General features: G+C 53.2%; 80 protein-coding genes and 1 pseudogene. 40 read left to right on the top strand and 41 right to left on the bottom strand.

The features are described 5' to 3' along the window. Both AC2FNV_RS10500 and mdh read right to left on the bottom strand, forming a co-directional pair. Positions 1–817, bottom strand: an 817-nt coding sequence (locus AC2FNV_RS10500) for an ATP-grasp domain-containing protein (protein ID WP_496773214.1), incomplete at its 3' end; no start/stop codon positions are given. 314 nt (positions 818–1131) lie between these two features. Further along, positions 1132–2094 (bottom strand): malate dehydrogenase, encoded by a 963-nt coding sequence (gene mdh, locus AC2FNV_RS10495; RefSeq protein ID WP_170474957.1) that lies wholly within the window; start codon positions 2092–2094, stop codon positions 1132–1134. 160 nt (positions 2095–2254) lie between these two features. On the opposite strand from mdh, the gene AC2FNV_RS10490 reads away from it, so the two are divergent. The 11 genes from AC2FNV_RS10490 to AC2FNV_RS10440 all read left to right on the top strand — a co-directional run bounded on the left by AC2FNV_RS10490 (position 2255) and on the right by AC2FNV_RS10440 (position 11554). Then, positions 2255–3010, top strand: a complete 756-nt coding sequence (locus tag AC2FNV_RS10490) for a sulfite exporter TauE/SafE family protein (protein ID WP_170606002.1) — start codon at positions 2255–2257, stop codon at positions 3008–3010. A gap of 253 nt (positions 3011–3263) precedes the next feature. Continuing rightward, positions 3264–4121 (top strand): HpcH/HpaI aldolase/citrate lyase family protein, encoded by an 858-nt coding sequence (locus tag AC2FNV_RS10485; RefSeq protein ID WP_170606004.1) that lies wholly within the window; start codon positions 3264–3266, stop codon positions 4119–4121. Between the two features lie 6 nt (positions 4122–4127). Further along, positions 4128–4682 carry an NnrU family protein gene (locus tag AC2FNV_RS10480; protein WP_496773211.1) on the top strand — a complete coding sequence of 185 codons (555 nt, stop codon included), beginning with the start codon at positions 4128–4130 and terminating at the stop codon, positions 4680–4682. Between the two features lie 12 nt (positions 4683–4694). Continuing rightward, positions 4695–4901 (top strand): DUF1737 domain-containing protein, encoded by a 207-nt coding sequence (locus AC2FNV_RS10475; RefSeq protein WP_170606009.1) that lies wholly within the window; start codon positions 4695–4697, stop codon positions 4899–4901. Next, a complete protein-coding gene (locus tag AC2FNV_RS10470; RefSeq protein WP_170606011.1) occupies positions 4901–5929 on the top strand; it encodes a MaoC family dehydratase in 1029 nt (342 codons plus the stop codon). The genes AC2FNV_RS10475 and AC2FNV_RS10470 overlap by 1 nt, the downstream gene beginning before the upstream one ends. Before the next feature lie 156 nt (positions 5930–6085). Next, positions 6086–6748 carry a DUF1194 domain-containing protein gene (locus AC2FNV_RS10465; protein WP_170474974.1) on the top strand — a complete coding sequence of 221 codons (663 nt, stop codon included), beginning with the start codon at positions 6086–6088 and terminating at the stop codon, positions 6746–6748. A gap of 214 nt (positions 6749–6962) precedes the next feature. Beyond that, positions 6963–7346 (top strand): succinate dehydrogenase, cytochrome b556 subunit, encoded by a 384-nt coding sequence (gene sdhC, locus AC2FNV_RS10460; RefSeq protein ID WP_170606013.1) that lies wholly within the window; start codon positions 6963–6965, stop codon positions 7344–7346. Between the two features lie 11 nt (positions 7347–7357). Then, the gene (sdhD, locus tag AC2FNV_RS10455) at positions 7358–7732 is read left to right on the top strand and encodes a succinate dehydrogenase, hydrophobic membrane anchor protein (protein ID WP_170474979.1); all 375 of its coding nucleotides are present in this window, start codon (positions 7358–7360) and stop codon (positions 7730–7732) included. A 24-nt stretch (positions 7733–7756) separates the two neighbouring features. Then, positions 7757–9562 carry a succinate dehydrogenase flavoprotein subunit gene (gene sdhA / locus AC2FNV_RS10450; protein ID WP_170606016.1) on the top strand — a complete coding sequence of 602 codons (1806 nt, stop codon included), beginning with the start codon at positions 7757–7759 and terminating at the stop codon, positions 9560–9562. A gap of 12 nt (positions 9563–9574) precedes the next feature. Continuing rightward, positions 9575–10354: a succinate dehydrogenase iron-sulfur subunit gene (locus tag AC2FNV_RS10445; RefSeq protein ID WP_170474984.1), complete on the top strand. Its 780-nt coding sequence runs from the start codon at positions 9575–9577 to the stop codon at positions 10352–10354. A 336-nt stretch (positions 10355–10690) separates the two neighbouring features. Continuing rightward, positions 10691–11554 (top strand): urea carboxylase-associated family protein, encoded by an 864-nt coding sequence (locus AC2FNV_RS10440; RefSeq protein WP_170606018.1) that lies wholly within the window; start codon positions 10691–10693, stop codon positions 11552–11554. A 50-nt stretch (positions 11555–11604) separates the two neighbouring features. On the opposite strand, the gene deoD is transcribed toward AC2FNV_RS10440, so the two are convergent. From deoD to AC2FNV_RS10425, 3 genes are all read right to left on the bottom strand, one after another. Next, positions 11605–12312, bottom strand: a complete 708-nt coding sequence (gene deoD / locus AC2FNV_RS10435) for a purine-nucleoside phosphorylase (protein WP_496773205.1) — start codon at positions 12310–12312, stop codon at positions 11605–11607. 16 nt (positions 12313–12328) lie between these two features. Further along, a complete protein-coding gene (locus AC2FNV_RS10430) occupies positions 12329–12646 on the bottom strand; it encodes an H-NS histone family protein (protein WP_170606022.1) in 318 nt (105 codons plus the stop codon). A gap of 121 nt (positions 12647–12767) precedes the next feature. Beyond that, positions 12768–14735: a protein meaA gene (locus tag AC2FNV_RS10425; protein WP_496773203.1), complete on the bottom strand. Its 1968-nt coding sequence runs from the start codon at positions 14733–14735 to the stop codon at positions 12768–12770. Positions 14736–14881: 146 nt separating this feature from the next. On the opposite strand from AC2FNV_RS10425, the gene AC2FNV_RS10420 reads away from it, so the two are divergent. From AC2FNV_RS10420 to AC2FNV_RS10390, 7 genes are all read left to right on the top strand, one after another. Further along, the gene (locus AC2FNV_RS10420; RefSeq protein ID WP_170606027.1) at positions 14882–16264 is read left to right on the top strand and encodes a 1-acyl-sn-glycerol-3-phosphate acyltransferase; all 1383 of its coding nucleotides are present in this window, start codon (positions 14882–14884) and stop codon (positions 16262–16264) included. Between the two features lie 114 nt (positions 16265–16378). Beyond that, positions 16379–17665, top strand: a complete 1287-nt coding sequence (gene ccrA / locus AC2FNV_RS10415; protein WP_170606029.1) for a crotonyl-CoA carboxylase/reductase — start codon at positions 16379–16381, stop codon at positions 17663–17665. A 181-nt stretch (positions 17666–17846) separates the two neighbouring features. Next, positions 17847–18065, top strand: a complete 219-nt coding sequence (locus AC2FNV_RS10410; RefSeq protein ID WP_170605771.1) for a hypothetical protein — start codon at positions 17847–17849, stop codon at positions 18063–18065. Next, the gene (locus AC2FNV_RS10405) at positions 18004–18723 is read left to right on the top strand and encodes a helix-turn-helix transcriptional regulator (RefSeq protein ID WP_170606031.1); all 720 of its coding nucleotides are present in this window, start codon (positions 18004–18006) and stop codon (positions 18721–18723) included. The genes AC2FNV_RS10410 and AC2FNV_RS10405 overlap by 62 nt, the downstream gene beginning before the upstream one ends. 83 nt (positions 18724–18806) lie before the next feature. Continuing rightward, positions 18807–19445 (top strand): acyl-homoserine-lactone synthase, encoded by a 639-nt coding sequence (locus tag AC2FNV_RS10400; RefSeq protein ID WP_170606033.1) that lies wholly within the window; start codon positions 18807–18809, stop codon positions 19443–19445. A 60-nt stretch (positions 19446–19505) separates the two neighbouring features. Beyond that, complete coding sequence (locus AC2FNV_RS10395) at positions 19506–21038, top strand: ATP-dependent DNA helicase (RefSeq protein ID WP_170606035.1); 1533 nt, start codon at positions 19506–19508, stop codon at positions 21036–21038. Further along, on the top strand, positions 21035–21763 hold the full coding sequence (locus AC2FNV_RS10390) for an SDR family oxidoreductase (RefSeq protein ID WP_170606037.1): 729 nt from the start codon (positions 21035–21037) through the stop codon (positions 21761–21763). Before AC2FNV_RS10395 ends, AC2FNV_RS10390 begins: the two co-directional genes overlap by 4 nt. A 3-nt stretch (positions 21764–21766) precedes the next feature. On the opposite strand, the gene AC2FNV_RS10385 is transcribed toward AC2FNV_RS10390, so the two are convergent. From AC2FNV_RS10385 to trpS, 13 genes are all read right to left on the bottom strand, one after another. Next, complete coding sequence (locus AC2FNV_RS10385) at positions 21767–22531, bottom strand: TIGR02186 family protein (protein WP_496773201.1); 765 nt, start codon at positions 22529–22531, stop codon at positions 21767–21769. Positions 22532–22533: 2 nt separating this feature from the next. Further along, on the bottom strand, positions 22534–23451 hold the full coding sequence (locus tag AC2FNV_RS10380; protein ID WP_170606041.1) for a sulfite exporter TauE/SafE family protein: 918 nt from the start codon (positions 23449–23451) through the stop codon (positions 22534–22536). A 262-nt stretch (positions 23452–23713) separates the two neighbouring features. After that, a complete protein-coding gene (locus AC2FNV_RS10375; RefSeq protein WP_170606043.1) occupies positions 23714–24724 on the bottom strand; it encodes an ABC transporter permease in 1011 nt (336 codons plus the stop codon). After that, on the bottom strand, positions 24724–25818 hold the full coding sequence (locus AC2FNV_RS10370; protein WP_170606045.1) for an ABC transporter permease: 1095 nt from the start codon (positions 25816–25818) through the stop codon (positions 24724–24726). Before AC2FNV_RS10370 ends, AC2FNV_RS10375 begins: the two co-directional genes overlap by 1 nt. A 3-nt stretch (positions 25819–25821) precedes the next feature. Further along, on the bottom strand, positions 25822–27351 hold the full coding sequence (locus AC2FNV_RS10365; RefSeq protein WP_170606046.1) for an ABC transporter ATP-binding protein: 1530 nt from the start codon (positions 27349–27351) through the stop codon (positions 25822–25824). A gap of 90 nt (positions 27352–27441) precedes the next feature. After that, entirely contained in the window at positions 27442–28440 is a 999-nt protein-coding gene (locus tag AC2FNV_RS10360) for a BMP family lipoprotein (protein WP_170606048.1), read from the bottom strand. 156 nt (positions 28441–28596) lie between these two features. Beyond that, a complete protein-coding gene (locus AC2FNV_RS10355; RefSeq protein WP_170606051.1) occupies positions 28597–29010 on the bottom strand; it encodes a GNAT family N-acetyltransferase in 414 nt (137 codons plus the stop codon). Beyond that, the gene (gene tsaB / locus AC2FNV_RS10350; protein ID WP_170606053.1) at positions 29007–29597 is read right to left on the bottom strand and encodes a tRNA (adenosine(37)-N6)-threonylcarbamoyltransferase complex dimerization subunit type 1 TsaB; all 591 of its coding nucleotides are present in this window, start codon (positions 29595–29597) and stop codon (positions 29007–29009) included. The genes AC2FNV_RS10355 and tsaB overlap by 4 nt, the downstream gene beginning before the upstream one ends. After that, on the bottom strand, positions 29587–30150 hold the full coding sequence (locus AC2FNV_RS10345) for a NifU family protein (protein ID WP_170475038.1): 564 nt from the start codon (positions 30148–30150) through the stop codon (positions 29587–29589). Before AC2FNV_RS10345 ends, tsaB begins: the two co-directional genes overlap by 11 nt. A gap of 69 nt (positions 30151–30219) precedes the next feature. After that, a complete protein-coding gene (locus AC2FNV_RS10340) occupies positions 30220–30813 on the bottom strand; it encodes a 2-hydroxychromene-2-carboxylate isomerase (protein WP_170606056.1) in 594 nt (197 codons plus the stop codon). A 10-nt stretch (positions 30814–30823) separates the two neighbouring features. Continuing rightward, entirely contained in the window at positions 30824–31279 is a 456-nt protein-coding gene (locus tag AC2FNV_RS10335; protein WP_170475042.1) for a universal stress protein, read from the bottom strand. Positions 31280–31351: 72 nt separating this feature from the next. Next, positions 31352–32215 (bottom strand): branched-chain amino acid aminotransferase, encoded by an 864-nt coding sequence (locus AC2FNV_RS10330; RefSeq protein WP_170606058.1) that lies wholly within the window; start codon positions 32213–32215, stop codon positions 31352–31354. 68 nt (positions 32216–32283) lie between these two features. Then, positions 32284–33312 (bottom strand): tryptophan--tRNA ligase, encoded by a 1029-nt coding sequence (gene trpS, locus AC2FNV_RS10325; RefSeq protein ID WP_170606061.1) that lies wholly within the window; start codon positions 33310–33312, stop codon positions 32284–32286. Positions 33313–33397: 85 nt separating this feature from the next. Between trpS and AC2FNV_RS10320 the strand changes: the two genes are divergently transcribed. After that, a complete protein-coding gene (locus AC2FNV_RS10320; RefSeq protein WP_170606063.1) occupies positions 33398–34084 on the top strand; it encodes a rhomboid family intramembrane serine protease in 687 nt (228 codons plus the stop codon). Between the two features lie 7 nt (positions 34085–34091). Here the strand turns inward: AC2FNV_RS10320 and murJ are convergent, their stop codons facing one another. From murJ to AC2FNV_RS10305, 3 genes are read right to left on the bottom strand one after another with little or no spacing between them, the layout of a single operon-like run. Then, complete coding sequence (gene murJ / locus AC2FNV_RS10315; RefSeq protein WP_170606066.1) at positions 34092–35633, bottom strand: murein biosynthesis integral membrane protein MurJ; 1542 nt, start codon at positions 35631–35633, stop codon at positions 34092–34094. Then, positions 35630–38449 (bottom strand): [protein-PII] uridylyltransferase, encoded by a 2820-nt coding sequence (locus tag AC2FNV_RS10310; RefSeq protein ID WP_496773197.1) that lies wholly within the window; start codon positions 38447–38449, stop codon positions 35630–35632. The genes murJ and AC2FNV_RS10310 overlap by 4 nt, the downstream gene beginning before the upstream one ends. Continuing rightward, positions 38409–39581 carry a penicillin-binding protein activator gene (locus AC2FNV_RS10305; RefSeq protein WP_170475061.1) on the bottom strand — a complete coding sequence of 391 codons (1173 nt, stop codon included), beginning with the start codon at positions 39579–39581 and terminating at the stop codon, positions 38409–38411. The genes AC2FNV_RS10310 and AC2FNV_RS10305 overlap by 41 nt, the downstream gene beginning before the upstream one ends. An 88-nt stretch (positions 39582–39669) precedes the next feature. Here AC2FNV_RS10305 and rsmI point away from each other — a divergent pair, with 88 nt between their 5' ends. From rsmI to gshB, 3 genes are all read left to right on the top strand, one after another. Continuing rightward, positions 39670–40536 (top strand): 16S rRNA (cytidine(1402)-2'-O)-methyltransferase, encoded by an 867-nt coding sequence (rsmI, locus tag AC2FNV_RS10300; protein ID WP_170475064.1) that lies wholly within the window; start codon positions 39670–39672, stop codon positions 40534–40536. Further along, positions 40529–40900, top strand: coding sequence for a YraN family protein (locus AC2FNV_RS10295; RefSeq protein ID WP_170606068.1), 372 nt, complete (start codon positions 40529–40531; stop codon positions 40898–40900). Before rsmI ends, AC2FNV_RS10295 begins: the two co-directional genes overlap by 8 nt. 61 nt (positions 40901–40961) lie before the next feature. Then, complete coding sequence (gshB, locus tag AC2FNV_RS10290; RefSeq protein ID WP_170475069.1) at positions 40962–41894, top strand: glutathione synthase; 933 nt, start codon at positions 40962–40964, stop codon at positions 41892–41894. Here gshB and AC2FNV_RS10285 read toward each other — a convergent pair. The 4 genes and pseudogenes from AC2FNV_RS10285 to cobU form a co-directional block, all read right to left on the bottom strand. Next, positions 41891–43404: pseudogene (locus AC2FNV_RS10285) on the bottom strand (YifB family Mg chelatase-like AAA ATPase). The gene gshB and the pseudogene AC2FNV_RS10285 overlap by 4 nt on opposite strands. 58 nt (positions 43405–43462) lie before the next feature. After that, positions 43463–44347: a glutathione S-transferase gene (locus tag AC2FNV_RS10280; protein ID WP_170606070.1), complete on the bottom strand. Its 885-nt coding sequence runs from the start codon at positions 44345–44347 to the stop codon at positions 43463–43465. A 58-nt stretch (positions 44348–44405) separates the two neighbouring features. Next, positions 44406–44984: a histidine phosphatase family protein gene (locus tag AC2FNV_RS10275; RefSeq protein ID WP_170606072.1), complete on the bottom strand. Its 579-nt coding sequence runs from the start codon at positions 44982–44984 to the stop codon at positions 44406–44408. After that, positions 44981–45502 (bottom strand): bifunctional adenosylcobinamide kinase/adenosylcobinamide-phosphate guanylyltransferase, encoded by a 522-nt coding sequence (gene cobU, locus AC2FNV_RS10270; RefSeq protein WP_170606074.1) that lies wholly within the window; start codon positions 45500–45502, stop codon positions 44981–44983. Before cobU ends, AC2FNV_RS10275 begins: the two co-directional genes overlap by 4 nt. 100 nt (positions 45503–45602) lie before the next feature. On the opposite strand from cobU, the gene AC2FNV_RS10265 reads away from it, so the two are divergent. From AC2FNV_RS10265 to AC2FNV_RS10240, 6 genes are all read left to right on the top strand, one after another. Then, positions 45603–46481, top strand: a complete 879-nt coding sequence (locus AC2FNV_RS10265) for an RNA polymerase factor sigma-32 (RefSeq protein ID WP_170475084.1) — start codon at positions 45603–45605, stop codon at positions 46479–46481. 44 nt (positions 46482–46525) lie between these two features. Then, a complete protein-coding gene (locus AC2FNV_RS10260) occupies positions 46526–47302 on the top strand; it encodes a ChaN family lipoprotein (RefSeq protein WP_437436822.1) in 777 nt (258 codons plus the stop codon). Between the two features lie 63 nt (positions 47303–47365). Beyond that, a complete protein-coding gene (gene coaBC / locus AC2FNV_RS10255) occupies positions 47366–48562 on the top strand; it encodes a bifunctional phosphopantothenoylcysteine decarboxylase/phosphopantothenate--cysteine ligase CoaBC (protein ID WP_174823194.1) in 1197 nt (398 codons plus the stop codon). A gap of 36 nt (positions 48563–48598) precedes the next feature. After that, positions 48599–49054: a dUTP diphosphatase gene (gene dut, locus AC2FNV_RS10250; RefSeq protein WP_170475090.1), complete on the top strand. Its 456-nt coding sequence runs from the start codon at positions 48599–48601 to the stop codon at positions 49052–49054. Next, positions 49054–50097 (top strand): HesA/MoeB/ThiF family protein, encoded by a 1044-nt coding sequence (locus AC2FNV_RS10245; protein WP_170606078.1) that lies wholly within the window; start codon positions 49054–49056, stop codon positions 50095–50097. The genes dut and AC2FNV_RS10245 overlap by 1 nt, the downstream gene beginning before the upstream one ends. A gap of 75 nt (positions 50098–50172) precedes the next feature. Next, positions 50173–52188, top strand: a complete 2016-nt coding sequence (locus AC2FNV_RS10240) for a M3 family metallopeptidase (protein ID WP_170606080.1) — start codon at positions 50173–50175, stop codon at positions 52186–52188. Positions 52189–52192: 4 nt separating this feature from the next. Here the strand turns inward: AC2FNV_RS10240 and AC2FNV_RS10235 are convergent, their stop codons facing one another. From AC2FNV_RS10235 to AC2FNV_RS10210, 6 genes are all read right to left on the bottom strand, one after another. Beyond that, entirely contained in the window at positions 52193–53125 is a 933-nt protein-coding gene (locus tag AC2FNV_RS10235; protein WP_170606082.1) for a 2-hydroxyacid dehydrogenase, read from the bottom strand. Positions 53126–53140: 15 nt separating this feature from the next. After that, the gene (gene rodA, locus AC2FNV_RS10230; RefSeq protein WP_170606084.1) at positions 53141–54280 is read right to left on the bottom strand and encodes a rod shape-determining protein RodA; all 1140 of its coding nucleotides are present in this window, start codon (positions 54278–54280) and stop codon (positions 53141–53143) included. Beyond that, positions 54277–56226 carry a penicillin-binding protein 2 gene (mrdA, locus tag AC2FNV_RS10225; protein WP_170606086.1) on the bottom strand — a complete coding sequence of 650 codons (1950 nt, stop codon included), beginning with the start codon at positions 56224–56226 and terminating at the stop codon, positions 54277–54279. The genes rodA and mrdA overlap by 4 nt, the downstream gene beginning before the upstream one ends. Continuing rightward, positions 56223–56759, bottom strand: coding sequence for a rod shape-determining protein MreD (locus AC2FNV_RS10220; RefSeq protein ID WP_170475108.1), 537 nt, complete (start codon positions 56757–56759; stop codon positions 56223–56225). The genes mrdA and AC2FNV_RS10220 overlap by 4 nt, the downstream gene beginning before the upstream one ends. Next, on the bottom strand, positions 56752–57654 hold the full coding sequence (gene mreC, locus AC2FNV_RS10215; protein WP_170475111.1) for a rod shape-determining protein MreC: 903 nt from the start codon (positions 57652–57654) through the stop codon (positions 56752–56754). Before mreC ends, AC2FNV_RS10220 begins: the two co-directional genes overlap by 8 nt. A gap of 61 nt (positions 57655–57715) precedes the next feature. Next, positions 57716–58762 (bottom strand): rod shape-determining protein, encoded by a 1047-nt coding sequence (locus tag AC2FNV_RS10210; RefSeq protein ID WP_039523195.1) that lies wholly within the window; start codon positions 58760–58762, stop codon positions 57716–57718. 154 nt (positions 58763–58916) lie between these two features. Here AC2FNV_RS10210 and AC2FNV_RS10205 point away from each other — a divergent pair, with 154 nt between their 5' ends. Then, positions 58917–59708 carry a 23S rRNA (adenine(2030)-N(6))-methyltransferase RlmJ gene (locus AC2FNV_RS10205; RefSeq protein ID WP_170606088.1) on the top strand — a complete coding sequence of 264 codons (792 nt, stop codon included), beginning with the start codon at positions 58917–58919 and terminating at the stop codon, positions 59706–59708. 106 nt (positions 59709–59814) lie between these two features. Here the strand turns inward: AC2FNV_RS10205 and AC2FNV_RS10200 are convergent, their stop codons facing one another. Beyond that, positions 59815–61389, bottom strand: coding sequence for a 2-isopropylmalate synthase (locus tag AC2FNV_RS10200; RefSeq protein ID WP_170606090.1), 1575 nt, complete (start codon positions 61387–61389; stop codon positions 59815–59817). Between the two features lie 287 nt (positions 61390–61676). Between AC2FNV_RS10200 and AC2FNV_RS10195 the strand changes: the two genes are divergently transcribed. Continuing rightward, positions 61677–62342, top strand: coding sequence for an SDR family NAD(P)-dependent oxidoreductase (locus tag AC2FNV_RS10195; protein ID WP_170606092.1), 666 nt, complete (start codon positions 61677–61679; stop codon positions 62340–62342). Between the two features lie 8 nt (positions 62343–62350). Here the strand turns inward: AC2FNV_RS10195 and AC2FNV_RS10190 are convergent, their stop codons facing one another. After that, positions 62351–63838 carry an MORN repeat-containing protein gene (locus AC2FNV_RS10190; protein ID WP_170606094.1) on the bottom strand — a complete coding sequence of 496 codons (1488 nt, stop codon included), beginning with the start codon at positions 63836–63838 and terminating at the stop codon, positions 62351–62353. Positions 63839–63994: 156 nt separating this feature from the next. Here AC2FNV_RS10190 and AC2FNV_RS10185 point away from each other — a divergent pair, with 156 nt between their 5' ends. From AC2FNV_RS10185 to AC2FNV_RS10175, 3 genes are all read left to right on the top strand, one after another. Continuing rightward, the gene (locus AC2FNV_RS10185; protein WP_170606096.1) at positions 63995–65653 is read left to right on the top strand and encodes an NAD+ synthase; all 1659 of its coding nucleotides are present in this window, start codon (positions 63995–63997) and stop codon (positions 65651–65653) included. 310 nt (positions 65654–65963) lie between these two features. Continuing rightward, entirely contained in the window at positions 65964–66182 is a 219-nt protein-coding gene (locus tag AC2FNV_RS10180) for a hypothetical protein (RefSeq protein ID WP_170610875.1), read from the top strand. Between the two features lie 217 nt (positions 66183–66399). Further along, positions 66400–67731, top strand: a complete 1332-nt coding sequence (locus AC2FNV_RS10175; protein ID WP_170606098.1) for an NAD(P)/FAD-dependent oxidoreductase — start codon at positions 66400–66402, stop codon at positions 67729–67731. Positions 67732–67735: 4 nt separating this feature from the next. Here AC2FNV_RS10175 and AC2FNV_RS10170 read toward each other — a convergent pair whose 3' ends face one another. Continuing rightward, entirely contained in the window at positions 67736–68668 is a 933-nt protein-coding gene (locus AC2FNV_RS10170) for an MBL fold metallo-hydrolase (protein ID WP_496773189.1), read from the bottom strand. 115 nt (positions 68669–68783) lie between these two features. On the opposite strand from AC2FNV_RS10170, the gene AC2FNV_RS10165 reads away from it, so the two are divergent. Together AC2FNV_RS10165 and gltX are read left to right on the top strand one after the other, a co-directional pair. Continuing rightward, entirely contained in the window at positions 68784–69218 is a 435-nt protein-coding gene (locus tag AC2FNV_RS10165) for a DUF1801 domain-containing protein (RefSeq protein ID WP_170606102.1), read from the top strand. A gap of 60 nt (positions 69219–69278) precedes the next feature. Further along, positions 69279–70604: a glutamate--tRNA ligase gene (gltX, locus tag AC2FNV_RS10160; RefSeq protein WP_170606104.1), complete on the top strand. Its 1326-nt coding sequence runs from the start codon at positions 69279–69281 to the stop codon at positions 70602–70604. A gap of 54 nt (positions 70605–70658) precedes the next feature. Here the strand turns inward: gltX and AC2FNV_RS10155 are convergent, their stop codons facing one another. After that, complete coding sequence (locus AC2FNV_RS10155; RefSeq protein ID WP_170606106.1) at positions 70659–71228, bottom strand: gamma-glutamylcyclotransferase family protein; 570 nt, start codon at positions 71226–71228, stop codon at positions 70659–70661. Between the two features lie 92 nt (positions 71229–71320). On the opposite strand from AC2FNV_RS10155, the gene AC2FNV_RS10150 reads away from it, so the two are divergent. Beyond that, positions 71321–71767 carry an RrF2 family transcriptional regulator gene (locus tag AC2FNV_RS10150; RefSeq protein ID WP_170475147.1) on the top strand — a complete coding sequence of 149 codons (447 nt, stop codon included), beginning with the start codon at positions 71321–71323 and terminating at the stop codon, positions 71765–71767. Between the two features lie 2 nt (positions 71768–71769). On the opposite strand, the gene AC2FNV_RS10145 is transcribed toward AC2FNV_RS10150, so the two are convergent. Beyond that, on the bottom strand, positions 71770–74295 hold the full coding sequence (locus AC2FNV_RS10145) for an ABC transporter permease (protein WP_170606108.1): 2526 nt from the start codon (positions 74293–74295) through the stop codon (positions 71770–71772). Beyond that, complete coding sequence (locus AC2FNV_RS10140) at positions 74292–74987, bottom strand: ABC transporter ATP-binding protein (protein WP_170606110.1); 696 nt, start codon at positions 74985–74987, stop codon at positions 74292–74294. The genes AC2FNV_RS10145 and AC2FNV_RS10140 overlap by 4 nt, the downstream gene beginning before the upstream one ends. Positions 74988–75013: 26 nt before the next feature. Between AC2FNV_RS10140 and AC2FNV_RS10135 the strand changes: the two genes are divergently transcribed. Together AC2FNV_RS10135 and AC2FNV_RS10130 are read left to right on the top strand one after the other, a co-directional pair. Further along, complete coding sequence (locus AC2FNV_RS10135) at positions 75014–75676, top strand: arylesterase (RefSeq protein WP_170606221.1); 663 nt, start codon at positions 75014–75016, stop codon at positions 75674–75676. A 3-nt stretch (positions 75677–75679) separates the two neighbouring features. Beyond that, positions 75680–76294, top strand: a complete 615-nt coding sequence (locus AC2FNV_RS10130; RefSeq protein ID WP_170606112.1) for an SOS response-associated peptidase — start codon at positions 75680–75682, stop codon at positions 76292–76294. Positions 76295–76299: 5 nt separating this feature from the next. On the opposite strand, the gene AC2FNV_RS10125 is transcribed toward AC2FNV_RS10130, so the two are convergent. From AC2FNV_RS10125 to ettA, 4 genes are all read right to left on the bottom strand, one after another. Then, the gene (locus AC2FNV_RS10125) at positions 76300–76857 is read right to left on the bottom strand and encodes a L,D-transpeptidase (protein ID WP_170475158.1); all 558 of its coding nucleotides are present in this window, start codon (positions 76855–76857) and stop codon (positions 76300–76302) included. A gap of 177 nt (positions 76858–77034) precedes the next feature. Beyond that, a complete protein-coding gene (locus tag AC2FNV_RS10120) occupies positions 77035–77241 on the bottom strand; it encodes a cold-shock protein (RefSeq protein ID WP_170475162.1) in 207 nt (68 codons plus the stop codon). 361 nt (positions 77242–77602) lie between these two features. Further along, positions 77603–78346 (bottom strand): glycosyltransferase family 25 protein, encoded by a 744-nt coding sequence (locus AC2FNV_RS10115; RefSeq protein ID WP_170606114.1) that lies wholly within the window; start codon positions 78344–78346, stop codon positions 77603–77605. Between the two features lie 190 nt (positions 78347–78536). Next, on the bottom strand, positions 78537–80204 hold the full coding sequence (gene ettA, locus AC2FNV_RS10110; RefSeq protein ID WP_170606116.1) for an energy-dependent translational throttle protein EttA: 1668 nt from the start codon (positions 80202–80204) through the stop codon (positions 78537–78539). A gap of 337 nt (positions 80205–80541) precedes the next feature. On the opposite strand from ettA, the gene AC2FNV_RS10105 reads away from it, so the two are divergent. Both AC2FNV_RS10105 and dacB read left to right on the top strand, forming a co-directional pair. Further along, positions 80542–81159, top strand: coding sequence for a nicotinate-nucleotide adenylyltransferase (locus AC2FNV_RS10105; protein WP_170606223.1), 618 nt, complete (start codon positions 80542–80544; stop codon positions 81157–81159). A gap of 66 nt (positions 81160–81225) precedes the next feature. Next, positions 81226–82563 (top strand): D-alanyl-D-alanine carboxypeptidase/D-alanyl-D-alanine endopeptidase (gene dacB / locus AC2FNV_RS10100; protein ID WP_496773183.1); only part of this gene is annotated, 1338 nt, incomplete at its 3' end.

Raw genomic sequence — 82563 nt, 5'->3', positions numbered from 1 at the left:
CCATGCACCCAATTTCACCATCCAGCGCGATGTAGTTCAGGTCGTACTTGGAGGCTTCCAATTCTTTTGGGTCTTCTTCGGTTGTGTCGCGCAGCTCAGCAATGTCAGGGTGACGGTAAACTGCGTTACCATCAAATCCGACCTTGGCGTCAAGAACCTTTAGATCACCTTTGTCCGAGATGATTAGTGGGTTGATCTCCAACATCTCCATGTCTTTTTCGACGAAGGCGGAGTAGAGCTGACTCATCAGTTTGACGCACTGTTTGACTTGCGCGCCCTCCAGTCCCAGCGAGAATGCGATGCGGCGACCATGATAAGGCTGGTAGCCGGTGGCGGGATCAACCGAGAAAGACAATATTTTTTCTGGCGTTGCAGCAGCCACTTCTTCAATGTCCATGCCGCCTTCGGTCGAACAGACAAACGAGATGCGACTGGTCTGACGATCCACCAACAAGGCGAGATAAAGCTCGCGTTCGATACCCGAACCAGCTTCGATATAAATGCGATTGACTTGCTTTCCCGCGGGACCTGTCTGATGCGTGACCAACGTGCGACCCAGCATCTTTTTGGCTTCTTCTGCGGCTTCTTCGACTGATTTGGTCAGACGGACACCACCTTTTTCGCCTGCGTCGGTCTCCTTGAAAGAGCCTTTACCGCGGCCACCTGCGTGGATTTGTGCTTTAACAACCCAAAGTGGGCCATCCAGTTCTCCGGCTGCGGTTTTGGCTTCCTCGGCGCGCAAAACAGCGCGACCATCGGACACCGGAGCGCCATAGCTGCGTAAGAGAGCTTTGGCCTGATATTCGTGAATGTTCATCGAAACTGTCCCGTCTGACTACGATTAAACCGTAATAGGCGTGTCTAGTGGCCAAGTTTAAAGAGTTTTTTTATTTGTCACGGGAATTTGCTGAAGATTTTTCATATTTGTGATCACAGTATTTTAGGGTGTGATCACAAAGATCTTTCGACCATGGCATGATTCGATATCTTCACCGTGGAAAGGTGGTTTCATATCCAAATCTCAGCGTTTCCGCGACCCTTTCCCAAATGTGATGGGTGTCAAAATTCAGCAGAAGCCAAAAAGAAAACCGGCCCAATAAGGCCGGTTTGGTAAATGCCATGGAAGCCGGATCAGGCCAAAGAGCTGTCGATGCCCTTGCAAGCCTCGATCAGGCCCTTCACCGCGTTTACAGAATTATTGAAACCAGCCTGTTCGTCGTCGTTCAGCTTGATGTCCACGATTCGCTCGATACCTCCGGCGCCGATTACTGTCGGGACGCCGACGTACAGACCTTTGACGCCAAGTTCGCCATTGCAATAAGCCGCACAGGGCAATACGCGTTTCTGGTCTTTAAGATAGGCTTCGGCCATTTCAATTGCGGATGTGGCCGGCGCATAATAGGCAGAGCCGGTTTTAAGAAGACCGACGATCTCAGCTCCACCGTCGCGGGTACGCTGGACAATTGCATCAAGTTTTTCTTGAGTAGTCCATCCCATTTCCACCAAGTCGGGCAGAGGAATTCCGGCAACTGTCGTATAACGAACTGACGGTACCATTGTGTCACCGTGTCCGCCCAGAACAAATGCAGTCACATCACGCATGGACACATTAAATTCTTCCGCGAGGAAATGAGCGAAACGAGCAGAGTCCAAGACACCAGCCATGCCGCATACTTTATTGTGTGGAAGGCCCGAAAACTCGCGCAAAGCCCACACCATCGCGTCCAACGGGTTGGTGATGCAGATCACGAACGCGTCGGGTGCATGCGCAGCAATGCCTTCACCGACCGACTTCATGACTTTCAGGTTGATGCCCAGCAAGTCATCGCGGCTCATCCCTGGTTTGCGGGCAACGCCTGCAGTCACGATGCATACATCTGCGCCAGCGATATCGGCATAGTCACTGGTGCCTGACAATGCTGCGTCAAATCCTTCTGATGGGCCGGATTCGGCTATGTCGAGCGCTTTGCCCTGCGGCAACCCCTCTGCGATGTCAAACAGGACAACATCACCCAGCTCTTTGACAGCAGCAAGATGCGCAAGCGTGCCGCCGATGTTCCCCGCGCCGATCAGCGCAATCTTGGGTCTGGCCATTTGGAATATCTCCGGTCGGTTTTAAAATCGAGATTTTGCTAGTCGGTTAAGCCGCCGTGCGCAAGGGTCGAGCAGCGCGGCATGCGACCGCATACTGTTTGCAACGATCAAGCTTGATGCGCTAAATGGCCAATGACACAGGCCGATTCCGGGGCGTTGCATGTTCGAAATGAACCTGATGTTTTTCGCTGTGGCTATTCCGGCCGTGATCTTTGCAGGTATTTCAAAGGGCGGATTCGGCTCGGGCGTTGCGTTTGCATCGGCGTCGATTCTAGCTTTGATTTTGACGCCGGGACAGGCGCTGGCCCTGATGTTGCCACTATTAATGGTAATTGATGTCGCCACGCTTGGACCCTTTTGGAACCGTTGGAGTTGGCCAGAAGCGCGCCTGTTGATGCTGGGCGCGGTCCCGGGAGTCGCCCTGGGAGCGATTTTTTTCGAGGTGACAGATGATGATTTCCTGCGTCTTTTGATAGGCGGAATTTCGGTTGGTTTCGTTGCCTGGCATGTTTCTCAATCCAATGGCTGGATCAACGGTTTCAGGCAAAAATTGCCACCTTCGGTTGGAATATTCGCTGGGCTTGTCGCTGGTTTCACCAGCTTTGTTAGCCACGCTGGCGGCCCACCAGCCGCTGTTTATCTTCTGTCCCAGCGCCTGACCAAGACAGAGTTTCAGGCCTGCACGGTTTTGGTTTTCTGGGTTATCAATATCGCAAAATTTGTTCCCTATGCCTATTTGGGGATGTTCACTTGGCATACCGCGTGGGCTGATTTGTTGCTTGCGCCATTTGCGATTTTAGGTGCTTGGCTGGGCGTTCGGGCGCATTGGATGATCTCTGAACGACTTTTCTTTATGATCGCTTACGTATTGTTGACGATCACGGGCACGAAATTGATATGGGATGCATTAACCTGAAGGTGCGGATTGACGCATAAATGGTGCGCTGACTGGGTCAAAAGAACGAAGTTTCCGCCATAACCGAAATCGCTTTTCGAAATTCCAATGTTGTAAGAGTATTAGGACGGGAGCGCATGTGTGAGAAATCCTTAACATGCATCGCGTGTTGCCCCGCAGAAAGCTTGGATGCTGCGACGCGGCAATTTTGCGCTTGAACTTTCCGTCAAAAAATGCCCCATTTCGCGCAACTTTATTACCAAGGGAGAAGCCGGTGGATCCCCGTCAACGTCCGTACCGTTCCGTTCTATACATTCCAGGCTCGAAAGAGCGGGCCTTGGAAAAAGCGCGCTCACTGTCAGTGGACGCAATTATTTTCGACCTTGAGGACGCAGTCGCGGCAGATGAAAAAGAAAATGCTCGTGAAACTTTAAAAGCCGCACTGATTGCAGGAGGGTACGGTTCACGTGTCAAAATCGTACGGATCAACGGTTTGGATACCGAATGGGGGCGTGCGGATGCTTTAGCCGTTCGCGAAATGGATGCTGACGTAGTTCTGTTGCCGAAAGTGAACTCAGCGTCGGATGTACAGGCGTTGTCGACAATCACAGGTGATCTGCCGATCTGGGCAATGATGGAAACGCCACGAGGGATGCTGAACGCGGCGGAAATTGCGGCCCATCCACTCGTGGCAGGGTTCGTCATGGGCACCAACGATCTGGCAAAAGAGTTGCAAACCCGCTTTCAACCCGACCGCTTGCCGCTGATGACCTCGCTGGGATTGTGTCTGCTGGCTGCAAAGGCTGAGAGCCTGATTATTGTCGATGGCGTTTATAACGCCTTCAAGGATGACGACGGCTTGGCGGCAGAGTGTGATCAAGGTCGCGCTATGGGTTTCGATGGCAAGACACTTATTCATCCTGCGCAGGTTGAAATTGCGAATTCAGCTTTCGCGCCTTCGGATGCAGAGGTCGACTTGGCCCGACGTCAGATTGCCGCCTTTGAAGAGGTCGAGGCACAGGGATTGGGCGTTGCCGTCGTTGATGGGAAGATCGTAGAAAACCTGCACATTGTAACTGCACGTGAAATTCTGGCAAAAGCAGAGGCGATTTCAGAATTGCAAGCGGGGTAGGCCAGCATGGGCTTTTTTCTTCTGATCCTTGGTGTGGCCCTATGGTGGGCTGCGCATCTGTTCAAACGTATTATGCCAGAAAAGCGCGCAGCTCTTGGTGATGCAGGCAAGGGCGTAGTCGCCTTGGCGTTGGTCGTTTCGATCCTTCTGATGATCTTCGGCTACCGCGTGACTGATTACATTCATGTCTGGGCGCCGCCGTCCTTTATGGTTCACATCAACAACCTTCTTGTTCTAATCGCTTTCTATCTTATGAGTCCGGCAGGCCAAAAAGGGCGTTTGCTGAGCAACGTTCGTCACCCAATGTTGGCTGGCTTCAAACTGTGGGCATTCGCTCATCTGTTAGTCAACGGCGACCTAGCCTCGATCGTGCTGTTCGGAGGGCTGTTAGCTTGGGCTGTAGTCGAGGTGATTGTCATCAATCGTGCCGAACCCGAGTGGACGCCCGGCGAGCCTGGCACCTACGGCAAAGACGCGATGTTCTTTGTCGGTTCCATTGTGCTTTTGGGTGTCGTGGGATACATTCACGGGCTGGTCGGTCCTTCCCCGTTTGCATCATAGAAGGTTGAGGCCATGGCCAAGCTTTATCGTTTATTGACAGAAGAGGACACCTCGGCGTTCTGCCACAAGGTATCCGAAGCGTTGGCCAAAGGTTGGGAATTGTATGGGGATCCCACCTATGCCTATGACGCAACCAGCAAGGTGATGCGTTGCGGGCAGGCCGTGACCAAAGAGATTGCGGCTGATTATTCCCCTGAAATGAAATTGGGACAACAATAATGGCAAAAACCAACCCCGGTCGGTTCTTTGAGGACTACGCCGTGGGGCAGGTCCTGCACCACCCTGTGCCGCGAACTGTCACCAATGGTGAACGCGCCCTGTACCATGCGCTCTATCCGTCGCGTCATGCTCTCTATTCTTCAGACGAATTTGCGCGGTCATGTGGCTTGCCACAAAGCCCTGTTGATGATCTGGCGGCATTTCACGTGGTTTTTGGCAAGACAGTACCCGACGTTTCGTTGAACGCTGTGGCCAATTTGGGTTATGCCGAAGGACGCTGGCTGGGTCCTGTCCACCCCGGCGACACACTGCGGTCAGAGTCCGAGGTGATCGGACTAAAGCAAAATTCGAACGGCAAAACGGGTGTCGTTTGGGTGCGTACCAAAGGCTTAAACCAACGAGAAGAAGTAGTCATTGAATACGTCCGCTGGGTCATGGTGAGGAAATCGAATCTGGATGCCCCTGCGCCTGAAACGGTCATACCCGAACTTAACAAGGCGCTTTCAGCTCAGGACCTTGTTGTACCAAAGGGATTGGATTTTTCGAACTACAATTTCTTGCAAGCAGGCGAAACACATCGCTGGGGCGACTATGCGATTGGTGAAACTATAGATCATGTTGCCGGTGTGACTGTTGAAGAGGCCGAGCACATGTTGGCAACTCGCCTTTGGCAGAACACGGCCAAAGTCCACTTTGATCTGACTTTCCGACCAGAGGGGAGGTTGATTTATGGTGGCCATGTGATTTCGATGGCGCGGGCCTTGTCATATAACGGCTTGGCCAATGCGCAAATGATCGTGGGTCTCAACGGTGGCGCGCATGCAAACCCGTGTTTCGCGGGTCAGACCATCAAGGCTTGGTCTGAGGTGTTGGACAAGGCAGATACAGACGTTCCTGGCGTGGGTGCAATACGACTTCGTCTTGTAGCAAACAACGGCGGCGCCCCGTTCGAATTAAAGAGCGAAGACGGGCGTTACCTGCCACAAGTCTTGCTCGATTTGGATGTCTGGGCGCTAATGCCAAAATAGTTTTCCTTGCAGAGACTGAACGTTTCAACGGATGACTAAGCATCCCTCGATCAGTCTTGAGGCCACCGCGTATCGAGCGGTTTTTGACTTACAGTTTAAATGTCTGCCTGACAGGAAATTGAATTGCCGAACCTTCAACTGTGTTAGGGTTGCAAAATGCAAATATTGCGCGCGGCTACTTTGGCAATCTTGAGTGCGACTCCGGCCCTCGCATGCGATCTGGCATTGGCCCTGGCTGTTGATGTATCTGGCTCGGTCGATTCCACTGAATACAGGATTCAGATGGATGGGTTGGCGGCGGGGCTGCGCGACCCGGTGGTGTCTGAAGCTTTAGTCAGGGGTAAGTCGCAATTGATGTTGATTCAGTGGACAGGTAGTTCTCGCCAAAGAATTACGATACCTTGGACGAAGATTGACAGTTTTGCATCACTAGATGCTTTTGCCAGCGAGGTCGCCTCAGATCCACGCGTTTGGCGAAACTTTTCGACGGCTATTGGCGAGGCATTGTCGGTTACTGTGGCGCGGTTTGACGAGGTGTCCGAATGTTCACGCCATTTGATTGATCTGTCAGGTGATGGTGTATCCAACGAAGGTATCGAACCATCCGAATTGCGCGACTTGCTGCGTGACCGTGGAATAACTGTGAATGCAATTGCAATCGAAGAAAGTGAGCCGGACCTGACGGCATATTTCTTTGAGAACGTTATCGCTGGAGAAGGGGCATTTGTAGTTTCTGCTGCGGGATTTGCTGATTACCCAGAACGCATTAGAAAAAAGTTGCTGCGCGAAGTGACGCAGCAAACAGCGGATTTGGATTGAAAGTCCAAAGATTCGTGATCACATTTCCACACTTCGGAAATCGCTAACATTGATTTAAGTGAATTTGTTATGTGATCACGAGAATATTTTGTGTGATCACATAAGCATTTTATCTGTATTTTTCGGTTTAAATTGACGGTTTTTGCATTCGCAGCACGTGACAGTCTAGCAAAAAACAGTAAAACCATCGGTAGCCAAATGAAAAGGAGCCGACATGGCCGATGTAAATCGGGGCGACCGCCCTCTTTCACCACATCTTTCGATATACCGCCCACAGATGACGTCTGTGTCATCCATCATGGTTCGGATCACTGGCATCGCCGCGCTGGCTTTTTCCTTTTTTGTCGTTTGGTGGTTGCTGGCCGCCGCCACCAGTGAAAGTGCATTTAACTTTATTGACGGTTTAATGCGAAGCTGGCTTGGCGATCTGGTGATGTTCCTGGCTGCTTGGGCGATATACTATCACATGCTGGGTCGGCTGCGGCATGTAATCTGGGACCTGGGATATTGCGTCGATGTTGAAGTCTCGGAAAAGCTGGGGATCGGGATGTTCATCTTGGCGACCATTCTGACTTTCGTCACAGTACTTGCGGTTTAAGGAGTTTGGCCATGCAAAGTTACCTCACAGACCGCAAACGGGCGCTGGGAACTGGGGCCGGCAGACACGGCACCCATCATCATTGGCAGATGATGGCAAGCTCGACTGCTCTTGTCTTTTTGGTTCCACTGTTTGTTTTTACTTTCGCCAATGGGCTCGGCGGCACTTATGAAGAAGTGGTCGCATATTACAGCCGCCCGTTTCCTGCAATTATCACAGGGCTGACTCTGGTGGTTGTCATACTTCACCTTGTACGAGAAGCGCAGGTTGCAATTGAAGATTATGTGCATGGCGTCGCGGAAAAGCTGAGCCTTATGGCAGTGGCAGCATTTGGTTACACCCTGATGGCGGCGGGGCTGTTCGCCCTTGTCAAGCTTGCCTTGTGAATTACGCGGTAAGGATCAAAAAAGATGACTGCATATGAATATGAAACCCACGAATATGATGTCGTGGTTGTTGGGGCAGGCGGAGCAGGTCTTCGTGCGACTCTAGGTATGGCCGAACAAGGATTGCGAACAGCCTGCGTGACCAAGGTATTTCCGACCCGTTCCCACACGGTCGCTGCGCAAGGCGGTATTGCGGCATCGCTCGCCAACATGGGCCCAGATAACTGGCAGTGGCACATGTACGATACCGTCAAAGGTTCGGATTGGTTGGGTGATACGGATGCCATGGAATATCTGGCTCGTGAGGCGCCCAAGGCTGTCTACGAACTCGAACACTATGGAGTGCCCTTCAGCCGTACCGAAGAAGGCAAGATTTATCAGCGCCCATTTGGTGGCCACACGACCGAGTTTGGCGAAGGTCCCGCCGTACAGCGGACATGTGCCGCGGCTGACCGGACTGGTCATGCGATTCTGCATACATTGTACGGTCAAAGCCTGAAAAATAACGCTGAGTTCTACATTGAGTATTTCGCCATCGATCTGATCATGTCTGAAGACGGTCAGTGTCAGGGGGTTGTCTGCTGGAAGCTCGACGATGGCACGATGCATGTGTTCAACGCCAAGATGGTTGTGCTGGCTACAGGCGGCTATGGCCGAGCCTATTTCAGCGCCACATCGGCGCATACCTGTACCGGTGACGGCGGCGGAATGGTTGCCCGAGCTGGTCTGGCGCTGCAGGATATGGAATTTGTTCAATTCCATCCAACCGGCATTTACGGTTCGGGCTGCTTGATCACAGAGGGAGCACGCGGCGAGGGCGGGTACCTAACCAACTCGGAAGGTGAGCGTTTCATGGAACGTTACGCGCCTCACTACAAAGACTTGGCTGCCCGCGACTACGTTTCACGCTCAATGACCATGGAAATCCGTGAAGGTCGAGGGCACGGAGAAAACGGTGATCATATCCACCTGAACTTAAGCCACCTGCCCCCGGAAACGTTGGCGCAGCGGCTTCCGGGGATATCAGAATCCGCTCGTGTTTTTGCAGGCGTTGATTTGACCAAAGAACCTATCCCAGTTCTTCCCACCGTTCACTACAACATGGGCGGCATCCCGACGAACTATTGGGGCGAGGTTCTGAACCCGGTAGCCGATGACCCGACAGCTGTCGTACCGGGTTTAATGGCAGTGGGTGAAGCCGGTTGTGCATCGGTCCACGGCGCGAACCGTCTGGGTTCAAACTCACTGATTGACTTGGTTGTCTTCGGCCGTGCAGCGGCGATCCGTGCGGGAAAGGTTGTGGATGCCGACGCTCCGAACCCAGTTCTGAACCAGGCGTCTGTAGACAAGGCATTTGATCGTTTTGACGCTATTCGAAACGCCAGCGGTGCGGTTCCGACCGCAGAGCTCAGGTTGGAGATGCAACGAACAATGCAAGATGACGCGGCCGTATTCCGGACTTCCAAGACATTGGCCGAAGGCGTCGAAAAGATGAACGCAATTGCGGCCAAAATGGATGACATCAAGGTTTCGGATCGCAGCCTTGTTTGGAACAGCGACCTTATGGAAACGCTGGAACTGACCAATCTGATGCCAAGCGCGCTGGCCACTATCGTAAGCGCAGAGGCGCGTAAGGAGTCCCGCGGCGCCCATTTCCACGAGGACTTTACCGAACGTGATGATGAGAATTGGCGCGTCCATACCGTCAGCCACATTGACGGCAACAAAGTTGAGCTTAGCTATCGTCCTGTCATTGTCGATCCGTTGACGACCGAGGACGAAGGCGGCATTAGCTTGGCAAAAATCGCGCCCAAAGCGCGGACGTTCTAAGGAGAGGAACTAATGGTACAACTAACCCTCCCCAAGAATTCCCGGATCACCACCGGCAAGACCTGGCCCAAGCCGGAAGGCGCGACCAATGTCCGCAAATTCCAGATTTACCGATGGAACCCTGACGACGGTCAGAACCCGCGTGTCGACACCTATTTTGTTGACATGGACACCTGTGGTCCGATGGTTTTGGACGCGCTGATCAAGATCAAGAACGAGATTGATCCGACACTGACTTTCCGCCGCTCCTGCCGTGAGGGGATTTGCGGTTCCTGCGCCATGAATATTGATGGAATCAATACTCTGGCCTGTATCTACGGAATGGATGAAATCAAAGGCGACGTTAAAATCTATCCACTGCCACATATGCCGGTGATCAAGGACTTGATCCCGGATCTGACGCATTTTTATGCACAGCATGCTTCGATCATGCCTTGGCTGGAAACCAAAACCAATCGCCCTGCAAAAGAATGGAAGCAGTCAATTGAAGACCGCGAGAAACTAGACGGCCTTTACGAATGCGTTATGTGCGCAAGCTGTTCGACCTCTTGCCCCAGCTATTGGTGGAACGGCGACCGATACCTCGGGCCGGCTGCATTGTTGCACGCTTATCGTTGGATCATCGACAGTCGGGACGAAGCCACAGGTGAGCGCTTGGATGAGCTGGAAGATCCATTCAAACTGTATCGGTGCCACACCATTATGAACTGCGCAAAGACTTGTCCAAAGGGACTAAATCCCGCCAAGGCAATCGCAGAAATCAAAAAAATGATGGTCGATCGGGCGGTCTGAACTTAGGCATAATTCGGGTATTTGCCGAAACCTGGCAAGAAGGATCGGTGCAAAACTTGAATATCCTGTTCCTGGCGGAAAGGCAGAAAGATGCCTGTTCTAGTACTTGTATTGGCTGGTGGTGTGTTTGCCTATTTCATCTGGCGTGCGCGAACATCTTCGCTGTCGCGCGATTGCAGATGGCGACTGCACAAAACGCAAGGCGTTTGGCGCTGCAGCTTTTGCGGGGCTGTATCCCCAACCGATGCCCAGCCCAAACTGTGCCTGAAACCTGAACGGGATTGACAATACAATGCGGGGTTTTCCGCGATCAGATTTTGCGCCACTCTTAGTGTTATGTCAGACTTTGAACACTCCACCCGCCCCCCTGTTGATGCCGATGCTCGTCGCGCGATAGCGCCAGTAATCTGCTACCCGAACGAAGGATTGCCAAAACCCGATCTTGACCTTCTGCGAACAGCGCGGAAAAGCGCGTCAAAGACTGGCGAGGTTTTAGTTCCCGCGCGGGACGCGCGATGTTTCGAAGTTCCGGCGGGACATTTCTTTCGTATCACATCAGTTGAAGGACCGCAGGTGGGCGATTTAAACCTGTGGAATCTGAATGATCTGTCCGAGCGCTTTTATTCGGGTAAAACCCGCGCATTGCATGGCACTCACATAACGATTGGAGAGCGGATGTGGTCCAGCTTTCCGCATATGCGTCCGATGGCGACAATCGTTGAAGATACCCTTGGCTGGTATGGCATAGATGCCTACGGTGGTTCGGTTCATGATGTAATTGGCACAAGGTGCGATCCTTATACCGGAAACCTGCTGTCTGGAAGCCAGTACCATCACTGTTGCCATTCTAATCTGACCAGAGCACTGGCCGATCATCTGGAAATCCCGTTGGCGGAAGCAGAACCAGCGGTTCACGATGTTCTGAATGTATTTATGTGCACTGGATTCACGCGGGATACCGGGCAATATTTCATGAAGGCTTCCCCGGTTCGGCCCGGCGATTACCTTGAGTTCTTTGCCGAGATTGACTTGTTAGGTGATCTGAGCGCTTGTCCAGGTGGAGATTGTTCGTCTGAACATTCGTCCGACACCGCACCATGTTTCCCATTGCTGGTAGAGGTTTTTGCGCCTGAAGCTGCAGCCCTGTCTGAGTGGAGAAGCCCGGCGCCCAACGGGTATGACCGCACACACGGGCGATGAAGTTCGGCTGAGGGCCCGGAGCGTCTTTGTACGTCGAGCCGATCCAATTATCAGTCAGGGAATGCAGCTTTTAGGGCGATCTCCACCATATCGCCAAAACTTCGTTCGCGGTCGGAGGAGGGCATTGCCTCGCCCGTAAGTAAATGGTCGGATACGGTCAAAACCGCAAGTGCGCGGCAATTATGGCGCGCCGCAAGGATGTATAGTTCGGCCGCTTCCATTTCGACGCCCAGAATGCCGTGTCGCACCATTTGCTCGTTCAGGTCGGGTCGTTCATCATAGAAGACATCTGAAGAATAAATCCCACCTACGTGTGTGGGAGTACCCTTGGCCTTGGCCGCGGCAACGGCGGCACTCAACAGACTCCAATCCGCACACGGAGCAAAGTTAAGTTCTTTCATTATTCCACGGGAAGGGGTGCTAAGGGTTGTCGACGTCATTGCGATAATGACATCGCGCAAATTTAGGTTATCTTGCATGGCGCCGCATGAACCAATACGGATCAAAGTCTTTGCGCTAAAATCGCGGATTAATTCATTAGCATAAATGGAAAGCGAAGGCATTCCCATTCCACTGCCCTGAATTGTGACCGGATTTCCTTTCCAATTCCCAGTGAAACCCAGCATTCCGCGTACGTCGTTTATTTGCCGGTAATCATCAAGAAACGTTTCTGCTGCCCATTTCGCGCGATAAGGATCACCGGGTAACAATACTGTTTCTGCAATCTCGCCCTTTTCGGCGGCAATGTGAATTGTCATTAGCGAAATGCTCCCGCTAGATTTCCAAATCGGAAATATCTGCACCCGCCTTCAGGGCATCATGAATCCATTGTGGTTTCCGGCCACGCCCTGTCCAAGTTTGCGATGGATCGGCTGGATTGCGGTATTTCGCCTTGGCCTTTTTTCCTTTGGTCGAGCGGGACTGCTCGGATGATAAATCAGCTAACGAGAATCCGTATTCTGCCGCAGCTTTTTCTGCCGCCCTCAAAGCTTCTTTTCGCTCACGAGTTTCCGCGTCCTTTAAGGCTTTTTCGACCTGAATCATTAATTCCAGCAGTTCTTTTCGTGACTTTTTTTCGAGATTGATAGCCATTATTATCCCCATAATGTTACCGACGCTTAAGACGTATTTTCCAAGCTAGTTTTATTTTCTGGATTTATCTATCTATTTCGTGGGGAAAAAGAATCAATTACGATCACTAAATGGGGTTATCTTATTCCGCTGCCAGAGTCTGAGGGTCAACCAAATACACGATATCGCCCATTATTGAGTTTAATTCGAAATTCTTAGGCGTATAAATTTTTGCAACACCCATCGATTTCAATTGCTCGGCGTCTTCGTCGGGAATGATGCCACCAACAACAACTGGAATGTGGTCCAAACCTGAATTGGCCAGCCGGGTCATAACTTCTTGAACAAGCGGAAGGTGGCTGCCAGACAATATAGACAATCCAATGATATGAGCGTCGTCTCGGACTGCTGCTTCTACGATTTCTTCCGGTGTCAGCCGAATGCCTTCATAGCTGATGTCCATGCCACAGTCCCGGGCGCGGAATGCGATTTGTTCCGCCCCATTAGAATGGCCGTCCAACCCGGGCTTGCCTACCAAAAACTTCAGGCGGCGCCCCAGTTTGTCGCTTACGGCATCCACTGCCGCGCGCAAATCTTCCAATCCTTCGGTTTTGTTAGACACTGAACCGGAAACGCCAGTTGGACCACGATAGGTCCCATAAGCCTTGCGCATTTCTTCGGCCCACTCACCTGTCGTGACACCGGCTTTTGCCGCGGCAATAGACGGTTCCATTATATTTGTTCCTGTTTGTGCAGCAGTGCGGAGGCCCTTCAATGCCTTGGTGACGGCGAGATCGTCACGATCCGCTCGCCATGATTTTAGACGCTTAACCTGTTCCTGCTCGACAGCGGGGTCGACGACCATTATGCCGCCATCTTCGGTCTGCAAGGGCGAAGGTTCGCCTTGGGTCCATTTGTTCACGCCAACTACGACGGTTTCGTTTCGTTCAATCCGGTTCAGGCGTTCTGCGTTGGAATCAACCAACCGAGATTTCATATACTCTATCGACGCCACAGCGCCGCCCATTGACTCGAGGTTAGCAAGTTCAGCCCGAGCACCCGATTTGAGTTCTTCCACCTTGGCGTCGACGGCCGGGTTGCCGTCAAACAAATCGCCATATTCTAGCAGATCGGTTTCATAAGCCAGGATCTGCTGCATTCGCATTGACCATTGCTGATCCCAAGGTCGCGGCAAACCAAGCGCCTCGTTCCAGGCAGGAAGCTGAACAGCGCGAGCGCGGGCTTTTTTGGACAAGGTCACCGCCAACATTTCGATCAAGATGCGATAGACGTTATTTTCGGGCTGCTGCTCGGTAAGACCTAAAGAGTTGACTTGAACGCCATACCGAAACCTTCGGAACTTGGGGTTTTCGACACCATACCGATTTTGCAAGATTTCATCCCACAGATCGACAAAGGCCCGCATTTTACACATTTCGGTGACAAATCGGATACCCGCGTTCACAAAGAATGAGATGCGACCACAAAGCGCCGGAAAATCCGCATCCGGTACGCGGGGGCGAAGCTCATCCAGTACGGCAATGGCCGTTGCCAGGGCATAAGCAAGCTCTTGTTCCGGCGTCGCGCCGGCTTCTTGAAGGTGGTAGGAACATACATTCATCGGGTTCCACTTGGGCACGTTGGAATAGCAATACTCCGCAACGTCCGCGATCATCTTCAGCGATGGTTTCGGGGGGCAGACATATGTGCCGCGACTTAGGTATTCCTTTATCAGGTCGTTTTGCACCGTGCCCTGCAGCTCCGAGACCTTCGCTCCCTGTTCCTCTGCAACCGCTATGTAAAGGGCCAACAACCATGGAGCCGTAGCATTGATGGTCATCGAGGTGTTCATCTGTTCCAATGGTATCTGATCAAACAGAACCCGCATGTCGCCCAAGTGACAGACTGGAACACCTACCTTACCAACTTCGCCTCGCGCCAAAGTATGATCGCTGTCATACCCGGTCTGGGTTGGTAAATCGAAAGCCACGGAAAGGCCGGTTTGCCCTTTGGCCAAATTATTGCGGTACAAAGCATTTGACGCCTGAGCAGTTGAATGACCGGCGTAGGTTCGGATGAGCCAAGGGCGATCTTTCTGCGTTTGCGTCATGAAGCAATCCTCGCAAGTTCAAGGGTAACAAAATTTCGTACAATGGCTCTAAAGCGCAATTTTTGAGACATGTCAATTCGCTGCGTTGCGGCATGTCCTGGTTTCTGCAGATTGTGAGTGAACGCGATTGATGGCACTGTGCACCCATGACGCGAACTGTAGAGCTTCCACTGTGGCTTTTTGTACTGATTCTGGTTTTTGCCGCGATCACGTTTGCTTCGCATTTTTTGTTCCCTTCAGTGCGGTGGTTCTTTCGCCGTCGCCTTGAACGGGCAGTTGCACGTTTGAACGAACGGCTGCAAAGGCCCATTCAGCCTTTCAAACTAGCCGGGCGTCACGACATGATTCAGCGGCTAATCTACGATCCGCGGGTCAGCAAGGCGGTACAAAAGCATGCGATCGATACGGGTGTGCCAGAAGCCGTCGCATCTGAACAGGCACAGCGTTATGCACGCGAAATCGTGCCGTCTTTTTCTGCATTTGCCTATTTCAGCTTCGCTATTCGACTGGCCCGGTTGCTGAGTAACGCATTTTACAATGTTCGGCTAACCTATCAGGACGAGGCGGCGATCAATAGTATAGACCCTGATGCGACGGTTGTCTTTGTGATGAACCACCGCAGCAACATGGATTATGTTCTGGTGACCTACTTGGCTGCCAGTCGGTCCGCCTTGTCTTATGCTGTCGGCGAATGGGCGCGAGTTTGGCCGCTTAGCCGATTGATACGCGCGATGGGGGCTTATTTTATTCGGCGCAAGTCTGGAAGTGATCTGTATCGCCAGGTTTTAGCCAGTTACGTAAGCCATGCGACGCAAGCCGGTGTGACGCAAGCGATGTTTCCAGAAGGAGGATTGAGTCTGACTGGCAAGCTTGGCCGTCCGAAGCTGGGTCTATTAAAGTACATCATTGACGGAACTGGTCCTGAGGGTCGCGATGTGGTGTTTGTTCCTGTTGCCTTAAACTATGACCGGGTTTTAGAGGACACAATCCTGACAGCCGCAGCGAAGGATAGCGATCGACGATTCCGTGCGCGGATTGGCGTGGTTACCCGATGGTCGGTTAAGCAGCTTTGGCGCCGTCTGATTGGGCGATATAAACGTTTTGGACTGGCCTCAGTTAGATATGGCATGCCAATTTCCCTGAATTCCTTTCGAAAAGAGCACGAGCGGGATTTAACAACTGATCTGGCCCGAGAATTGATGCAACGTATCGCAAGTGCTTTGCCCTTTGTTCCGCTGCCTGCGGCTTGCCGAGTTTTGGAGCAACACGGCGCTATTTCAGAAGATGATCTAAAGACCCAGCTTCTAATCATGGCGGGTGATGAGCTTATGGAGGGCGCAGAGGTTGCCGTTCAGGATGGAATCGACCAGCTTGTTGACCGACGTCTTGTTGTCCGTGAACGAGGAATGTTGCGTCCGTCCGGGCAAAGATCGGACCTTTTAGCATATTACGCTGCTTCGACGTCTACTCTCTTGCAACCCATTGATGCTGCAGATGCAAAAGATAATTCTGCGATTGCTGGGTCATAAAATTACAAAATCGATACCAAAAACGGTTGCAATATTTCTCTATCGTCAATATTCCATCACTTGAAGCTTGCGATTCTGCGTCGCGGCAAACAGCGAATTCAAGAGGAGGCCAGCATGGCTTTGGACACCGAAAGCGGTATCGCGTCGTACGAGGCTCCGGAAAAGGATCTCTATGAAATGGGGGAAATCCCCCCGATGGGATATGTCCCGAAACAGATGTACGCATGGGCTATCCGGAAAGAGCGTCACGGTGAACCGGACACAGCTATGCAGTTAGAGGTTGTCGACGTTCCGAAACTGGATAGCCACGAAGTGCTGGTTCTCGTGATGGCCGCGGGTGTAAATTACAATGGCGTATGGGCCTCGTTGGGTAAGCCAATCAGCCCTTTCGATGGCCACGGCCAACCCTTCCACATTGCTGGTTCAGACGCGTCTGGAATAGTTTGGGCAGTTGGAGACAAGGTTAAACGCTGGAAAGTTGGCGATGAGGTCGTGATCCATTGTAATCAGGATGACGGCGATGACGAACACTGTAACGGTGGCGATCCGATGTATTCGCCAAGCCAACGGATTTGGGGTTACGAGACCCCTGACGGTTCTTTTGCGCAGTTCACCAACGTTCAAGCGCAGCAATTGATGCCGCGCCCCAAGCATCTGACTTGGGAAGAAAGCGCCTGCTACACGTTGACGTTGGCAACCGCCTACCGAATGCTATTCGGGCACGAGCCGCATGACCTAAAGCCCGGCCAGAACGTGTTGGTTTGGGGCGCGTCGGGTGGCTTGGGTTCCTATGCTATCCAGCTAATCAATACCGCAGGGGCAAATGCGATTGGTGTGATCTCAGACGAAAGCAAGCGTGATTTTGTCATGGATCTGGGTGCCAAAGGCGTGATTAACCGCAAAGACTTCAATTGCTGGGGCCAGTTGCCCACGGTGAATACTCCGGAGTACGCGGAATGGTTTAAAGAAGCGCGAAAGTTCGGTAAGGCGATCTGGGACATCACCGGAAAGGGTGTAAATGTCGACATGGTGTTCGAGCACCCAGGTGAGAGCACATTTCCGGTTTCGACCTTCGTCGTGAAAAAAGGTGGAATGGTTGTGATTTGTGCCGGGACAACTGGTTACAACTTGACCTTCGATGTTCGCTACATGTGGATGCATCAAAAGCGTTTGCAAGGCTCCCATTTCGCACATTTGAAACAGGCATCTGCGGCAAACCAACTAATGGTAGAGCGTCGATTGGATCCCTGCATGTCCGAGGTGTTCATGTGGAATGATCTACCCGAGGCTCATATGAAAATGATGCGTAACGAACATAAACCTGGGAATATGTCCGTGCTTGTTCAGGCACCCCGGACAGGAATGCGCACGCTTGAAGAGGTTCTGGCTGCGCGCGGCTGAAATCATACGAGTAAATGAAAGGCGCCCGCAACTTGGATTGCGGGCGTTTGTTTGTTTATCAGGTGCTTACACCAAACGATCCCACTATTTCTGGGGAGTAGAAAGCGGTGAGTAGGCCGAATTATTATGTACATGCTATGGTTGTATTAACCCTTTGTTAACTATTTCAGGGACACCCTCAATGGCGAAAAATGAGTGGATACTGGACGTTCTGTCGGACCTCAACGCCTTTGCTGTGGCGAATGGGATGAACGCGCTTGCCGAACAGCTGGCTGACACCAGCCTGATCGCTGCGGCCGAGATAGCGTCCATACAGGATGAGGCGCGGGCGTCCCCGGATGGCAAAAAAATTCAATTTGAGCCAAATCCTGGAGGATTTGGAAAACACCGGCACGCTTGAAGAATTGACTAATGTTACTGTTGGGGTGCGTTCCGGGCTGGAACTTGATCACATAATTTATCATTGGGTTGACAGTGCTGGTGACCAATATGGGTTCGCCACTTACTCCGATGCTTGGGTCAAAAGATACCAGGAACGGAATTATCACCGGATCGATCCGGTCATTCTGGGTTGCTTCCAACGTTTCCACCCGGTGGATTGGAAACAACTGAATTGGGCGAGTAAGTCCGCGCGCGACTTTTTGAAGGACGCGCATGCACATGGCGTGGGAAATCAAGGCTATTCGATACCTCTGCGCGGTCCTCACGGCCAATTTGCCTTGTTCACAATCAACCATTCCTGCGCGGATGAAGAATGGCAGGGCTTCATCCAGACCTATGGGCGTGATTTGATCTTGATTGCCCACTTCCTCAATAGAATGGCATTGGAATTCAGACACGCCCGGCAGCCGGAAGATCGAGGGGCCCTTTCGCCGCGAGAGATTGACGCTATGACATTATTGGCGCTGGGAAACAGCAGAGCTCAAGTCGCACACTCTCTTGCAATTTCGGAACATACCCTGCGTGCTTATATCGAAAGCGCCCGGTCTAAATTGGGTGCACATAACACAACGCATGCTATAGCAACCGCACTTAGCAGAGGCTTAATAGTCGTTTAACTACCAAGAGATCATCTCACTGAAAGTTAACTACGTGTCCGTACCCCTTTGTCCTTCAAGCATGAACGACAAGGGGATAAGTCATGTTGCGCTATTTATACGCGGACGAGCTACATAAGCATCCGGCCCTGGCCGATGGAATGTTTAAAGATCGCGCTGACCAGTTCAAAACCCGATTGGGTTGGGATGTGACGGTCAATGAAAAAGGTGAAGAGCGCGACCAATATGATGTTTTAAATCCACTTTATGTTATCTGGGAGGAGCCGGACGGAAACCATGGAGGATCCCTTCGGATGCTTCCTACCACTGGTCCAGTCATGGTCAATGACGTTTTCGGCCATTTAACAGGCGGCCAACCGGTCCGAAGCCCGCTTATCTGGGAAGCGACGCGCTTTTGTTTGTCCCGAACGGCCAGCCCACACACAGCAGGAATAATCATGTTGAGCTGCTTCGGAATTCTGGAAGGATTTAGCCTTTCAAATATCGTAGGTGCGTTTGATGCGCGAATGATCCGAATCTATCGATTGATCGGGTGGTCGCCGGTAATAGTGGGGTCTCAGGGGCAAGGGCGTGAAAAGATATCGGTTGGTTTGTGGTCCTATTCAACCGACGACCACAATCGCGTTGCCGAGCGGGTCGGCGTTACACGTGAGTTGTCCCGCTTGTGGTTCAAAACGTCATTTGGCAGTACAGCGCAACATCGGTTTTCATTGACGGCGTAAAATCTGGAAAATCAAAATCCGAGTCTGGCCGATGTGGTTCCGTCGCTGTAGGGTCGCGCCATGTCCTTACCTCCAGTCACCTTTTCGGAAGATCAGGCAGTTGCCTACGACAGCATTGCCGAGTTGCTGCGGTCCGCTGGCGTGGACCTCAATGACGATGCGCTACTAAAACTGCCGGGCAACGGCAAGTCCGGCGTTATGGCAGTCATCGGAAAGGCGGGTTCCGGAAAAACACTATTGCTGGCAGAGCTTTACAAGGCACTGGCAGACGCCGGAGTGAATCTGATTTCGGGTGATTTCGAAAGCCGGAAATCCAGAGATAAGCGTAGCCTGGCGATACTGGCCCCCACGAACAAGGCGGCGAGTGTCCTGCGACTGAGAGGCGTTCCAGCAACGACCATTCACCGAATTCTTTACACACCGGTTTACGACCCCGATTACGAACGTATCGCCGAATGGTTGGCTGGCAACGACGAACGCCCAGAGATTGAGGGATTGACTGCAGAAGCCTTGGATCGCGCGGCAGCGTTTTATTCCAACAACAAATCAATCCCAGGAGCGCTGGCTGCGGCGGGGTTGCGGGGGTCTGATTTTATCATTGGGTGGAAAAGGCGGGATGAGCCGCTGGATATCGGTTTTGTGGACGAAGCTTCAATGTTGGATGACCGACAGTTCCAAGACCTTCAAGAGATATTCCCAACGTTGTTGTTGTTCGGTGATCCCGCTCAGTTGGCTCCGGTCAATCAATCAGGATCAATGGTATTTGAAGGACTGCCGGAACAACGCAAATTGACGCTTCATCGCGTACACAGGCAAACCGCTGACAACCCGATTCTGGATCTCGCCCATGCGTTGTCGGATCCAGAAATGGGTTTCGAAAATTTCGAACGTCTGGTCGAGGAAACGGCCGCAAGGGATGACAGGGTGATTTGGGGCCAGCGGGTCGAAGTCGATTTGATGGCTCGAAGCCCTGTGCTGGTTTGGCGAAATGCTACGCGTATTCGTTTGATTCAAGCGTTTCGCAGTGTTCACGGTGCCCCGGAAACTGAGCTGCTGGAGGGTGAGCCCCTAATCTGTGACGGCATTGAATTACCGTTGAAACACCGCAAAAAACGACTGGATCTAGAAGCGCGCGGTCTGATCAAGGGTGCCCAGGTCATCTATCTCGGACCAGGGCGCAAGCCCGGTTTTTCTCGCCTGCATGTGATGGGCGCCGAGGATCCGCAGGTCAGCGCCGCATCGATTGTTCAGATCGAAAAGCCAGACGAAGAAGAACCTTTCATACCATACGCAGCCCGTATGGGGGCAACATTTTTGCATGGCGCCGCTGTGACCATTCACAAAGCTCAGGGGTCACAATGGGATACTGTTCAGGTGTTCGCCCCTGATGTATTCGCTGCTGCTCGCATGGGGCGAACCGAAGCCGGGCAACCTCTTTGGAAACGGTTGGCATACGTGGCCATTACTAGAGCGCAGGAACGTCTTATTTGGGTTGTGCGGAACCGACTTTCCAAGCCTACGCATCCTTTGCGTGTTGATGATTTACGCGCAGTTCCGGCTGTTTCGCTAACGTTGGAGACTGAAAGTACATGAAAACCATTATCATAACCGGGGCAAGTTCAGGCATTGGCCGCACGACCGCAGAGCTGTTTCTTGCTGAAGGATGGACAGTAGGGATTCTGGCGAGAACCAAAGAAACACTCAATGAAATTGCTGCAATCCATAGCAACGCAATCCCCTTAGTCGCTGACGTTACAGATGCTGCGGCCGTCGCAACTGCGTTTAACGGGTTTATCGATCAGGCTGACCGACTGGATGTTTTGTTCAACAATGCGGGTGTGTTCAAACCGGGCGGGACCATTGACGAAATCGAACTCGACGCTTGGTACCAGACCGTAGATGTCAATCTGAATGGTATGTTTCTATGTGCCCGCGAAGCGTTCCGAATTATGCGAAATCAATCGCCGCAAGGCGGTAGAATAATCAACAACGGTTCTATCGCGGCTTATGTTCCACGGCTAAACTCGGTTCATTATTCCACCACAAAGCATGCAATCACTGGACTGACCCGCAGTCTCTCATTGGACGGCCGGACGTTTGGAATCGCGTGTGGTCAGATAGATATAGGCAACGCCAGAACGCCAATGGTGCAGGGATTAGTGGACGCAGCTGTTGCAGAGGACCGAACACCCGATCCCACTATGGCGGTCGAAGACGCCGCCCGGTCGGTGCTTCATATGGCAAGCCTGCCGCCTGAAGCCAATGTTCAGTTCATGACGGTGATGGCGACAACCATGCCCTACATCGGCAGGGGCTGACGATTACTTTTCGCGCAACAAGCGGAAAGCCGTAGACGCACCCCAACCCGCTGAGATGGCAATGACCAAAGACATTAATCCATACCAAACTGGTTGTTGACGAGACATGTTGTAGAGAAAACGCTCAAGGCCAACTTTTCGGACATCAATAGTGGTTTCGAATTGTGATACCACTTGGCCGGCTCGGGTCAGAAATATCCGCGCGAGGTAATCACCTTCCGTCAAGTCGGCAGGCATATCAATCGAAGTTCGGAATAATGTCTGTTCGTCTACGGCGACCGTGTTTTCTCGGATGGAATACAACCCCTCATTCTCGCGGATGCGTATGACTGCCTCGGCAAAATTTTGTGCACCTTCGACGTTCATGTCTGCACCAACGGATCGGATAGCCCGTCCGATTGATACGCGATGACGCAGGTCTTCTGTGTTGGTCATAACCTGACTAAATGGTGCAGAGGTAGCAACGGCATAAAAGCTGGGTGCGAGATCAACTAAGATACTGTCGGTATTCACCCATATGCCAAACCTTCGTTCTTTGCGCCTGACCGTAACCGGCTCCGACGGCCCGACGACCGATACAATAACTTCCAGCGGGGGGCCATCAGGGATCGGCGCTTCGCGCTTTACGGCGCCAAAGATCAGTATCTCAGAGCCGTCGAAATCAGCGGTGATTGACACGCGGTCCTGACTTAGCCCCAGAACAACTTGTTCCTGCGCCGCATGAACGGGTTTACAGAGCAAAAAAAGGGCGATTATCAAGCGGATCATGCTCAATGCCCTCCTGCTTCGCCAATCGAATACAGCTCTGCAGGTTGCAGTAATAGGTCCAAAGCCAGTTTGCCGCATACCAACAAAACCAGTGCCGCCAGAAGAACGCGCAGCTGTTCCGCAGGCATTCTGGCTCCAATGACAGTCCCGACTTGAGCGCCAATCACCCCACCAACCAACAACAAAACGGCCAGAACAACGTCCACCGTATAGTTCGTGGTCGCGTGTAACATTGTCGTAAACGCAGTCACAAAAATGATCTGAAACAGCGACGTACCCACAACTACCTTGGTTGGCATGCCGAGCAGATAGATCATGGCAGGAACCATAATAAAGCCGCCGCCGACGCCCATAATAGCAGACAGTACCCCGACGATGACACCGACAATTATTGGGGGAATGACCGATATATAAAGGCCAGACGTGCGAAAACGCATCTTGAAGGGCATTGCGTGTACCCAGCCGCGCTGTCGCCGTTTGACCGGAGTTGTACCCTTCTTGGTTTTGCGTAACGCGTTGATGCTTTCGATAAACATCAAACTTCCGATGATACCTAGAAAAACTACGTAGCAGAGCGTTACGAGAAGATCGACCTGACCAAGGCTTTTCAGGTAGTTAAAGATCACCACGCCGAGCGCTGCACCTGTCAGACCGCCCAGTAAAAGAACCGTTCCCATTTTAAAGTCGACCGTTCGTCGCCTGAAATGGGCCAGCACGCCAGAGAAAGAAGACGCCACGATCTGGTTGGCTTCTGTTGCAACTGCAACGGCGGGTGGGATGCCGATGAAAAACAATAGCGGGGTCATCAGAAATCCACCACCAACACCGAACATGCCGGAAAGAACACCTACCATCCCACCAAGGCCAAGCAGCAGAAAGGCATTCACTGAGACTTCGGCGATCGGTAAGTAAATCTGCATGGTTTCTTCTGTACGGCGACTGCCGCGCCTGTCGGTGCGACAAAGCCTCTGAGGACTGGATACTTAATCAACGAAATCCCGGGGCTAAATCAACAAAGATCCACGGACCCCAATCCCGAGCCAGGCACACCGCGTGACTCCGCAATGCCAAAGCTTGAGGAAATGATTCCATACCCCTTTAGAACGGTTGCGACATGCAAAATCAACTCCGTATGCTGCTTTGCAGCAGACAGGACCGAAAAGAGTTCACAAACTGGACCTATCAACGCTCCTTCACATAGGGCTCACCGCCCGCCCGAGGGGGAATTGCCTTACCAACAAACCCGGCCAGAATGACCACCGTGAGAATGTAGGGCAGAGCGTCCATTGCCTGAACCGGGATTACAACTCCGCCCAGATCAATATTCTGGAACCTCAGGGCGATCGCCTGCAAAAGCCCGAACAACAAACAAGCCCACATTGCGTGCCAAGGTCGCCATTTCGCAAAAATGAGCGCAGCCAATGCGATGAACCCGCGGCCTGCGGTCATGTCCTTAACGAAACCGGCTTGCAAGGCGGTTGCAAGATAGGCTCCGGCGATGCCGCACAACACTCCGCATATGGCAACAGCGGCGTACCTAAGCCCAACAACAGAGACACCGGCTGTATCTACTGCGGCTGGGTTTTCACCAACCGCCCGCAGGCGCAACCCGAACCGGGTCCGGAACAAAATCCACCAGGTTGCCGGGACCATAAGAAAAGCAATGTATACGAGGATAGAATGCCCCGAGATCAACTCGGAATATACCAGATGCAAGACATTTGCATCTGACATCAGATCAGAAACGGACCGTCCTGTGAGCTCGGCATCCATAGGACCAATAGCCATTGGGAACTCTACCGATTCAAACCGTCCTCCACCCACAAGTGAGGGTGTTCTGCCGCCTTGTTGAAACCAGTCCTGCGCTACCAATACCGTCATTCCCGCTGCAAGAAAGTTTATTGCGACGCCTGAAATCAGTTGGTTGCCACGGAACGTAATCGAAGCCAGCCCATGCAGGCCTGACAATGCCAGTGAAGAAGCAATCCCGGCCAATAATCCAAGCCAGACAGATCCAGTCAAAGCGGCAACGGCGGCTGAGAAAAAGGCCGACATTAGCATTTTTCCCTCTAAGCCTATGTCGAATATTCCCGCCCGTTCGGAGTAAAGTCCGGCAAGACATGCCAGAAGCAAAGGCGTTGCAAGGCGGATAGTGGAGTCCAGGATCTGGATTATCGTGACAAACACATCCATTACTGCGCCCCTCTCCGCATGCTAAGGAAGAGTTTTTCAAGCGGCATGCGTACCATGTTGTCGAGCGCGCCGGTGAATAGGATAACCAGCGCTTGAATAACAACGATCAACTCGCGTGGGATAGAAGTCCAAAGCGCAAGCTCGGCGCCCCCTTGGTAAAGAAAGCCAAACAAAATGGCCGCCAGGAACACACCAAACGGGTGAGATCGACCCATAAGGGCAACAGCAATTCCGATGAACCCAGCGCCTTCGGTTGAATTGAGAACCAATCGCTCGGCCTCGCCCATTACGTTGTTTATCGCCATCAAGCCGGCCAGAGCCCCTGAAATCAACATGGCGACGATCGTGATGCGTACGGGTGAGATACCGGCATAGACCGCGCCAGTCTCTGAATGACCGTAAGCCCGAATTTCATACCCTAGTCTTGTACGCCAGATCAGCGCCCAAATCACAAAACAAGCCGCTATTGCGACGAGTAAAGAGACATTGGCTGGAGCGGCCTTGGAAAAGTTTATACCGATTGGTGCCAGTAATTCGTGCAACGTCGGAAGGTGTACCGCTTCCGAAAAGCGCGCAGTCGCTGGGTCCATCGACCCTTCGGGACGCATTACGTTGACCAGCATATAGTTCAGGAACGCTGCTGCGATGAAGTTGAACATGATTGTCGTAATAACAATATGGCTGCCGCGTTTGGCCTGCAGATAAGCTGGTATTGCGGCCCAAGCTGCGCCAAACAGCATCGATGCAGCACATGCAGCCAACAGAGCAATGGTCCAGTGCGGCCAATCTACGTAAAGGCAGACTATGGCAACGCCCAGACCACCCAGCATCGCTTGGCCTTCACCGCCGATATTGAACATGCGCGCGTGAAACGCGACGGCGACCGCCAGTCCGGTGAACATAAAGTTAGTTGCGTAATACAGCGTGTAGCCCCAACCATAAGTGGACCCCAGCGCTCCGGTCACCATGAGTTTGACCGCTTCTACCGGATTTTCGCCAATAGCTAAGATGACCAACGCTGAAAGGACTGCCGCCAATATCAGGCTGATTACCGGAATCAGCACTACATCGGCCCATTTGGGCATTTTATCCATAGTTCACGCGGCCTTTTCCGCTACTCCGGCCATTAATAGGCCCAGTTCTTTTTCGTCGGTTTCATGAGGTAGGCGTTCGCCCATGAGATGTCCGTCAAACATCACTGCGATTCGATCAGAAAGCGAGAATATTTCTTCCAGCTCGACCGATACCAACAGAATTGCTTTACCCTGATCGCGAAGCGCCACGATTTGTTTATGGATGAATTCAATCGCGCCAATATCAACACCTCGCGTCGGCTGACCGACAAGAAGCAGATCCGGGTTTCGTTCAATTTCGCGCGCCACAACAATCTTTTGCTGGTTCCCGCCCGAGAAATTCTTAGCCGCGAGCCACCCATTGGGTGGACGTACATCGAATTTTTCTATCTTTCGTTCCGTGTCAGCACGCAGGGCTGCATTGTCCATAAAGATGCCACGCTGATAAGCCGGGTCACGGTGATAACCGAAAGCTACATTCTCCCACGCGTGGAAATCCATAATCAGGCCTTCGCGCTGACGGTCCTCTGGCACATGGGCAATGTGCTGCGCGCGTCGCGCCTGCCCGTCCGAACCTGTACCGCTTAAGGCCAAAGGCGCACCATTAAGTTTTATTGAACCTTGCCCGGGGCGCATTCCGCCCAGCACCTCAAGCAGTTCGGATTGACCGTTTCCTGCGACGCCTGCAATTCCTACGATCTCTCCGGCGCGAACCGTCAGATCAATACCTTTGACCCGCTCAACACCGGCTTCGTCTATCACACGCAGGTTTTCAATCTCGAGAATGGGTTTACCGGGTTTTGCGGGCGCTTTGTCCACCTGAAGCAGCACCTTGCGACCAACCATCAATTCGGCGAGCTCTTGTGGGTTGGTCTCGGCAGTCTTGACGGTTGCCGTCATTTGTCCTCGCCGCATTACGGATACAGTGTCTGTGGCTTCCATTATTTCGCGCAGCTTATGCGTGATTAAAATAATCGTTTTCCCCTCTTCCCGCAGACGATGAAGGATGCGGAACAATTGGTCGGCTTCAGCTGGCGTTAGAACTCCGGTTGGTTCATCTAAAATAAGAATTTCGGCCTTGCGATACAGCGCTTTAAGAATTTCGACGCGCTGCTGCATGCCAACACCGATTTCGTCGATGCGTTTGTCTGGGTCGACAAACAACTCATATTCTTCTTCCAGGTCCTTCAGCTCTTTTCTGGCTTTAGCGAGAGAGGGGGCTAACAGACCGCCGTCCTCAGCGCCCAAGATAATGTTTTCCAGAACGGTGAAATTCTCGACCAGCTTGAAATGTTGAAAAACCATTCCAATGCCGGCGGCAATGGCGGCTTGACTGTCGGGGATCTCGGTCTTTTGGCCATTGATCCAAATCTCGCCCTTATCGGCTTTGTAAAATCCGTAAAGAATACTCATCAGCGTGGATTTACCCGCACCGTTTTCACCAATGATCCCATGGATCGTTCCCGGGGCGACGCTGATGGAGATGTCTTTATTAGCCTGAACCGGCCCAAAGGCTTTGGAAATCCCTTTGAGCTCAATGGCGGGGACTGTCATATCTTGTCCTCAATTGCCGAAGGGGACGCGTTAGCATATCGCGGCTGATTAGGTTTGGGGCGGAGGGAATCTCCACCGCCCCAAGTGATATCAGAACTGCAGCGCTGGGCAGCTGTCGCTCTCGTAATAGCTGACAACGTTTATGTTACCGTCGATGATGTCTTGACGCGCTTTGTCAACCGCTTTGCTCATATCTTCAGAAACCAGCGCAGCGTTATTGTCGTCTATTGCGACACCAACACCGTCTTGCGCCAGGCCCATAGTAAAGACGCCGGTTTCGACTTCATCCCCGGCCTTCATCGCATCATAAACCGCAACGTCCACACGTTTCAGCATTGAGGTCAGAACTTTGCCCGGGTGCAGGTGATTTTGGTTGCTGTCCACGCCGATCGACAAGATCCCTTCGTCGGCCGCGGTCTGAAGTACGCCTACTCCTGTGCCGCCTGCGGCCGCATAGATCACGTCAGCGCCTTGGCTGATCTGAGCCTTGGTCAGCTCCGAACCTTTCACCGGGTCGTTCCACGCTGCAGGCGTGGTACCTGTCATATTGGCCACGATATTGATGTTTGGATTAACGGCCTTGGCACCTTGGGCATATCCGCAGCCAAAGTGACGGATTAGCGGAATATCCATACCGCCGATAAAGCCGACAGTACCCGACTGCGAAGCCATCGCCGCCATCATGCCAACAAGATACGAACCTTCATGTTCGGCAAAGCCGATCTGGCGCACATTAGGGGCATCCAGCCATGTCACGTCAACAGCAACGAATTTGGTGTCAGGATAATCTCCGGCAACAGCCGCCAGCGGATCGGCCATGGCAAAACCCATGGTTATGATGGGGTTTGCGCCTGCCTCAGCAAAGCGACGCAGTGCTTGTTCGCGTTGCGCTTCGGATTGAAGCTCAATCTCGCGATAAGATTTGCCGGTTTGATTTGCCCAACGCTGCGCGCCATTATGCGCGGCTTCGTTGAACGACTTGTCGAATTTGCCACCCAGGTCAAAAATCAGTGCCGGTTCGGCCAGAGCGGCGCCAGCTGTCATTGCAACCGCAGCGGCTGCGCTCATCAAGGATTTCATCAGCGTCATTTGTTACTCCCGTTGGTTTTGTCGGTCTGGGACCAAGATAGCCCCGTTTACCCACTCAGAGCGAGCATAACCGTTGTGATGGAGGGAATTAAGAGCGTTTGCAACACTGAGGGTCAATACATTTTTGACCATATGGTCCAAAAACGAGGCGTGGTCTCAAGGCAAACTGCGCCGCATAACGACGGCGTCCATGTTTGGTGCGTTTTCGCGTAAATAATATGCTTGGCGTGTTCCGCATCTAATGTAACCGCAACGTTCGTACAATGAAATGGCAGGTTTATTATCTGCAGCAACATCCAGAACCGCATTTGTGGCGCCTAATTTATGCGCCTGTGCGTGCCATTTCGCCATAATTGATTGGGCTAAACCTTGCCTCTGATGACTTGGGTGTGTGGCGATGGTTAGCAACTCTGCCGAGTCGGCAACCACCTGAAATACGGCAAAAGACTCCGCAACACCAACCGTGTGGGTGAACTTATTTGTTAAAAGATCGGTGAACTCAGCGGCGGTCCAAGCACGAGACTGCGTGAAAGCTGCAGCATGGGTTTCTGCCATATCACGCGGAGTCATTCGTCCAAAAGCACCGGAGGAATGTGGCTTGACGGCGCTGCGTCAGCTGGTCGGATGTAAAACGGAGCGGGAGGAGCTGTCACATCGGACCAACGATTCGCCGCGATTCGAGCAATTGCCTGAACGTGTAACTCTGGGTCAGAGCAAAAGAAGAGCGAGCCAAAAGCATTGGCCTCGTCACGATTTGCCAGGCACGGCTCGGTATTTTCGGGATGCACATAAACATAATCCCTAGGTCCATTAATTGCTGGTAAACACGCAGGCGGTGCCAAATCTGCAAGGGCTTCAAATCCCGTTACGCCAACAGCAGGGACATTTAGGCCCAAGGCCAACCCGCGGGCCGCTGAAACTGAGATTCTGATACCCGTAAAGTTGCCCGGCCCTGTTCCAACTCCGACGGCGTCCAAGTCATTCCAAGCGAGTGCCGCATCTGACAGAATTTCCTGAAGCAGTGGCATAAGGCGTTCGGCTTGTCCGCGCTGCATTGCCTCCGCCCGGGACGCTAGAATTTCGGTGCCACGTAGCAAAGCGGCCGCGCAATGCGCGGCCGAAGTATCAAACGCCAAAATTGTTGTCTTAGACGGCAACCGGGCGTACCTCGGTCACTTCGGGAATGTAATGCCGCAACAAGTTTTCGATCCCCATTTTTAGTGTCAGGGTCGAGGAAGGGCAGCCTGCGCAAGCCCCCTGCATGTGCAAATAAACAACGCCTCGGTCAAAGCCATGAAAGGTTATGTCGCCACCGTCCTGCGCGACCGCAGGGCGGACACGGCTGTCCAACAGGTCTTTGATTTGATTCACAACTTCGGCATCTTCGCCCGAATGTTCGGCATGACCGGATTCGGTTTGTGCGTCGGCACCCATCACAGGTTGGCCCGATTGATAATGCTCCATCACTGCGCCAAGAATTGCGGGTTTTATGTGATCCCATTGCACGTCTTCTGCTTTGGTCACGGTCACAAAATCGTTCCCGAAAAACACGCCGGTCACACCATTCACTGAAAATATGCGCGCCGCCAAAGGAGATTTTTCCGCAGCCTCTGCTGATGGAAAGTCAGCTGTACCTGCGTCCAGAACCGTCTGGCCGGGCAAGAACTTTAGCGTGGCCGGGTTCGGGGTAGATTCGGTCTGGATAAACATGGAACAGCTCCGTTTTGGTTGCCACAGATATGCGCTCGGGACCGGAGGAAGTCAAGAATTGGAACGGTTCTAAATTGAAGCCGCATAGGAAATCGCGGCATCCAAGCGGTCGTCACCCCAGAATAGCTCCTCCCCGACCACAAAACTGGGTGCGCCAAAGATGCCCAGTGACTTGGCCCGCGCCACCTGCTCAAACAGAGCGGCCTTTACGTCCTCGTCCCGGGTGCGCCCCATATGCTCCGCAGAGGCTCCAGCGGCAATCAGGCAGTCCGTCAATACAGCATTATCCGAGATGTCGAGCCCAGATCCGAACTCTGCCTCGAAAACCGTCCGGACAAAGTTAGCGCGCTCGACATGTGAGGGCATTGCAAGGCAGAGCCGAGCAGCTTTCAAACTGTTTGCCGGGAAGGTTCCCGGACGTTGCAGGGGCAAATCGCGTTCGTCGCACAAACGTTCGATGTCCCGCCACATATAACGCCCTTTGGCGGGATACAGATTGAACGGTGAGTTGTTCCAACCTTGTTCCGCAAAAATAGGTCCTAGCAGGAAGGGCTGCCACGCAACTTTGACCTTCTTGGACGAAGCTGCCTGTTCGATCCGCATGGTGCTGAGGTAAGAATAGGTGGATGCAAAATCGAACCAAAACTGAAGCTGCGCGCCCATCCAAACCTCTTTAGGTGATCTCTTCCAGTTTTTCTTTGCTAAGATCGCCCGGAACAATTGTGATGGGAATAGGCAGGCTTCCTGAATTTTTGGTCAGCTGTGTGATCAGCGGTCCCGGGCCTTTCTTTTCCGTTCCTGCCCCAAGAACCAGCACGCCAATTTCGGGGTCCGAATTAACATGTTCAATAATCTGAGCAACCGGGTCACCTTCGCGGATGGCAAGTTCAGGTTCAACGTGCTGTTTGTCGCGCATCCATTTCGCAAAAACTTCGTAGTGTGCATGGATTCGTTCACGCGCTTCTTCACGCATTACTTCGGCAACGCCAATCCAATGATTGAATTCGTCTGGCGGGATTACAGAAAGGACCGTGACTCCGCCGCCAGTATGCGCGGCGCGCATGGCCGCAAAACGCATTGCATTCAGGCATTCGCGGCTGTCATCCAAAACCACTAAGAACTTACGCATTGTTGTCCTCGTTATTTCAGGGGATCATGCCCGACTGATTGTTGGGTGGCAACCGAAACGGGTGTGGTCGGTTCATCTGTCGCTTGCGGCCCAGTCCCAGTACAGCGACCGAGCGCGGCGGGCAACGGGGCCAACCTGATATTGAGTGTCATCCAACGCAGTTACTGGTGTTACTTTGTTCATATTCCCTGACATAAAGATTTCGTCTGCAGCGTGGAAATCTTCAAATCTCAGTACTGACTCGTGCACAGTAACGCCGTCCGCTCGAAGATTTTCGATGTGGCGGGCTCGTGTTATGCCAGCGAGAAAAGTGCCATTTGGTGTAGGGGTGAATACTTCGCCATCGCGGACCATAAAGATGTTCGCGGTCGCAGTTTCTGCCACGTTGCCCATTGCGTCTGCCACCAACGCGTTGGCAAATCCCTTTGATCTGGCTTCTTGCAGCATCCTTGCATTGTTGGGGTAAAGACATCCGGCTTTGGCATTCACAACTGCCGACTCCAGGACCGGACGGCGAAACCGCGTCGTTGTAAGCGTGGTTGTTGCGGTTTCCGACGCCATCGGAATCTCTTCCAGACAAACTGCAAACCCAGTGCTGTTTTCCCGCGGGACGATCGCAGTTGGGTCGCCATCGATACCCCAGTACATCGGGCGGATATAGACGGCGGTATCCGAGGAGTAAGACTGCAACCCTTCGCGCACAATCTCCAACATCTGTTCAGTTGTCACAGTTGGGGTCAGCATCAGAGCTTCTGCCGAACGGTTCACACGTGCACAATGTGCCTCCAGATCCGGGGCCATCCCCTCAAAATATCGGGCACCGTCGAAAACAGAAGACCCAAGCCAAGCACCGTGGTCAGCCGCCCGCATGATCGGGGCATCTCCGTTATGCCATTGGCCCTGAAAATAGGTCCTGATATTCTTGCCGACTGCCATGATGACCTCCCACTTATGGCTGAACCCTATGGGGGCCAGCCAGCTTGGTCCAGCAGATTGTCGCTAGGTCAGTTTTGACCAGCGCCCACCATGCCAACGATTTCGTAAGTCTGGCGCAGGATAGGTACCGTGATCTGACGCGCGCGCTCGGCCCCGCGGGCCAGAATGCGGTCAATTTCAGCCTGATCGTTCATCAATCGTGCCATTTCCGAGGAAATCGGCGAAAGCTTTGCTACGGCCAGATCGGCAAGCATCGGTTTGAACTCACCAAACTGTTTGCCGCCGACTTCTGCTAGAACCTGTTCGGGCGTCTGATCGCTTAGCGCTGAGTATATGTTCACCAAATTGCGTGCTTCGGGACGTTCCTCCAGCCCTTCAACCTCAGAAGGCAGGGCATCAGGGTCCGTTTTTGCCTTGCGGATTTTCTTGGCGATCGTTTCCGCATCGTCGGTCATGTTGATCCGGCTCATGTCCGAGGCGTCGGATTTGGACATTTTCTTGGAGCCGTCCCGCAGACTCATAACCCGCGTAGCCGCACCTTCGATCACGGGTTCCGTAATCGGGAAAAAATCGACGCCAAAGTCATTGTTGAACTTGATTGCAATGTCGCGTGTCAGTTCCAAATGTTGTTTCTGATCCTCGCCCACAGGCACATGAGTGGCATGATATACCAGTATATCAGCCGCCATCAGCGATGGATAAGCAAACAGTCCCAACGAAGCGTTCTGCTGGTTTTTACCGGCCTTGTCCTTCCACTGCGTCATGCGTTGCATCCAACCCATCCGGGCGACACAATTGAAAATCCAGGCCAATTGTGCGTGTTCCGGAACCTGACTTTGGTTGAACAGAATTGATTGTTCAGGGTTGATTCCGGCCGCGATAAAGCCTGCACACAATTCTCGGGTGGAATGCATCAATTCCTTAGGGTCCTGCCAGACAGTGATCGCGTGAAGATCTACCATGCAGTAGACCGTTTCCATGTCGGGCCCTTGCATGTCCACAAACCGCTTCAGCGCACCAAGGTAATTACCAAGATGCAGGTTCCCCGAAGGCTGAATGCCGGAAAACACGCGCGGCGTGAATTTGGATTCGGTCATCGATGGAAACTCCCGTCTGGAAAAATTGGCCTCCGTCGCTTACCCATGAGGCAAAGGGACGTCAACAGCCGCGAAAGGCCGCCCAATGAGCAGCGAGCATTACACACCCCCTGTGAATCCCCTGCCGCCCGTCGTGATAGCTCTGGTTCTTTTCATCCTTGGGATCGAACTGGCATTCACCCTTGGTTCGCGTGGTATTGTCGGAGGGCCGTCCGCTGTGGGATGGCGTTTGGAAGCGATACAGCTTTATTCCTTTTCACCAGATATTTTTAACTGGATGATCGAAAATGGCCGCTGGCCTGTGGAACATGTGATCCGCTTTATAACATATCCGTTTGTATCGGGCAGTTTCACCCAGGCTATTTTCGTCTGCGTTTTTGTTTTGGCTATGGGCAAAATGGTTGGCGAAGTTTTTGGCGGGTTTCCGATGCTGATCATTTTTGTTTTGTCGGGGGTTGGCGGTGCGCTCGCCTATGCTTTATTGCTTGACCCGCGACACCCGCTGATCGGCGGGTTCCCCCCTGTCTATGGGCTGATCGGTGCGTTCACTTGGCTGTTGTGGCGCAAACTATCATTGGTTGGTGAAAATCAGGCCCGCGCGTTTCAGCTTATTGCAGTATTAATGGCTATCCAGTTGCTGTTTGGGCTAATTTTCGGCGGTACTTCCGATTGGGTGGCTGATTTGGGCGGTTTTGCCACAGGATTTGCCTTGTCTTTCTTTTTGGCACCAGGGGCGTGGGAGCGAATTGTCGAGCGCATACGCAGGGACTAACTAGCGTTCAACTGCGGCGCAGAGCCCTTCGGAACTCGGATATTTTAAACGCGCCAAGCAAGTGTCCGAGAAAGAAATAGGCGGCTGCAGCGACTGTAATCAACAGAAGCAGCGCCAAATAGCGCCACCCCGGTACAGAAAATGCCCAGCCGAACCCCTGAACTGCTGTGAAAAGAACGGCACCCATCCCCAACGACGCGGCCACGATCCGCCAGGCACGGTCTTTGAAACGCTGGTCAAAACGGGCTTCATCCCCCATGTGACGCGCACCAAAAGCAAGCAGCGCGACCATCGCCCATCCTGCGACTGAGGCCGCGATGGCCGGCGCAATCCATCCAACAATAGGATAAAGACCAAATGCCAGCGACGCGTTTATAATCATGGCTCCGACAGCGTAGTGAAATGGCGCTCGGGTATTTTCACGCGCAAAAAACAGCGGTTGCAGCAGTTTTTGAAGCATGAAAGCAGGCAACCCTAAACCGTATATCGTCACAGCCAGAGCCGTTGCGGTTGTGTCTTCAGGACTAAAGGCTCCCCGCTCAAAAAGGACCGAGACCAGAGGGTAGGGGATGACGACAAATGCGACGGTCGAAGGAATAGTCAAAAGAAGCGTGAACTCTCCTGCTCGTGATAGGGCGTTGCGCGCGCCGTCTTTGTCGTCAGCACGCAGGCGCCGGGAAAGGTCAGGCAGCAGAACGATACCGACGGCAATTCCAACCACTCCCAAAGGTAGCTGATACATCCTGTCGGCGGCAAACAACCAACTGACGGCTTTTTCGGTTTTCGAGGCAACGAGTTGTCCAACCACAAGATTGACTTGTGTAACGCCCATAGCCAACGCTGCTGGTATCGCGATGCGCACCATGTTGCGCATCTCGGGGCTGAGATGCGGTCGCCCCGGGCGAATTCGAATTCCTGCACGCTCAGTCGCCACCCAAACCAAAGTTAACTGAGCAACCCCAGCAAGCGGGATAACCGCGATCAGCCAGCGGATCACTTCGCCTCCGGACATTGCACCGAAAACAAGTGCAGCGCAGGCGAAAATGTTCAACAAAACTGGCGCGGCTGCGGCGGCGGCAAAGCGTCCAGTCGCATTTAAAACGCCCGAAAACAATGCTGCCAAAGACATGAAAAGGATATACGGAAAGACGATGTAACCGTAGTCGACGGCCATATCGAACCGTTCGTCGCCGTAAAAACCTTCGGCCGTTAGCCATACCAGTGCCGGCATGAACAACATGGCCAATCCGACTAACGCAAGCACCGCGACAGCCAACAAGTTGAAAGCATCCTGCGCAAATTCCCGTGCGTTTTCCTCCGCCTCCAATCTTTTAGAGAACATGGGAACAAAGGCTGCGTTAAACGCGCCCTCTGCAAAGAAGCGACGAAACATGTTGGGCAGACGAAAGGCGGCGACAAAGGCATCCATGACCGGCCCCGGTCCGATAAAAGCCGTTAACAGGATTTCTCGTAAAAACCCGAGTATTCGGCTGGCCAATGTCCAGAAGCCAACCGTGAACAACCCCGAGAAAAGGCGGATTTGTTTCATGAAGCCGCTCGCTCGGCGCCTTCGGCAATTGCCGTTCGAAGTTTGGCTTCGAGCCCTCGCTGCTTGCTTTCAGAGTGATATTTCAGCCCGAACATGTCTTTGACGTAGAAAGTGTCGACAACCTGTTCTCCATAGGTCGCAATAACCGCGTTGGCGATATAGACGTTTGCCGCTGCAAGCGTTCGGGTCAGATCATACAGCAGGCCGGGTCGGTCGCGGGTGTCGACCTCGATTATTGTGTAAATCTCGGACCCATCGTTGTCGAAAGTGATGTGGGTCGGAACATCGAAGGCGCGCTCGCGTTTTTTGATCTTATCTCGGGACTTAAGCGCATCGCTTGCGACAACCTCGCCTTTCAGCGTCTTGTGGATCATTTGCTTCAATCGAGGCAGCCGGCTGGCTTCATACGGGTGTCCGTCTGAATCTTGAACCCAGAATGCATCAGTTACGTATCCGTCTTTGGTTGTATAGCTGCGTGCATCCACAACATTGGCGCCGACCAAAGCAAGCGCACCGGCAATTCGAGCGAAAATGCCAGGGTGATCCGCCATGGCAAAGCATGCGCGTGTGGCGTCGCGGTCTTCGTCGGGATGCAGGCGAACTTCCATGTCACCTGGATCACCGCTGTGTTCCAACGCGCGTAGCATCTCGGCAAACTCAACATGCGTAGAGACGTTTAAGCCCTGCCAATAAGGTTCATAGTGGCGCCCGGTTTCCGTTTTTAAGTCAGCTTTGGACCAATCTACGAGTGCTGAGCGCAAAGCCTTTTTGGCACCGGCACCGCGGTTGGCGCGGTTGAGGTCTTCCATGCCGGTTTCCAAAGCGCGTTTGGTTTCTGCGTGCAGGGCCCTCAGCAAAGTAGCTTTCCAATTATTCCAAGTGTTGGGCCCAACGCCGCGAATGTCGCAAACCGTGAGTACGGTCAGCAGATCCAGTCTTTTCACGGTCTCGACCGCTTTGGCGAAATCTCGCACAGTCCGTGGGTCGGAAATATCGCGTTTTTGCGCCATGTCCGACATAAGCAGGTGATAGCGCACCAGCCATTCAACGGTTTCGGAGTCTGCCTTGCTCAGCCCCAACCGCGGGGCGACCTTGCGGGCGATTTGAGCGCCAAGAATAGAATGATCCTCGGGCCTACCCTTGCCGATGTCATGAAGCAAAAGTGCGACATAAAGCACTTTGCGGTTGACCCCCTCTTTCAGAATCGAGGATGCAAGCGGCAAGGACTCGATCAGTTCACCTCGTTCAATTTGGGCCAGATTTACGATGCACTGGATGATGTGTTCGTCCACAGTGTAACTGTGGTACATATTGAACTGCATCATCGCCACGATCGGTTCAAACTCTGGCAAAAACGCCGAAAGAACACCCAGTTCATTCATACGGCGCAAGGCGCGCTCTGGGTTTCCGTGTTTCAGCATAAGGTCCAGGAAGATACGCTGCGCTTCTTTGTTTTTACGCATCTCGTCATCGATCAGATCCAGATTTGCTGTGACCAAACGCATCGCATCCGGGTGGATCAGCATACCTGTACGCAGGCCCTCTTCGAACAGACGCAGCATGTTTAATTGGTCTTCGAGGAATTCATCGGGGTCACTTACGGCCAAACGGCCATGCACCATTTTGTAACCGGGTTTCACGCGGGGACGCCTGCGAAAAATACGCTCAAGCAATGGCGCGCTTTTGATGTGAGTGGCTTCAAGCTTGGTTAGAAAAATGCGGGTCAACTCGCCCACTCGGGTGGCCTCGCGGAAGTAGCGTTGCATAAAGACTTCGACTGCACGCCTGCCAGCACGGTCCTCATAACCCATGCGCTCGGCGACTTCGACCTGAAGATCGAAAGTCAGTTGTTCGGTAGCCCGCCCAGTGACCAGATGCATGTGCGCGCGAACGGCCCAAAGAAAATCTTCGGCTGCAACAAAGCCATTGAATTCTTCGGGTGTGAACAAACCCAACGGCACCAGTTCAGCCACATCGTGGACGCCATAGATGTATTTTGCGATCCAATAGAGGGACTGAAGATCACGAAGGCCACCTTTGCCTTCCTTGACATTGGGCTCGACCATGTAACGCTCACCCTGTTTGTGGTGGCGCGACTCGCGTTCTTGCAATTTTGCCTCGATGAATTCCCTCTCGCTACCTTTGAACAGTTCTTCCTTGAGGCGTTGCTCGAGTTCTTCTGCCAACGGCTTGTCGCCTGCCAAAAAGCGCTGCTCCAACATTGCGGTTCGGATCGTGAAGTCCTCGGCCCCCAGGCGCAGGCAATCCCGTGTCGTGCGTGAAGCGTGGCCAACCTTGAGCCGCAAATCCCAAAGGATATAGAGCATGGATTCAATCACGCTCTCGGCCCAAGCCGTGATTTTATATGGCGTTAGAAACAGCAGATCCACATCCGAGGAAGGGGCCATTTCTCCGCGCCCGTATCCGCCAACCGCCAGAACAGCGATCTTTTCGCCCCGCGTCGGGTTGGCCAACGGGTGTAGCCGTTCGCTTGCAACCTGGAGCGCGGTGCAAACCAATCTATCCATTAGAAAGGTATACGACCGCGTCAGTGGGCGCGCGTCAAAGGGACGGGCGGCAAATGCATCTGCGATGTTGCCGCGCCCTGTCTTTTGGGCGTCACGTAGAATGCGCACAGTTGCTGCACGCATTTCAGTGTTGTCTTTGCAATCTTCGAACGCGTTCGAAAGCTGGGCATTCACCCCGGCGCTGTCGAAAATCTCGTATTCCGGGCATATAAGCGCGCCTGTTGACGGCGGGGTTTGACCGGATTGATCAGAAGCCAGCGCCAGAGAAGCTTTGTGGGGCAGAGTCAATAACAACCACCTGTTTGTTCTGGATCGTGGCAACCGCCAGACCGCGTTCATTTGTCCCATTCGGGCGCAGACGGAAGATGCCACCGACGCCTTGGAACCCGGCGTTTTGCGTCAGAGCGGCACCTGTCAGCGCGTTCGATTTACCCTGGCTAACCAACGCACCAATTGCGGCGATACCGTCATAAGCCAAGCCACTGATTGGATGCGGTGCCTCGCCGTAGGTGGCGTTGTAACGTTGGCGATAGGCCTGAGCCTTGGCTGGGTCAGGTAAGGCGAACCAACCACCCTGAACGCCCGGAAGCTCCAGCGTTTGGGAAGGTATGTCCCAACGCGTCAGACCAATATACTGCGTTGTTGCCGGGGACAGTCCGGATTCGGGCAGCAGTTGGCTGAAAAGCGGAAGGGCGCCAGCCGTGGTGGCCGTCAGGAATATCGAATCTGCCCCCGAGGAATCCATTGTGGATTTGATGGACGGGACCGCATTAATAACGCCCTGTTGCGACCGATCGAAGCCAATGGAGCCAGCATTGTTCACACGGCTGTTACTAAGTGCACCGGCGATTGCGGCTTGTCCCAATTGACCAGAGGCATCGTTGCTGTGAACGATAACCATACCACTCTTGCCTTGTTGGCCAGCAAAGCTGACGAGGCGATTGGCAGTATTTTCAAAGGTCGGTCCAAGAACGAAGACATTTCCGCCCGCAATAGTAGTGTTGTTGGAGAAGGACAGTACGTTCACACCGTTGTTCAATACAGCCAGCCCTGCTGCATTAGCAGCCTGAGCGTAAACTGGGCCCAGAATGATTTTTGCTCCGTCTGCAACAGCCTGCTGAGCTACGGCGGACGCTGTTGCAGCGCTGCCAGCGGTGTCGTACACCCTCAGGTCGATGTTGACATTTGGAAGGTCAGTCATTGCCAGGCGGGCGGCATTTTCAAGGCTTTGGGCTAAGGCGGCATCTCCGGATTGTCCTGAACCAAGCGGTACTAAAAGCGCAACAGGTACTGGTTCCGATGTGTCAATCGACGGACCGCCGGTGTTCACACCAGGCTCACATGCGGCTAGAAACACCGCTGCGGCTAGGGCCAAAACCGATTTGGTCAGTTTGCGGGCAGGCTTGCAAACAGTGAACATCTAAATGAAAACTCCTTGATCCGGCGGCCATGGATGCAGCCATTATATTGAGCCGCGATAATAAACGTCATGCTGTGAGGGTCCAGCTTTGAATTTTCAAAAGATCAGATTGGGCGCCGGCCTGTATTTTGTCGCTACTCCGATAGGGACTGCGCGGGATATCACACTCAGGGCGTTGGATGTGCTGGCTTCGGCAGACATGATAGCGGCTGAGGACACACGCAGCCTACGCAAGCTGATGGAGATCCACGGCGTCCCTTTGGCTGGTCGGCGCATTCAGGCTTACCATGATCACAGCGGTGTTGGCGCGCGAAACCGCATCATGGATGCGCTGGAACAGGGAATGTCTGTCGCTTATGCCTCAGAAGCCGGAATGCCATTAATCGCCGATCCCGGTTACGATCTTGGACGACAGGCGGCGGAAGAAGGTCATTTGGTCACTTGTGCCCCCGGACCGTCGGCCGCGATGATGGCCCTGACCCTGGCCGGGCTGCCAACGGACGCGTTCTTTTTTGCCGGCTTCCTGCCAAATTCCTCGGGTGCCAGAAAAACTAAAATTGAGGCATTGCGCGAAATACCGGGTACACTAATTTTTTATGAATCTCCCAAACGCCTGGCAGCCTGTCTTTCGGATCTTTCCCACGTTCTTGGAGAGAATCGTAAAGCCGCCATTTGTCGAGAATTGACTAAGAAATTTGAAGAAGTGAGGCGAGCCACCTTGGGCGACCTAACCGCAGAATACACGGGCAAATCTGTCAAAGGGGAAATTGTTCTGTTGGTGGATCGCGGCCATTCGCAATCTGTTAACGAATCGGAAGTAGATGAAGCTCTTGCAAAGGCCCTCGAAACCCACTCAGTCCGGGATGCAGCTGACCTTGTTTCCAAGATGTATGACGTACCGCGCCGCCCGATTTATCAGAAAGCCTTGAAATTGGGAAAGGAACGAAATGGTTAATAGGTCAGTTCGGGGCTCGGTTTCAAATCTTGTTGGACGCGCAGCTGAACAGGCCGTCGCAACTGACTATGAACGCCGAGGCTTTACCATTGCGCATCGCCGTTGGCGTGGCGCAGCGGGTGAAATCGACCTGATTGCGCGCGACACCGAAGGGCTGGTGTTCATCGAAGTCAAGAAAAGCAGTAGTTTCGAAGCCGCTGCCGCAAGAATAAACACGCGACAGATTCAGCGCATTGTTTCCGCAGCTGCGCAGTTTCTGGAGCATGAACCCGATGGGCAGCTTACGAATGTCAGGTTTGATGCAGCCCTAGTCGATGCGTCTGGTGCGGTTCAAATTATTGAAAACGCCTTCGGACACGGCTGATCGCCATTGAACCCCCGGCCACAGTGGGCCATGTATCTGGCGTTAAGACAGAGGACTCGCCATGAAAATCGCCTTTCAAATGGACCCGATTGGGGCCGTGGACATTGATGCAGACAGTTCATTCCGGCTGGCGGAGGAAGCACAGGCCCGCGGCCATGAATTGTTTTTCTACGGCCCGGATCAGCTGGCCTATCAGGAAGGGCGAGTTACGGCGCGTGCCCAAGAAATGACAATTCAGCGGGTTGCTGGCGACCCCGCAATATTGGGCCCTGAACACGAAGTCGATCTTGGCGAATTTGATGTGGTTTGGTTGCGTCAGGACCCTCCGTTCGACATGCACTACATAACCTCGACGCATTTACTGGACAGGCTTCGGGATAAGGTTTTGGTCGTTAACGACCCATTTTGGGTTAGAAACTACCCGGAAAAACTCTTGGTGCTGGATTTCCCCGAACTGACGCCGCCGACAACGATTGCGCGGGATCTGCGCACCATCAAAGCGTTTAAGGAAAAGCATGGCGATGTGATTCTGAAGCCTCTTTATGGGAATGGGGGTGCAGGGGTTTTCCGTTTGGATGCAAACGATCGAAACCTGACTTCGCTGCACGAACTTTTCACGGGCTTTTCGCGAGAACCTTTAATTGTTCAGAAATTCCTGCCTGATGTCAGTAACGGCGACAAGCGTGTCATTTTAGTCGACGGTGAACCTGTCGGTGCGATCAATCGTGTTCCGGCCGAAGGGGAAACCAGGTCCAACATGCATGTTGGAGGACGGCCTGAAAAGATTAGCCTTTCGGAAAGAGATTTGGAGATTTGCGCTGCAATTGGCCCTCTGTTGAAGGAAAAGGGACAGATTTTCGTCGGAATCGACGTGATCGGAGACTATCTGACCGAGATAAATGTGACGTCGCCAACTGGCATTCAGGAATTGGAGCGGTTCGATGGCGTAAATGTTGCGGGGAAGATCTGGGATGCAATCGAGGCTAAACTCTAAACTGCAATCTGGGCGCTGATGCGAAAGCTCAGCGCCTCGGCCACGTGGTGCCGCTGGATGTCGATGGTGCCCTCAAGATCTGCGATAGTGCGCGCGACCCGCATTATTCGGTGAAACGCTCGAGCGGAGAGGCCGAAACGGTTTGCTGCCTGTATCAGTAATTCTTTACCCTCGTTTTGTAATGCCGCGACTTCTTCAAGTAATTTACCCTCGGCGTCCGCGTTTTGTCGCGCGGTAGGGATGTTCCTAAACCGATCAGCCTGAATAACGCGGGCTTTTTCAACGCGTTTAGCCACCACTGCAGAAGTATCGCCTGACGGTGGTAGATCCAGATCCGTGAAGCTAACAGGCGGAACCTCAATCCGCAGGTCGAATCGGTCCATCAGCGGACCAGATATTCGGGCAAGATAGTCTTCACCGCAGACTGGCGCCCGGGAACAAGCGCGGGACGGATCAGTCAAGTATCCGCATTTGCAGGGATTGGCAGCCGCGACCAGCATGAATCGGCATGGGTATTTCACATGAGCATTTGCCCGTGCGACCATGACTTCACCTGTTTCGATCGGCTGGCGCAGCGTTTCCAACACGGTGCGCGGAAACTCTGGAAATTCGTCCATGAACAGAACACCATTATGAGCCAGAGAAATCTCGCCGGGTTTGGCTCCCTTGCCGCCACCGACAATGGCCGCCATCGAGGCGGTATGATGAGGCTCCCGAAACGGTCGCGCGCGACTGATACCGCCTTCATCGAGCAGCCCGCACAACGAGTGTATCATCGAGGTTTCGAGGGCTTCGGCGGGCGAGAGTGGGGGTAAGATACCCGGAAGACGCGCGGCCAACATAGATTTTCCTGAACCCGGTGTTCCGGTCATGATCAAGTGGTGCCGCCCCGCCGCAGCAATTTCCAACGCTCGCTTGGCTCGCTCCTGTCCTCTCACGTCTCGCAGATCGCGCTCGCCCTGCGCTAACCTGACCTCTCCTGGTTGGGCGACCTCCAGAGGAGACTGCCCAGAGAAATGGCGCACAACATCACCAAGCGAACCTGCTCCAATCACTTGTGTGGCTTCGACCCAGGCCGCCTCGGCGCTCGAGGCGCGTGGACAGACCAGATGCGATTTTCAGTGGCCGCAGTCATGGCGGCGGGTAGGGCGCCGACAACGGGTGCCAATGACCCATCCAAAGAAAGTTCACCAAGCGCAACGGCACTTTCTGCTGCTTCAGACGGGATGATTTCGAGGGCTGACAACAATGCGACTGCGATCGGTAGATCGAAATGGCTGCCCTCTTTGGGGAGGTCGGCAGGAGAAAGGTTTATGGTGATCCGCTTGGAAGGAAGCGCAATGGCCATCGAACTAAGGGCACTGCGCACTCTTTCACGAGCCTCCGAGACGGCTTTGTCAGGCAGGCCGACAATCGAAAATGCAGGCAGGCCCGGCTAGACGGCGCATTGCACTTCAACTGGCCGGGCATCGACACCTTGGAACGCGACTGTATGGGCGCGAGCTACCATGTTTCCTCCGCTTCGAACCTGATTGTGGTTAACAGAGGGTTACTGGCATGGGTGCGGTTTAAGAATGGTTAACAGAACTCACCATCTTTTCAAATTTCGGCCATGCTTGAGGATCGGAGAGCGTCTTGTCCCTACAGAACGCATTGCAAAAGCCCCAGATTCGTCCGTTCAGCTTTAGAAAATGCGTGACGGGTTTTCCTGAATACGGGCAAGCGGAATTGATTGATGGCCCATCAGTTGCAGGCATGGCGCTCGAAGTTTCTCCAATCGGCCAAGGTACCGAAGGGAGGTTCTGATTATACGGAAAAGGATCGTACTTTACCGTCATTCCCATCGCGCGCCACTGTCGAACCGATATATCTGCCAGCAATTGCAGGCAATATTCACGATTTTGTTCAGAAACTGGCAGATCATACCCGATGATCCGTGCCGCCACAGGTGTGTAAAACACGTCAGCTAGAGAGTAGGTTTCAAACAGAGGTCCCTGCTTCGCCCCGGAGACCGACCGAGCATGCTGCCATAGCAACTCAATGCGCTTCAGGTCTGTCAGAGTTTCAGCCGTTGGCGCAAACCCTCTCCAACAATGTAACAATTGCATCGGACATTCAGAACGCAGCGCAGCGAAACCAGCTACCATTTCCGAACACAACCAGCGGGCTGTCGCGCGGGCCGTGGCGTTTTGCGGCCAAAGATTTGCTTCAGGGTGACGTTCAGCCAGCGTCTCTGCGATCGCAAGGCTTTCACCAACAACAATACCGTCTGGCAGACGTAGGGCCGGAACAAGGCGGGCCGGTGAAACTTGTGCCATGTCCTCAGCCATCGAGCCGGAATACAAGCCGACCATGTGGGTGCGATACGGCAAACCGAACTTTTTCAGCATCAGCCAACCACGCAAGGACCAACTGGAAAACAAGCGGTCACCGATAAAGAGTTCGTAAGTCATGTACTGACGATGGCGAACGTAGTGCCAGCAGTAAATCAGAGAATTGTGCGTTACTTGATCACGGACAGTGATTGATCCGACCAACGGTCCAACTATTGGTGGATCGTGTAATTTCGGTAACGGAAAGATTATCGATCCGATGCGAAAACGCTTCCTTAGCATTAACGTTTAGGGCGCGCTGGACCTGAGTCAGAATGACCCCAAAATGCGCAACTACAATCAAGTCACGACCCACGTGCTGGTCGATCAGGTTGTCAATTACAGCATCCACTCTGGTACAGACTTCGTTCCAGCTTTCGCCATGTGGGGGGCGGACATCACCTGGGGCGTCCCAATAGGCTAAGGCCAATTCTGGATCATCGGCCTCGATCTCGGCGAAAGAGCGCATTTCCCACGCCCCAAAATTTATTTCGCGCAGGTCACGGTTATGGGGCAAACGGAACCGTTGGCCTTGAATAGCAGAAGCAGTATCGGCGGCACGTGACAGGTCGGATGAGATGACCACCGCATCCGAGGGCAAGTGCGAGTGCAGCCTGTCAATGGCGACGAGATCGCTTAGGTCAGCGGGTATGTCCGACCAACCGACCATGGCTTTGGCGTGGGTCGGGCCATGGCGGACAAGGTGCAAACGTGTCATGGTAATTGACCTTTTAGTACAACCGGCAAGCCTGCGGTGACCTGCACCACTAGATCAGCTTGTGCCGCCAGTGCGATATTCAAACGTCCCTGCATTTCGCGAAACTGCCGGGCAAGCGTGTTTTCCGGAACGATGCCGTGCCCAACCTCATTGGACACTACTACAAGTTCTGCCGGGCAATTGCGTAAAGCATCCAAAAGCGCTGTTTGTTCCATTTCAAGATCGCTTCCAGCAAGCAGGTGGTTTGTCAGCCACATCGTCGCGCAATCGACTAGTCCAATCTGGTTACTGTCCATGTCGCGAATTTTTGAGATCAGGTCGAAGGGCACTTCAATCGTGGACCATCCTTCCCCGCGTTGCGCAATATGTTGCTTAATTTTTAGGCGCATCTCTTCATCAAACACTTGTGATGTCGCAAGGTAAACGCGTTTTTTTCCTGACATGACAACAAGTTGTTCGGCAAATGAGGATTTTCCCGATGCAGCGCCACCCAGGACAAAGGTTAAATCAGGACGCACTATAATTACCTTTCTGGTGATCCACCTGGTGCTGCCCTGCGTATCGACCACAGGTCGGCAAGGCAAGCCCGGCCAGCGCCGACAAAAATGGGAGAGTTGCATGGCACTGGACAACGCAAAAGATTTTTCGATGTCCCGACAGGCGATGAAGGCCGAGTTGCTGGACGCAGAGACGGAATTGAAGTTGGCTTACGCTTGGCGGGACAATCGGGACGAACAAGCCCTTCATCGATTGATCACTGCTTATATGCGATTGGCAATTTCAATGGCGGCAAAGTTCAAACGTTACGGCGCGCCCATGAACGACCTTATTCAAGAGGCTGGTTTGGGCCTGATGAAGGCCGCCGACAAGTTTGACCCTGATCGCGGAGTTCGATTTTCCACTTATGCAGTTTGGTGGATCAAGGCCAGCATTCAGGACTACGTTATGCGAAACTGGTCAATGGTGCGCACTGGGTCTACTTCAGCGCAAAAATCGCTGTTTTTCAATATGCGCCGGGTTCAGGCACGTTTGGAGCGCGAAGCCGCAACCGAGGGCCAGAAGTTGGATCGGCATCAGCTTCATCAATTGATAGCTGCCGAAATTGGAGTGCCCTTGCGGGACGTTGAAATGATGGAAGGGCGTCTTTCCGGATCGGATTTTTCCCTGAACGCTGTTCAGTCGGTGGATGACGAAGGGAGAGAATGGATTGATGCGCTGGAAGATGACAGCGAACAGGCGGCCGACACGGTCGAGCACAGTCACGACACCGAGCAATTGCGCACTTGGTTGGTTGCCGCGATGCAAGCTTTGAACGAACGGGAACGTTTCATCGTGCGTGAACGGAAACTGCGCGAACCAGCCCGCACCTTGGAAAGTCTTGGCCATGAACTGGGTCTTTCAAAAGAGCGCGTCCGCCAGCTTGAGGCGGCGGCATTTGTGAAAATGCGCAAGAACCTTGAAGCGCAATCACGTGAGGTGCAACACTTCTTCGCATGAGACTGATTGCGATTCTCGCGTGCATTTGCACGGTTACCAGTGTAATGGTTCGGCAAGGCCATGCGCAGGAACTTTTAACTGCTGAACTGATTGCGGAAATGCAATCTGCCGATGTTGTGATTCTTGGGGAAATTCACGACAACCCTCGGCACCATCTGGTGCAAACTGAGGCCATTAAGTCCCTGTCTCCGACTGCTGTTGTTTGGGAGATGGTAACAGAAGAGGGTGCTCAGCGGCTTGCTCAAAAGGCCGCAACCAATCCCGAGGAACTGTCTCGAATGCTGAGATGGGCCGAGTCAGGTTGGCCCCCGTTAAGCATGTATTATCCAATTTTTCAGGCATCTAATGCTCCGGTTTATGGTGCTATGGTGCCGCGCGCAGCAGCCAGAGCTGCGATGGAACGGGGCGCGGCCACGGCTTTGGGTGCCGACGCGGCGCGTTACGGGTTGACGGTGCCGTTAGCGCCGGAAGACCAAGCAGCCCGCGAGGCTGATCAATTGGCTGCACATTGCGACGCTATTCCCACTGAGGATTTACCCCAGATGGTTGCGATCCAACGTCTTCGTGATGCTGTTTTGACGCGATCGATCTTACGCGCCACAGAAGAAACCGGCGGTCCTGTTGCAGTTATTACGGGTAACGGCCACGCACGGAAGGACCGTGGAATTCCAACCTTTTTGTCCCGCATGCGCCCCGGCTTGAAAGTCTTCGTGTTGGGTCAGTCCGAGGATGGCGTTGTAGACGGAGAGTTCGACGCCGTAATTGACAGCCCGGCAGTCGATCGCGAGGACCCCTGCAAAGCTTTTGAAGCACAGAATTAACTGCTGGAACTCTGGTCGAGCGTTGCCTAATGTCAGGGCCGTCCGGTACGGGAAGGGCTGATCATGCTGGCATCCAAACGTATTCTGCTGATTATAGGCGGCGGAATCGCGGCTTATAAATCGCTGGATTTAATCCGTCGGTTGAAAGAACGCGGTGCAGGCGTGATACCGGTTCTGACCCGCGCCGCAGAGGAATTTGTTACACCTTTGTCGGTTTCAGCTTTGTCCGGTGAAAAAACCTATCGCGACCTGTTCGACCTCACGGATGAGGCCGAGATGGGTCACATCCAGCTTTCAAGATCCGCAGATTTGATCGTAGTCGCGCCCACAACGGCCGACTTGATGGGAAAAATGGCATCCGGGCTGGCGAATGATCTGGCTTCGACTCTCTTGATGGCGACCGACACACGTGTTCTGTGCGCCCCAGCCATGAACGTACGAATGTGGAATCATCCGGCTACGCAACGCAATCTTAAACAGTTGCGGGAAGACGGGGTGCGATTCGTCGGGCCCAACGAAGGCGATATGGCTTGCGGGGAATTTGGGCCGGGGCGGATGTCGGAACCCTTGGAAATCGTTGCAGCGATCGAGGCGGAACTGACCGCAGGCCCTTTGAAAGGTAAGCGGATTCTAGTCACATCCGGTCCAACGCATGAGCCGATTGACCCGGTGCGCTATATCGCCAATCGATCTTCTGGGGCTCAGGGAACCGCGATTGCCCGCGCCCTATCTGCAATGGGGGCCGAAGTAATTTTTGTTACCGGTCCGGCAGATGTTCAACCTCCGGAGGGAGTTCAGGTTGTTCCCGTCGAGACTGCACAGCAGATGTCGGATGCCGTAGATAACGCTTTGCCGGTGGACGCAGGAGTTTTTACGGCGGCGGTTGCCGACTGGCGGGTCGCCGGAGTTTCAGACCGAAAGCTGAAGAAGAGTCGCGACGGCTTGCCGACATTGGAGTTTTCTGAGAACCCCGACATCCTGAAACGCGTATCTCATTTGGAGAAGAACCGCCCCTCTCTCGTTGTTGGGTTTGCCGCGGAAACAGATAACGTGGTTGAACATGCCTCAGCTAAACGTGAACGAAAGGGCTGTGACTGGATCGTTGCCAATGATGTCAGCCCAACGACCGGCATTATGGGCGGGTCCGAAAACGCGGTGACCCTGATTACGGGTCAAGGAACTGAGGAATGGCCGCGCATGAGTAAAGATTTGGTGGCAAATCGGTTGGCTCAAAAAATTGCCGATGCATTGTCGGAATGAATTGCGGAGCCAGATGTTGAAACGAAAGGTGCGCAGATGGTCGCAATTCATGTGATCCATGAGGATTGGGCTGATAGGTCCGTGGCCTTGCCCTGCTATGAATCTGCAGGCGCGGCTGGTGCGGATGTACGGGCCAATATACCTGATCGTGGCACTATCGTTTTGCAACCCGGAAATCGCGCATTGGTGCCAACAGGTCTAAGGATCGAGATACCAACGGGATTTGAGGTACAGGTTCGTCCACGATCAGGTCTCGCTCTTAAACATGGGATCACTTTGCCAAACACTCCGGGCACCATCGACAGTGATTATCGCGGACCGCTGGGTGTCATCGTTTTGAACGCAGGGCAGGAAAGGTTCGAAATAAATCACGGAGATCGCATTGCCCAACTCATAGTGGCGCCTGTAGTGCAGGCTGTTTTTGAGATCGCAGAGAACTTGGGCGAAACAGCGCGTGGGGCGGGCGGATTTGGCTCGACTGGGCGCGGCTGATGCTGCTTGTCCTGGCTTTGGCTGCGGGTTTGTGGGGCATTGGTCACTTTGTCGGTGTGTCGCGGACGGCCCGATTTGTATCCGTTTCAGTACTGCTCTTGGGAGTGATCATTGCCCAACTGTCATTACCTGACCAGCACCCGCTGCGCGAGGCTACCGGTGGCTCTGCCGCGATGTGGTTCATTCTGGTCGGATTTGCAGTTCTGATCCTGATGTACGGAAAGGTATTGAAGGTGCTTCGAAACCGCGCCGTTCCAGTTTCTACGCAACAAATCACCGCGCCGTCGGACAAGTTCAGTGAAACTGAATTGGACCGCTATGCCCGCCACATCGTCCTGCGTGAATTGGGAGGCCCGGGTCAGAAACGCTTGAAACAGTCACGCGTTCTGGTGATCGGTGCCGGCGGACTGGGCGCACCCGCGTTGCAATACCTTGCCGCAGCAGGTGTTGGTACAATCGGCGTAATTGATGACGATGTTGTTGAGAACGCCAACCTTCAAAGACAGGTGATACATCGCGACGCCGATATTGGAATGCCAAAAGTATTTTCTGCACAACAAGCGATGCTAGCGCAAAATCCTAACGTCGATGTTCTGCCATATCATCGGCGGTTGACCGAAGAGATTGCTGAGGACCTGTTTTCGGATTTTGACCTTGTCCTTGACGGCACCGATAATTTCGAAACGCGGTATTTGTCTAATCGAACTGCGGTCAGACTGGGCAAGCCCTTAATTTCGGGGGCATTGTCGCAGTGGGAAGGGCAACTGAGTGTATTTGACCCTGCTACGACCGGCCCCTGCTATCAATGTATATTCCCAGAAGCTCCGGCAGCAGGGCTAGCACCATCCTGCGCCGAGGCTGGTGTCATTGGCCCCTTGCCGGGTGTAGTAGGGTCCATGATGGCGGTGGAAGCGATTAAGGTGGTCACGGGTGCCGGGCAAGCACTACGCGGTGAGATGCTAATCTATGACGCGCTTTATGGTGAAAGCCGAAAGATCGCATTGACGCGAAGAGCAGATTGCCCGATTTGCGGCGACAAATAACCAATAATCTATTTCCGGGCCGGCTCTGGATCATTATTCCGGGCGCTCCTAGGTATACGGTCAAAGGAGACTTGCATGACCAACCCAATTCTTTCTGAGTGGAACACTCCGTTCAAGATCGCGCCATTTGCTGAAATCTCTGACGAAGATTTTGCGCCTGCGCTTGAGCAAGCCATGGGGGTTCACAACGCCCAAATTGATGCAATTGCTTCGGCGACGGAAACTCCGAATTTTGTAAACACGATTGAAGCGTTGGAAGCGGCAGGCGAACAGATGGATAAGGTCCTGTCGGTTTTCTACTCGGTCGCGGGAGCGGATAGCAATCCAAGGCGCGAAGAATTGCAACGCGAGTTCTCTCCTAAACTTTCCGAGCATTATTCGGGTATTTCGTCGAACAAAACGTTGTTTCGGCGGGTAGCAGACTTATGGAACCGTCGTGAACACCTGGATCTGACCGACGAACAGAAACGCATTCTTTTTCTGACCTACCGTGGTTTCGTGCGCGCAGGGGCAGCACTGCAAGGAGAGCAAGACACCCGGATGCAAGAAATAAAGGCCCGACTGGCCTTGTTGGGCACATCCTTTACGCAAAATCTTCTGGCGGATGAGCGGGATTGGTACATGGAGTTGAATGAGGACGATTTATTGGGCTTACCAGACTTCGTCGTAAGTTCCGCACGTTCGGCAGGGCAAGAAAAGGGTTCTGACGATCCTGTTGTGACACTTTCGCGTTCTTTGATCGTGCCATTTCTGCAGTTTTCGCCACGGCGTGACCTCCGTGAAAAAGCCTATCGCGCATGGGTTTCCCGCGGTGCAAATGGCGGTGAAACCGACAACCGAGAGATAGCGGCCGAGATACTGGGCTTGCGGCAGGAAAGGGCAAAGCTATTGGGTTACGACAGCTTTGCCGAATATAAGCTGGAAACCGAGATGGCACGGACGCCGGATCGTGTGCGTGATCTTTTGATGCAAGTCTGGGAACCAGCCAAAATGCGGGCGGATGCAGATGCTGAAACCCTGACCGCGATGATGCGGGACGATGGCGTTAATGGCCCGCTGGAAGCTTGGGATTGGCGCTACTACGCTGAAAAGCGGCGCAAGGCTGAACATGACTTGGATGAAGCTTCGCTCAAGCCGTATTTGCAGTTGAACCGAATGATCGAGGCTGCGTTTGACTGTGCCAACCGCCTGTTCGGTTTGGCATTTAAACCATTGGATGTGCCGCTTTACCACCCCGACTGCCGCGCTTGGGAGGTGACAAGGGAAGGTCGTCATATTGCGGTGTTTATAGGCGATTACTTCGCGCGCGGCTCAAAACGATCTGGTGCGTGGTGCAGCGCGATGCGTAGTCAGGCGAAATTTCCGGTGGAACAGGCGCCAATCGTTATCAATGTTTGCAACTTTGCCAAAGGTGATCCGGCGTTGCTGTCTTATGACGACGCGCGGACATTGTTTCACGAATTTGGTCATGCGCTGCACCAAATGTTGTCGAACGTGACCTACGAAAGCATCTCGGGCACCAGTGTGGCGCGTGATTTCGTGGAACTGCCCAGCCAGCTTTACGAACATTGGCTGGATGTCCCCGAGGTATTGGCGGAATTTGCGACGCATGCTGATACGGGCGAGCCGATGCCACGCGAGATGCTGGGCAAGGTGCTGAAAGCAGCCAATTTCGATCAAGGATTTCAGACCGTTGAATATGTAGCCTCAGCTTTGGTCGATCTGGCTTTTCATGAAGGGGACGCGCCTGACGATCCGATGGCGAAACAGGCTGAGCTTTTGAACGAAATAGGGATGCCAGCGGCGATCGGTATGCGCCATGCGACCCCGCATTTCGCGCATGTCTTTGCCGGCGATGGCTATAGCTCGGGTTATTACAGCTACATGTGGTCCGAGGTCATGGATGCAGACGCTTTCGCTGCATTTGAAGAAGCAGGCGGTGCCTTTGATCCTGAACGCGCCAAGGCACTGGAGGATAGCATTCTTTCGACTGGTGGTTCGCGAGAGGCGGAAGAGCTATACCTTGAGTTTCGCGGGCGCCTGCCAGGGGTGGAAGCGCTGTTAAAGGGGCGAGGATTGATCGCGGCTTGAGTGCTCAATAACCCAGGTCGCGATCTACAAGATGCAGAAACGGCTCGCCACGTTCGCCACGCCGAATATTCTCGCAGATGACTTGCGCTGCGGTTACGGGCCGGGTTTCTGATGCGATATGCGGCGTAACGGTTACGTTTGGATGTTTCCAATAGGGGTGATCCGGTGGCAAAGGTTCCGTTCGGAACACGTCGAGAGTTGCGTGGCCAACCTGACCGCTATTCAAGGCCGCCAGTAACGCGTCGTCATCGATTAGCGGGCCGCGTCCTGGATTTATGATCTTGGCTCCTTGCGGCAACAGAGCAAGCGACTGGGTGTCCAGAATATTCTCAGTTGCCGGAGTTTCAGGTAACAAAAGGACTACTATTTCGGCCTGTGAAAGTGCTTGTTTCAAGTCCTTGGTGCCGCTTAAAGATTTAATTCCCGGGATGTTTTTCTGAGTCCTGCTCCAACCCATGACCTTGAAGTTTAGCGCGGCCAGAGCGCGGGCTGCAGACTCACCCAAAGCGCCCAGACCCAATATTAAAATACGGCGCTGCGACGCGAGTGGCGGTGCTTCGGGTATCCAAGTCCCATCTTGAGACGTAATGTGCTTATCCATGCCAAGATGATATCGCAGCGCGTGTCCCACGACCCATTCAGTCATACCTTCGGTCAGCCCATGATCCACCATCCGAGCCAGCGGTACGTTCAACGTTTCGTTGTCCGTTATACTTTCGACCCCGGCCCATAAGCTGAGAACTGCTTTTAACCGGCCAAAGGGCCTGAAATCAGATAGGCCGCCGTTGGGAGCGTAGACTACGTAGTCGACTTTTTCAGGTGGTATCTCTGTCGCCAGATCGAAGTCCAGGCCCGCGTCCAACAGACCTTTGGAAAGAAGTGGCCGGTATTCGGGCCACAGTTCGGCACGCGCGGAAAACAGGACTTTCACGGTCATGCTGGACCTTTCGAATTAACGGGGACGGTGAATATGAGCGCTTTGGACAATACCAAACGCCGCCATCAAGACCAGCATGGCGGAGCCACCATAACTGACCATTGGTAGTGGGACACCCACAACCGGTGCCAAACCCATGACCATGGACATATTGACCGCAAAGAACAGGAAGAAATTCAATGAAATACCCAATGTTACCAGCGACGAGAACCGGTCCTTCGTCGACAGCGCAGTGACCATGCAGAACACCAGAATCAGGCCGTAAAGTATCAGCAAGGTGATACCCCCGACGAAACCGAACTCTTCGGCCAATGTGGTGAAAATGAAATCGGTGTGTTTTTCAGGCAAGAAATTCAGGCGCGATTGTGTGCCCTGCATGAACCCACGCCCGTTCCAGCCGCCGGATCCCAAAGCGATTTTGGATTGCGTAATGTGATAACCCGCGCCCAACGGATCGGTAGACGGATCCAAAAATGTATCGATGCGGCGGAACTGATAATCTTTTAATAATTGCCAATCTGTTCCGCGGCTTTTGAATACTGTAGTCACCAATCCGACGCCTGCAGCGATAACAGCAGCGAAATAAGCCCAGTGAACCCCTGCCAGAAACATTAGCCCACCACCTGCGGCCAACAGCAGGATGGACGTTCCAAGGTCAGGCTGCCGCAGAACCATCAAAGTTGGAATAAGGATCAAAATTACCGGAAGAATGACCCAAAGTGGCTTTGAAGTTTTGTGCGCGGGTAGCCAGTCGTAATAAGCCGCCAACAGCATGACAAGTGTCACCTTCATCAGTTCCGAAGGCTGCAACCGCATGAAACCCAAATCAATCCACCGTTGGGCGCCCATTCCGACGGCGCCGACCAATTCGACAAGTATCAGCAATCCGATCGAACTCAGATAGGCCACTGCGGACATGTTGCGCCAAAACCAGATAGGAACGACGGCTATTATAAACATAACCACCAATCCCAGGCCGAACCTTTCCATTTGTGGTTCGGCCCACGGTGTCCATGACCCGCCCGCCACAGAGAATAGCATCAAAAAACCAGCGCATGCCACGCTTACCAGCAACAGGGTAAGTGGCCAGTTCATATACAGAACCTTGCGAACTCCAGATGGTGTGGATTTGACTGCGTATTCGAGATAGCTCATGCGCGGTCCTTCTCACCTGGACGCGCTCTGGGACGACGATCGCCTTCCAACAGTTTTTGCTGTTCTTTGATGCGTTCGCGATCAGCCGATGGATAGGCTTCGAGTGGGGGCGTGCCGTTGTAAAGCGCCTGCAACATAATATCGCGAGCGACCGGCGCGGCTGCTTTGGATCCACCTCCTCCGTGTTCTACCACAACGGCCACCGCATATTTCGGGTTATCGTAAGGCGCAAAGCTGACGAACAAAGCGTGGTCGCGGCGTTCCCAAGGCAGGTCTTCGTTACGTATTACGCCGGCTGCGCGCTCCGCCTTGGTAATGTTTCGTACCTGACTGGTGCCTGTCTTTCCAGCCATGCGAAAGTCTTCCGCAATGATGCGGCTACGGTAGGCGGTGCCACGGCGGTCATTCGAGACCGAGAACATTGCCTTGCGAACCTGTTCAAGATTGTTGCGGTTCACAGCTAATGGTTCACCGGCACCCGAAGGTTGTTCAATTCCATTGGCTGACCGCACCAGCCGTGGTGTCACCGAGCGACCCGTAGCAAGCCGAGCCGTCATAACAGCCAATTGGAGTGGTGAAGCAAGCATGAAACCCTGACCGATCGACGCGTTGGCTGTGTCACCGACCAACCAGTCTTCGCCATGCACACGCTGTTTCCATTCCTGGTTTGGAGCCAATCCAGCGGCAACGGCGGACATTGGAATATCGTGCTTTACACCCAGCCCGAATGTGCGTGCCATATCTGAAATTTTGTCGATCCCGACACGCAAGGCAACGTCATAATAATAAACGTCGCAGCTACGTTTGAGAGACAACCCCAAATCGACTGTGCCATGGCCGCCGCGTTTCCAGCAGTGAAATCGTCGGCTTCCGACTTTTAGGTGACCTGGACAATAAACGGTACTGGACGGACTGATTACACCCGCCTCCAACGCAGCCATTGCGGTTATCATTTTGAAGGTCGAGCCGGGTGGGTATGTGCCTTGAACTGTTTTGTTGGCCAGCGGGCGATAATTGTCTTGTGTTAGGGCTCGGTAATCGGCAACCGATATACCCCTGACAAAGAGGTTGGGATCGAAGCTTGGCGCCGAACTAATGGCGCGGATGTCACCGTTTTCACAATCAATCACAACCGCAGCGGCGCTTTCACCGGCTAAACGGGCTTGCGCGTATTGCTGCAGGTCTGCATCGACCGACAACTGAAGGTCAGCGCCAGCTTCGCCTTCCTGTCGATCCAGTTCACGCATGACGCGACCGGTCGCGTTAACCTCAACACGCTTGGCGCCAGCCTTGCCCCGCAGCTTGATTTCCTGTTTGGCCTCAAGGCCGACCTTGCCGATTTGGAACCGCGGAATACGCAGCACGGGTTCTGGGTCTTCGATCTGACTCAGGTCATAATCACTTACAGGGCCGACATACCCCACCACATGGGCAAAATCCTCATAACGAGGGTATTGGCGGGTCATTCCGACTTCAGGTGTCACGCCGGGCAGAGCAGGAGCGTTAACGGCGACTTTCGAAATGTCTTCCCACGTCACCTGATCAGCCAATGTTACGGGCAGAAACGGGGCCGAGCGACGCATCTCTGATTTTGCACGTTCGATTTCATCTTGAGTCAGCGAAATAAGTTCAGAGAGTTTCGCGATAACTTGGTCAATGTCTCCCGCGTCTTCACGAACGATCACTATCCGGTACGATGGCGAGTTCTGGCCAATGATTTGGCCGTTTCTGTCGTAGATGCGACCGCGTGACGGTGGAATTAGCCTGATATTGACCCGGTTTTCCTCGGCCAGCAGCCGGTATTCATCTGCTTGGTCGACCTGCATGAACCGCATACGCGCGGCCAGACCGCCGATGAAGACCGCCTGCATTCCCCCCAATATCAGCGCCCTGCGGGGCAAACGTTTATAGGCTGGGCCAGGTGCTTTTTGCTTAGGTTGCTTCATGCGCGTGCTCCGGCCGTGGTATTGTCTGTAACGGATGCGCGCGTTACACCGAAGGCCACTTGGCTAAGCAGCACAATTGCTGGGTAGATCGATATCGTCACGATTGCCTGAATTGCGATTGACCCCATACCTGCCTGTTGAACGGAAAGTATTCCCAAAATCAGGCCGTTCGCGACAAAAATCACAGTTATCACCGCCGCAACCGAAGTCCATTCAGCTGCAAAACCGGCATCGCGGAATCCGGGCGCAGCAGACCTTAGGTACGCGGCACCAAGAACGACCAATGCCGCCATTAACCCTGGAGGGCGTTGCAGCAACAGGTCCGCCAACAACATTATCGCGGCGATGCTGATCATGGGAACATATTCAGGTCGACGCAGTAACCACGCGTAAGTCAGAACAATTAGAATGTCGGGAAACGGCCAGCGGTCGGGTTTTGTATCCAATGGCAACAGGTGAAGAAACAGGACCAGAAAAGAAAGCAAGACATAAAGGCAACGTTTTAGCCAGAGTTTAGAGGCAGCATTATCCATCGCCTGCCTCCTGCGTTGACAAGGCTGCCTCGGGCTGTTTCGGGCCGACGAGCCCACCTGGATCTCGGATGACAGGTGAGGGTTGAAAGCGCAGCACGCGTAAAAATTCGAGTCGTTCGAAATCCGCAGACAATCGGACGCGTAACCTGCCGCCCGGATCAATTGCTATTTGCCCGATCAAAAGACCACCTGGAAACACTCCGCCGTCACCGGAAGTAACGACACGATCACCTGGTCGAACAAGTTCGCGATTCTCCAGGAATTCCACCGCAGGACTTGCGGTATTGTCACCGATAATCAACGCTGTCTGGCCCGAGGGCTGAATAGTTGCAGGGATTGCGCTTGAGGCATCGGTCAACAAAATGACCCTAGCCGTGTCCGCCCCCACGCCCGAAATGCGCCCAACCACACCAATACCATCCATGGTCGCCCAGCCATCCAGTATTCCGTCTCGTTCACCAACGTTCAACAAAACCGATTGCCGAAAAGGGGAGCCACTGTCAGCCATGACAACCCCCGTGATGTATGTAAGCCGAGCATCCAGCCGCACATTGTTCAAGTCCAACAAGCGGGCGTTTTCCTGCTCTAACTGCAGTGCCGCCTCTTTCCAGGCTCGCATTCGGCGCAGCTCGCTGCGCAGTTCCTGGTTTTGCTCACTTAAGCGTTGATAGCTTTGAAAGTCCCGAGCCAGATTGACAGCGGCGGTAACAGGGACCATGGCCCATTCCATCGACGGAACCACCGTATCCACCACTTGCGCCCTGAAACGCTCCACTCGCGGGCTGTCGATGCGCCAGACAACAAAGATACCTAACAGGCACAAAACTAAAAGCCCCAGCAGCAGTCTGCGCAGAGGGGTTGTGTATTCGTCGCGCTGTGATCGGTCTTTTGCCACAGGACTCCTTCCCGTGCTGCTCGCGTCCGAAAATGTACCCTCGGATCAGAGGGTGCGCGCCTTAGCTTTCGTAGTCAATCGCGTGGCGCAGCTGTTTTTCGTATTCTAAGGCCTTACCGGTGCCCAAGGCTACACAATTCAGGCTTTCATCTGCGATCGATACAGCCAGACCAGTCTGTTCTCGAAGCGCCAAATCCAGATCGCCAAGCAAAGCCCCGCCACCTGTCAGCATTACGCCGCGGTCCACAATATCCGCAGCCAGATCGGGCGGTGTGGTTTCCAAGGCGGTCATTACCGCTTCGCAAATCTGCTGGACCGGTTCTGATAACGCTTCGGCAACTTGTGCTTGGCTGATTTCGATTTCCTTCGGCACACCGTTCAACAGGTCGCGGCCCCTGATATGCATCGACTGACCGCGACCGTCATCCGGCATACGGGCCGTGCCGATTGTGGTCTTTATCCGTTCGGCAGTGGATTCGCCGACCAACAGGTTCTGTTGCCGTCGTAAGTACGAGATAATAGCCTCGTCCATTCGGTCGCCACCAACGCGCACCGAACGGGCGTAGACGATATCACCCAATGAAAGAACGGCTACTTCGGTCGTTCCGCCGCCAATGTCGACAACCATGTTGCCAGTTGGATCTGTAATGGGCATGCCTGCACCAATCGCAGCCGCAATTGGCTCGGCGATCAGGCCCGCGCGACGCGCGCCTGCGGATAAAACAGACTGGCGGATGGCGCGTTTTTCAACCGGAGTGGCACCGTGCGGGACGCAGACGATGATTTTTGGTTTAGAAAAAGTCGAGCGTTTATGCACCTTGCGAATGAAGTGCTTGATCATCTCTTCAGCAGTGTCGAAGTCTGCGATCACGCCTTCGCGCATCGGGCGGATTGCCTCGATCGAGCCCGGTGTCCTTCCCAGCATAAGCTTGGCGTCTTCACCGACCGCCAGAACCTTTTTCACGCCATCCTTTACGTGATACGCAACAACGGAAGGTTCAGACAGGATCACACCGCGCCCCTTGACATAAACCAGCGTGTTCGCTGTACCGAGGTCGATAGCCATGTCCGCTGTGAACAGGCCGCCCAGATTGCCAAAGATGCCCATAATTCCCTGATCCCGTTTGTCAGAATTTCCACTGCCCGCGACTCGACGGTTCCGGGACGGATGCCTTATAGGGTGCCAACTCGTCCGGTAAAAGGGCCGATTCCGCGACAATCAGCACCTTTCCGCCTTAATGGTAGGGACTTTAGAAGGCAAAATGCTCTCATATCAACACATTTACCACGCAGGTAACCTTGCAGACGTACATAAGCACGCGATTGTGGCACAAACGCTGGCTTATCTTACGCAAAAGGACAAACCATTAACCTATGTCGAGACCCATTCAGGGCGTGGGCTTTATCAGTTGGATTCGATTGAGGCAATTCGCACAGGCGAGGCAGTAGCGGGGATAGAGCGGGTGATGCAAGAAGGGTGGTTCGACGCCGATCACCCGCTGAACCAGGCGATAACGTTGGTCAAATCCCGGTTTGGCAAGACCGCATACCCGGGGTCGCCGATGATAGCGGCAAGTTTGTTGCGCCCTCAAGATAGTCTGCATCTGGCAGAGCTTCATCCGCAGGAATACCGTGCGCTTTCTGATGCAATGGCTGCAACAAATGCAAAAACTTACCACCAGGACGGTTTTGAGCTTGCTCAGTCATTGCTGCCACCTACACCGCGGCGAGGCGTGTTGTTGATAGATCCAAGCTACGAGATCAAGGCCGACTATGATCGGCTACCGAAAATCATCTCGTCGTTGCACCGTAAGTGGAACGTTGGGGTGATCGCAGTGTGGTATCCAATCTTGGGTAACCAACGTCACTGGGCGATGCGGGAAGCTTTAGGAAAGTTGAGGTTACCCAAGGTCCTGCAACATGAAGTTCGCTTTCCCGTGGCCCGAAAAAATCATGGGATGATCGGATCGGGTATGTTTCTGGTCAATGCGCCATTTGGGTTGAACGAAACCACTAATGAACTGGACAGCTTGTTTGGACGGCTTTCATCCTGAGCTTTTGTTACAATCTTTGCCTCTGTTTAGCTTCATGCTGCTCAAAATCAGCCCGGCGACTAAGGGAAGACAGGGGCGGTCTCAGGCAGGCCGCCCCTTTTTGTATTTATGACAAATCCTTGTACGAGATTTCGCGCGCGTCAGCGCCAGGCCCCGCCTTTTCCCTCCTAACAATAAGTCGGTTCAAAGCGTGAATGTAAGCCTTGGCTGATGCCACGACAGTGTCGGTATTGGCTGACTGCCCGGTTGCAATCATCCCGTCCTCTTCCAGCCGAACCGATACTGTGGCCTGAGCGTCGGTTCCTTCGGTAACTGCATGAACTTGGTAAAGTTGCAGATGAGCGGTGTTTGGATGAACCCTTCGTATTGCCCGGAAAGCGGCGTCCACCGGACCGTCGCCAGTTTCGGTTGCTATGACCTCTTGCCCGTCTACGTCCATCTCGATGGTTGCCTCGGCCTTGCCGACCGTTCCGCATGTGACCTTCATCGATACTAACTGCAAGTTATCGTTGCCGTCGTCATCGTCCAGCGACATCAATGCGATAAGGTCGTCGTCAAACACTTCTTTCTTGCGGTCAGCTAACTCCTTGAACCTTACAAAGATGTCTTTCAGTTGGTTGTCGCCAACCTCGTATCCCAAAGTGCTCAGCTTTTCGCGCAGTGCCGCGCGGCCCGAGTGTTTGCCCAACGGCAGCGATGTGCCCGACAAACCGACATCCTCTGGCCGCATGATTTCGAAGTTTTCGCGGTTCTTAAGCATCCCGTCTTGATGGATCCCGCTTTCGTGGGCAAAGGCATTCTTTCCGACGATTGCCTTGTTGAACTGCACGTTAAATCCGGAAACGGTCGCTACCCGACGCGAAATGTGCATGATCTTGGTTGTATCGATCCCGGTTCGCCAAGGCATGATGTCGTTTCGCGTACGAAGGGCCATTACGACCTCTTCCAGAGCGGTATTACCTGCGCGTTCGCCTAACCCGTTGATCGTACATTCGATCTGGCGGGCACCGCCTGCAACAGCAGCCAGCGAGTTTGCGGTCGCCATTCCGAGATCATTGTGACAGTGGGTCGCGAATATGACTTCATCTGCACCTGGGACGGTTTCGATCAGCCGTTTGATCAGGTCAGCGGATTCCACAGGTGCCGTATACCCCACGGTGTCGGGAATATTGATCGTAGTTGCGCCAGCTTTGATCGCAATTTCGATGACACGGCAAAGGTAATCCCATTCGGTTCGCGTTGCATCCATCGGAGACCACTGAACGTTTTCGCAAAGATTGCGAGCGTGGCTAACAGTCTCGTGAATCTTTTCCGCCATCTCGTCCTGTGTCAGGTTTGGAATAGCCCGATGGAGAGGAGATGTTCCGATAAAGGTGTGGATGCGGTTTTGTTCTGCATGCTTCACAGCTTCCCAGCATCGATCGATATCGGCAAAGTTAGCTCGTGCCAGGCCGCAAATGCGGCTGTTTTTGGATCGCTGTGCAATTTCCGTAACGGCTTTGAAATCACCTTCCGAGGCAATTGGGAAACCGGCTTCGATGATGTCGACGCCCATCTCGTCCAGCAGTTCGGCAATTTCGAGCTTTTCGTCATGCGTCATTGTAGCACCTGGGCTTTGTTCGCCATCGCGCAAAGTGGTGTCAAAGATCAAGACGCGGTCTTGGTCGGTCACGTTGGTCATTGGGGTCACTTTCTGTTCTGTCCTAAATCCGATGGCGCGCTGCCGTCCTCCTCTGAGCGGGCGCGCCGGATGGCACGCTCAGAGGCGGATTAGGATCAGTAGGCCGAGCAGAGACACGCCGCTTGAAGCGGCGTTTGCACAATGGATATCTGCACGGTTGATCATAGTGCGTAGGTTATACAGTTCGAATAAGGAATGAAAAGCAGGAATTTTGTTTGTGTGGCAAAGGATGAGCCATTTGGCCAGTACATGTTGATCGTTGGATAAACACCGCTAGCTGTACCGTCATGGAAAAAGCTTTGATAATAGGCGCAAGTGGCGGCATAGGTGGAGCATTACGCAATGAGCTAGAGGCGCGCGGCGCGAAGGTAATCGGCCTTTCCCGATCGTCCGATGATCTGGACTTTATGGACCCCGCGGCGGCAGAGAGAAAACTTTCGCAATTGGAGGACAATTTTGACCTGATCTTTGTCACGACCGGAGCGCTTGAGATTGATGGCGCTGCGCCCGAAAAAACCATTCGTTCGCTTTCGGCCCAGGAAATGATGAACCAGTTCGCTCTAAATGCGGTTGGCCCGGCGCTTGTTTTGAAGCAGGCCGGCCGATTATTGGCCCGCGATCGTCGCGCGGTATTCGGCGTCCTTTCGGCTCGAGTCGGATCCATCGGAGACAACCGTTTGGGCGGTTGGGTCAGCTATCGGGCTGCCAAAGCCGCAGTTAACCAGATCGTGCACACTGCGGCCATTGAACTTGCCCGGTCACACAAACAGGCAATCTGTGTTGCGCTGCACCCCGGAACTGTAAAAACAACATTCACTGAAAAGTATCTTGCCCGCCACCCGGCAGTTACGCCCGAACAAGCAGCGCAAAACTTGCTGGCGGTGATTGATCATTTGTCCGCTGCGGAAACGGGCGGTTTTTTTGACTGGGCTGGTAAACCCATCCCTTGGTAGCGCTGGCACTAGCCGTCACTTGTCTCCGCGTCTTCAACTTGTTCGACGGGGGTTGGACTTTGTTCAGGGTCGGTTGAAGGAGAGGGGGCCTGAGCGTCTGTGCCGTTTTCCAGCACTCCGTCATTCCAAACCCCTGTCTCAACCTGGCCGTTTGCATACTGCATCGTCCCGGTTCCCTGGCGCTTTGCATCTATAAAATTGCCTTCGTAGACGTCACCGTTAGAATAAGTTGCTTTGCCTTTTCCGGTAATTTTTCCCTCATTCCATTCTCCGGTATATATGAAACCGTTAGACATTGTGATTTCGCCTTGACCGTGACGCTGTCCATTTACGAATTCTCCGGTATAAACCGTGCCGTCTGAGTAGGTTGCTGTACCATCTCCCTGCCGAACGCCATCGACCCATTCGCCATCGTAACGGTACCCATCTGCGAAAGTCAGAACTCCAGAACCGTGGTTTCGCCCGTTTTTGAACTGGCCAGAGTAAACAACTCCGCTGGGATAAGTCGCTTTACCAGTGCCTTCGAAAACTCCGGCAATCCAGTCGCCATCATAAACGGTGCCATCTGGATATGTCTGAACGCCCTTTCCATGGGGCAGGTCGGCGCTGAAATCTCCGATGTACACCGCGCCGTCCGGATATTTCAGTTCGCCAAAACCTTCGATTTGACCATCGGCCCATTCGCCGTTGTAATCGAAGCCGTCAGTTCCCAAAAAGCGCCCATTGCCGTGGCGGCGATCATCCGAGTATTGGCCCTGGTATGTTGCACCGTTGGCATATGTTGCTTTCCCGTTCCCATGACGGCGCCCATTGAGAAGCTCGCCCTCGTAGATGTCCCCATTAGCCTGAGTTAGCCGTCCAGTTCCTGTGATCTGATCCTCGGTCCAGGTTCCATCGTAAATCATACCGTCCGGCATAGTCAGAATGCCCTGCCCGTGACGCTTTCCTGCATTGATATCGCCGGTGTAAGTGCCGCCACCTTCGTAATCGATTTGGCCTTTGCCCTGCTTCACACCGTCGACCCAATCGCCGTCGTACTTGTATCCGGTTGATGACGTGATAACGCCTTTGCCATGATGGCGGGCGTCCTTGAAGCCGCCTTCATAACGCATCCCGTTCGCGTACTGCGCCACTCCGGTTCCGTTGATGGCGCCGCCAGACCATTCACCTTCATATGTGCCGCCGTCATTGAAGATAATTTTGCCAATGCCGTCGGGTTTGCCCTTTACAAAGCTGCCTTCATAAACCGAACCGTTGGCATATCGGGCTGTTCCTTGCCCTTGAATTTCACCTTCGACCCATTCGCCTGAATACTCGAAACCATCTGGCAGACGATACGTGCCCGTTCCATGACGGAGACCGTTTTCGAACGTGCCTTCGTACACTCCACCGACTTCGTCATCGGCTATGACGACTTCACCGCTTTGCTGTGCGCTAGCTGACTGAGCAGCAATAACAAGGGTTGCAACAGCAATGAATGCACGGATCACGTTCATGGTTTTTCCTGCCTACCGAGTGTCTGGCGTTTAGGTATGTTGCCGCAAAACTAGGACACAGCAAGTGACAGGGCAACGGCTTTTGCCGCATTGGCCTTTCACTTGCCGCGTGATCTGCTAAATGCGTTTGTGACAGAAGAGGGCAAGAGAGCAAGAATGGCCGACCGTTTTCGCATTACCCTGGCGCAACTTAACCCCACTGTGGGGGATATTAATGGAAACGCCGCCATAGCGGCCGAAGCCTGGCGGCAGGCGCACGAGGCGAACGCCGATTTGGTGGCGCTGCCCGAAATGTTCATTACTGGGTACAACACTCAGGATTTGGTGATGAAACCAGTGTTCCACAGGGCGGCAATGAATGCGGTGGAAAAACTGGCGCAAGATTGTGCTGACGGACCGGCGATGGCGATTGGTGCGCCGTGGGTCGAGGAAGATAAGCTGTTCAACGCTTACCTGATCCTAAAAGGCGGCCGGATCGCCAGCAAGGTTCTTAAACACCACCTGCCAAATGAGACTGTTTTTGATGAGGTTCGCCTGTACGATTCGGGTCCGATGGGCGGACCATATGCTGTCGGCAATACTCGGATCGGCAGTCCGATTTGCGAAGATGGCTGGCACGAAGACGTCTCGGAGACATTGGAAGAAACCGGTGCGGAGTTTTTGTTGATTCCAAATGGTTCACCCTATTTCCGTAATAAGTATGACGTTCGATTGAACCAGATGGTGGCGCGTGTGGTCGAGACCGGATTACCGGTAATCTACCTCAACATGGTGGGCGGGCAAGACGATCAGGTCTTTGACGGAGCCACGTTCGGGCTGAACCCGGGAGGTGAGCTAGCATTCAGGATGCCGGTATTTGACGAGGCGATTACTCATATTGACCTGGCCCGACAAGATGCAGGCTGGCGTATAGTGCCTGCCGAAATTGTGCCTCAACCCGATGAATGGGAGCAAGATTACCGAGCAATGGTGCAATCTCTGCGCGATTACATGGACAAGACGGGTTTCAAAAGGGCGTTGCTTGGCCTGTCCGGCGGCGTTGACTCTGCCTTGGTGGCTGCAATAGCGGTCGACGCCATCGGAGCGGACAATGTGCGTTGCGTCATGTTGCCGTCGGAATTTACGAGTCAAGCTTCTTTGGAAGATGCTGAGGCTGTGGCCAAGGCGCTTGAGGTGCATTATGATTTTGTCCCTATTACCGAGGGGCGCACAGCGGTCACAAATACTCTGGCGTCTTTGTTTTCAGGCTGCGAAGAGGATCTGACTGAAGAGAACATCCAATCTCGTTTGCGCGGTTTGTTACTAATGGCGATTTCAAACAAGTTTGGTGAAATGCTTTTGACAACTGGCAACAAGTCAGAAGTAGCGGTGGGTTACGCCACGATCTACGGGGATATGAACGGTGGCTATAATCCTATCAAGGATTTGTACAAAACCCGCGTGTTCAAAACCTGTCGCTGGCGTAACGACAATCATCGCGACTGGATGAAAGGACCCAGCGGTGAGGTCATAAGAGACTCGGTTATAGACAAGCCGCCCAGTGCGGAACTGCGGGCTGATCAAAAAGACAGCGATAGCCTGCCAGATTATCCTGTTCTAGATGCGATTCTTGAAATTTTAGTGGATCAGGACGGTTCTGTTTCCGATTGCGTTTCGGCAGGGATTGACGCAGCGGATGCCAAGAGGGTTGAGCATCTGATTTACATTAGTGAATACAAGCGTTTCCAATCCGCGCCAGGTACTCGGCTTACGCCACGCGCATTCTGGCTGGATCGTCGTTATCCGATTGTGAATCGTTGGCGTGATCAAGGTTAGACTGCAAAAACTGAAGCATCAGAAATATCTTCAAATTCCAAACGTTTTGAGAATTGTTGAGAAAAAGCGGAAAATGATGGTCATTTTTTGTTATTGTTGTCAAGTCGCAGTGATTACAACGGCTTAAACACAGCGTTCACTTGCATTTTGGCCCTTTTGTCGCCACATTTACGTCAGTGTTTTGCCTATAATTCGGCGAGCACGACGCAGATTGGTAGGGTCCACTGGACAGATGCCAGAATTATAATACTGCGTAAACGTGTGAATGCACCATTTGTTCAAGGTGCAGTTAAGGGTTTTGGTGGTCGAAATGATTGATGGTTACGATAAGCCGCTTCATGCGCCGGCACGCTACAAAACGATGGAGTCCGCGGCGCGAGAACTTGATGAAGTCGCCCTCGACTCGGCGATCGCCGACATATTGGGCGGTGAAAAACCTGATGCGTTCGGATCGGACAAACAAAGCGGGTCAAACTTCACGGATAATCGTGCGCAGGAACAAACTGCCTCGGCGACACGAAGACAATAACAGGCCTAGGTGTTGCGCCATTTAAGAAGATGACCTTGTTCTCAGGCTAATCGTAAATTCCAATCGCGTTCGTACAACTCCAAGACTCCAACTAAAGCTGGACTTTGGCCCAATGGACACACGTCGAGGTAAATCTTTGGGCTGAGATTTTTTGGCATTGCCAGTATCAGTTGTCTAGGGCTCCATGACGGCCTCAGGAACGTGAATTCAAGTGTAAATGCCAGGCCCCAAGACTACCCACATTGAGTCGGATCTGAATCTTCCCAAACAAGTCGATGTTGTTGTTATCGGCGGCGGTATTATTGGGGTCAGTACGGCATTAGAACTCGCAGAGCGCGGGGTCTCTGTCCTTCTTTGTGAAAAGGGCCAGATTGCCGGCGAGCAAAGCTCGCGCAACTGGGGTTGGGTACGCTTAGGTATGCGTGACCCTCGGGAAATACCATTGATGCAACGATCCATTAGCATCTGGCAGGGGATCGACGACCGTACCGGACGCAATACCGGTTACAAGAATTCAGGCATTGTTTTTGGTGCATCAGGCGCAAGGTCGCGCGGACAAATCGAAAAATGGATGCGACATGTCGAAGGTATGCAGACTGGCGCCAAACTGGTGTCAGGCGCTGAACTGAAACAGCTAATACCCGGCAGCACGAGTGAATTTGATTGTGGGCTTTACATGCCTCAGGACGGAAGGGCAGAACCACAATTTGCGGCCCCCGCGATTGCAGAGGCTGCCCGAGACAAGAGCGCGTCAATTGTAACCAACTGTGCTGTTCGCAGTGTCGATACTCAGGCGGGCCGTGTGGCCGGTGTTTTCACGGAGCGTGGGCGGGTGGCGTGTCAGAATGTTGTGCTGGCGGGCGGAGCATGGTCGCGTCTGTTCGCGGGAAACGCCGGCATCAATCTACCGCAACTCAAAATCCTGAATACAGTAATGCGGACTTCTTCCGCAGAGGATGGGCCAGAAATCGCATTGTGGTCCGATAGTTTTGCCATCCGAAAACGTGTTGATGGCGGCTATACCATCGCATCCGGTCACGAAAATACGGTGGATCTTGTGCCTGATAGTTTCCGGTTGGGCTTCCAATTCCTACCGGCTTTTGTGCAGGAATGGCGATCCTTACGTTTTCGACTGTCACGAAGATGGGCAACAGAGGCGCGGCAGGATCGGTCTTGGTTGCCGACGGATGTCACCCCGTTTGAGCACTGCCGGGTTCTGGATCCAGAACCGTCAAAACGTGCACTACGATCAGCCTGGAAAAGCGCTCGGATCGGTTTCCCAGCTTTAGAGAAGACCGAGATTGTCCAAAGTTGGGCAGGAATGATTGACGTCACACCGGATGCTATTCCAGTGATTTCCCGCGTTGACGATATGCCCGGAATGGTTATTGCAACAGGTTTTTCCGGCCACGGCTTTGGGATTGGACCAGGAGCCGGGCGTCTGGCGGCTGACCTGACCTTGCAAACCAACCCCTGTGTTGATCCGACCGCCTTTCGATTGTCTCGGTTTACGGATGGCTCGAAGGTGCGGCCGGACCCTGGTTATTAAGGCTTTAGCCCATCATCTGATAGCTAAGAGGAACGAAACGGTACCCGTTGCCGCGTGTTTCAACATATCCAGCGGCAGGAAACGGCATGTGATATCCGATCATCGGCACTTTGTCCGCGGCCAGTAATCCAAGTATCTTGCGGCGTGCCTGAGTTGCCGCTGCCTTGTCCATATCAAAGCGAACTTCCCATTCAGGGTGGGCGAAGGACCAAACATAATGGTTGGCTAAGTCCGCAGTGAGTATCAGACGTTGTCCATTGCTTTCCAGATGATAAACCATATGACCGGGAGTATGGCCGTAGGTTGCCATTGCGGTCACGCCGGACACTACGTCCGCGCCATCCTCGATAAAGATCATTTTTTCTGCCAAAGGCGTCACTTTTGAAGCCACCAGATCGCCGACCCTGTTGCCTGCTTCTTGGGCGGACCAGAAGTCGTATTCTGGCGCCGCCGTTACATATCGAGCATTCGCAAATGTAGCCGTGTCGTTGGTAGTCATGCCTCCGATGTGATCGGGGTGCATGTGCGTTAGAACCACCACGTCTATCTGGTCAGGTGTAACGCCAGCATCGGCAAGCGCGGCTTGAATCCCGCCTTGCCCAAGACCTGTATCGAATAGGATTAATTCAGACCCAGTATTAACCAAAGTAGGTGTAAAGAAAAACTGAGCGGCATCGGCAGAAATAAAATTCTCGGCTGAAACCTTCGCAAATTCCTCGTCCGTCGCGCCGCCGCCAAAGATTTCCTTGGCTCCGTCGCGTGGCAGGCTGCCGTCCAAAAGTGTGGTCACAGTAAAATCACCCAGTTTAAAGGATTTGGCGACTGCTGAGTTGGCTTTGGTTTCTGTTCCCGCTGCCAGAACGGGTGCTGTTGCGGCGGCAAAAGGCAAAGCGGCTGCAGCGCCCAGTGCGCCCCTGCGAGTTAATTTGATGGGCATATTGCTTTCTCCCTGTGTAAATTTAGAAAAGAACTAGCGCCGCGAGGTACGTTTGCCAGTTCGTACTTACGCTAATTGGGCTGCGTGAATGAACAATGCATGTTAATTTTTGTTTATGTTGTCATCCAAAAACAAAACCGTAGCGACCGATCTGAAGATTGGTGATTTTCTGGAAAACGTGGAGCCAGAAAAAAAGGCCCAAGAGGCGCGTACCTTGGATGCCTTGTTTCGCCGAGTTTCAGGGTTTTCACCGGTGATTTGGGGGTCTTCCATCGTTGGCTATGGGCAATATCATTACCGCTATTCATCTGGTCGCGAGGGTGACTTTCTTGCCACTGGATTTTCACCCCGAAAAGCGGCGCATTCGATATACATCATGCCTGGATACAACGACTTCAATTACATTCTGTCCCGGTTGGGAAAGCACAAGATGGGCAAGTCATGCCTTTACGTGAACAAGCTTTCGGATATTGATCTGGATGTTCTTTCCGAACTTATTTTGGCGGGGCTTGAAGATTTGAATACTCGTTGGCCCGTCAAACCGACCTGAAAGCTGCTGCTGGACAAATTCGCGCTTGTGTGACAAGAGCCGCGCCAACAGGAGACATCCATGACAACGACCCGTTTTGCCCCGTCGCCCACCGGTTACATCCATGTGGGCAACCTGCGCACCGCACTGATGAATTATCTGATTGCCCGAAAAGCGGGTGGTATTTTCATTTTGCGTATCGATGACACCGACCCAGAACGGTCAAAGGAAGAATATGTCGACGCCATAAAGCAAGACCTTGAATGGCTGGGGCTGAATTGGGATAGGGTTGAAAGACAATCGGAACGTTTGGATCGTTATGCCGAAGCCGCGGATAAACTCCGTGAAATAGGGCGCTTTTATGAGGCGTTTGAAACGCCGACTGAACTGGACCTAAAGCGAAAGAAACAACTGAATATGGGCAAGCCGCCGGTCTATGATCGCGCGGCACTGAATCTGCCCGACGCCGAAAAAGAGGCCTTGCGCGCAGAACGTGGCAATGGTGTTTGGCGTTTTAAACTGAACCACGAACGGATCGAATGGACCGATGGAATTCTCGGTGACATCTCAATTGACGCAGCTTCGGTGTCGGATCCGGTGCTGATCCGCGGTGACGGACAGGTTCTCTATACTATCGCGTCTGTTGTGGATGATACCGAGATGGGGGTGACTGATGTTGTGCGTGGTTCGGACCACGTGACTAACACGGCAACTCAGATTCAAATTATCGATGCGCTGGGCGGTCAGTGTCCAAATTTTGCGCACCATTCGCTGCTGACTGGTCCTCAAGGTGAAGCACTGTCCAAGCGTTTGGGCACACTGGCCCTTCGCGATTTACGCGAACAAGGTGTCCAGCCAATGGCGTTACTAAGCTTGATGGCGCGTTTAGGGTCTTCTGATCCGGTCGAGCTGCGGGCGGATATGGCTGAGTTGGTAGATGGGTTTGATCTCAGCCGTTTTGGTGCGGCACCAACTAAGTTTGATGTACAGGACCTATTCCCGTTAACTGCAAAACACTTGCAATCTCTGACTTTGTCCGAAGTCTCTGATGCTGTCGCAGATGCAGGTGTTCCCCCAGAACTGGCCGAGCCATTCTGGGCCATGGCGCGCAAGAACATCACAACACTGGCTGATCTAAAAGGCTGGTGGGAGCTTTGCCAGGACGGGGCAGAGCCATTGATCGATGATGAAGATCGCGATTTCGTTTCAGAGGCGATGGCCCTATTACCCGAGGGCCCTTTTGACGGCGAAACTTGGGGGGATTGGACCAAAGCTGTCAAAGAGGTAACGGGCCGAAAGGGCAAAGGGCTTTTCATGCCGTTACGAAAGGCATTGACCGGCATGGAACGAGGGCCGGAGATGGCAACCTTGCTACCATTGCTGCAAGTTATCCGCGCGCGGAACTGAACCTACAAAACTAGGTCATTGCTGATGTGCAGAACGGAGAGCCCGCCTCTGTTTTCAAGTTGACTGTATCAACTTTGCGGAAACGCTTTGTAAACGTGTATCGACAAAGTTTGACTCCAAATCAGTCAACTTTTGATGACGCTGGTAACGGGGTTCGTGCCGATCATTTAGAATGGGTGCATCCCACCCATCGGTTGTGGCAAAGAACCGGTCGGCTCCCTCCGGGCCAAATGCACGCAAGTAACCCTGAACGACCACATCAATGTAGCTGAGCAACAAAGGGTGCATTTCTGACGGCTCGCTATGTCTGTGATTTGGCACCGCGTAGACTGCGATTTCGACTTCATGTGTTAAGGGATGGGTTATTGATTGCGTCGCAGAAACGCGGTCATACGCCCATTCGCGTTCATCCAAAGCGTTCCAGTCATTTCGTGGGACATGCGCGATCATACCTTCGATCTCGGATTCGGCATCTGGAATCGCCGTCAAGAAGGCAACCGGACGCAAATCTGTGTGCCGCCATGCCCTTCGCCAGCCCTTTAGCCGAGCAGGTCGCGGGTTAGGGAAGTCGTGCGTGGCAAGATTCACAAGGCTGCCGTAACCAAAGAAATAAGGGTCTGCCATTTGCCGGATAGTCCTCAGAGCGATTGATGCATGTCAAACCGCTTTTTCCATAGACATGCAATAAGGTGTTATCAACTTTCTGGGAGGAAGCCATGCGAATTACCAAACGTACCAATATCGCAGTGCGCTTGCTGATGTATTGCGCAGCCCATCAAGACAGGCTGGTCACGAAATCCGAGATTGCCGAAGTTTGCAACATCTCAGAAAACCACCTGGCGCAAGTCATCAATCAACTTAGCCAGTTAAAATACCTCAGCACGCAGCGAGGCCGAAATGGCGGAATGATGCTCGCGGTACCTGCTGATCAGATTCGCATAGGTTCGGTGTTTCGCGATGTCGAGGGCGCGTTGCCGATTGCAGAGTGCTTCGCCGATGCCGACAATACGTGTCCGCTGACAAAAGCCTGTAGATTGCGTGTGGCGCTGCAAGATGCGGCAGAGGTGTTTTATGCGTCGTTGGACGCGATCACACTGGACGCGCTGGTTTGTGACAATGATCCACTGCTAAAAATACTCCGGCCTGTCGCCTGCGCGCGCTGAGTTCAGTCGCTCGCCCGCAGCACGCGTGCCGGGCGTACGGAAAGAGGCCGCAATGCAAAGGCCAATCCCGCACCAAGCGTTAAAAATATACCGGTGAAAATGATGGCAAGCGCTGATGGCCAGATGACCGCGAATTCGGTGTCAAAAATATACTTGGCTACTGCCCACCCACCTAATATGCCCGTGAATAGAGCAACCAACCCAGCTGCGGCACCCAGCAAGATCGACCGCAAAGCAAAGCTGGTAAGGATGCTTCTTCGGTCGGCACCCAGTGTCTTTAAAACTGCTGCCTCGTAACGACGAGCTGGTTCACCTGCGGCTGCGGCGCCTATCAAAACCAGAAAACCGGTCAGCAAAGAGATACCTGCACCGTATGAAGTAGCGGCTGCAAGACCAGCCAAAAGGCCGGATACCTGATCGATCGCATCCCGCACTCTAATCGCGGTGATGTTAGGATACTTGCCTGCCAAATCACGTAGAATTGCGGTCTCAGCCTGTTCTTCAGCATAGACTGTCGCGATGAAACTGTGCGGCGCACCTGCAAGTGCAGAAGGGTTCATCGACATAATGAAACCTATCCCGGCGTTCGAGAAGTCGACCTCACGAAACGATGTAAGTTCAGCGGTAATATCGCGGCCAAGGATGTTCACAGTCAATTCGTCGCCAAGGCGCAATCCCATCTCAAGCGCTTCTTCTGCGGCAAAGCTGACCTGCGGTGGCCCATTGTACCCATTAGGCCACCAAGTGCCCGACGTGATACGCGTGTTATCGGGCAAATCTTCGGAATAGGTTATTCCCCGGTCCCCCTCTAGAACCCAGTGACCTCCTGCGACCTCTTGCGCTGGCTTACCGTTGATTTGGGTTATGATACCGCGAAGCATGGGTGCGCTATCGATGCGGCTTACAGCAGGGTCTGATTCCAGACGTTCTGAAAAACCGGACATTTGATCTTTTTGGATGTCGACAAAAAAGTAAGAAGGCGCCACGTCCGGCAAATTGCCAGAAATGGCATTACGTAATGTGCCGTCAATCTGTCCTACCGCCGCCAAAACAGACAGGCCCAACCCGAGTGATAAAACGACTGACCCAGCCCCCTCTTTCTGCCCCGAGATCGCGGAAAGAGCCCATCGTAACGGAGCGTGACCGCGTGATCGACGGCCACCGACGCGTGCTAACCACCGAATTGCAAATGCTGCTATGGACAACAACAGCAAAGCTCCGGCAATTCCTCCTGCTGTCCAAAGCGTCAATCTGACAGAGTTGGTAAACCATGCTGCTGCGACAACCAGAATTGACAATGCAATGCCATTGGCCACCAGGTAAATGGGTCGTGGGATGGAGCGGGCTGTGCTTAGCGCATCCCGAAAAAGAGTCGCTGCGCGGACTTCTTCAGTTCGTGCCAATGGCCAAAGAGTGAAAAGAAACGCGGTTAATGCTCCGTAAAGCGCAGCCTCTAACAATGGGCCAGGATAGAGCGTGAAAACTGCTGGAACCGGTAAGCGACTTTCGATCAACGGCGCTAAAACCAAAGGTAGCATACTGCCCAAAACCAGACCCAATAGAATGCCGATTCCGGATAAAACCCCGATCTGGATCAGGTATGTTTGGAATATTGTTGCACGGTCAGCGCCAAGGGTGCGCAACGTCGCGATAGTTGCCGTTTTCCCTGCTAGATAGGCGCGCACCGCTGCTGAAACTCCGATACCCCCGACGGCCAATCCTGCCAGCCCGACTAACACCAAAAATGCACTGAGGCGGGCAACGAAGTCGGCAATACCAGGTGCACCATTGCGGGCGTCGGTCCAGCGCATTCCGGTTCCCTCAAACGCGTCGCCAGCTTGAACAGACAAAGCCGCAAGATCGCTGTCTTGCGGCAGATCCAATCGGTACTTAGTGGAAAACAGCGTTCCCGGTTCCAATAATCCCGAAGCCTGCAAGTCAGTCGTCCGCACCAACGTTCGAGGCCCCAAGGCAAATCCGTCGGCGGCTGCGTCGGGTTCATCAACAATGGCCGCCATCAAGATAAATTCCTGTGTTCCCAGAGCAAATAATTCCCCTGTGGACATGCCCAACCGATCGATAAGCGCCGGTGCCATTACTGCGCCTGGTAGGTCGTTATCACCCTCCAATGCCTCAAATAAAGGCATTGGAGGGTCTAACTGGACGGTGCCCAGTAGCGGATAGGCGGAATCTACGGCTTTAACTTGGGTCAGCCCCCGTTCCGTTTGGGGCTTGCGCGTAACAGCCATAGATCGGAAATCAACAACTTCGGAAACTGCCTGCGCCGTTTGATCCATCCACGCCCGTTCGTCTTTGGTCGCAAATCGATAAGTGAATTCCAATTGCGCCTCACCGCCTAGAAGCGTAGCGCCTTCCTGCGTTAGCCCTGATTGTATCGCCTGACGTACCGATCCGACTGCGGTAATTGCAGCGACCCCTAACGCCAAACACGCGAGGAATATCCGAAATCCTTGAAAACCTCCGCGCAGTTCGCGCCGGGCCAGGCGCGCTGCCAAGGGCAAGCTCATTCCGCAGCCTCGCGTTTCATTTCCTCGGCAATTCGTCCATCGCGTAAGCGAACAACCCTGTCGCATTTCTGGGCGAGCGAATGGCTGTGTGTAACGAGAACCAAGGTCGCTCCGTGCCGATCGCGTAATCCGAACAACAATTCAATAATTGCAGATCCATTCCTTTCGTCCAAGTTCCCGGTCGGCTCATCGGCCAGCAATATCCGGGGCCGAGGAGCCGCGGCACGGGCCAGCGCAACACGTTGTTGCTCTCCGCCTGACATTTGCGCGGGATAGTGATCTCTCCGATGTGACAAGCCAACTGCTTGCAGTTCGGATTCAGCACGTGCGAAAGCGTCTTTGTGTCCGGCCAATTCCAGCGGAGTGGCAACATTTTCCAGTGCTGTCATCGTTGGTATCAAGTGAAAGTTTTGAAAGACCACGCCCATCGTGTCGCGGCGAAACCGCGCCAGAGCGTTTTCGTCCATGTTGGTCAGATCATTGTCCAGAGCCAGTATTGAACCACCCGTTGCTTGTTCCAGCCCGCCCATCAGCATCAAAAGGGACGATTTTCCCGAACCGGAAGGCCCAACCAAACCCAGAGTTTCCCCTTCGGTAACGATCAGGTTTATTTCATGCAGTATATCCACTCTGCCGGCATTGCCATCCAAGGATAATGAGGCATTTTGGAGCTCAAGAATTGGTTTTGTCATCGGTTGTTCCGAACAAAGGCGATAGGATGGGATATGGAGCGGTAGAAGTGATACGCAAGGCTTTGATGTCGGGACTTTTTGTCTGTTGCGGTTTTGCAGCCACAGCCGAACAGGTTGTTATTGCTGCGCTAGGAGATTCTTTAACACAAGGTTTTGGATTGCTCGAGCAGGATGGTTTTGTTCCTCAGTTACAGAGATGGTTGGTCGATCAAGGCGCAAATGTCCGGCTTATCAACGCAGGCGTTTCTGGTGACACAACGGCAGGCGGTGCGGCACGGGTTGGATGGACTTTGACGCCCGAGGTAGACGGCATGATCGTGGCGCTAGGAGGCAACGATCTGCTGCGGGGTATCGACCCCTCTGTCTCACGCGCAAATGTCGAGGCAATTTTGTCATCCGCTCAGGAAGCAGACGTCGAGGTTTTATTGATTGGCATGCAGGCACCCGGAAATTATGGCCCTGATTATAAACAGACTTTTGATGCTATTTTCCCGGATTTGGCGCAACAATATCAGGTGTTGTATGCAGACAGCTTTTTCGAAGGGTTACAGGCAGGCGGTGACTTACGCGCCGCAAACCAGTTCATGCAATCCGATGGCATTCACCCAAACTCAGAGGGTGTGGCTCGGATAGTTGAAGCTCTAGGCCCGATCGTTTTGGAACTCGTCGATGCAACAAAGCAGGATTGAGTAATGCCGGGGCGCCTTTTTCTGACAAGACCTGTTTCCGAGATCGCAGACGCATTGAGCACGCAGAATACGATGTCAACGCAACCGCCACGCCGGAATATACAGCCCGGTCAGGAAGTGATCGTCTTCAACGGGGACAACCTTGTTTTGATGCGATGGGGAATGATCCCGGTAGGTCGTGTAAACGCGCGTGGCCGCCCCGTAATGGAAACCATTATCAATGCTCGATCCGAAACAGTGTTTGATAAATCGGCATTTTCTGATGTCGGCCGCGCGGTTATTCCGGTGGACGGCTGGTACGAATGGACAGGAGAAAAGCGTCGCAAGACCGCTTGGCGTATTAGTTCAGTCGATGGCGCTCTACTTTTCTTTGCGGCAATTACAGACAGCTGGCAGGCTCCGGGTGGGCTTCGAGTGGATCAATGCGCTGCTGTGACTTGCGAACCCAATGAAGATCTGAAGCCAATCCACCATCGAATGGGCGTACTGCTGAAAACTGAAGAGGTGCAAGCTTGGCTGACAGGCACTGAAGATCAGGCAAAGTCTTTGGCGCGCCCGTGGCCAAACGGGCTGCTGCGTATTGAGCAGGCTAAAGATGTGGGCTGGTCTGCTCCGTAACTGCGTCAGACCACAGTTACAACAGTTCCAATCGGTACGCGCGCATATAGGTCGATCACATGCTCATTGAGCATACGGATACACCCATTTGATGCCGCCCGCCCAATGGTCTGGGGTTGTGTCGTTCCGTGAATGCGGAAGTACGTATCGACACCGTTCTGGAACAAGTACAATGCGCGTGCGCCAAGCGGATTGTCGTTTCCGCCGGGTTGGACATAGTCGTTATCCTTGAACTTGGCATAAGTAACCGGTTCACGCTCGATCATCTCTTCGGTCGGACGCCAGGTTGGCCATTCTTTTTTGACATCGATCGTTGCTGTTCCGGTGAATTCCAAACCAGCCCTACCTACACCACAGCCATAACGGATTGCCTTGCGGGGTTCGGTGACGAAATACAAATAGAATGAGCGTGGCACGACCAGCAACTGACCGGGCTGAAACTCTTTCTTGATCCGAACGAATTGCGGGGTCGGATCATATTCAGTGGCTTTCTTGGCGTTGACCAGACTTGGCAACAAGCTGGCCGTAGCCGATGTGGCCAGAAAAGTACGACGGGTAAACATGGTGGGCCTCATTAATCTACCAAGAAATCATAACCGTAATTTCATCATGATAGACGATTTGGACAATCTTGAGGCAACGTCACCGAAATTTGATGTCACCCGAAGGTCACACAAAAAATGGACCTTCGTGCGAGTTTTGAAGATCAGGGCAAAGTTTTTCTTTGCCCTGTCAGAAGCTTATGCCAGCTCGATATTGTCAGCGCTTTCGCGTCCGTCACGACCCGAACTCAGCTCGTATGTGACTTTTTGGTTATCGGCCAGACCGGTCAGGCCCGAGCGTTCCACGGCCGAGATATGTACAAACACATCCTTGCCGCCCTCTTCAGGTGCGATGAAACCATAGCCTTTGGTGGCGTTGAACCATTTAACGGTGCCTGCGGGCATATCCGTTGTCTCCTGTTTTAATGCTGCCCACGGGTTGCGGCAGCCTGGCGTCGTCGGTCTGGATCGAATGACTGAACGCCGTAGAAGGAGACAGTGGGTCGAAATAGAAAAACGTTAGCCCTTTGCATATGGCACTGGGGTCTGGGTGTGGCAAGAGCAAATCAGAACACTCAATGAACGGATTGAGGGTTAAAAATTCTTCGTTTCCGCCGTGAACTCGGAGAAAAGTTTGCCTAAGGTTACAAAGTCAGAGTTCATTTTTCTCTACTTATCATATATTTCAAAAATCTGACCGAATACAGATTGAATTTGACAACTTTGTTTTTGAAAGCGCTAATTGCCTGCTTTCCGAAACAAAGTGTTAGTTCGTATTCTTCCTATAAAAGTTGACTAAGGGACGTAATGCATTCTTTAACGAGGAAAGAACGGGAGCCCGATCTGTCCAATGCAATGCATGCACATCCGTTCTGGAGGGCCGCTGCTCCGCAATCGATGGGACTGCCAGAATTGATTGAATATCAGGGTGGTCCTTCCTAAACCAATTGTACGCTCCGTCCACATGCATCGGGCCGCCAAGAGGATGACCAGCTTCTCTTTCAGCCATTGTTTCAAGATAAGGCACCAAGCCGTAGATTGCTTTTCTTGAAAGCCCAACAAAATGCGTTAGGCCTACTTCTTCGTTGGGAGAAAGGGATTTAAATCTAGGGTTGGTCTTCCCAACAGTATCTCCACCATGAAGGTAGTCGAATTTTAATGAACTCAATTCATCCACAACCGCATTTGAATTGCTTAGAAAACTATCTGACCAATCAGCGTCATCTTCGAGAATAAGAATCGATCGATAATTCATTTTTTTTGCATTCTTCAACAATTTGACGTGGCTCATGAAACATCCACGCGCTCCGACAGTGGGCCATTTGCCCTCCGATTCAGGCCTAACTGCCTCGAAAAGTATGACTTCTTTGTCTGAAAAACTCAGAGAGAGTTTGTTTAGTTGTTTCTCTATTTGTCTCTTTCTGTCCGTCCGGTATGGCAAATTTATTACGTAAATTCTTTCAAACAGCTCTAGAATTCTATCTCGGACAGCATCGTTACTATTCACCATGACAAACACCTTGAAATCCCGATGGAACGAAGAAGCCTTCGATAAACGTAAAATGTATTATGCTACGAATACAGAAGCAATTCTACTTGCTTTCTGATCACAGCTTCATTTCTTGGTGCACGGGTTGCCACAAAGAAAGATTTCTGGAAACTCCAAATTGAAAATTCAGCGCAACGAACGATCAGAATATCTAACGCGCAAATTTCTTATGCTTCAACCGCTTGGGCTCCAGCGCATCAGGCCCCAACCGCCGCTTCTTATCCTCTTCATAGTCCTCGAAGTTGCCCTCGAACCATTCCACGTGGGCATCTCCCTCAAAGGCCAGAATATGCGTACAAATCCGGTCGAGGAAGAAACGGTCGTGCGAGATGACAACGGCGCAACCAGCGAAATCGACCAGCGCGTCTTCCAGTGCGCGCAGGGTTTCAACGTCCAGATCGTTGGTCGGTTCGTCGAGAAGCAGGACGTTGCCGCCCTCTTTCAGCAGACGGGCCATGTGGACGCGATTGCGCTCACCGCCGGATAGCAGCGAAACTTTCTTCTGCTGGTCGCCGCCCTTGAAGTTGAAGGACGAGCAATAGGCGCGGGAATTGACTTGCGCATCGCCCAGTTGGATGATCTCGGCGCCGCCGGTGATTGCTTCCCACACGGTGTCGTTGTCTTTCAGGTCGTCGCGGGACTGGTCGACATAGGATAGCTCGACCGTGTCGCCCAGTGTGATGGTGCCGCTGTCGGGCTGCTCCTGACCGGTCAGCATCTTGAAGAGCGTCGATTTACCAGCGCCGTTGGGGCCGATGACGCCGACTATGCCGCCGGGTGGCAGGGCGAAGTCGAGCCCTTCGATCAGTTGCTTGTCGCCCATATGTTTCGACAGGCCCTCGACCTCGATCACCTTACCGCCGAGGCGCTGGCCATTGGGGATGACGATCTGGGCGCGGGTCAGCTTTTCGCGCTCTGACTGTTCGGCCAGTTCGTTATAGGCGTTGATACGCGCCTTGGACTTTGCCTGACGGGCCTTTTGACCCTGACGCATCCATTCCAGTTCGCGCTGCAGGGTCTTTTGCTTGGACTTGTCCTCGCGGGCTTCCTGCTCCAGCCGTTTGGCCTTTTGCTCCAGCCAAGCAGAGTAGTTACCCTCGTACGGAATGCCGCGGCCCCGATCGAGTTCGAGAATCCATCCTGTGATATCATCCAGGAAGTAGCGGTCGTGGGTTACGATCAGGATGGTGCCCTTGTAGTCGATCAGGTGCTGTTGAAGCCATGCAATGGTCTCGGCATCCAAGTGGTTGGTTGGTTCGTCCAAGAGCAGCATGTCGGGCGCTTCGAGCAGCAGCTTACAGAGCGCCACGCGCCGTTTCTCACCCCCTGAAAGTTTGGCGATTTCAGCATCGTCTGGCGGGCAGCGCAGCGCCTCCATCGAAACGTCGATCTGGCTGTCGAGGTCCCACAGGTTCTCGGCGTCGATTGCATCCTGTAGGGTTGTCATCTCTTCCATCAGTTCGTCCGAATAGTTCTCGGCGATCTCCATGGCGATCTCGTTGAAACGATCGACCTTGGCCTTTTTTTCTGCCACACCCAGCATGACGTTTTCGCGGACGGTCAGCGATTCATCCAGTTGCGGTTCTTGCGGCAGGTAGCCAACTTTTGCACCCTCGGCGGCCCAAGCTTCACCGGTGAAATCCTTGTCGAGGCCTGCCATTATCTTCATCAATGTCGATTTACCCGCGCCGTTGACGCCGACGACACCGATTTTTACACCGGGAAGAAAGCTTAGATGAATGTTTTCAAAGCACTTTTTGCCACCGGGATAAGTCTTGGAAACACCCTGCATGTGGTAGACATATTGATAGGCGGCCATGTCGCGTCCTCTGGTTCGGGGAAATAGGTTGAAACGCTAGATATCCAAGCGTGAGGGGCGGGGCAACCAGATGATTTCGCGTTTCTTGCTTGTTGCAGTTGCTGAAGGGTTTGGCACATCCAATGGAAGTGCAAGCGGTTTGGAGCGTTAAAATGAAAAGCGGACCGCCACGCAATCCGATTGTTAAATGCGCACGGAAAAAATGGCCTTTGTGAACAGATTTGGAATGCGCATTTACTTTTTTTGAAATTGATCGACATACTCTGTTCTAAGCTGATGTCTCGGTGCAACCTGTTGATTGACAACGCCGCCAAGTTCTGAACAACAGCAGATGATGTTGCGAAGCGCCATTCCATATGCGCGACCGGGGCAGGTCGTTGGTTTGTTCGGTGGGTCCTTTGATCCGCCGCACTGCGGGCACGTCCATGTAACGCTGGAGGCAATGAAGGCTTTTGGATTGGATCGGGTTTGGTGGCTGGTGTCCCCCGGTAATCCGCTGAAAACACATGGGCCAGCGCCATTGGAACAAAGAATTAATGCGGCGCGATTGATCATGAATCATCCGCGTGTTGAGGTCTCAGATGTCGAGACATTGACGGGAACACGAGCCACGGCAGACACGCTGGCCTCGTTGCGTAGACTATACCCGGGAGTAAAGTTTGTTTGGCTTATGGGGGCTGACAATCTTGCACAGTTCCACGACTGGAAAAACTGGCGGCTGATCATGGATAGCGTCGCAGTGGGGGTGCTCGCTCGCCCGGGTGACAGGATTTCAGCGCGGATGTCTCGGGCGGCGAGAGTCTACAGCAAGTACCGGGTCGACGGACAGGCGCGGCATCTGCTGGGAAGGAGCGCAGCGCCGGCTTGGTGCTTTGTGAACGTTCCCATGATCGATGTCAGTTCGACCGAAATCCGTACGCGTGGCGATTGGGCAAGCGGAGTGTTGCCCGAATAGCCCCAATCGGAGCATAATCCGTTTCAATGGTTGTCTGACGGTAATCTCTGGGATTTTATTTGACCCATGGTTGATCGTTTTTCGCGTCGATTTTTTCTTGGCGGGGTTGGGGCATCCTTAATACCCGCAACAAGTTGGGCTGGTGCGCCCCTTGTGTCCTTGCGGCCGCAACTGCGCGGCAAGCAGTTCAACGGTGCGGAAAGGCTGGTACGGCAGGCGCAGCTCAAGGGCGAAGTAGTATTTGCAGTCGCCGACGTTGCAACAGGTGTTCAACTCGAAGAGCTTGGCGGCCAACAGGCTTTGCCGCCTGCCAGTGTAGCCAAGGCACTAACGGCTCTTTATGCACTAGATGTACTTGGGCCGGATTTTCGGTTTGAGACAAAGTTGATTGCAGATGGGCAGATAGAGAACGGCATCCTCAACGGTGATCTTATACTAGTCGGTGGGGGCGACCCCCTGCTAGATACCGATGCATTGGCTACTATGGCGGCCAACTTGCGCGAGGCGAGGATAACCGAGGTGCGTGGTGCATTCAAAGTTTTTGACGGTGCGCTACCATACGTTTTCAGTATAGACCCCGGACAACCGGACCACGTGGGTTACAGCCCGGCGATCAGCGGCATATCCCTTAATTTCAATCGCGTTCATTTCGAATGGAAACGTTCGGCAAACGGATATGGCGTTACCATGGACGCGCGAAGTGCACGGTACAACCCGGCCGTGGAAATGGCCACAATGCGGGTCGAAAACCGTAAATTGCCCATCTATTCATATACGCCCAGCCCACGGCAGGACCGCTGGACAGTTGCAAAGGGCGCGTTGGGCGATGGGGGTGCGCGTTGGTTGCCGGTTCGTAAGCCAGCGCTCTATGCAGGTGATGTTTTTAGGACCTTAGCGCGCGTAAATGGGATTGTATTAGGCCGCGTGCAGGTGACGCGTGAAGTAACGATCGGCGAAGAATTGGTGGTGCATCAAAGCGATCCTCTGGAAAGTATCCTTCGGGGCATGCTGAAATACTCGACCAATATAACGGCGGAAATGGTTGGACTTGCTGCGTCTGTCGCGCGTGGGGCCGAGCCTCAGAGTCTGGCCGAATCTGCGGCGGAGATGAATCGCTGGGCCGCGGAATCCTATGGTGTCTACAGGATAGCGATGGTAGATCATTCTGGTCTTGGCGATATGTCTCGTATGGCACCGGCAGATCTGGTTGCTGCTTTGGTGACCGCGCGTAAGACAGGGGTGTTGCGACCGTTGTTGAAACCGTTTGCTCTGACGGACAGTCAGGGCCGTGTCGTTAAAAACCACCCGATCAAGGTGGATGCGAAGACAGGAACACTAAATTTTGTCTCAGGCTTGGGCGGTTTCCTAACAACTGCCGAGGGATCCGAGCTTGCCTTTGCGATA

This window comes from Ruegeria sp. BHSA163, from assembly GCF_059613365.1.
This window is presented reverse-complemented; position numbering and strand designations above follow the sequence as displayed.

Bases quoted from the DNA above. Each gene is read 5' to 3' on its own strand.
- mdh (WP_170474957.1), bottom strand. From the start codon at position 2,094: ATGGCCAGACCCAAGATTGCGCTGATCGGCGCGGGGAACATCGGCGGC.
- AC2FNV_RS10490 (WP_170606002.1), top strand. From the start codon at position 2,255: ATGTTCGAAATGAACCTGATGTTTTTCGCTGTGGCTATTCCGGCCGTG.
- AC2FNV_RS10480 (WP_496773211.1), top strand. From the start codon at position 4,128: ATGGGCTTTTTTCTTCTGATCCTTGGTGTGGCCCTATGGTGGGCTGCG.
- AC2FNV_RS10475 (WP_170606009.1), top strand. From the start codon at position 4,695: ATGGCCAAGCTTTATCGTTTATTGACAGAAGAGGACACCTCGGCGTTC.
- AC2FNV_RS10470 (WP_170606011.1), top strand. From the start codon at position 4,901: ATGGCAAAAACCAACCCCGGTCGGTTCTTTGAGGACTACGCCGTGGGG.
- AC2FNV_RS10465 (WP_170474974.1), top strand. From the start codon at position 6,086: ATGCAAATATTGCGCGCGGCTACTTTGGCAATCTTGAGTGCGACTCCG.
- sdhC (WP_170606013.1), top strand. From the start codon at position 6,963: ATGGCCGATGTAAATCGGGGCGACCGCCCTCTTTCACCACATCTTTCG.
- sdhD (WP_170474979.1), top strand. From the start codon at position 7,358: ATGCAAAGTTACCTCACAGACCGCAAACGGGCGCTGGGAACTGGGGCC.
- sdhA (WP_170606016.1), top strand. From the start codon at position 7,757: ATGACTGCATATGAATATGAAACCCACGAATATGATGTCGTGGTTGTT.
- AC2FNV_RS10445 (WP_170474984.1), top strand. From the start codon at position 9,575: ATGGTACAACTAACCCTCCCCAAGAATTCCCGGATCACCACCGGCAAG.
- AC2FNV_RS10440 (WP_170606018.1), top strand. From the start codon at position 10,691: ATGTCAGACTTTGAACACTCCACCCGCCCCCCTGTTGATGCCGATGCT.
- deoD (WP_496773205.1), bottom strand. From the start codon at position 12,312: ATGACAATTCACATTGCCGCCGAAAAGGGCGAGATTGCAGAAACAGTA.
- AC2FNV_RS10430 (WP_170606022.1), bottom strand. From the start codon at position 12,646: ATGGCTATCAATCTCGAAAAAAAGTCACGAAAAGAACTGCTGGAATTA.
- AC2FNV_RS10425 (WP_496773203.1), bottom strand. From the start codon at position 14,735: ATGACGCAAACGCAGAAAGATCGCCCTTGGCTCATCCGAACCTACGCC.
- AC2FNV_RS10420 (WP_170606027.1), top strand. From the start codon at position 14,882: ATGACGCGAACTGTAGAGCTTCCACTGTGGCTTTTTGTACTGATTCTG.
- ccrA (WP_170606029.1), top strand. From the start codon at position 16,379: ATGGCTTTGGACACCGAAAGCGGTATCGCGTCGTACGAGGCTCCGGAA.
- AC2FNV_RS10410 (WP_170605771.1), top strand. From the start codon at position 17,847: ATGGCGAAAAATGAGTGGATACTGGACGTTCTGTCGGACCTCAACGCC.
- AC2FNV_RS10405 (WP_170606031.1), top strand. From the start codon at position 18,004: ATGGCAAAAAAATTCAATTTGAGCCAAATCCTGGAGGATTTGGAAAAC.
- AC2FNV_RS10400 (WP_170606033.1), top strand. From the start codon at position 18,807: ATGTTGCGCTATTTATACGCGGACGAGCTACATAAGCATCCGGCCCTG.
- AC2FNV_RS10395 (WP_170606035.1), top strand. From the start codon at position 19,506: ATGTCCTTACCTCCAGTCACCTTTTCGGAAGATCAGGCAGTTGCCTAC.
- AC2FNV_RS10390 (WP_170606037.1), top strand. From the start codon at position 21,035: ATGAAAACCATTATCATAACCGGGGCAAGTTCAGGCATTGGCCGCACG.
- AC2FNV_RS10385 (WP_496773201.1), bottom strand. From the start codon at position 22,531: ATGATCCGCTTGATAATCGCCCTTTTTTTGCTCTGTAAACCCGTTCAT.
- AC2FNV_RS10380 (WP_170606041.1), bottom strand. From the start codon at position 23,451: ATGCAGATTTACTTACCGATCGCCGAAGTCTCAGTGAATGCCTTTCTG.
- AC2FNV_RS10375 (WP_170606043.1), bottom strand. From the start codon at position 24,724: ATGGATGTGTTTGTCACGATAATCCAGATCCTGGACTCCACTATCCGC.
- AC2FNV_RS10370 (WP_170606045.1), bottom strand. From the start codon at position 25,818: ATGGATAAAATGCCCAAATGGGCCGATGTAGTGCTGATTCCGGTAATC.
- AC2FNV_RS10365 (WP_170606046.1), bottom strand. From the start codon at position 27,351: ATGACAGTCCCCGCCATTGAGCTCAAAGGGATTTCCAAAGCCTTTGGG.
- AC2FNV_RS10360 (WP_170606048.1), bottom strand. From the start codon at position 28,440: ATGACGCTGATGAAATCCTTGATGAGCGCAGCCGCTGCGGTTGCAATG.
- AC2FNV_RS10355 (WP_170606051.1), bottom strand. From the start codon at position 29,010: ATGACTCCGCGTGATATGGCAGAAACCCATGCTGCAGCTTTCACGCAG.
- AC2FNV_RS10345 (WP_170475038.1), bottom strand. From the start codon at position 30,150: ATGTTTATCCAGACCGAATCTACCCCGAACCCGGCCACGCTAAAGTTC.
- AC2FNV_RS10340 (WP_170606056.1), bottom strand. From the start codon at position 30,813: ATGGGCGCGCAGCTTCAGTTTTGGTTCGATTTTGCATCCACCTATTCT.
- AC2FNV_RS10335 (WP_170475042.1), bottom strand. From the start codon at position 31,279: ATGCGTAAGTTCTTAGTGGTTTTGGATGACAGCCGCGAATGCCTGAAT.
- AC2FNV_RS10330 (WP_170606058.1), bottom strand. From the start codon at position 32,215: ATGGCAGTCGGCAAGAATATCAGGACCTATTTTCAGGGCCAATGGCAT.
- trpS (WP_170606061.1), bottom strand. From the start codon at position 33,312: ATGACCGAATCCAAATTCACGCCGCGCGTGTTTTCCGGCATTCAGCCT.
- AC2FNV_RS10320 (WP_170606063.1), top strand. From the start codon at position 33,398: ATGAGCAGCGAGCATTACACACCCCCTGTGAATCCCCTGCCGCCCGTC.
- murJ (WP_170606066.1), bottom strand. From the start codon at position 35,633: ATGAAACAAATCCGCCTTTTCTCGGGGTTGTTCACGGTTGGCTTCTGG.
- AC2FNV_RS10305 (WP_170475061.1), bottom strand. From the start codon at position 39,581: ATGTTCACTGTTTGCAAGCCTGCCCGCAAACTGACCAAATCGGTTTTG.
- AC2FNV_RS10295 (WP_170606068.1), top strand. From the start codon at position 40,529: ATGGTTAATAGGTCAGTTCGGGGCTCGGTTTCAAATCTTGTTGGACGC.
- gshB (WP_170475069.1), top strand. From the start codon at position 40,962: ATGAAAATCGCCTTTCAAATGGACCCGATTGGGGCCGTGGACATTGAT.
- AC2FNV_RS10280 (WP_170606070.1), bottom strand. From the start codon at position 44,347: ATGACTTACGAACTCTTTATCGGTGACCGCTTGTTTTCCAGTTGGTCC.
- AC2FNV_RS10275 (WP_170606072.1), bottom strand. From the start codon at position 44,984: ATGACACGTTTGCACCTTGTCCGCCATGGCCCGACCCACGCCAAAGCC.
- AC2FNV_RS10265 (WP_170475084.1), top strand. From the start codon at position 45,603: ATGGCACTGGACAACGCAAAAGATTTTTCGATGTCCCGACAGGCGATG.
- AC2FNV_RS10260 (WP_437436822.1), top strand. From the start codon at position 46,526: ATGGTTCGGCAAGGCCATGCGCAGGAACTTTTAACTGCTGAACTGATT.
- coaBC (WP_174823194.1), top strand. From the start codon at position 47,366: ATGCTGGCATCCAAACGTATTCTGCTGATTATAGGCGGCGGAATCGCG.
- dut (WP_170475090.1), top strand. From the start codon at position 48,599: ATGGTCGCAATTCATGTGATCCATGAGGATTGGGCTGATAGGTCCGTG.
- AC2FNV_RS10245 (WP_170606078.1), top strand. From the start codon at position 49,054: ATGCTGCTTGTCCTGGCTTTGGCTGCGGGTTTGTGGGGCATTGGTCAC.
- AC2FNV_RS10240 (WP_170606080.1), top strand. From the start codon at position 50,173: ATGACCAACCCAATTCTTTCTGAGTGGAACACTCCGTTCAAGATCGCG.
- AC2FNV_RS10235 (WP_170606082.1), bottom strand. From the start codon at position 53,125: ATGACCGTGAAAGTCCTGTTTTCCGCGCGTGCCGAACTGTGGCCCGAA.
- rodA (WP_170606084.1), bottom strand. From the start codon at position 54,280: ATGAGCTATCTCGAATACGCAGTCAAATCCACACCATCTGGAGTTCGC.
- mrdA (WP_170606086.1), bottom strand. From the start codon at position 56,226: ATGAAGCAACCTAAGCAAAAAGCACCTGGCCCAGCCTATAAACGTTTG.
- AC2FNV_RS10220 (WP_170475108.1), bottom strand. From the start codon at position 56,759: ATGGATAATGCTGCCTCTAAACTCTGGCTAAAACGTTGCCTTTATGTC.
- AC2FNV_RS10210 (WP_039523195.1), bottom strand. From the start codon at position 58,762: ATGGGCATCTTTGGCAATCTGGGCGGCCTGTTCACAGCGGACATGGCT.
- AC2FNV_RS10205 (WP_170606088.1), top strand. From the start codon at position 58,917: ATGCTCTCATATCAACACATTTACCACGCAGGTAACCTTGCAGACGTA.
- AC2FNV_RS10200 (WP_170606090.1), bottom strand. From the start codon at position 61,389: ATGACCAACGTGACCGACCAAGACCGCGTCTTGATCTTTGACACCACT.
- AC2FNV_RS10195 (WP_170606092.1), top strand. From the start codon at position 61,677: ATGGAAAAAGCTTTGATAATAGGCGCAAGTGGCGGCATAGGTGGAGCA.
- AC2FNV_RS10190 (WP_170606094.1), bottom strand. From the start codon at position 63,838: ATGAACGTGATCCGTGCATTCATTGCTGTTGCAACCCTTGTTATTGCT.
- AC2FNV_RS10185 (WP_170606096.1), top strand. From the start codon at position 63,995: ATGGCCGACCGTTTTCGCATTACCCTGGCGCAACTTAACCCCACTGTG.
- AC2FNV_RS10180 (WP_170610875.1), top strand. From the start codon at position 65,964: ATGATTGATGGTTACGATAAGCCGCTTCATGCGCCGGCACGCTACAAA.
- AC2FNV_RS10175 (WP_170606098.1), top strand. From the start codon at position 66,400: ATGCCAGGCCCCAAGACTACCCACATTGAGTCGGATCTGAATCTTCCC.
- AC2FNV_RS10170 (WP_496773189.1), bottom strand. From the start codon at position 68,668: ATGCCCATCAAATTAACTCGCAGGGGCGCACTGGGCGCTGCAGCCGCT.
- AC2FNV_RS10165 (WP_170606102.1), top strand. From the start codon at position 68,784: ATGTTGTCATCCAAAAACAAAACCGTAGCGACCGATCTGAAGATTGGT.
- gltX (WP_170606104.1), top strand. From the start codon at position 69,279: ATGACAACGACCCGTTTTGCCCCGTCGCCCACCGGTTACATCCATGTG.
- AC2FNV_RS10155 (WP_170606106.1), bottom strand. From the start codon at position 71,228: ATGGCAGACCCTTATTTCTTTGGTTACGGCAGCCTTGTGAATCTTGCC.
- AC2FNV_RS10150 (WP_170475147.1), top strand. From the start codon at position 71,321: ATGCGAATTACCAAACGTACCAATATCGCAGTGCGCTTGCTGATGTAT.
- AC2FNV_RS10145 (WP_170606108.1), bottom strand. From the start codon at position 74,295: ATGAGCTTGCCCTTGGCAGCGCGCCTGGCCCGGCGCGAACTGCGCGGA.
- AC2FNV_RS10140 (WP_170606110.1), bottom strand. From the start codon at position 74,987: ATGACAAAACCAATTCTTGAGCTCCAAAATGCCTCATTATCCTTGGAT.
- AC2FNV_RS10135 (WP_170606221.1), top strand. From the start codon at position 75,014: ATGGGATATGGAGCGGTAGAAGTGATACGCAAGGCTTTGATGTCGGGA.
- AC2FNV_RS10130 (WP_170606112.1), top strand. From the start codon at position 75,680: ATGCCGGGGCGCCTTTTTCTGACAAGACCTGTTTCCGAGATCGCAGAC.
- AC2FNV_RS10125 (WP_170475158.1), bottom strand. From the start codon at position 76,857: ATGTTTACCCGTCGTACTTTTCTGGCCACATCGGCTACGGCCAGCTTG.
- AC2FNV_RS10120 (WP_170475162.1), bottom strand. From the start codon at position 77,241: ATGCCCGCAGGCACCGTTAAATGGTTCAACGCCACCAAAGGCTATGGT.
- AC2FNV_RS10115 (WP_170606114.1), bottom strand. From the start codon at position 78,346: ATGGTGAATAGTAACGATGCTGTCCGAGATAGAATTCTAGAGCTGTTT.
- ettA (WP_170606116.1), bottom strand. From the start codon at position 80,204: ATGGCCGCCTATCAATATGTCTACCACATGCAGGGTGTTTCCAAGACT.